This window comes from Pseudomonas soli, assembly GCF_900110655.1.
GTDB lineage: Bacteria > Pseudomonadota > Gammaproteobacteria > Pseudomonadales > Pseudomonadaceae > Aquipseudomonas > Aquipseudomonas soli.
In genome coordinates, this window is record NZ_FOEQ01000007.1 from 144,046 (window position 1) to 259,388 (window position 115,343).

The 115,343-nt window shown below is 64.2% G+C and carries 104 protein-coding genes and 1 tRNA gene (2 of these 105 only partly in view); 56 read left to right on the forward strand and 49 right to left on the reverse strand.

Annotated elements, in window-relative coordinates:
• The 7 genes from BMY03_RS16610 to BMY03_RS16640 all read left to right on the forward strand — a co-directional run.
• Positions 1–1,213, forward strand: the 3' portion of a protein-coding gene (locus BMY03_RS16610; RefSeq protein ID WP_094011695.1) for a sigma-54-dependent transcriptional regulator. 296 nt of this gene lie to the left of the window's left edge; 1,213 of the gene's 1,509 nt are visible here — the last part of the coding sequence; its start codon lies off the left edge, out of view; it ends in the stop codon at positions 1,211–1,213.
• Positions 1,214–1,515: 302 nt separating this feature from the next.
• Positions 1,516–1,899: a glycine cleavage system protein GcvH gene (gene gcvH, locus BMY03_RS16615; protein ID WP_094011696.1), complete on the forward strand. Its 384-nt coding sequence runs from the start codon at positions 1,516–1,518 to the stop codon at positions 1,897–1,899.
• 9 nt (positions 1,900–1,908) lie between these two features.
• On the forward strand, positions 1,909–4,764 hold the full coding sequence (gene gcvP / locus BMY03_RS16620) for an aminomethyl-transferring glycine dehydrogenase (protein WP_094011697.1): 2,856 nt from the start codon (positions 1,909–1,911) through the stop codon (positions 4,762–4,764).
• A gap of 141 nt (positions 4,765–4,905) precedes the next feature.
• Positions 4,906–6,282 carry an L-serine ammonia-lyase gene (locus BMY03_RS16625; RefSeq protein ID WP_038706749.1) on the forward strand — a complete coding sequence of 459 codons (1,377 nt, stop codon included), beginning with the start codon at positions 4,906–4,908 and terminating at the stop codon, positions 6,280–6,282.
• A gap of 26 nt (positions 6,283–6,308) precedes the next feature.
• The gene (gcvT, locus tag BMY03_RS16630) at positions 6,309–7,430 is read left to right on the forward strand and encodes a glycine cleavage system aminomethyltransferase GcvT (RefSeq protein WP_094011698.1); all 1,122 of its coding nucleotides are present in this window, start codon (positions 6,309–6,311) and stop codon (positions 7,428–7,430) included.
• 348 nt (positions 7,431–7,778) lie between these two features.
• A complete protein-coding gene (locus BMY03_RS16635) occupies positions 7,779–7,991 on the forward strand; it encodes a cold-shock protein (RefSeq protein ID WP_023632475.1) in 213 nt (70 codons plus the stop codon).
• A 91-nt stretch (positions 7,992–8,082) separates the two neighbouring features.
• Entirely contained in the window at positions 8,083–8,571 is a 489-nt protein-coding gene (locus BMY03_RS16640) for an RDD family protein (RefSeq protein WP_023632476.1), read from the forward strand.
• An 80-nt stretch (positions 8,572–8,651) separates the two neighbouring features.
• Here the strand turns inward: BMY03_RS16640 and lptG are convergent, their stop codons facing one another.
• On the reverse strand, positions 8,652–9,713 hold the full coding sequence (lptG, locus tag BMY03_RS16645) for an LPS export ABC transporter permease LptG (RefSeq protein WP_023632477.1): 1,062 nt from the start codon (positions 9,711–9,713) through the stop codon (positions 8,652–8,654).
• Positions 9,706–10,821 carry an LPS export ABC transporter permease LptF gene (gene lptF / locus BMY03_RS16650; RefSeq protein WP_023632478.1) on the reverse strand — a complete coding sequence of 372 codons (1,116 nt, stop codon included), beginning with the start codon at positions 10,819–10,821 and terminating at the stop codon, positions 9,706–9,708. Before lptF ends, lptG begins: the two co-directional genes overlap by 8 nt.
• 290 nt (positions 10,822–11,111) lie before the next feature.
• On the opposite strand from lptF, the gene BMY03_RS16655 reads away from it, so the two are divergent.
• The 5 genes from BMY03_RS16655 (at position 11,112) to rlmF (ending at position 17,505) form a co-directional block, all read left to right on the forward strand.
• Positions 11,112–12,605 carry a leucyl aminopeptidase gene (locus BMY03_RS16655; RefSeq protein WP_094011699.1) on the forward strand — a complete coding sequence of 498 codons (1,494 nt, stop codon included), beginning with the start codon at positions 11,112–11,114 and terminating at the stop codon, positions 12,603–12,605.
• A 50-nt stretch (positions 12,606–12,655) separates the two neighbouring features.
• Positions 12,656–13,084 (forward strand): DNA polymerase III subunit chi, encoded by a 429-nt coding sequence (locus BMY03_RS16660; protein WP_023629112.1) that lies wholly within the window; start codon positions 12,656–12,658, stop codon positions 13,082–13,084.
• 5 nt (positions 13,085–13,089) lie between these two features.
• Positions 13,090–13,461, forward strand: coding sequence for a hypothetical protein (locus tag BMY03_RS16665; protein WP_046854295.1), 372 nt, complete (start codon positions 13,090–13,092; stop codon positions 13,459–13,461).
• 127 nt (positions 13,462–13,588) lie between these two features.
• A complete protein-coding gene (locus BMY03_RS16670; protein ID WP_023629114.1) occupies positions 13,589–16,435 on the forward strand; it encodes a valine--tRNA ligase in 2,847 nt (948 codons plus the stop codon).
• Between the two features lie 119 nt (positions 16,436–16,554).
• Positions 16,555–17,505, forward strand: a complete 951-nt coding sequence (rlmF, locus tag BMY03_RS16675) for a 23S rRNA (adenine(1618)-N(6))-methyltransferase RlmF (protein ID WP_094011700.1) — start codon at positions 16,555–16,557, stop codon at positions 17,503–17,505.
• Between the two features lie 47 nt (positions 17,506–17,552).
• Here the strand turns inward: rlmF and BMY03_RS16680 are convergent, their stop codons facing one another.
• On the reverse strand, positions 17,553–17,834 hold the full coding sequence (locus BMY03_RS16680) for an HU family DNA-binding protein (protein WP_008098055.1): 282 nt from the start codon (positions 17,832–17,834) through the stop codon (positions 17,553–17,555).
• A 391-nt stretch (positions 17,835–18,225) separates the two neighbouring features.
• On the opposite strand from BMY03_RS16680, the gene yejK reads away from it, so the two are divergent.
• Positions 18,226–19,233: a nucleoid-associated protein YejK gene (yejK, locus tag BMY03_RS16685; RefSeq protein WP_094011701.1), complete on the forward strand. Its 1,008-nt coding sequence runs from the start codon at positions 18,226–18,228 to the stop codon at positions 19,231–19,233.
• Positions 19,234–19,577: 344 nt separating this feature from the next.
• Complete coding sequence (locus BMY03_RS16690; RefSeq protein ID WP_094011702.1) at positions 19,578–19,820, forward strand: hypothetical protein; 243 nt, start codon at positions 19,578–19,580, stop codon at positions 19,818–19,820.
• A 115-nt stretch (positions 19,821–19,935) separates the two neighbouring features.
• Here BMY03_RS16690 and BMY03_RS16695 read toward each other — a convergent pair whose 3' ends face one another.
• The 6 genes from BMY03_RS16695 to BMY03_RS16720 all read right to left on the reverse strand — a co-directional run bounded on the left by BMY03_RS16695 (position 19,936) and on the right by BMY03_RS16720 (position 25,641).
• Complete coding sequence (locus BMY03_RS16695) at positions 19,936–20,232, reverse strand: GIY-YIG nuclease family protein (RefSeq protein WP_094011703.1); 297 nt, start codon at positions 20,230–20,232, stop codon at positions 19,936–19,938.
• A 43-nt stretch (positions 20,233–20,275) separates the two neighbouring features.
• Entirely contained in the window at positions 20,276–20,746 is a 471-nt protein-coding gene (locus tag BMY03_RS16700) for a nuclear transport factor 2 family protein (RefSeq protein ID WP_023629130.1), read from the reverse strand.
• Positions 20,747–20,861: 115 nt separating this feature from the next.
• Positions 20,862–22,142 (reverse strand): CynX/NimT family MFS transporter, encoded by a 1,281-nt coding sequence (locus BMY03_RS16705; protein ID WP_094011704.1) that lies wholly within the window; start codon positions 22,140–22,142, stop codon positions 20,862–20,864.
• A gap of 13 nt (positions 22,143–22,155) precedes the next feature.
• Complete coding sequence (locus tag BMY03_RS16710) at positions 22,156–22,803, reverse strand: FadR/GntR family transcriptional regulator (protein ID WP_244891331.1); 648 nt, start codon at positions 22,801–22,803, stop codon at positions 22,156–22,158.
• A gap of 491 nt (positions 22,804–23,294) precedes the next feature.
• Entirely contained in the window at positions 23,295–24,650 is a 1,356-nt protein-coding gene (locus BMY03_RS16715) for an amino acid permease (RefSeq protein WP_094011706.1), read from the reverse strand.
• Positions 24,651–24,699: 49 nt separating this feature from the next.
• Entirely contained in the window at positions 24,700–25,641 is a 942-nt protein-coding gene (locus BMY03_RS16720; RefSeq protein WP_023631898.1) for an AEC family transporter, read from the reverse strand.
• Between the two features lie 189 nt (positions 25,642–25,830).
• On the opposite strand from BMY03_RS16720, the gene BMY03_RS16725 reads away from it, so the two are divergent.
• Positions 25,831–27,465 (forward strand): phospholipase, encoded by a 1,635-nt coding sequence (locus BMY03_RS16725; RefSeq protein ID WP_094011707.1) that lies wholly within the window; start codon positions 25,831–25,833, stop codon positions 27,463–27,465.
• A 14-nt stretch (positions 27,466–27,479) separates the two neighbouring features.
• Positions 27,480–27,668: a hypothetical protein gene (locus BMY03_RS16730; RefSeq protein WP_023632666.1), complete on the forward strand. Its 189-nt coding sequence runs from the start codon at positions 27,480–27,482 to the stop codon at positions 27,666–27,668.
• A 92-nt stretch (positions 27,669–27,760) separates the two neighbouring features.
• On the opposite strand, the gene BMY03_RS16735 is transcribed toward BMY03_RS16730, so the two are convergent.
• Both BMY03_RS16735 and BMY03_RS16740 read right to left on the reverse strand, forming a co-directional pair.
• A complete protein-coding gene (locus tag BMY03_RS16735; protein WP_094011708.1) occupies positions 27,761–28,321 on the reverse strand; it encodes a response regulator transcription factor in 561 nt (186 codons plus the stop codon).
• Positions 28,321–29,577: an ATP-binding protein gene (locus BMY03_RS16740; protein ID WP_038706754.1), complete on the reverse strand. Its 1,257-nt coding sequence runs from the start codon at positions 29,575–29,577 to the stop codon at positions 28,321–28,323. The genes BMY03_RS16735 and BMY03_RS16740 overlap by 1 nt, the downstream gene beginning before the upstream one ends.
• A gap of 201 nt (positions 29,578–29,778) precedes the next feature.
• Here BMY03_RS16740 and BMY03_RS16745 point away from each other — a divergent pair, with 201 nt between their 5' ends.
• From BMY03_RS16745 to BMY03_RS16785, 9 genes are all read left to right on the forward strand, one after another.
• Complete coding sequence (locus BMY03_RS16745) at positions 29,779–30,501, forward strand: SIMPL domain-containing protein (RefSeq protein WP_094011709.1); 723 nt, start codon at positions 29,779–29,781, stop codon at positions 30,499–30,501.
• A gap of 312 nt (positions 30,502–30,813) precedes the next feature.
• On the forward strand, positions 30,814–32,439 hold the full coding sequence (locus BMY03_RS16750; RefSeq protein ID WP_094011710.1) for an ABC transporter substrate-binding protein: 1,626 nt from the start codon (positions 30,814–30,816) through the stop codon (positions 32,437–32,439).
• A gap of 212 nt (positions 32,440–32,651) precedes the next feature.
• Complete coding sequence (locus tag BMY03_RS16755; protein WP_023630504.1) at positions 32,652–34,244, forward strand: ABC transporter substrate-binding protein; 1,593 nt, start codon at positions 32,652–32,654, stop codon at positions 34,242–34,244.
• A 157-nt stretch (positions 34,245–34,401) separates the two neighbouring features.
• A complete protein-coding gene (locus tag BMY03_RS16760) occupies positions 34,402–35,781 on the forward strand; it encodes an OprD family porin (protein WP_371041586.1) in 1,380 nt (459 codons plus the stop codon).
• A gap of 72 nt (positions 35,782–35,853) precedes the next feature.
• Positions 35,854–37,449 carry an ABC transporter substrate-binding protein gene (locus tag BMY03_RS16765; protein ID WP_023630502.1) on the forward strand — a complete coding sequence of 532 codons (1,596 nt, stop codon included), beginning with the start codon at positions 35,854–35,856 and terminating at the stop codon, positions 37,447–37,449.
• A 76-nt stretch (positions 37,450–37,525) separates the two neighbouring features.
• Entirely contained in the window at positions 37,526–38,536 is a 1,011-nt protein-coding gene (locus BMY03_RS16770) for an ABC transporter permease subunit (RefSeq protein ID WP_023630501.1), read from the forward strand.
• Positions 38,537–38,546: 10 nt separating this feature from the next.
• Positions 38,547–39,473 carry an ABC transporter permease subunit gene (locus BMY03_RS16775; protein WP_038706756.1) on the forward strand — a complete coding sequence of 309 codons (927 nt, stop codon included), beginning with the start codon at positions 38,547–38,549 and terminating at the stop codon, positions 39,471–39,473.
• Between the two features lie 10 nt (positions 39,474–39,483).
• Positions 39,484–40,452 (forward strand): ABC transporter ATP-binding protein, encoded by a 969-nt coding sequence (locus BMY03_RS16780; RefSeq protein WP_023632049.1) that lies wholly within the window; start codon positions 39,484–39,486, stop codon positions 40,450–40,452.
• A complete protein-coding gene (locus BMY03_RS16785) occupies positions 40,452–41,420 on the forward strand; it encodes a peptide ABC transporter ATP-binding protein (protein WP_023632048.1) in 969 nt (322 codons plus the stop codon). The genes BMY03_RS16780 and BMY03_RS16785 overlap by 1 nt, the downstream gene beginning before the upstream one ends.
• A gap of 151 nt (positions 41,421–41,571) precedes the next feature.
• On the opposite strand, the gene BMY03_RS16790 is transcribed toward BMY03_RS16785, so the two are convergent.
• Positions 41,572–42,480 (reverse strand): hypothetical protein, encoded by a 909-nt coding sequence (locus tag BMY03_RS16790; RefSeq protein ID WP_094011711.1) that lies wholly within the window; start codon positions 42,478–42,480, stop codon positions 41,572–41,574.
• A 244-nt stretch (positions 42,481–42,724) separates the two neighbouring features.
• Between BMY03_RS16790 and BMY03_RS16795 the strand changes: the two genes are divergently transcribed.
• The 4 genes from BMY03_RS16795 (at position 42,725) to BMY03_RS16810 (ending at position 46,513) form a co-directional block, all read left to right on the forward strand.
• A complete protein-coding gene (locus BMY03_RS16795) occupies positions 42,725–43,534 on the forward strand; it encodes a helix-turn-helix domain-containing protein (RefSeq protein ID WP_094011712.1) in 810 nt (269 codons plus the stop codon).
• A gap of 65 nt (positions 43,535–43,599) precedes the next feature.
• Positions 43,600–45,006, forward strand: a complete 1,407-nt coding sequence (locus BMY03_RS16800) for an NAD(P)/FAD-dependent oxidoreductase (RefSeq protein ID WP_094011713.1) — start codon at positions 43,600–43,602, stop codon at positions 45,004–45,006.
• A 33-nt stretch (positions 45,007–45,039) separates the two neighbouring features.
• The gene (locus tag BMY03_RS16805) at positions 45,040–45,381 is read left to right on the forward strand and encodes a cupin domain-containing protein (RefSeq protein WP_023629781.1); all 342 of its coding nucleotides are present in this window, start codon (positions 45,040–45,042) and stop codon (positions 45,379–45,381) included.
• 52 nt (positions 45,382–45,433) lie between these two features.
• A complete protein-coding gene (locus tag BMY03_RS16810) occupies positions 45,434–46,513 on the forward strand; it encodes a polyamine ABC transporter substrate-binding protein (protein WP_023629782.1) in 1,080 nt (359 codons plus the stop codon).
• A 103-nt stretch (positions 46,514–46,616) separates the two neighbouring features.
• Here the strand turns inward: BMY03_RS16810 and BMY03_RS16815 are convergent, their stop codons facing one another.
• Positions 46,617–48,200, reverse strand: a complete 1,584-nt coding sequence (locus tag BMY03_RS16815) for a peptide chain release factor 3 (protein WP_023629783.1) — start codon at positions 48,198–48,200, stop codon at positions 46,617–46,619.
• A gap of 480 nt (positions 48,201–48,680) precedes the next feature.
• Here BMY03_RS16815 and BMY03_RS16820 point away from each other — a divergent pair, with 480 nt between their 5' ends.
• From BMY03_RS16820 to BMY03_RS16835, 4 genes are read left to right on the forward strand one after another with little or no spacing between them, the layout of a single operon-like run.
• Positions 48,681–49,394: an ABC transporter permease gene (locus tag BMY03_RS16820; protein WP_038706760.1), complete on the forward strand. Its 714-nt coding sequence runs from the start codon at positions 48,681–48,683 to the stop codon at positions 49,392–49,394.
• A gap of 13 nt (positions 49,395–49,407) precedes the next feature.
• Positions 49,408–50,319 carry a glycine betaine ABC transporter substrate-binding protein gene (locus BMY03_RS16825; RefSeq protein ID WP_023630618.1) on the forward strand — a complete coding sequence of 304 codons (912 nt, stop codon included), beginning with the start codon at positions 49,408–49,410 and terminating at the stop codon, positions 50,317–50,319.
• Positions 50,316–50,969: an ABC transporter permease gene (locus BMY03_RS16830; protein ID WP_023630617.1), complete on the forward strand. Its 654-nt coding sequence runs from the start codon at positions 50,316–50,318 to the stop codon at positions 50,967–50,969. The genes BMY03_RS16825 and BMY03_RS16830 overlap by 4 nt, the downstream gene beginning before the upstream one ends.
• Positions 50,966–52,123, forward strand: a complete 1,158-nt coding sequence (locus BMY03_RS16835; protein ID WP_094011714.1) for an osmoprotectant ABC transporter ATP-binding protein OsmV — start codon at positions 50,966–50,968, stop codon at positions 52,121–52,123. The genes BMY03_RS16830 and BMY03_RS16835 overlap by 4 nt, the downstream gene beginning before the upstream one ends.
• Positions 52,124–52,163: 40 nt before the next feature.
• Here BMY03_RS16835 and BMY03_RS16840 read toward each other — a convergent pair whose 3' ends face one another.
• From BMY03_RS16840 to BMY03_RS16850, 3 genes are all read right to left on the reverse strand, one after another.
• Positions 52,164–54,581 carry a TonB-dependent siderophore receptor gene (locus tag BMY03_RS16840; RefSeq protein ID WP_094011715.1) on the reverse strand — a complete coding sequence of 806 codons (2,418 nt, stop codon included), beginning with the start codon at positions 54,579–54,581 and terminating at the stop codon, positions 52,164–52,166.
• Positions 54,582–54,689: 108 nt separating this feature from the next.
• A complete protein-coding gene (locus BMY03_RS16845; RefSeq protein ID WP_094011716.1) occupies positions 54,690–55,652 on the reverse strand; it encodes a FecR family protein in 963 nt (320 codons plus the stop codon).
• Positions 55,653–55,669: 17 nt separating this feature from the next.
• A complete protein-coding gene (locus BMY03_RS16850; protein WP_094011717.1) occupies positions 55,670–56,158 on the reverse strand; it encodes an RNA polymerase sigma factor in 489 nt (162 codons plus the stop codon).
• A 653-nt stretch (positions 56,159–56,811) separates the two neighbouring features.
• Between BMY03_RS16850 and BMY03_RS16855 the strand changes: the two genes are divergently transcribed.
• Positions 56,812–57,975 carry a type III PLP-dependent enzyme gene (locus BMY03_RS16855; RefSeq protein WP_025337787.1) on the forward strand — a complete coding sequence of 388 codons (1,164 nt, stop codon included), beginning with the start codon at positions 56,812–56,814 and terminating at the stop codon, positions 57,973–57,975.
• A gap of 114 nt (positions 57,976–58,089) precedes the next feature.
• Here BMY03_RS16855 and BMY03_RS16860 read toward each other — a convergent pair whose 3' ends face one another.
• Positions 58,090–58,839, reverse strand: a complete 750-nt coding sequence (locus tag BMY03_RS16860) for a tetratricopeptide repeat protein (RefSeq protein WP_094011718.1) — start codon at positions 58,837–58,839, stop codon at positions 58,090–58,092.
• 3 nt (positions 58,840–58,842) lie between these two features.
• The gene (locus BMY03_RS16865; protein ID WP_094011719.1) at positions 58,843–59,523 is read right to left on the reverse strand and encodes a Fe2+-dependent dioxygenase; all 681 of its coding nucleotides are present in this window, start codon (positions 59,521–59,523) and stop codon (positions 58,843–58,845) included.
• Between the two features lie 231 nt (positions 59,524–59,754).
• Here BMY03_RS16865 and BMY03_RS16870 point away from each other — a divergent pair, with 231 nt between their 5' ends.
• Positions 59,755–62,034 carry a TonB-dependent receptor gene (locus BMY03_RS16870; RefSeq protein ID WP_094011720.1) on the forward strand — a complete coding sequence of 760 codons (2,280 nt, stop codon included), beginning with the start codon at positions 59,755–59,757 and terminating at the stop codon, positions 62,032–62,034.
• A 103-nt stretch (positions 62,035–62,137) separates the two neighbouring features.
• A complete protein-coding gene (locus BMY03_RS16875) occupies positions 62,138–64,693 on the forward strand; it encodes a sulfite reductase flavoprotein subunit alpha (protein ID WP_094011777.1) in 2,556 nt (851 codons plus the stop codon).
• Between the two features lie 56 nt (positions 64,694–64,749).
• Here the strand turns inward: BMY03_RS16875 and BMY03_RS16880 are convergent, their stop codons facing one another.
• The 21 genes from BMY03_RS16880 to trmJ form a co-directional block, all read right to left on the reverse strand.
• On the reverse strand, positions 64,750–65,541 hold the full coding sequence (locus BMY03_RS16880; protein WP_094011721.1) for an amidohydrolase: 792 nt from the start codon (positions 65,539–65,541) through the stop codon (positions 64,750–64,752).
• The gene (locus BMY03_RS16885; protein ID WP_023630728.1) at positions 65,529–66,677 is read right to left on the reverse strand and encodes a pyridoxal phosphate-dependent aminotransferase; all 1,149 of its coding nucleotides are present in this window, start codon (positions 66,675–66,677) and stop codon (positions 65,529–65,531) included. Before BMY03_RS16885 ends, BMY03_RS16880 begins: the two co-directional genes overlap by 13 nt.
• Positions 66,678–66,877: 200 nt before the next feature.
• On the reverse strand, positions 66,878–68,341 hold the full coding sequence (gene der / locus BMY03_RS16890) for a ribosome biogenesis GTPase Der (protein WP_023630727.1): 1,464 nt from the start codon (positions 68,339–68,341) through the stop codon (positions 66,878–66,880).
• 117 nt (positions 68,342–68,458) lie between these two features.
• The gene (bamB, locus tag BMY03_RS16895) at positions 68,459–69,628 is read right to left on the reverse strand and encodes an outer membrane protein assembly factor BamB (protein ID WP_094011722.1); all 1,170 of its coding nucleotides are present in this window, start codon (positions 69,626–69,628) and stop codon (positions 68,459–68,461) included.
• Positions 69,603–70,244, reverse strand: a complete 642-nt coding sequence (locus BMY03_RS16900; protein ID WP_038706767.1) for a tetratricopeptide repeat protein — start codon at positions 70,242–70,244, stop codon at positions 69,603–69,605. Before BMY03_RS16900 ends, bamB begins: the two co-directional genes overlap by 26 nt.
• Before the next feature lie 38 nt (positions 70,245–70,282).
• A complete protein-coding gene (gene hisS, locus BMY03_RS16905) occupies positions 70,283–71,569 on the reverse strand; it encodes a histidine--tRNA ligase (RefSeq protein WP_038706768.1) in 1,287 nt (428 codons plus the stop codon).
• Positions 71,570–71,593: 24 nt separating this feature from the next.
• A complete protein-coding gene (gene ispG / locus BMY03_RS16910; RefSeq protein ID WP_023630055.1) occupies positions 71,594–72,703 on the reverse strand; it encodes a flavodoxin-dependent (E)-4-hydroxy-3-methylbut-2-enyl-diphosphate synthase in 1,110 nt (369 codons plus the stop codon).
• Positions 72,704–72,706: 3 nt separating this feature from the next.
• Entirely contained in the window at positions 72,707–73,729 is a 1,023-nt protein-coding gene (locus BMY03_RS16915; RefSeq protein WP_094011723.1) for a RodZ domain-containing protein, read from the reverse strand.
• A complete protein-coding gene (gene pilW / locus BMY03_RS16920) occupies positions 73,726–74,487 on the reverse strand; it encodes a type IV pilus biogenesis/stability protein PilW (protein ID WP_094011724.1) in 762 nt (253 codons plus the stop codon). Before pilW ends, BMY03_RS16915 begins: the two co-directional genes overlap by 4 nt.
• Before the next feature lie 14 nt (positions 74,488–74,501).
• Positions 74,502–75,644 carry a dual-specificity RNA methyltransferase RlmN gene (rlmN, locus tag BMY03_RS16925; RefSeq protein ID WP_023630073.1) on the reverse strand — a complete coding sequence of 381 codons (1,143 nt, stop codon included), beginning with the start codon at positions 75,642–75,644 and terminating at the stop codon, positions 74,502–74,504.
• A gap of 28 nt (positions 75,645–75,672) precedes the next feature.
• Positions 75,673–76,098: a nucleoside-diphosphate kinase gene (gene ndk, locus BMY03_RS16930; RefSeq protein ID WP_023630072.1), complete on the reverse strand. Its 426-nt coding sequence runs from the start codon at positions 76,096–76,098 to the stop codon at positions 75,673–75,675.
• Positions 76,099–76,187: 89 nt separating this feature from the next.
• Positions 76,188–76,388, reverse strand: coding sequence for a Fe-S cluster assembly protein IscX (iscX, locus tag BMY03_RS16935; RefSeq protein ID WP_023630071.1), 201 nt, complete (start codon positions 76,386–76,388; stop codon positions 76,188–76,190).
• Between the two features lie 10 nt (positions 76,389–76,398).
• Positions 76,399–76,740, reverse strand: a complete 342-nt coding sequence (fdx, locus tag BMY03_RS16940; RefSeq protein ID WP_094011725.1) for an ISC system 2Fe-2S type ferredoxin — start codon at positions 76,738–76,740, stop codon at positions 76,399–76,401.
• A gap of 3 nt (positions 76,741–76,743) precedes the next feature.
• Positions 76,744–78,606 carry a Fe-S protein assembly chaperone HscA gene (gene hscA, locus BMY03_RS16945; RefSeq protein WP_038706771.1) on the reverse strand — a complete coding sequence of 621 codons (1,863 nt, stop codon included), beginning with the start codon at positions 78,604–78,606 and terminating at the stop codon, positions 76,744–76,746.
• A gap of 43 nt (positions 78,607–78,649) precedes the next feature.
• Positions 78,650–79,171 (reverse strand): co-chaperone HscB, encoded by a 522-nt coding sequence (hscB, locus tag BMY03_RS16950; RefSeq protein WP_031315121.1) that lies wholly within the window; start codon positions 79,169–79,171, stop codon positions 78,650–78,652.
• A gap of 8 nt (positions 79,172–79,179) precedes the next feature.
• Entirely contained in the window at positions 79,180–79,503 is a 324-nt protein-coding gene (gene iscA, locus BMY03_RS16955; RefSeq protein ID WP_023630636.1) for an iron-sulfur cluster assembly protein IscA, read from the reverse strand.
• 25 nt (positions 79,504–79,528) lie between these two features.
• Positions 79,529–79,915, reverse strand: coding sequence for a Fe-S cluster assembly scaffold IscU (gene iscU / locus BMY03_RS16960; protein ID WP_023630637.1), 387 nt, complete (start codon positions 79,913–79,915; stop codon positions 79,529–79,531).
• A 46-nt stretch (positions 79,916–79,961) separates the two neighbouring features.
• Complete coding sequence (locus BMY03_RS16965; protein WP_023630638.1) at positions 79,962–81,176, reverse strand: IscS subfamily cysteine desulfurase; 1,215 nt, start codon at positions 81,174–81,176, stop codon at positions 79,962–79,964.
• 44 nt (positions 81,177–81,220) lie between these two features.
• Entirely contained in the window at positions 81,221–81,712 is a 492-nt protein-coding gene (gene iscR / locus BMY03_RS16970) for a Fe-S cluster assembly transcriptional regulator IscR (RefSeq protein ID WP_023630639.1), read from the reverse strand.
• Between the two features lie 168 nt (positions 81,713–81,880).
• On the reverse strand, positions 81,881–82,669 hold the full coding sequence (gene cysE, locus BMY03_RS16975) for a serine O-acetyltransferase (protein ID WP_023630640.1): 789 nt from the start codon (positions 82,667–82,669) through the stop codon (positions 81,881–81,883).
• 3 nt (positions 82,670–82,672) lie between these two features.
• Complete coding sequence (trmJ, locus tag BMY03_RS16980; protein WP_094011726.1) at positions 82,673–83,428, reverse strand: tRNA (cytosine(32)/uridine(32)-2'-O)-methyltransferase TrmJ; 756 nt, start codon at positions 83,426–83,428, stop codon at positions 82,673–82,675.
• A 151-nt stretch (positions 83,429–83,579) separates the two neighbouring features.
• On the opposite strand from trmJ, the gene suhB reads away from it, so the two are divergent.
• On the forward strand, positions 83,580–84,398 hold the full coding sequence (gene suhB / locus BMY03_RS16985) for a type III secretion system regulator SuhB (protein ID WP_038706773.1): 819 nt from the start codon (positions 83,580–83,582) through the stop codon (positions 84,396–84,398).
• A gap of 67 nt (positions 84,399–84,465) precedes the next feature.
• On the opposite strand, the gene BMY03_RS16990 is transcribed toward suhB, so the two are convergent.
• From BMY03_RS16990 to queA, 6 genes are all read right to left on the reverse strand, one after another.
• A complete protein-coding gene (locus BMY03_RS16990) occupies positions 84,466–85,014 on the reverse strand; it encodes a glycine zipper 2TM domain-containing protein (RefSeq protein WP_023629277.1) in 549 nt (182 codons plus the stop codon).
• A gap of 121 nt (positions 85,015–85,135) precedes the next feature.
• Positions 85,136–86,044, reverse strand: coding sequence for a protein translocase subunit SecF (gene secF / locus BMY03_RS16995; RefSeq protein WP_023629278.1), 909 nt, complete (start codon positions 86,042–86,044; stop codon positions 85,136–85,138).
• Between the two features lie 10 nt (positions 86,045–86,054).
• Positions 86,055–87,917: a protein translocase subunit SecD gene (secD, locus tag BMY03_RS17000; protein WP_038706774.1), complete on the reverse strand. Its 1,863-nt coding sequence runs from the start codon at positions 87,915–87,917 to the stop codon at positions 86,055–86,057.
• Positions 87,918–87,981: 64 nt separating this feature from the next.
• Entirely contained in the window at positions 87,982–88,317 is a 336-nt protein-coding gene (gene yajC, locus BMY03_RS17005) for a preprotein translocase subunit YajC (protein ID WP_023629280.1), read from the reverse strand.
• A gap of 42 nt (positions 88,318–88,359) precedes the next feature.
• Positions 88,360–89,475, reverse strand: coding sequence for a tRNA guanosine(34) transglycosylase Tgt (gene tgt, locus BMY03_RS17010; protein ID WP_023629281.1), 1,116 nt, complete (start codon positions 89,473–89,475; stop codon positions 88,360–88,362).
• 14 nt (positions 89,476–89,489) lie between these two features.
• Positions 89,490–90,539, reverse strand: coding sequence for a tRNA preQ1(34) S-adenosylmethionine ribosyltransferase-isomerase QueA (gene queA, locus BMY03_RS17015; RefSeq protein ID WP_094011727.1), 1,050 nt, complete (start codon positions 90,537–90,539; stop codon positions 89,490–89,492).
• Between the two features lie 109 nt (positions 90,540–90,648).
• On the opposite strand from queA, the gene BMY03_RS17020 reads away from it, so the two are divergent.
• From BMY03_RS17020 to BMY03_RS17030, 3 genes are all read left to right on the forward strand, one after another.
• Positions 90,649–90,733, forward strand: a tRNA-Leu gene (locus BMY03_RS17020).
• Positions 90,734–90,847: 114 nt separating this feature from the next.
• Complete coding sequence (locus BMY03_RS17025; protein ID WP_094011728.1) at positions 90,848–91,306, forward strand: hypothetical protein; 459 nt, start codon at positions 90,848–90,850, stop codon at positions 91,304–91,306.
• Positions 91,307–91,378: 72 nt separating this feature from the next.
• Positions 91,379–91,858 carry a GNAT family N-acetyltransferase gene (locus tag BMY03_RS17030; protein ID WP_094011729.1) on the forward strand — a complete coding sequence of 160 codons (480 nt, stop codon included), beginning with the start codon at positions 91,379–91,381 and terminating at the stop codon, positions 91,856–91,858.
• A 155-nt stretch (positions 91,859–92,013) separates the two neighbouring features.
• Here BMY03_RS17030 and BMY03_RS26180 read toward each other — a convergent pair whose 3' ends face one another.
• Complete coding sequence (locus tag BMY03_RS26180; RefSeq protein WP_110604816.1) at positions 92,014–92,175, reverse strand: helix-turn-helix domain-containing transcriptional regulator; 162 nt, start codon at positions 92,173–92,175, stop codon at positions 92,014–92,016.
• Positions 92,176–92,365: 190 nt separating this feature from the next.
• On the opposite strand from BMY03_RS26180, the gene BMY03_RS17035 reads away from it, so the two are divergent.
• Positions 92,366–93,256: a bestrophin family protein gene (locus tag BMY03_RS17035; protein ID WP_023629295.1), complete on the forward strand. Its 891-nt coding sequence runs from the start codon at positions 92,366–92,368 to the stop codon at positions 93,254–93,256.
• Positions 93,257–93,270: 14 nt separating this feature from the next.
• Here BMY03_RS17035 and BMY03_RS17040 read toward each other — a convergent pair whose 3' ends face one another.
• A complete protein-coding gene (locus tag BMY03_RS17040; RefSeq protein ID WP_094011778.1) occupies positions 93,271–94,389 on the reverse strand; it encodes a polysaccharide deacetylase family protein in 1,119 nt (372 codons plus the stop codon).
• A gap of 149 nt (positions 94,390–94,538) precedes the next feature.
• On the opposite strand from BMY03_RS17040, the gene yaaA reads away from it, so the two are divergent.
• The 15 genes from yaaA (at position 94,539) to BMY03_RS17115 (ending at position 113,777) form a co-directional block, all read left to right on the forward strand.
• Positions 94,539–95,318 (forward strand): peroxide stress protein YaaA, encoded by a 780-nt coding sequence (gene yaaA / locus BMY03_RS17045; RefSeq protein WP_094011730.1) that lies wholly within the window; start codon positions 94,539–94,541, stop codon positions 95,316–95,318.
• Positions 95,319–96,089: 771 nt separating this feature from the next.
• Positions 96,090–97,406: a nucleotide sugar dehydrogenase gene (locus tag BMY03_RS17050; protein ID WP_023629296.1), complete on the forward strand. Its 1,317-nt coding sequence runs from the start codon at positions 96,090–96,092 to the stop codon at positions 97,404–97,406.
• Between the two features lie 71 nt (positions 97,407–97,477).
• Positions 97,478–98,959, forward strand: a complete 1,482-nt coding sequence (locus tag BMY03_RS17055; protein ID WP_177182921.1) for a glycosyltransferase family 2 protein — start codon at positions 97,478–97,480, stop codon at positions 98,957–98,959.
• 34 nt (positions 98,960–98,993) lie between these two features.
• Positions 98,994–100,160: an alginate biosynthesis protein Alg44 gene (locus tag BMY03_RS17060; RefSeq protein ID WP_038706777.1), complete on the forward strand. Its 1,167-nt coding sequence runs from the start codon at positions 98,994–98,996 to the stop codon at positions 100,158–100,160.
• 13 nt (positions 100,161–100,173) lie between these two features.
• A complete protein-coding gene (algK, locus tag BMY03_RS17065; RefSeq protein WP_094011731.1) occupies positions 100,174–101,616 on the forward strand; it encodes an alginate biosynthesis TPR repeat lipoprotein AlgK in 1,443 nt (480 codons plus the stop codon).
• A complete protein-coding gene (locus BMY03_RS17070) occupies positions 101,613–103,091 on the forward strand; it encodes an alginate export family protein (RefSeq protein WP_094011732.1) in 1,479 nt (492 codons plus the stop codon). Before algK ends, BMY03_RS17070 begins: the two co-directional genes overlap by 4 nt.
• 18 nt (positions 103,092–103,109) lie before the next feature.
• The gene (gene algG / locus BMY03_RS17075; RefSeq protein WP_046854234.1) at positions 103,110–104,666 is read left to right on the forward strand and encodes a mannuronan 5-epimerase AlgG; all 1,557 of its coding nucleotides are present in this window, start codon (positions 103,110–103,112) and stop codon (positions 104,664–104,666) included.
• A gap of 13 nt (positions 104,667–104,679) precedes the next feature.
• Entirely contained in the window at positions 104,680–106,122 is a 1,443-nt protein-coding gene (locus BMY03_RS17080; RefSeq protein WP_023630479.1) for an alginate O-acetyltransferase, read from the forward strand.
• Positions 106,123–106,129: 7 nt separating this feature from the next.
• Positions 106,130–107,233: a mannuronate-specific alginate lyase gene (locus BMY03_RS17085; protein WP_094011733.1), complete on the forward strand. Its 1,104-nt coding sequence runs from the start codon at positions 106,130–106,132 to the stop codon at positions 107,231–107,233.
• A 190-nt stretch (positions 107,234–107,423) separates the two neighbouring features.
• Positions 107,424–108,884 (forward strand): MBOAT family O-acyltransferase, encoded by a 1,461-nt coding sequence (locus BMY03_RS17090; RefSeq protein ID WP_038706781.1) that lies wholly within the window; start codon positions 107,424–107,426, stop codon positions 108,882–108,884.
• 10 nt (positions 108,885–108,894) lie between these two features.
• Entirely contained in the window at positions 108,895–110,055 is a 1,161-nt protein-coding gene (locus BMY03_RS17095; RefSeq protein WP_038706782.1) for an alginate O-acetyltransferase, read from the forward strand.
• Positions 110,056–110,075: 20 nt separating this feature from the next.
• Positions 110,076–110,723 carry an alginate O-acetyltransferase AlgF gene (locus BMY03_RS17100; RefSeq protein WP_038706783.1) on the forward strand — a complete coding sequence of 216 codons (648 nt, stop codon included), beginning with the start codon at positions 110,076–110,078 and terminating at the stop codon, positions 110,721–110,723.
• Positions 110,724–110,758: 35 nt separating this feature from the next.
• Positions 110,759–112,213 (forward strand): mannose-1-phosphate guanylyltransferase/mannose-6-phosphate isomerase, encoded by a 1,455-nt coding sequence (locus tag BMY03_RS17105; RefSeq protein WP_094011734.1) that lies wholly within the window; start codon positions 110,759–110,761, stop codon positions 112,211–112,213.
• A 142-nt stretch (positions 112,214–112,355) separates the two neighbouring features.
• Positions 112,356–112,820, forward strand: a complete 465-nt coding sequence (locus BMY03_RS17110; RefSeq protein WP_023632535.1) for a hypothetical protein — start codon at positions 112,356–112,358, stop codon at positions 112,818–112,820.
• 132 nt (positions 112,821–112,952) lie between these two features.
• Positions 112,953–113,777, forward strand: coding sequence for an SDR family oxidoreductase (locus BMY03_RS17115; protein WP_094011735.1), 825 nt, complete (start codon positions 112,953–112,955; stop codon positions 113,775–113,777).
• 43 nt (positions 113,778–113,820) lie between these two features.
• Here the strand turns inward: BMY03_RS17115 and BMY03_RS17120 are convergent, their stop codons facing one another.
• A complete protein-coding gene (locus tag BMY03_RS17120) occupies positions 113,821–115,248 on the reverse strand; it encodes an efflux transporter outer membrane subunit (RefSeq protein WP_094011736.1) in 1,428 nt (475 codons plus the stop codon).
• Positions 115,245–115,343, reverse strand: the 3' portion of a protein-coding gene (locus BMY03_RS17125) for an HlyD family secretion protein (RefSeq protein WP_094011737.1). Its footprint extends 963 nt past the window's final position; only the last 99 of its 1,062 coding nucleotides appear in the window; its start codon lies off the right edge, out of view; its stop codon occupies positions 115,245–115,247. Before BMY03_RS17125 ends, BMY03_RS17120 begins: the two co-directional genes overlap by 4 nt.

Sequence of the window (115,343 nt, forward strand, 5' to 3'; positions counted from 1 at the left end):
CAAGGTGCTGCTGGCCAACCCGGCGCTGATCGCCCTGTGCGGGCGTGAGTCCGCCGGGCGTTCGGTGGGCGAGCTGTTCGGCGACCCCGACCTGCTGCAGGCCCTGCTGGACAACAATTTCCACCTGCCCATGCGCGAAATGCAGTTGAACGGCCAGAGCCTGCTGCTCGACGCCACGCCGATCACCCACGCCGGCGGCCTGCTGACGCTGTACCCGCCGAACCGCATGGGCGAGCGGCTGTCGGCCCTGCACCACGACCACGCCGAAGGCTTCGACGCCATGCTCGGCGACTCCCCGGCGATTCGCACCCTCAAGGCCCGCGCCCTGCGCGTGGCGGCCCTCGACGCGCCGCTGCTGGTGCATGGCGAAACCGGCACCGGCAAAGAGCTGGTGGCCCGCGCCTGCCACGCCATCAGCAGCCGCCATGCCGCGCCGTTCCTCGCACTCAACTGCGCGGCACTGCCCGAGAGCCTGGCCGAGAGCGAGCTGTTCGGCTACGCCCCAGGCGCCTTCACCGGCGCGCAGCGCGGCGGCAAGCCCGGGCTGATGGAGCTGGCCAACCAGGGCACGGTGTTCCTCGACGAGATCGGCGAGATGTCGCCGTACCTGCAGGCCAAACTGCTGCGCTTCCTCAGCGACGGCAGCTTCCGCCGCGTCGGCGGCGACCGCGAGGTGAAGGTGGATGTGCGCATCATCAGCGCCACCCACCGCGACCTTGAGCGCATGGTCGCCGAGGGCACCTTCCGTGAAGACCTGTTCTACCGCCTCAACGTGCTCAACCTGCAGGTGCCGCCCCTGCGTGATCGCGGCCAGGACATCCTGTCCCTGGCGCAATACTTCATGCAGCAGGCCTGTACCCAGATCCAGCGCCCGCCCTGCCGCCTGGCGCCCGCTACCCATCCGGCGCTGCTGGGCAACCCCTGGCCGGGCAATGTGCGTCAGTTGCAGAACGTGATCTTCCGCGCCGCGGCCATCTGCGAAAGCAACGTGGTGGACATCGGCGACCTGGACATCGCCGGCACCTCGGTGGCCCGCGGGCAGGATGGCGAGGTGGCCAGCCTGGAACAGGCCGTGGGGGATTTCGAGCGGGAGTTGCTGCAACGCCTGTATGCCAGCTATCCCTCGACGCGGCAGTTGGCGGGGCGCTTGCAAACCTCGCATACCGCGATAGCCCAGCGCTTGCGCAAGTACGGTATTCCAAACAAGGCCTGATGCTGCTTCGCCGGCCCAGTCCCGCTCCGGAAGCAGGCCGTATTAAAATCATTCCACTGTACAGAATTCGCTACACACCCATCTGGGTGCCTGGGTACAAGGGTTTGATCCCACTGTGCTTTTGAATCACCCTACTCCTGTATCGATTTCATTCCACAAAAATGACAAATCGATTACATTAACAAACTAACCAATTGATTTATAAGGATTTTTAAGACTGGCCGCATTATTGCTAAGGGAATTCCAACCTTAAGAGCGCGGAGCCTACCGCGCCCAACGCCCCTGCTTCCCGAGGAATTCCCATGAGCGAGTTGCGTTTCACCGAAGATCACGAATGGCTGCGCGTCGAAGCCGATGGCAGCGTCACCGTGGGCATCACCGCCTACGCCCAGAACGCCTTGGGTGATGTGGTCTATGTGCAACTGCCGGAGCTGCAGCAGTACGACAAGGGCGCCGAAGCCTCCACCGTGGAGTCGGTCAAGGCCGCCAGCGGCGTGTACATGCCACTGGCCGGTGAAGTGGTCGCGGTCAACGAAGGCCTCAACGACAACCCCGAGCTGGTCAACGAAGACCCGCTGGGCGAAGGCTGGTTCTTCCGCTTCAAGCCCGCCGACATGAGCGAAGTGCATGCCCTGCTCGACCAGGATGCCTACGACCGCCTGCTCAAAGCCAACGACGACGCCTGAGGAATCACCATGACCATCAACCTCGGCACCGCCAACGAATTCATTGCCCGCCACATCGGCCCACGCGCCGCTGACGAGCAGGCCATGCTCACGACCCTGGGCTTCGACTCGCTGGACGCGATGACCGCCGCCGTCATCCCCGACAGCATCAAGGGCACCAGCGTGCTCGGCAGCCACGACGGGCAGAGCGAGGCCGATGCCCTCGCCGCATTGAAAGCCATCGCCGCCAAGAACCAGCTGTTCAAGAGCTACATAGGCCAGGGCTACTACAACACCCACACCCCGGCGCCGATCCTGCGCAACCTGCTGGAGAACCCGGCCTGGTACACCGCCTACACCCCGTACCAGCCGGAGATTTCCCAGGGCCGTCTGGAAGCGCTGCTGAACTTCCAGACCCTGATCAGCGATCTCACCGGCCTGCCGATCGCCAACGCTTCCCTGCTCGACGAGGCCACCGCCGCCGCAGAAGCCATGACCTTCTGCAAGCGCCTGTCGAAGAACAAGGCCAGCCATGCCTTCTTCGCTTCCGTGCACTGCCACCCGCAGACCCTCGACGTGCTGCGCACCCGCGCCGAACCGCTGGGCATCGAGGTGGTGGTGGGCGACGAGCGCGAACTGGGCGACGTCAGCGCCTTCTTTGGCGCCCTGCTGCAGTACCCGGCCAGCAACGGTGATGTGTTCGACTACCGCGAGGTGGTGCAGCGCTTCCACGGCGCAGGCGCCCTGGTGGCCGTGGCCGCCGACCTGCTGGCCCTGACCCTGCTCACCCCGCCGGGCGAATTCGACGCCGACGTGGCCATCGGCAGTGCCCAGCGCTTCGGCGTGCCGCTGGGCTTCGGTGGCCCGCACGCGGCCTACTTCGCCACCCGCGACGCCTTCAAGCGCGACATGCCGGGCCGTCTGGTCGGGGTATCGATCGACCGCTTCGGCAAGCCGGCCCTGCGCCTGGCCATGCAGACCCGCGAGCAGCACATCCGCCGCGAGAAGGCCACCAGCAACATCTGCACCGCCCAGGTGCTGCTGGCCAATATCGCCAGCATGTACGCCGTGTACCACGGCCCTGCCGGCCTCAAGCGCATTGCCGAGCGCACCCATGCGCTGACCGCGATCCTCGCTACCGGCCTGACCAAGCTGGGCATCAAGGTGGTCACCGGCGATTTCTTCGACACCCTCACCCTGGCCACCGGTGCCAGCACCAGCGCGCTGCACGACAAGGCCCGCGTCCAGGGCATCAACCTGCGCCAGGTCGACGCCGCCCAGCTGGGCCTGTCGCTGGACGAAACCAGCACCCAGGCCGATGTCGAGGCCCTGTGGCAGCTGTTCGCCGACGGCCAGGCCAGCCCTGACTTCACCGCCCTGGCCAACACCGTCGCCGTGCGCCTGCCGGCCGGCCTGCTGCGCCAGTCGGCCATCCTCGAGCACCCGGTGTTCAACCGCTACCACAGCGAAACCGAGCTGATGCGCTACCTGCGCCGCCTGGCCGACAAGGACCTGGCCCTGGACCGCACCATGATCCCGCTGGGCTCGTGCACCATGAAGCTCAACGCCGCCAGCGAAATGATCCCGGTGACCTGGGCCGAGTTCGGCAACCTGCACCCGTTTGCCCCGGCCGCGCAAAGCCAGGGCTACCTGCAGATGACCAGCGAGCTGGAAGCCATGCTCTGCGCCGCCACCGGCTATGACGCCGTGTCACTGCAGCCCAACGCCGGCTCCCAAGGCGAATACGCCGGCCTGCTGGCGATCCGCGCCTACCACCGCAGCCGTGGCGACAGCCACCGTGACATCTGCCTGATCCCGTCCTCGGCCCACGGCACCAACCCCGCCACCGCGCACATGGCCGGCATGCGCGTGGTGGTGACCGCCTGCGACGCGCGCGGCAACGTCGACATCGACGACCTGCGTGCCAAGGCCATCGAGCACCGCGAGCGCCTGGCGGCGATCATGATCACCTACCCGTCCACCCACGGCGTATTCGAGGAAGCCATCGGCGAGATCTGCGCGATCATTCACGACAACGGCGGCCAGGTGTACATCGACGGCGCCAACATGAACGCCATGGTCGGCCTGTGCGCCCCGGGCAAGTTCGGCGGCGACGTCTCGCACCTGAACCTGCACAAGACCTTCTGCATCCCCCACGGCGGCGGCGGCCCGGGCGTCGGCCCGATCGGCGTCAAGGCGCACCTGGCGCCATTCCTGCCGGGCCATGCCCAGCTGGAAAACACCCAGGGCGCGGTATGCGCCGCACCGTTCGGCAGCGCCAGCATCCTGCCGATCACCTGGATGTACATTCGCATGATGGGTGGCGCGGGCCTCAAGCGCGCCTCGCAGATGGCGATCCTCAACGCCAACTACATCGCCCGTCGCCTGGAAGAGCACTATCCTGTGCTGTACACCGGCGGCAACGGCCTGGTGGCGCACGAGTGCATCCTCGACCTGCGTCCGCTCAAGGACACCAGCGGCATCAGCGTCGACGATGTCGCCAAGCGCCTGATCGACTTCGGCTTCCACGCCCCGACCATGTCCTTCCCGGTGGCCGGCACGCTGATGATCGAACCGACCGAAAGCGAGTCGAAAGAGGAACTGGATCGATTCTGCGACGCCATGATCCAGATCCGCGAAGAGATTCGCGCGGTCGAGAACGGCAGCCTGGACAAGGACGACAACCCGCTGAAGAACGCCCCGCACACCGCGGCGGAGCTGGCCGGCGAATGGGCCCACGGCTACAGCCGCGAGCAGGCGGTGTATCCACTGCCGAGCCTGGTGGAAGGCAAGTACTGGCCACCGGTCGGCCGGGTCGACAACGTGTTCGGCGACCGCAACCTGGTGTGCGCCTGCCCGTCGATCGAGAGTTACCAGGACGTCTGATCGGGTGGGGCCGCTGTGCGCCCCATCGCCGGCAAGCCGGCTCCCACAGGTTCAGCGCTAAGCTGTGGGAGCCGGCTTGCCGGCGATGGGGCGCACAGCGGCCCCCAATGGGCTTACTGGCCATCATCAGGAGGAAGCAGCATGTCTTTGAGCGTCTTCGACCTGTTCAAGATCGGCATCGGCCCCTCCAGCTCGCACACGGTCGGGCCGATGCGCGCCGCCGCGCGCTTCGCCGAAGGCTTGCGCCGTGATGGCCTGCTGGCCGGCACGGCCACGGTCAAGGCCGAGCTGTACGGCTCGCTCGGCGCCACCGGCAAGGGCCACGGCAGCGACAAGGCCGTGTTGCTTGGCCTGGAAGGCGAGCATCCGGACAGCGTCGATACCGAAGCCATCCCCGCCCGTCTGCAAGCCATTCGTGAAAGCGGTCGGCTCAGCCTGCTCGGTGAACACGACATCGACTTCGTCGAAAAACAGCACCTGGCGATGATCCGCAAACCGCTGGCCTACCACCCCAACGGCATGATCTTCCGCGCCTTCGATGCCGCCGGCCTGCAGATCCGTAGCCGCGAGTACTACTCGGTGGGAGGCGGTTTCGTGGTTGACGAGGATGCGGCCGGCCATGACCGCATCGTCGAGGACAGCACCGTGCTGCCCTACCCTTTCAAGACCGGCAAGGAACTGCTCGGCCACTGCACCGCGCAGCACCTGTCGTTCAGCCAGGTGATGCTGGCCAACGAGGCCGCCTGGCGCCCGGAAGCCGAGACCCGTGCCGGCCTGCTGCGCATCTGGCAGGTGATGCAGGACTGCGTCGAGGCCGGTTGCCGGCACGAAGGCATCCTGCCTGGCGGGCTGAAGGTCAAGCGCCGGGCTCCGGCGTTGTACCGCCAGCTCAGCCGGCATCCGGAAGCCAGCCTGCGTGATGCGCTGTCGGTGCTCGACTGGGTCAACCTCTACGCCCTGGCGGTGAACGAGGAAAACGCCTACGGCGGACGCGTGGTCACGGCACCGACCAATGGCGCGGCCGGCATTGTCCCCGCGGTGCTGCACTACTACATGCGCTTCGTGCCCGGCGCCAACGAGGACGGGGTGGTGCGCTTCCTGCTCACTGCCGCGGCAATCGGCATTCTGTACAAGGAGAACGCATCGATCTCCGGGGCCGAGGTAGGCTGCCAGGGCGAGGTCGGTGTGGCCTGCTCCATGGCCGCAGGCGCCCTGTGCGAGGTGATGGGCGGTACCCCGCAACAGGTGGAGAACGCCGCCGAGATCGGCATGGAACACAACCTGGGCCTGACCTGCGACCCCATTGGCGGGCTGGTCCAGGTGCCCTGCATCGAGCGCAACGCCATGGGCTCGGTGAAGGCGATCAACGCGGTGCGCATGGCCCTGCGCGGCGACGGGCAGCACTACGTTTCCCTCGACAAGGTCATCCGCACCATGCGCCAGACCGGCGCCGACATGAAAAGCAAATACAAGGAGACCGCCCGCGGCGGTCTGGCCGTCAACATCATCGAATGTTGACCCGAATAAAAACCAAGGAGTCACCGATGTCCGAAACACTGCACAAGACCCCGCTGCACGCCCTGCACCTGGAACTGGGCGCGCGCATGGTGCCGTTCGCCGGCTACGACATGCCCGTGCAATACCCCTTGGGCGTGCTCAAGGAGCACCTGCACACCCGCGAGCAGGCCGGCCTGTTCGACGTTTCGCACATGGGCCAGATCATCCTGCGCGGCAACGACGCCGCCAAGGCCCTGGAAACCCTGGTGCCGGTGGACATCATCGACCTGCCGGTGGGCATGCAGCGCTATGCCATGTTCACCAATGCCGAGGGTGGCATCCTCGACGACCTGATGGTCGCCAACCTCGGTGACGACACCCTGTTCCTGGTGGTCAACGCCGCCTGCAAGGAGCAGGACCTGGCCCACCTGCGCCAGCACATCGGCAGCCGCTGCGAGATCCAGCCACTGTTCGAGGAACGCGCCCTGCTGGCGCTGCAAGGCCCGGCGGCGGTCAAGGTGCTGGAGCGCCTGGCACCTGCGGTGGCGAAGATGACGTTCATGCAGTTCCAGCCTGTTCAACTGCTCGGCGCCGACTGCTATGTCAGCCGCTCGGGCTACACCGGTGAGGACGGTTTCGAGATTTCCGTGCCGGCCGACAAGGCCGAAGCGCTGGCGCGCCGGCTGCTGGCCGAGCCAGAGGTACAGCCAATCGGCCTGGGCGCACGCGACTCACTGCGCCTGGAGGCCGGCCTGTGCCTGTACGGCCACGACATGGACACCACCACCACGCCGATCGAGGCCAGCCTGCTGTGGGCCATCTCCAAGGTGCGCCGCGCCGACGGCGCACGGGCCGGTGGTTTCCCGGGTGCCGACACCGTGTTTGCCCAGCAACAGTCCGGCGTGGCGCGCAAGCGCGTAGGCCTGCTGCCCCAGGAGCGCACCCCGGTGCGTGAAGGCGCGCAGATCGTCGACGCGACAGGCAAGGTGGTCGGCGAGGTGTGCAGCGGCGGCTTCGGCCCGACGCTCGGCGCGCCGGTCACAATGGGCTATGTCGATAACGAACACACCACCCTGGACACTGCACTGTTTGCAATGGTGCGCGGCAAGCAAGTTGCCATGAAAGTCAGCAAAATGCCTTTCGTGGCGCAACGTTACTACCGTGGCTGAATGAGTGGATTGGACGGGTTCGACATATTCGTTTTCGAACCTGTCCAATAACTTCTGAACATAGCGCCAGGCCAGGCGCCACGGCGTTTCCGACAAATCGTTCGGTGATCGGGAAAAGCCTGATTTTCACCCGTCGCAAGGGCTTGTTTTTCGCTCGGCAGTTGGCGTAGAGTCACTGCACTGTGTTTGCATGGGTCGCAACAGTTCGTGACCTGGGCCAGTAGCCGCAATCTGCTACAACCCGTTCGACGTCTCTTACTTTCCTGCAACCCAGCCCAGTAATCTTTCGCTTACAAAATGATGCGAAAGTAACTGTCATTAAAATTGAGTTCCATAGGAAGAAAGACAATGTCGACTCGTCAGAACGGTACCGTCAAGTGGTTTAACGACGAAAAAGGTTACGGCTTCATCACCCCAGAAAGCGGTGCTGATCTGTTCGTGCACTTCCGCGCTATCGAAGGTAATGGCTTCAAGAGCCTGAAAGAAGGCCAGAAAGTCACCTTCGAAGCAGTTCAGGGCCAAAAAGGCATGCAGGCTGACAAGGTTCAGGTCGCCGAATAAGTCGCTTCGATTTCGAATAAAAGCCCCTGCTCTGTGCAGGGGTTTTTTTTTGCTCGTAGAATAGTGGCTTCGCTTTCTGGAGCCACTCTTCATGTCCAAGCCTCTGCTCGCCCCCCAGGGTGATTTCCCGCCGGTCGGCCTGGGCCGTCGCCTGGCCGCGATGTTCTACGACTTCCTGCTGTGCACGGCCCTGCTGATCGTGACTGCCGGCGCCTACAAGATGATCCAGATGGCGATCATCGGCGAGGCGCGCATGCGCGAGCTGACCGAGGCCGGTGCCTTGGACGGCGACCCGCTGCTGTCGACGATCCTGCTGTTCGCCCTGTTCGGCTTCTTCGCCAAGTTCTGGACCCACGGTGGCCAGACCCTGGGCATGCAGGTTTGGGGCATGCGCGTGCAGAACGCCGATGGCAGCGCCATCAGCCTCTGGCAGGCATTGCTGCGTTTCGTGGTGTCGATCGCGTCGTGGCTGTGCCTGGGGCTGGGTTTCATCTGGTCGTTGTTCGACAAACGTAAACGCAGCTGGCACGACATCTATTCCGAGACCCAGCTGGTACGCCTGCCCAAGCGCAAGAAGTGAGCTGCGCGGGCATCAGGCCTGCGAAATGCACTCGCAAAAAAGCCGACCCAAGGGTCGGCTTCTTTGTGCAGCTCAGGCCATCAACCCGCCCGGCGCATCAACCACAAGCCCGCCAGCGCACAGATGCCGGCCGGAATCACCACCGCCAGCAGCGGCGGGAAGCCGAACACCTGGCTCGATGGGCCCAGCAGTTCCCCGGCGATGCGGAATACGAAGCCCACCAGCACACCGGTGAACACGCGCTGGCCAAGGGTGACCGAACGCAACGGGCCGAAGATGAACGAAATCGCCATCAGCACCAGCGCCGCGGTGACCACCGGCTGCAGGACCTTGGTCCAGAACGCCAGCCAGTAGCGGGCGTTGTTCAGCCCCTGGTCGGACAGGTAGTGGATGTAGTCCCACAGCCCGGTGATCGACAGCGACTCCGGTGCCAGCACCACGGTGTTGAGCAACTCCGGGGTCACCGACACGTCCCACACCTCTTCTGGGCTCTTGACCACTTCGGTGTGGTCACCGCGGAAGTAGGTGGTGGCCACATCGTTGAGCATCCATTTGCCATCGACGTACTGCGCCCGGCGGGCGAAGCTGGAGGTCTGGATCTTGCGCTCGCTGTCGAAGCGGTAGCGGGTCACGCCCAGCAGCAGGCCATTGGGCTGCACCGAGTTGATGTGCACGAACTCCTCGCCCTGGCGGTGCCACATGCCGCGCTTGGAACTCTGCGCCTCGCCACCGCCCTGGGCCAGCGAACGGTCGGCCTGGGCCTTGTTCTCGGTCACCGGGGCCACGTATTCGCCGATCAGCAGGCCGACCAGCATCAGCACCAGCATCGGCTTCATCACCGCCCAGACGATGCGCCCGATGGACACACCGGCAGCGCGCATGATGGTCAGCTCGCTGCTGCTGGCCAGGCTGCCCAGGCCGATCAGGCAGCCGATCAGCGCCGCCATCGGCAGCATGTCGTAGAGCCGGCGCGGCGCGGTGAGCAGCACGAAGCTGCTGGCATCCATGACCGTGTAAGTGTCGCTCAGGTCGCCCATCTCATCGATGAAGGCGAACAACGAGGCCAGGCCGAGGATGATGCCCAGCACGGCGAGAATGGCCAGCAGCACGCTCTGGCCGATGTAGCGGTCCAGTTTAACCACGGGCCACCTCCGCACGGCGAGCGGCACGCTTCAGACGCAGCGGCTCCCAGTACATCAGCGCCAGGCCGATCAGCAGGAACAGGCCATGGACCCACCAGATACCCAGCGAGATAGGCAACTTGCCCTTCTCCAGGGCGCCACGCACGGAAATCAGCATTGTCAGATAGGCCATGTACAGGAGAATCGCCGGCAGCAGCTTGAGGAAGCGGCCCTGGCGCGGGTTGACGCGCGACAGCGGCACCGCCAGCAGGGTGACCACGAACACCAGCAGCGGCAGCGACAGGCGCCATTGTAGCTCGGCGCGCTCACGCAGCCCCTGATGCCCGAACAGGTCGGAAGTCGGGATGGCCTCGCGCTCGGTCACCTCCTCGGCGACCTCAGGCTTTGGCAGCAGCACGCCATAGGTGTCGTACTTGATCGCACGGTAGTCGGCCTGGCCGGGATTGCCGTCGTAGCGGTATCCGTTCTGCAGCACCAGGTAGCGGTTGCCGTCGGCCTGCACTTCCTGGTGGCCTTTCTCGGCGACCAGCACCGAAGGCGCGCGGTCCTTGGTCTTGTCCTGGTTGAAGCGCTTCTCGGAGATGAACACGCCCGCCAGGTTGATGCGGTCATCGGACAGCTGCTCGGTGTAGGTCACCCGCGAGCCATCGCGCAGGGTCTGGAAACGGCCCGGCACCAAGGTGTCGAACTCGGTCAGGGTATCCTGCTGGGCGATGATCTTCTGCACCTGGGCAACCCCCAGGGGGGCCAGGCTCAGGCTCAGCCAGGCCACCAGCAGGGCGACCAGTGCCGCCGGCACCATGGTCACGGCAAGCAGGCGCTGCTGGCTCATGCCAGTGGCCGACAGCACGGTCATCTCGCTTTCGAGATACAGCCGGCCATAGGCAAGCAGGATACCGAGGAACAGCCCCAGCGGCAGGATCAGTTGCAGGAAGCCCGGCAGGCGGAACCCCATGATCATGAACAGCACGCCCGGGTCGAGCATGCCCTGGGCCGCCTGGGCCAGGTACTTGATGAAGCGCCCGCTCATGATGATCACCAGCAGCACGGCGCTGACGGCGCTCAAGGTCACCAGGACCTCGCGGGACAGATAACGAAAGACGATCAAACCAGACACTCCTGGGTTGTCAGGGGTTCAAAGCCAGACGAACGATTCGGACAGCCAAGACCAATGCCGGTTCGCCAAGGCGAACCTCCATGTAAAAGTGCGCGCATTATCCTGTGATTGACGGCGCCTGTCACTTGGCCGCGCACCTTGGCGCATGACGGGGTTGTCAGCAAGGTCGCGGCAAGCTCAAACTGGCAGCTTTTCCGCTGGCCGGCAAAGGTTGCCGGGGCGGTTTGACGAGCGCTTGCCCAAGACAGCGCCAACTGACAGATCATTCGGGGACCCCAGACATGGAACTGGTTGTAAAAAGCGTAGCCGCTGTATCCGTCAAGACCGCCACCCTGGTCGTGCCGGTGGGTGAAGGCCGCAAGCTCGGCGCCACCGCCAAGGCCGTCGACCAGGCCACCGAAGGCGCCATCAGCGCGCTGCTCAAGCGCGGCGACCTGGCCGGCAAGCCGGGCCAGACCCTGCTGCTGCACAGCCTGCCGGGCCTGAAGGCCGAGCGCGTGCTGCTGGTCGGCAGCGGCAAGGACGAAGCCCTCGGCGACCGCGCCTGGCGCAAGCTGGTGGCCAGCGTCGCCGGCGTGCTCAAGGGCCTGGGTGGCGGCGACGCCGTGCTGGCCCTGGACGACATCGCCGTCACCGGCCGCGATGGCCACTACGGCAAGTACCGCCTGCTGGCCGAGACCCTGCTCGACGGCAACTACGTGTTCGACCGCTACAAGAGCCAGAAGGCCGAACCGCGCGCCCTGAAGAAAGTCACCCTGCTCACCGCCAAGGCTGGTCAGGCCGAGGCCGAGCGCGCCGTCAAGCATGCCAGCGCCATCGCCACCGGCATGGCCTTCACCCGCGACCTGGGCAACCTGCCGCCGAACGTCTGCCACCCGAGCTTCCTCGCCGAACAGGCCAAGGACCTGGGCAAGGCGCACAAGGGTCTCAAGGTCGAGGTGCTGGACGAGAAGAAGATCAAGGACCTGGGCATGGGCGCGTTCTACGCCGTGGGCCAGGGCAGCGACCAGCCACCACGGCTGATCGTGCTCAACTACCAGGGCGGCAAGAAGAGCGAAAAACCGTTCGTGCTGGTCGGCAAGGGCATCACCTTCGACACCGGCGGCATCAGCCTCAAGCCCGGCGCCGGCATGGACGAGATGAAGTACGACATGTGCGGCGCCGCCAGTGTGTTCGGCACCCTGCGCGCCGTGCTCGAGCTGCAACTGCCGATCAACCTGGTGTGCCTGCTGGCCTGCGCCGAAAACATGCCGAGCGGCGGCGCCACCCGTCCGGGCGACATCGTCACCACCATGAGCGGGCAGACCGTCGAGATCCTCAACACCGACGCCGAAGGCCGCCTGGTGCTGTGCGACACCCTCACCTACGCCGAACGCTTCAAGCCACAGGCGGTGATCGACATCGCCACCCTGACCGGCGCCTGCATCGTCGCCCTGGGCAGCCACACCTCCGGCCTGATGGGCAATGACGACGCCCTGGTCGGCCAACTGCTCGACGCCGGCAAGCGCGCCGACGACCGCGCCTGGCAGCTGCCGCTGTTCGATGAGTACCAGGAGCAGCTGGACAGCCCGTTCGCCGACATCGCCAACATCGGTGGCCCGAAGGCCGGCACCATCACCGCCGGCTGCTTCCTGTCGCGCTTCGCCAAGGCCTACCACTGGGCGCACCTGGACATCGCCGGCACTGCCTGGATCAGCGGCGGCAAGGACAAGGGCGCCTCGGGCCGCCCGGTACCGCTGCTCACCCAGTACCTGCTGGACCGCGCCGGCGCCTGATGGCGCGCAGCCGGTGGCGCCCCTGCGCCACCGGCCGGCACTTAACGATCATGAGCAAAGTCGATTTCTACATCCTGCCCAGCGACTCGCTGTCGGTGCGCCTGGATTTCGCCTGCAAGCTGTGCGAAAAGGCCTGGCGCCTCGGCCACCGGGTCTACCTGCACTGCCAGGACGAGGCGCAGCGCAGCGAACTTGACCTGCGCCTGTGGCAGTTCAAGGGCGAGGCCTTCTTGCCCCACGACCATGCCGAACAGCACCCCGACGCCGTTGTCGCGCTGGGTGTCGGCGCCGATGCTGGCCAACACCGTGACCTGCTGATCAACCTGGGTGGCGAGGTTCCGGCCTTTGTCGGCCAGTTCGAACGGGTCGCCGAAATCGTCGTCGAGGAGCCGGCCATCCGCCTGGCCGCTCGCGAGCGATTCCGTTTCTACCGCGAACAGGGCTATGCTCTGCAAGACCACCGCTTACAGCGACTTTGACGACGATGGACAAGCAGCTGAACTCCCTGACCCATTCCGCCCACCTGCTCGACGACCTCGAGTCGATCCGCGAGCTGCTGGGTGACGCCGACCTGCAACCGCCCCTGCTGACCGAAACCGTGGAGCAGATCCCCCTGCTGCTCGACGAGCCGAGCGCCGAAGCGCCCGCCGCCGCAGCGCCGGCACCGACTCCGGCACCCGAAGAGGATGCCCAGACCCGCCGCCAGGACACCCTGCTGCATCTGGACGCCGAACTGCGCGCCGCGGCGCAGTCGATCATGCAGGACGTGATCAACGACTTCACCCCGCACATCGAGACCGAGATCAAGCGCCGCCTCGATGCGCGGCTGGAGCGGTTGCTCAAGCGTTCCGAGTAACCCTTCGTCCGCATCGCGGGGCAAGCCCGTTCCACAAGCGGGCTTGCCCGCTACACCTGTCTTGAAACGCGCAGCTTGGTTATACTTCCCGGCTTTCCCGAATTAATGCCTAAGGGTCCCGCCGCGCATGGATAAGACCTACCAGCCGCACGCCATCGAAACTTCCTGGTACAACACCTGGGAGTCCGAGAACTATTTCGCCCCACAAGGTGCAGGCGAGTCCTACACCATCATGATCCCGCCGCCGAACGTGACCGGCAGCCTGCACATGGGCCACGGCTTCAACAACGCGATCATGGACGCCCTGATCCGTTTCCGCCGCATGCAAGGGCGCGACACCCTGTGGCAGCCGGGTACCGACCACGCCGGTATCGCCACCCAGATGCTGGTCGAGCGCCAGCTCGAGGCCAAGGGCCAGAACCGCCACGACCTGGGCCGTGAGCAGTTCCTGGAGAAGGTCTGGGAGTGGAAGGACCAGTCGGGCGGCAACATCAGCCGCCAGATCCGCCGCCTGGGCTCGTCGGTGGACTGGAGCCGTGAGCGCTTCACCATGGACGACGGCCTCTCCGAGGCGGTCAAGGAAGCCTTCGTGCGCCTGCACGAAGACGGCCTGATCTACCGCGGCAAGCGCCTGGTCAACTGGGACACCAAGCTGCACACGGCAATCTCCGACCTCGAAGTGGAAAACCACGACGAGAAGGGCCACCTGTGGAACCTGCGCTATCCGCTGGCCGACGGCGCCAAGACCGCCGACGGCAAGGACCACCTGGTGGTCGCCACCACCCGTCCGGAAACCCTGCTCGGTGACGTCGCCGTTGCCGTCAACCCGAACGACGAGCGCTACCAGGCCCTGATCGGCAAGTTCGTCAAACTGCCGCTGGTCGGTCGTCTGATCCCGATCGTCGCCGATGACTATTGCGACCCCGAATTCGGCACCGGCTGCGTGAAGATCACCCCGGCCCACGATTTCAACGACTACGAAGTCGGCAAGCGCCACAACCTGCCGCTGCTGAACATCTTCGACAAGAACGCCACCGTGCTGGCCGCGGTGCAGGCATTCAACCTCGACGGCAGCGTCAACGAGCAGCTCGACACCTCGCTGCCGGCCCAGTACGCCGGCCTCGACCGCTTCGTCGCGCGTAAGCAGATGGTCGCCGACCTGGACGCCCAAGGCCTGCTGGTCAGCATCGACGACCACGCCCTGAAGGTGCCGAAAGGCGACCGCTCCGGCACCGTCATCGAGCCATGGCTGACCGACCAGTGGTACGTCTCCACCAAGCCGCTGGCCGAGCCTGCCATCGCCGCCGTCGAAGACGGCCGCATCCAGTTCGTGCCCAAGCAGTACGAGAACATGTACTTCTCGTGGATGCGCGACATCCAGGACTGGTGCATCAGCCGCCAGCTGTGGTGGGGCCACCGCATCCCGGCCTGGTACGACGAGGCCGGCCAGGTCTATGTCGGCCGCGACGAGGCCGAAGTGCGCGCCAAGCACAACCTGGGCAACGATGTGAAACTGCGCCAGGATGACGACGTGCTCGACACCTGGTTCAGCTCGGGCCTGTGGACCTTCTCTACCCTGGGCTGGCCGGAACAGACCGAGTTCCTGAAGAAGTTCCACTCCACCGACGTGCTGGTCACCGGCTTTGACATCATTTTCTTCTGGGTCGCCCGGATGATCATGCTGACCATGCACCTGATCAAGAACGAGGACGGCACCCCGCAGGTACCGTTCAAGACCGTCTACGTGCACGGCCTGGTGCGTGATGGCCAGGGGCAGAAGATGTCCAAGTCCAAGGGCAACGTCCTCGACCCGCTGGACATCGTCGACGGCATCACCCTCGACGCCCTGCTGGAAAAACGCACCAGCGGCATGATGCAGCCCAAGCTCGCCGAGAAGATCGCCAAGCAGACCAAGGCCGAGTTCCCCGAAGGCATCGCCAGCTACGGCACCGACGCCCTGCGCTTCACCTTCTGCTCGCTGGCTTCCACCGGTCGTGACATCAAGTTCGACATGGGCCGCGTCGAAGGCTACCGCAACTTCTGCAACAAGATCTGGAACGCCGCCCGCTACGTGCTGGACAAGGGCGAGGACTGCGGCCAGAACGGCGAGGCCTACGAGCTGTCGCTAGCCGACCGCTGGATCATCTCGCAGCTGCAGCGTACCGAAGCCGAGGTGACCCGCCAGCTCGAGCAGTTCCGCTTCGACCTGGCCAGCCAGGCGCTGTACGAGTTCATCTGGAACCAGTACTGCGACTGGTACCTGGAGCTGTCCAAGCCGGTGCTGTGGGACGAGAATGCCCCGGTCGAGCGCGCCCGCGGCACCCGCCGCACCCTGGTACGCGTGCTGGAAGTGGCCCTGCGCCTGGCCCACCCGTTCATGCCGTTCATCACCGAAGAGATCTGGCAGCGCATCGCGCCGCTGGCCGGCATCAACGGCAAGACCATCATGCTGCAGCCATGGCCAGAAGCGAACGAAAGCCGCATCGACGCCGCCGCCGAAGGCGACATCGAGTGGCTCAAGGAGCTGATGGTCGGCCTGCGCAACATCCGCGCCGAGATGAACATCGGCCCGGGCAAGCCGCTGCCGCTGTTCCTGAAGAACGCCAATGCCGACGACCAGCGTCGCCTGCAGGAAAACGAAGCGCTGCTCAAGAAGCTGGCCAAGGTCGAGTCGTTCACCGTGCTCGGCGAACAGGACGAAGCACCACTGTCGGCCACCGCCCTGGTGGGTGACCTGCAAGTGCTGGTGCCGATGGCCGGCCTGATCGACAAGGACGCCGAGCTTGCGCGCCTGAGCAAGGAGATCCAGCGCCTGCAGGGTGAAGTGCAGCGCGTCGGCGGCAAGCTGTCCAACGCCGCCTTCGTCGACAAGGCCCCACCTGCGGTGATCGAGAAGGAACGCGCCAAGCTGGCCGAATCGGAGCAGGCCCTGGCCAACTTCACCGAACAGCATGCGCGGATTGCTGCGCTGTAATTCAAACGTGAAGCCATAGGGGGCTGCTTCGCAGCCCATCGCCGGCAAGCCGGCTCCCACAGGTACTGCACTATCCTGTGGGAGCCGGCTTGCCGGCGATGCTTTTTCAGGACCCCACCATGACCCAGAAACCCACCCTGCATCCGCGCAACCGCCACCAGGGCCGCTACGACTTCCCCGCCCTGATCAAGGCACATCCGGACCTGGCCCGCTTCACCATCACCAACCCCTACGGCAAACCCAGCATCGACTTCGCCAACCCTGAAGCCGTGCGGGTGTTCAACCGCGCCCTGCTCAAGGCCCAGTACGGCATCCAGCACTGGGACATCCCCGCCGACTACCTGTGCCCGCCGATCCCCGGCCGCGCCGACTACATCCATGTGCTGGCCGACCTGCTGGGCGAAGACAACGGCGGTGAAATCCCCCGTGGCGCCCAGGTGCACGCCCTGGATATCGGCGTCGGCGCCAACTGCATCTACCCCCTGCTCGGGCACAGCGACTACCGCTGGCGCTTCACAGGCTCCGACATCGACAGCGTGGCCCTGGCCTCGGCCAAGGCCATCGTCCAGGCCAACAAGCTCGACAAGGCCATCGGCCTGCGCCTGCAAGCGGATCGCAAGCACATCCTCAGCGGCCTGCTGCAGGCCGACGAGCGCTTTGACCTGACCCTGTGCAACCCGCCCTTCCACGCCTCGCGCGAGGAGGCCACCCGCGGCAGCCAACGCAAATGGAAGAACCTCGGCAAGCAGGACCCCAAGCGCAAGCTGCCGGTGCTGAACTTCGGGGGGCAGAACAATGAACTGTGGTGCGAAGGTGGCGAGATCCGCTTCGTCGCCCAGTTGGTCGCCGAAAGCGCGCAGTACGCCGCCCAGGTGCTGTGGTTCACCAGCCTGGTGTCCAAGGCCAGCAACCTGCCGGGTATCGAGGCAGCCTTGAAAAAGGCCGGGGTGAAGGACCTGCGCATCGTCGAAATGGGCCAGGGGCAGAAGCAGAGCCGCATGGTTGCCTGGAGTTTCCACGACGAGAGTGCACGCCAGCAATGGCGCACCCTGCGCAAATCCCGGGCATGAAAAAACCGCGCCCGGGCAAGCCGGGCGCGGTTTCGTCAAATCAACAATTACTTGTTGATCGAGTCGCTCAGGGCTTTGGCAGGAACGAACTTGACGACTTTCTTGGCAGCGATTTCGATGGCGGCGCCAGTCGAAGGGTTGCGGCCAGTACGGGCAGGGCGCTCGGAGACTTTCAGTTTGCCGATGCCTGGCAGGGTGATTTCGGCGCCGTTTTCCAGTTGGTCGGCGACGATCTGGCCCAGTTGCTCCAGAGCGTTACGCGCGGTGGTTTTCGGCGCGTCGATGGCTTCAGCGATATCGGCAATCAGTTGGTCTTTGGTCAGTGCCATGGTGGTGTTCCTTCCCTATCAAATTCAGTAGTTGTGCAGCGTGCTTGGTCGGTGGTCGGGCCAGCCCGGGACAATCCAGAGGCCGCGTCGATCGCGTATGTAGATACGCAAATCGGCGTTTGGTTCGACACTGCGCAAGCGATCTGCCAGCAATGCGCCACCCAAGGGGCGCAAGACCGCGCAAAGCTACCACAGGAATCGATAAATATCCGCTGCCGACTGCGTTTTTGTTCAGGTTTTTCGGGGCTTTCAGAAAAATCGCAAATATTTGAACAAAAAACGAACAACCGACATATACGCCAACATCTGGCCACTGCATCACCCTCGCCCTGGGTTAAACTGAGCGCCTTTTGCAGCGCGGCTTTTCACCGCTCCTATCACCGAGAATTACATGCCAATCCGTCATTGCATCGTTCACCTGATCGACAAGAAGCCCGATGGCAGCCCCGCCGTGCTCCATGCTCGCGACAGCGAACTGGCGGCCTCCGACGCCATCGAAAATCTGCTGGCCGACCTCAACGACAGCTACAACGCCAAGCAAGGCAAAGCCTGGGGTTTCTTCCACGGCGAGTCCGGCGCCTACCCGTTCAGTGGCTGGCTCAAGCAATATCAGGACGGGGAGAAAGACTTCGCCAGCTTCAGCCGCGTGGCCGTCGAGCACCTGCAGAAGCTGATGGAAGAATCCAACCTGTCCACCGGCGGCCACGTGCTGTTCGCCCACTACCAGCAAGGCATGACCGAATACCTGGCCATCGCCCTGCTGCATCACAGTGAAGGCGTGGCAGTTAACGCCGAGCTCGACGTGACCCCCTCGCGTCACCTGGACCTGGGCCAGCTGCACCTGGCGGCGCGGGTCAACTTGTCCGAGTGGAAAAACAACCAGAACTCCAAGCAGTACATCTCGTTCATCAAGGGCAAGAACGGCAAGAAAGTCTCGGATTACTTCCGCGATTTCATCGGTTGCCAGGAAGGCGTGGACGGCCCGGGCGAGACCCGCACCCTGCTCAAGGCCTTCAGCGACTTCGTCGAGAAAGAGGACCTGCCGGAAGAATCCGCCCGCGAGAAGACCCAGACCCTGGTCGACTACGCCACCACCCAGACCAAGCTGGGCGAACCGGTAACGCTGGAAGAACTCTCCAGCCTGATCGACGAAGACCGCCCCGAGGCGTTCTTCGACCATATCCGCAACAGCGACTATGGGCTGTCGCCGGAGATCCCGGCCGACAAACGCACCCTCAACCAGTTCCGCCGCTTCACCGGGCGTGCCGAAGGGCTGTCGATCAGCTTCGAGGCGCACCTGCTCGGCTCGAAGGTCGAGTATGACGAAGAAGCCGGGACGCTGGTCATCAAAGGCCTGCCGACCCAGCTGATCGATCAGTTGAAGCGACGCAAGGATTGAGATCGTGTGGGGCTGCGGCGCAGCCCCGGCAACCTCGGAAAGATCTTCGATTTATAAGACTTTCCCCATTCCCTGTAGTCCATTTCCCAAACATACTCCCAAGCCCTTTCAAGCCATTGCGGTGGTCTGGGTTGGCCTCTAGTCTCGGGCGGTCGCTGCATATTCAGCGATCGGCTTTGACAGGCCGCTGAGAACCTTTTGCATGGCTTGCTCTATGGCGGTTGTGCGTGGGGCACCTCGTGTGCGCCGGGTCAGGTTCTCTCACCGGTCTGTCAACCCACGCATAGCTGCCACCCACTTGTTTGACAGCAGTTGGTGGTGGCCCTTCTGAGAGAGCCAAGCCAATGCTGAAGATTGTCCCCGATCCACCCCACAACCCTCATTCCCTCGAAGACACCCTCATCCAGGCCACCGAGTACGCCCTGTGCGCCTTGACCGTGGCCCATCATGCCGTGCAGCTCAAACCCAAGTCGCCGGCCGCCGTGCTGATGATGGCGTCGATGCATGAGATGGAGTCGCTGCGTGTGCTGCTCGAAGCGGCGTTGATCCAGGTACAGGTGCCGGCACAGGCACCGACGTTGCATTAAGCCAGATCGCCGGGCAAGCCCACTCCCACGCCAGGACTTCGCAGTACCTAGCTACGTGGGAGCGGGCTTGCCCCGCGATGGCGCCCGCACAGCATGGCCAAGGCGCCGCAACGTGTCATGGGTCCGTGGCGAGACCAATATAGGAGGCCACCAACGCCTCCTTCGCCGCCTTGCGCAGCTTCTTCACCAAACGCTCCTGGCGCAGCGCCTCGCCTTTGTCCGGCCACTGCTCCACATACACCAGCGCCTGCGCCGGGCTGGTCTTGAAATACCGCGCGCCCTGCCCTTTCTGGTGCTTGATGAAGCGCCGCTGCGGATCGTCGCTGATACCGCAGTACAGCGAGCCATTGGCGGCACGCACCAGATAGACGTACCAGGGTTTGCAGTCGGGGGAAGGCGCTGTTTCGCTCACGGCTCGGTTCGGTGCAACGGAAGAAGGCCGCCAGCTTAACGCCTCAGCACGCCTGCTGGAATGCGCGAAGCCCCTTGAACGCCTGTTGGCGCACCTTGTTCTGCAGCATCGGCGACCAGCCCAGCAGCACGCCCGGCATGCCCAGGGCCTGCCGCGACCAGCGCCACAGGTCGAAGGTATCGTCGTGCTGGCAGATCAGGCCGTCACGGATCACGAAGCGCGCCTGGATATCGTTGACCACCACCCGCCCGGTCTGGCTGAACAGATAGGTCGCCACCCAGTGCGCGCCGCCACCGCGCTCGTCGCTGCGCACGCTGTCGAAGGTCAGGGTGAAGTCCTTGGCACGGCGGGTGAGCATGCGCCACATGTCCCCGGCATCCTGCCCGCGCAAGGTGCCGAAGACCGGATCGCTGAAAACGATGTCGTCGCTGTAGCAGGCCACCATGGCCTCGGCGTCCAGGCGCTGGAAGGCCTGGTAGAAACGGGTGATCAGGGCGCTGTTGGCATCGCTCATTGGCGGTTATCCGTACTGGGGCTCGAGAAGCGCAAGATAGTCCCCGCCCGGCTTTGGCGCCACAGCCATTTGCGCCATGAATGGTGCCGAAGCCCCAGGCATGTGCCGACAGCTCTCAGACCCGCTCGCTGACCACACCCACATGCAACGCACGCCCGGCACCCAACCCGAACACAATGGCGCCGATCCCCAGTACCGCGAAGATCCAGCCAACCGCGCTCCAGCCCCCGGTCAGGTCATGCACCAGCCCCACCGCGAACGGCCCCATGGAGGCCAGCGTGTAGCCCACGCCCTGGGCCATGCTCGACAGGTTGGCCGCCACATGGGCGTCCTTGGAGCGCAGCACGATCAAGGTCAACGCCAGGGCAAAGGTGCCGCCCTGGCCCAGCCCCAACAGGATCGCCCAGCCCCACAGCCCTTCCAGTGGCGCGTACAGGCAGCCGAACAGCCCGCCCAGGGTCACCAGCATCACCACCACGATGGCCAGGCGCTGATCCTTGCCGCGTGTCGCCAGCCATGGCGCACTCAGCGAACTGACCAGTTGCACGATCACCGAGCCGGACAGCACCAGCCCCGCCTCGGTCGGGCTCAGCCCACGGCCGATCAGGATCGACGGCAACCAGCCGAACACGATATACGCCAGCGACGACTGCAGGCCCATGTACAGGGTCACCTGCCATGCCAGCGGATCACGCCACAGGCCCTGCACCCGGTAGGCCACCTTGTGCACGCCATGGCCCTGGCGCGACTGCGGCAGCCACACCAGCATCGCCAGCAGCGCCGGTAGCACCCAGAAGCCCAGCCCCAGCGCCCAGCTGTCATCGAAGTGGCGGGTCAAGGGCACCGTGGCACCGGCGGCCATTGCCGCGCCCAGGCACAGCGCCATGGTGTAGACGCCGGTCAGGGTGCCTGCATGTTGAGGGAAATCGCGTTTGACGATGCCGGGCAGCAGCACGCCGATGATGCCGATGCTCGCACCGGCCATCAGGCTGCCGATGAACACGCCGGTGGCGCCCAGGGCACTGCGCACCAGGATGCCCAGCGCGAGGGTCAGCAAGATGCCGAGGATGACCCGTTCGCTGCCGAAGCGTCGTGCCAGGATCGGCGCCAGCGGCGCGAACAGCCCCAGGCACAGCACCGGCAAGGTGGTCAGCAGGCCCGCCTGCGATGCGCTGAGCCCCAGCCCTTCGGACACCTGCCCGAGTACGGGCGACATGCTCGACAGCGCCGGACGCAGGTTCAGCGCCACCAGTACCAGGCCCAGCAACAACAGCCAGGGCCGGCGCAGCACCACGGGCTGTTGCTGGACTTGCTCATCGTCGGCCTCGGCGTCGATCAGCAGTTCTTCGAGGTCCGCCTCGCGGGGCGCGGTGTTGCGGGTCAGTTGTTCGGCCATGGCCTTCTCGTGGTCAGGATTCGATGAGGGTCCGGCTCAGGTGCTTGGCCCGCTCCGGATCACGTTGTTCGAGGGCGTCGAGGATCTGCCCGTGCAGGTCGAACACGGCCTGGCAACGGGGGACGGTCGTCATGTTGTGCTGCAGGGCCGCGCCGACCACACCGGAAAAGTAGCGGTACAGCTCGCTCAAGGCGGGGTTGTGGGCGGCGTCCACCAGGCGCTGGTGGAAGACCAGGTCGCATTCGACATAGGCATCCACATCGCCGTGGTAGTGCTGCGCGCTGTGTTGCAGGGCGTCGCGCAGTGCCTGCAGGTCGGCTTCGGTGCGGCGCAACGCGGCCAGGCCGATGGCTTGTGTTTCCAGGATATGGCGGGTTTCGCGGGCGTGTTCGACGGCGCAGCGCGACATCACCTGTACGGCATGCAGTGGGTCCACGGCGGTGCGCAGGTAGCTGCCGTCGCCCTGGCGGACTTCCACCAGGCCGCTGAAGGCGAGGACGCGCATGGCCTCGCGCACGGTGTTGCGGCTGATGCCCAGGTCGCTGGCCAGCTCCGGTTCGGTGGGCAAGCGCTGGCCTACTGACCAGGTGCCCTGGGCGATGCGCTCGCGGAGTTGGTCTACGGCTTGTTCTACCAGGCTGCGTTTGATGAGCGGGGTCACGGGGGGATTACGTCCAGTCATCGGATGAATTGCTTGACGATAGCGGGTTGGTGGGGGTGGTGCAAGGGACGGGAGGTGTTGTTCTTTAAGTAGCTTTTTTGAGTTTTACATGCACATTCCCGGAAGATGTCGACTTTTAGTCACCTTTCCGCCTTTACGGCGGCTTACTTTTCTCTTGGGAAAAGTAAGCAAAACCGTTCGGCTCCGTTCATACGGCCCCTGCGCTGCGCTCCGGGGTTCCCTCGCTCCGGGCTTGCTCCGGGAGTACGCGCCGACGGGCCATCCATGGCCTGATCGGCGCTCGACGGGCATCCATGCCCGTCGCCTCCCTACGCAAGCCCTACACTCGGCCTCCTGAAGTCGCAATCGGCGGCGCCTGGGCTACCGTGCGCTTAGAAGCAAGAGCAAGAGCAAGAGCAAGAAATTCGAGTTTCGTGGTTGGCAGTGGCGATGTTATCGCCACTGCGATCCTGAAACCGACATGGAGCAGATCAGGCCTGACGTGCCTTCTTCATCCGGAACGCCACCCACAGCACGGCGATCCACGCCGGGATCAGCATCACCGAGATACGGATTGGCGGGGTGAGGTACATCACCACCAGGATCAGCACGATGAACGCCAGGCACAGGTAGTTGCTCAGCGGGTGCCACAGGCTCTTGTAGAACGGCGTGATGCCGGCCGCCAGCTTGGCCTTGCGGAACTTCAGGTGGGTGATGCTGATGCTCGCCCAGTTGATCACCAGCGCCGATACCGCCAGGGCCATCAGCAGGCCGAAGGCCTCGCCCGGCATCAGGTAGTTGATCAGCACGCACAGGCCGGTGGCAAAGGCCGACACGCCCAGCGCGGTGAGCGGCACGCCACGGCGGCTGACCTTGAGCAGCTGGCGCGGCGCGTCACCTTGCGTGGCCAGGCCGAACAGCATGCGGCTGTTGGCGTACACGCAGCTGTTGTAGACCGACAGCGCGGCGGTCAGCACCACGATGTTGAGGATGGTCGCCACCAGGTCGCTGTCCAGTTCGTGGAAGATCATCACGAACGGGCTGCCGCCCTGCACCAGCTTCTGCCAGGGATACAACGACAACAGCACGGCCAGCGCGCCGATGTAGAAGATCAGGATGCGATAGACCACCTGGTTGGTCGCCTTCGGGATGCTCTCACGCGGGTTGGCCGCTTCGGCGGCGGTGATGCCCACCAGCTCCAGGCCGCCAAAGGAGAACATGATAACCGCCAGGGCCATGATCAGCCCGGTGACGCCATTGGGGAAGAAGCCGCCGTACTGCCACAGGTTGGCGACGCTGGCATCCGGCCCGCCGTGGCCGCTGCCCAGCAGCCAGGCGCCGAAGCCGATCATGCTGACGATGGCCACCACCTTCACCAGGGCGAACCAAAACTCCATTTCGCCATACACCTTCACCTGGGTCAGGTTGATGGCGTTGATCACCACGAAGAAAATCGCCGCAGTGGCCCAGGTCGGGAAGTCCGGCCACCAGTACTGCACATAGATCCCCACGGCCGTGAGCTCGGCCATGCCGACCAGCACGTACACCACCCAGTAGTTCCAGCCCGAGACGAAACCGGCGAACTCGCTCCAGTACTGGTGCGCGAAGTGGCTGAAACTGCCGGCGACCGGCTCCTCGACCACCATTTCGCCCAACTGGCGCATGATCAGGAAGGCCATCAGGCCGGCGATGGCATAGCCCAACAGCACCGACGGGCCGGCCAGCTGGATGGTCTGGGCGATGCCCAGGAACAGCCCGGTGCCAATGGCCCCGCCCAGCGCGATCAGCTGGATATGGCGATTCTTCAGCCCGCGCTGCAAGCGCTCGGGCGTGCTCTGGTCTTGCATGAAGTGTCCTTTAGGTGAGGCAGTGTTATTGGTTTTGCTTGCAACTGGACTAGATCCATCCACCCCATTGCAAGAAGAAAATCCCGACGTTCGTGGTGACGGCGGCCATCAGTGTAGTGATCACGATGATCGACGCCGCCAGTTCATGGTTGCCGTTGGCCTCCCGCGCCATCACATAGCTGGCCGCCGCAGTGGGGCTGGCGATGTAGAGGAACAGGATGCCCAGCTCGGCACCACGGAACCCGCACAGCCAGGCACCCAGGGTGCCCAGCAGCGGCAGCCAGACCATCTTCGCCAGGCTGACATCGACGGCCAGCCTGCCACTGTCGCGCAAGGCCGCCAGCGACAGGGTGCCACCGATGCAGATCAGTGCCAGCGGCAGGGTCATCTGCGCCAGGTAGTCGCCGGAGGTCAGCAGCCAGTTGGGCAGCGGCACCTGGCCGTAGGCCATGGGTGTTGCCACCAGCACGCTGAGGATCAACGGGTTGCTGAGGATGCTCTTGCAGATGCTCCACGGGTCGGACTTCAGGTCCGGGCTGTACACCGCCAGTACCACCGCCGACAGCGAGTTGTACATGAGGATCACCAACCCGGCCAGCACCGCGCCGAGGGATATACCGTAGTCGCCATACAGGCTGGCCGCCAGTGCCAGGCCGATCACGCCGTTGTTGCCGCGAAACGCGCCTTGCGTGTAGATGCCGCGGTCAGCCCGCGGGCAGCGCCAGATCGCCAGGCCCCAGGCCAGACCGAAGCACGCCAGCGTCGCGCCGACAAAGTAGAGCATCACCCCTGGTTTCACCGCCGACGCCAGGTCGGCGTGGTAGATGCCGAGGAACAGCAGCGCCGGCATGCACACGTTGAACACCAGCTTGGAGGCGACCCGGTTGAAGTTGTCGTCGATCAAGCGGATGCGCTTGAGCAGCACGCCCATGAACAGCATGGCGAACACAGGGGCCGTGATGTTCAGTGTCTGGATGAGTAGGGCGAGCATGCAACGTGGTCCCGGGAAATGCCGTTAGGGAGCGCAATCATACGTGAGAGCCGGGGGCTTGCGCCCGCCACAGCTGCCAGATGCCAGCACAAAGGGCTCTTGACCTAGGAAATTTCCTACATATGATATGCACTGCTGTATATACATACAGTAAAAAATGGATTGTCCAGACATTGCAAGGAGCAAATCATGTCAGGAATGCACGCTGCACCTCTGGCCGCGAAGGCCCATGCCACGCTGGTGGTCGCTGACCTCGACCAGCTGTTCGATGAGCACGGTATCGCCCTGCCCGGCCCCGACAGCCATCTGGTACTGGTCATGCACGGTCACCACACCCTCAAGTATCACCGCCCTGCGCCACCGTCGGCTGGCGGCAAAGCTGCTCAGCGCGGCCCGGAGCTCTTCTTCGAAGGCGCCGAACACACCGCCATCGGCGACAACGCCCTGCTGCGCTACGAGGTGGGCCAACCGGGCATCCCCGCCCATCAGTCGCCGCTGCCACTGCCCAACGGCCTGAACCTGACCTATGGCCAGGTGATCGCCCTGGGCGGCGATTTCTATGGCTTGCCCGAGCGCCCGATCGCCGATGGCGGCACCGACGCCGAACGGATCGAGCGCTTCATCCAGGCCTTCGACTCCCTGGCGCGCCTGCAGGCGGCCAAGGCGGAAGCCGAACAGATCCTCGCGGTCATGCAGGAAGAAATCCGCGCCGCCAACCAGGCCATCAAGGACGGCCGGCAGCCCCATGAAGCCTATGATGCACTGGGCGACAGCCTGTCGGCACGCTGGAACCGCATCACCGGCGGCGGCAGCTTCGCCTCCGACCTGTTCCCCCTGGGCCGCTACCTGAAACTGGCCGCCAGCAACTGGGACCACTTCGGCCCCTGGGCGCTGCTGGCCTACCAGGCCGGCCACGCCGCCGCCCTGCAGCAGGCGCTGAAAGCCCGCGCCAGCGGCGCCGAACGCGACCTGCAACTGGCCTATGCGATGAACGCCTTCGCCGACCACTTCCTCACCGACCTGTTCTCCGCCGGCCACCTGCGGGTGCCGCGCAAGGCCCTGGCCGACACCGTCACGCCGAGCGACGTCGGCTCGCTGATCTCGCGCTTCATGCACGACGAGGACAGCAAGTACGGCCTGGCCGTGCGCAATGCCGAGGGCGAGCAATGGCGCGCCTACGGCGACAAGCGCTACTTCGACAGCGTCGATGTGGCCAACCGTCGTCAAGTGACGCGCGCCGTGCAGCGCTCGGTCGATGAAGTGTTCCAGGCCTTCGCCGAGGGCCGCGCGCCCCAGGCCAAGGACTTTTCGGCCCTGCGCCTGGCGCCCGACCTGCGCGCCGCCGAACAGGACCTGGTGCCCGGCAACTTCGCCGCGCTGTACTTCCAGGACGGCAAGGCGGTGCTGCGGCGCAAGGACGTCAACGACCTCAACGACCGCAACCGCATCAGCGACTGGTGGGGCTGGAGCACCTACCTGCTGCTCAAGGACTACAAGCCGAACAAGCCCACCGGCTTCATCGATGCCCCCGCCACCGCGCCGGTGATCACCGGTTGGGAGCGCCGTGAGCCCGATGGCCTGAACTGGCAACGGGGCAACGCGGTGCGCTATGCCTTCAGCATCACCGACCAGCTCAACGAGTCGTACATTGGCCCATGGAGCGGCTATGCCGAGCTCACCGACCAGTTCCACCCGAGCGTGCAGGTGCCTGCGGACGGTAAGCAACGCGGGCGCAACCTGTTCCGCCAGTTCCGCGGCGGTTCGCCGGAACTGATCGCCAGCCTGGACGCAAAGACAACGCTCTATATCGATCGCAACGCGTGACAAGGAGGTCACCGATGAATATCAAGGTCAAACTGGAACTGGCTTCGGGCCAGTCGATGGAAGGCATGCCGCTGGAGTTGCTGCGCGATGGCAAGGTGATTGGCCGGGCGAAAGTGCCGGCAGGGGGACAGATGGCGTTCGAGGCGCCATCGGGAGCAGGACAGCTTGCGGTGCGGGTTGACCGCTCGGGAGGGAAAGCCTGACAAAACGCAGGGGGCCACTACGTGGCCCTTTCGTCGCGGCTTGTCGTGGCGACGAACCGCGACGATGGGGCGCGCAGCGCCCCCAGTGGACTTCAGCGTCGGACTGGACGCTTTTGCAGCTTGCGCTGCAAGGTACGCCGATGCATGCCCAGCGCCCGCGCCGTGGCAGAGATATTGCCCTCGTGCTCGGCTAGCACGCGCTGGATATGCTCCCACTGCAAGCGATCCACCGACATCGGGTTCTCTGGCACCAACGTGTCCAGGTCGGTATGCTCCGATAACAGTGCCGCCAGCACGTCATCGGCGTCGGCCGGTTTGCACAAATAGTTGCAGGCCCCGCGCTTGACCGCCTCGACCGCCGTGGCGATGCTCGAGTAACCGGTCAGGATCACCACGCGCATCTCCGGATCCAGCTCCAGCAGCTTGGGTAGCAAGACCAGCCCCGAGTCGCCCTCCATCTTCAGGTCCAGCGTGGCGTAGTCGGGCAGGTCCTGCTCGGCAAGCTTCAAGCCTTCCTCAGCGGAACCCGCAGTGCTCACACGGAAGCCACGACGCGACATCGCCCGGGCCATCACCCGGGTGAAGGTGGCGTCGTCATCCACCAGCAGCAGGTGCGGCAGCTCTTCGCCTTCGACCTGGTTTTCTTCGCTCATCATGCATCTCCTCGCTTGCCATGGGGCAGGCGCAATTCGGTCAGGGTGCCACCCTGCTCATGACTATAGAGTTTCACCGAACCGCCCGCACGCGTCACGCTGGCCTTGCTCAAGAACAGGCCAAGGCCGAAGCCTTTGCCCTTGGTGGTAATGAAAGGTTTGCCGATAGCCTCGGCGATGGCCGGCGGTACGCCGGGGCCATGGTCGCGGATGCTGATGACGATATCCTGGGCGTCCCAGTCCAGGCGCACCTCCAGGTCGTCCGGGCAGGCATCGGCGGCATTGTTCAATAGGTTCAGCAGGGCCTGAGTCAGGTCTGGTGGCGGCGTCAGCCGCGGCACCACGCCATCGCGCAGGCGCTGGAAGCGGTAGCTGGCTTCCGGGCGCATCAGGTGCCAGCGGTTGAGCGCCTCGTCGAGCCAGGCGGTGACATCCTGCTCGACGATCGCCAGGCGCCGGTTGGCCTCGGCGGCGCGCACCAGCTGCTGCAGGGTCTCCTTGCACAGCTTGACCTGGTCCTGAAGGATCTGCAGGTCTTCCTGCAACAGCGGGTCGGCGTGGTCCTGGCGCATTTCGTTGAGCAGCACGCTCATGGTCGCCAGCGGCGTGCCCAGTTCGTGGGCGGCGCCAGCGGCCTGGGTGGCCACGGCCAGCAACTGCTCGTCGCGCAGGCTTTCCTCGCGGCGCTCGGCACGCAGGTTCTCCTGACGGCGCAACTCCTCGGCCATGCGCGCGGCGAAGAAGGTGATCACCCCTGCGGCCAGGGCGATGCTCAGCCACATGCCGTAGACCTGCATGGTGTCACGCGCCAGCGGCAGCGTTTCCAGCGGGTAGTACTGCACCAGCAACAGGCTGTAGGCCACCAGGGCGATACCTGAAAGCACCAGCGAGTAGAGCCACGGCAAGGTCACCGCGGCGATGGCCAATGGCACCAGGTAATAGGAGACGAAGGGGTTGGTCGAGCCGCCCGAGTAATAAAGCAGGGCACTGTGGATCAGCAGGTCGCAGGCCAGCTGCAGGGCGTACTCGAGCTCGGTGACCGGCAGCGACAGGCGCAGGCGCAGGGCGGTGAACGCGCACAGCAGCGACGACAGGGCCAGCGTGACTGCCAGCGAGAACCACGGCAGCGGCAGCAGCTCGGTCCAGTAGGCCACGCCTACCGAGCCCGCCTGGGCCGCCAGGACGAGGATGCGGATGAAGGTCAGGCGCCACAGGTTCTGGCGTGTGGCAGACAACGGATGTGCGACGGCGAGCATGAGCTCTCCCAATGAGTGCTCCAGGAAAATCGGCTGGAGTATACCGAAGCCGGGCGCTCCACTGCAGCGATGCGGCAAAGCGCCACACTTTGTCATAGATTCATGATGGCACTTTTGAACCCTCTACACTGTCACCGGTCTGATCGGCCATGCGTGGAACGGATCTGCTCATCCACGCCTTACCCTGCCAAGGAGCTCCACATGCACATTACCCGTCGCGGCGCCGCCGCCGTTGCCCTGTCCTGCGGCATGCTCGCCAGCCTGCCGGCCCTGGCGGCCGACGAGCCACGCTACAACCAGGTGTCGCTGCGTGCCGAAGTCAGCAAGGAAGTGGCACGCGACCTGATGGTCGTGACGCTGTACAGCGAAGCGCAGAACACCGACCCGGGCAAGCTGGCCAAAGAGATCACCGAGACCATGAACAAGGCCGTGCAGCAGGCCCGCCAGGTCAAGGACGTGAAGATCAGCCAGGGCAGCCGCAACAGCTACCCGATCTACGACACCAAGGGCCAGAAGATCACCGGCTGGCGCGAGCGCGCCGAACTGCGCCTGGAAAGCGCCGACTTCCCGGCCCTGTCCAAGCTCACCGGTGACCTGCTGCAAGACCTGAAGATGGGCGGCATGGACTTCTCCATTGCCCCGGCCACACGCAAGTCCAATGAAGACGAGCTGCTCAAGGATGCCATCGCCGCGTTCAAGGCCCGCGCCCAGCTGGCCACCGATGCCTTGGGCGGCAAAGGCTACAAGGTGGTCAGCCTGAACCTCAACAGCAGCGGTTACCCACGCCCCTACCTGCGCAACGCACCGATGGCGATGATGGCCAAGGGCGCCGCCGATGAATCCGCGCCGACACCGGATATCGAAGCCGGAACCAGCGAAGTTAGCATGAGTGCCGACGGCCTGATCGAAGTCCAGGTGCCCTGACACACTCGACTGGATGTCCGAGATGGTCAAAACCGTCTCGGACAGCCGTTTCAGACCTTTCCTACGCACCAAACGGGTGCGTCTGCTTGTCACATAAAGTGCGAAATATCCTGAAATTTTCGCCCTTTTCCCCCTCGCAAACGTTCAACATTCGCCAAAGTTATATGGATGCGACATCCATGTACGTCAGTACCACGTTTTTGGCGTCAACCATCCTGCTGAGTGTTGCATTGGGAATACCCCCTGCATAAGTATCCGCAGGTCGGCTCACGAGGCCGCCTCAATTCGAAAAATGACAACAATGAGGCCACCATGCTCAAACACGCAGTCATCCCGTTCCTGGTCAGTGCAGGCTTGCTAGCCGGCGCTCCATCCGCCCTCGCCGCGACCAACCTGGTGTTCTGCTCCGAAGGCAGCCCGGCCGGTTTCGACCCTGGCCAGTACACCACCGGGACCGACTTTGACGCCTCCGCCGAAACCATGTTCAACCGCCTGACTCAATTCGAGCGTGGCGGCACCGCAGTGATCCCGGGCCTGGCCACCAAGTGGGAAGTCTCCGACGACGGCAAGACGTACACCTTCCATCTGCGTGACGGCGTGAAGTTCCATACCACCGAGTACTTCAAGCCGACCCGTGCATTCAACGCCGACGACGTGCTCTTCACCTTCAACCGCATGCTCGACAAGAACCACCCCTTCCGCAAGGCCTACCCCACCGAGTTCCCTTACTTCACCGACATGGGCATGGACAAGAACATCGCCAAGGTCGAGAAGGTCGACGAGCACACTGTGAAGTTCACGCTCAACGACGTCGACGCCGCGTTCATCCAGAACCTGGCCATGAGCTTCGCCTCGATCCAGTCCGCCGAATACGCCGACCAGTTGCTCAAGCAGGGCAAGGCTGCCGATATCAACCAGAAGCCCATCGGCACCGGCCCGTTCGTGTTCAGCAAGTACCAGAAGGACGCGCAGATCCGTTACAAGGGCAACAAGGACTACTGGAAGCCCGAGGACGTGAAGATCGACAACCTGATCTTCGCAATCAGCACCGACGCCTCGGTGCGCATGCAGAAACTCAAGAAGAACGAATGCCAGGTCACCCTGTTCCCGCGCCCGGCCGACATCGCACCGCTCAAACAGGATCCGAAGCTGAAGATGCCTGACCAGGCTGGCTTCAACCTCGGCTACATCGCCTACAACGTGATGGACAAGGTCAAGGGCAGCAACGAACCCAACCCACTGTCGCAGCTCAAGGTGCGCGAAGCGCTGGACATGGCGGTGAACAAGCCGCAGATCATCGAGTCAGTCTATCAAGGCGCCGGCCAGCTGGCGGTCAACGCCATGCCGCCGACGCAATGGTCCTACGACACCACGATCAAGGACGCCAAGTACGACCCTGAAAAGGCGAAGCAGCTGCTCAAGGAAGCCGGCATCAAGGAAGGCACCGAGATCACCCTGTGGGCCATGCCGGTGCAGCGTCCGTACAACCCCAACGCCAAGCTGATGGCCGAGATGCTCCAGTCCGACTGGGCGAAGGTCGGCATCAAGGCCAAGATCGTCAGCTACGAGTGGGGCGAGTACATCAAGCGCTCCAAGGGCGGCGAGCAGGGCGCCATGCTGATTGGCTGGAGCGGCGACAATGGTGACCCGGACAACTGGCTGGGCACGCTCTATGGCTGCGATGCCATGGATGGCAACAACTTCTCCAAGTGGTGCTACAAGCCCTACGACGACCTGATCAAGCAAGCCAAGGCCACCCCCGACCAGGCCAAACGCACCCAGCTGTACAAGCAGGCGCAACACATCCTCAAGGAACAGGTGCCGATCACCCCGATCGCCCACTCCACCGTGTATCAGCCCATGAGCGCGAAAGTGAAGGACTTCAAGATCAGCCCCTTCGGCCTGAACTCCTTCTACGGAGTCAGCGTGGACAAGTAACGGTCGTGACCGCCCCGCCGGCCTTTGCCGGCGGAGCGGTGACATGATCGGGCGATACGCAGGGTTATTCCCTCGCATTCGCCAGAACGCTCCCGCCCTCAAATCAGTAGCGAACCCTGGTTCCCGCATTCTGGCGCGCCTATCGTCAGGACCGGGATGCAGCAGCCGCGTTTTGCCTGTCGCGGCCTGAAAACACAGACAAAGGATCTGCCATGCGCCTTACCACACTGAGTTCCACCCTGCTTGCCCTCGGCTTGCTGAGCCAGGCTCCCGCGAGCCTCGCCAACAACCTGGTGTTCTGCTCCGAAGGCAGCCCGGCAGGTTTCGACACCGCCCAGTACACCGCGGCCACCGACAACGACGCCGCCGAACCGATCTACAACCGCCTGGTCGAGTTCGAGCGCGGCGGCACTGCCGTGCAGCCGGGCCTGGCCACCGACTGGCAGGTGTCCGAGGACGGCCTGAAGTACACCTTCCACCTGCGACCCGCTGTGAAGTTCCATGGCAACAAGGACTTCAAGCCCAGCCGCGACTTCAACGCCGACGACGTGCTGTTCACCTTCAACCGCATGCTCGACAAGGATCACCCCTTCCGCAAGGCCTACCCCACCGAGTTCCCGTACTTCATCAGCATGGGGCTGGACAAGAACATCGCCAAGGTCGAGAAGACCGACCCGCTGACCGTGGTCTTCACCCTCAACCAGGTCGACGCCGCGTTCCTGCAGAACATCGCCATGGCCTTCGCCTCGATCCTCTCCGCCGAGTACGCCGACCACCTGCTGGCCAGCGGCAAGGCCAGCGATATCAACCAGAAGCCGATCGGCACCGGTCCGTTCGTGTTCCAGCGCTACCAGAAGGATTCGCAGATCCGCTTCAAGGGCAACAAGGAATACTGGGCGCCGGACCGGGTGAAGATCGACAACCTGGTGTTCTCGATCAACGTCGACCCCTCGGTGCGCATCCAGAAGCTGCGCCGCAACGAATGCCAGATCACCCTGCACCCGCGCCCGGCCGACCTGCCCGCGCTCAAGGCAGACGGCAAGCTGCAGGTGATGACACAACCCGGTTTCAACCTTGGCTACATCGCCTACAACACCCAGCACCCACCCTTCGACCGGCTGGAGGTGCGCCAGGCCATGGACATGGCAGTGAACAAGCAGGCAATCATCCAGGCGGTCTACCAGGATGCCGGCCAGACCGCCGTCAACGCCATGCCGCCGACCCAATGGTCCTACGACAAATCGATCAAGGACGCCCCGTTCGACCCGGAAAAGGCCAAGCAACTGCTGAAGCAGGCCGGGGTCAAGGAAGGTACCGAGATCACCCTGTGGGCCATGCCGGTACAACGCCCCTACAACCCCAACGCCAAGCTCATGGCCGAAATGCTCCAGTCCGACTGGAGCAAGCTCGGCTTCAAGGTGCGCATCGTCAGCTACGAATGGGGTGAATACCTCAAGCGCATGAAGAACGGCGAGCATGACATCGCCCTGATCGGCTGGACCGGCGACAACGGTGATCCGGACAACTGGCTCGGCACCCTGTTCAGCTGCGACGCCATCGGCAGCAATAACTACTCCTTGTGGTGCGATTCGCAATACGACGCACTGGTGAAAAAAGCCAAGCAGGTCACCGACCGCGACCAGCGCACCAGCCTCTACGAACAAGCCCAGCAACGTCTCAAGCAACAGGTGCCGATTACCCCGGTTGCGCACTCCACGGTCAACCAGCCGCTGAGCATCAGCGTGAAAGACTTCAAGGTCAGCCCCTTCGGACGCAACGTTTTCTCCGGCGTCAGCATCGATTGACCCTGCAACGCCCGGCCGGGAGTGCGACCCACTCCCGCGACGGCGTGCAGCCCGGATTTGCCTGGCAACCCCCAGGCAGACACTGCAGTACCGCGTCACCGTGACAAGCCCGGCCCACAAGGTCGGGTGATAACTAGAAAAATATCAGGGAGCTTTCATGTTGATTCGTACCACCACCACCGCACTGGCCTTGTCCGTCGGCGCCTTCTGCGCCCTCGCCCAGGCCGAACCCGCAAGCCAGGACTTCGTGCCGTTCGCGCTCAAGTCCAGCAGTGAACAGGCCGAGGCCAAAGGCTTCATCGATGGCCAGAGTCTGACCGGCAGCACCCGCAACTGGTATGCCCGCGAACGCGCCACCCGCGCGCCGCTGTGGAAATACACCAAGGGCGACGGCACCCGCCACGACACCCACAGCCGCGACAACTGGGTGCAGGGCACCATCCTCAACTACAGCTCGGGCTTCACCGAAGGTACCGTGGGCTTCGCCGTCGAGGCCGCGGCCTACAATGCCATCGCCCTCGAGCAGGGCCGCGCCGCCGTGGCCGGCCCGAACAACCGCACCCTGACCCACAGCGACGGCGACCCGATCGGCCAGTGGAGCAAGATGGGCCTGGGCAATGTCAAGGCGCGCATCTCCAACACCACGCTGACCGTCGGTCGTCAATCGGTCGACACGCCGATGATCGCCTACATCGGTAACCGTGCCTTGCCATCGAGCTTCCAGGGCGCGTTCCTGCACAGCGCCGAGTTCGAGAACCTGTCGTTCGACGTGGGTACCTTCGACCGCGTTTCGCCGCGTACCGAGCAGAGCCTGAGCAAGTTCCGCAGCGAATACGGCAACGGCAGGGAAACCGACCGCGCCAGCACCGTCGGCATCAACTACCAGCCGCTCAAGAGCCTGACCACCAGCCTTTACGCCACCAAGGTCGAGGACTTCTGGAACCAGTACTACTTCGGCGCCAACCACGTGCTGGGCGACAGCGCGGTGCTGAGCCTGACCACCGGTCTTAACTACTACAAGACCGTGGACGAAGGCAGCAAGAAGATGGGCGAGATCGACAACGACACCTACAGCCTGTCGTTCGGCCTGACCCACCAGGCCCACACCCTCACCGCCTCCTGGCAGCAGGTCAACGGTAACGAGTACTTCGACTACCTGCACGAGACCAACGGCATCTACCTGGCCAACTCCCTGCTGTCGGACTTCAACGGCCCGAACGAGAAATCCCTGCAGATCAGCTATGTGCTGAACATGGCGCCGTATGGCGTGCCGGGCCTGAAGTTCAACGTCTACAACGCCCGCGGCTGGGATATCGACGGTACCCACTACAAGGGCACCGCCTATGACGTCCGCGGCCAGGACGGCGAGAACCACTACGAGTGGGGCATCGGCACCAGCTACGCGGTGCAGAGCGGCATGCTGAAGGACACCACCATCCGCGCCACCTATACCGCCCACCGTGCCAGCAAGGCGCAGAGCGACGGCAGTCTCGACGAGTTCCGCGTCGTCACCACCATTCCGTTCAACATCCTCTGACCGTTGGCGCCACGGCCCGCCTCCCCACGGGCCGTGGCGGCTACGCTGGAACTAGCACTGCAGGGAGGTTCCATGAAATTGCTACCGCTACGTGCTGCCCTGGCAGCCGTCATCCTGGGCGCCGCATCGAATCTGGCGGCCAAGCCGCTGGTGGTGTGCACCGAAGCCAGCCCGGAAGGCTTCGACATCGTCCAGTACACCACCGCCGTCACCGCCGATGCCACGGCCGAGGCCATCTTCAACCGCCTGGTCGACTTCAAGCCCGGCACCACCGAGATCCAACCGGCCCTGGCCACCAGCTGGGACGTCAGCCCCGACGGCCTGGTCTACACCTTCCACCTGCGCGAAGGCGTCAAGTTCCACACCACCGACTACTTCAAGCCCACCCGCGACTTCAACGCCGATGACGTGCTGTGGAGCTTGAACCGTCAGTTGAAGAAAGACCATCCGTGGCACGACAAGACCAGCGTCGGCTATCCCTACTTCGAGAGCATGGCCTTCAAGGACCTGCTCAAGTCGGTCGAGAAGACCGACGATCACACCGTGGTGATCACCCTGACCCGCCCGGAAGCGCCTTTCCTGCGCGACCTGGCCATGGCCTTCACCTCGATCTACTCCGCCGAGTACGGCGACCAGTTGCTCAAGGCCGGCAAGACCGGCGACCTCAACAGCAAGCCGGTCGGCACCGGCCCGTTCGTGTTCCAGCGCTACAACAAGGACGCCAACGTCCGCTACAAGGCCAACCCGGACTACTTCCGTGGCAAGCCACCTGCCGATGCGCTGATCTTCGCCATCGCCACCGACAGCAACGTGCGCCTGCAGAAACTGCGCGCCAACGAATGCCAGATTGCCCTGTATCCCAAGCCTGACGACGTGCCGGGGATCAAGACCGACCCGAAACTCAAGGTCGCCGAGATCGAAGCATTGGTTACCGGCTACATCTCGATGAACACCCAGCACAAATACCTGAGCGATGTGCGCGTGCGCAAGGCAATCGACATGGCCTTCGACCGCCAGACCCACGTCGACCAGCTGTTCGGCAAGGGCAACGCCCTGGTTGGGGTCAACCCGTATCCACCGACCATGATCGGCTACAACACCGACAACAAGAACCCACCCCATGACCTCGACAAGGCCCGCGCCCTGCTCAAGGAAGCCGGCGTGCCGGAGGGCACGGTGATCACCTTGTTCACCCGCAACGGCGGTGGCCCGACCAACCCCAACCCGCGCCTGTCCGCCGAAATGCTGCAGTCGGATCTGGCCAAGATCGGCATCAAGCTCGACATCCGCGTGATGGAATGGGCCGAGATGCTGCGTCGCGCCAAGAAGGGCGAGGCCGACCTGGTGTCGGCGGGCTGGGCCGGCGACAACGGCGACCCGGACAACTTCCTCACGCCGATGCTCAGCTGTGACGCGGTGAAAAGCGGCGAGAACTATGCGCGCTGGTGCAACCAGAAATTCCAGGACCTGATCACCCGCGCCCGCGAAGTGATCGACAACGACGAACGCGCCAGGCTCTATAACGAGGCCTTGGCGGTGTACGATGAAGACCAACCGTGGATCAGCATGGCCCACCCGAAGATGTTCACCGCCATGCGCGAGAACGTCGAAGGCTATGTGATCAACCCACTGACCAACAACAACTTCGCCACCACCCAGGTGAAGTAGAACAACAACAGCCGCCGGACCTTGTGCAAGAGGCCCCGGCGGCACGCCGTTTCCGGCTGATGAGGTACCCCTGACAATGTTGAGTTTTATTGCCCGACGCCTGGGTCTGCTGATTCCGACCTTCTTCGGTATCACCCTGCTGACCTTCGCGCTCATACGCCTGATCCCCGGCGACCCCGTCGAAGTGATGATGGGCGAACGCCGGGTGGACCCCGAAATGCATGCCCAGGCCATGGAGCGCCTGGGCCTGAACAAGCCACTGCCGGCCCAGTACCTAGACTATGTCGGCAAGCTCGCCCAGGGCGACCTGGGCGAATCCCTGCGCACCCGTGAAAGCGTATGGAACGAATTCCTCACCTTGTTCCCGGCAACCCTGGAGCTGGCCATGGCCGCCCTGCTGTTCGCCGGGGTCATCGGCCTGCTGGCCGGGGTGATCGCCGCGCTCAAGCGCGGCTCGCTGTTCGACCACGGGGTGATGGGCATCTCCCTGGCCGGCTACTCGATGCCGATCTTCTGGTGGGGCCTGATCCTGATCATGTTCTTCTCGGTGAGCCTGGGCTGGACGCCGGTCTCCGGGCGCATCGACCTGCTCTACGACATCGAGCCGAAAACCGGCTTCATGCTCATCGACACCCTGCTCAGCGACGAGGAAGGCGCGTTCAAGGATGCGCTGATGCACCTGATCCTGCCGGCCATTGTGCTGGGCACCATCCCGCTGGCGGTGATCGCCCGCATGACCCGTTCGTCGATGCTCGAAGTGCTGCGCGAGGACTACATCCGTACCGCCCGCGCCAAGGGCCTGTCGCCGTCGCGCGTGGTGTTCATCCATGGCCTGCGCAACGCGCTGATCCCGGTACTCACCGTGTTCGGCCTGCAGGTCGGCACGCTGCTGGCCGGCGCCGTGCTCACCGAAACCATCTTCTCCTGGCCGGGCATCGGTAAATGGCTGATCGAAGCCATCGGTGCCCGTGACTACCCCGTGGTCCAGAACGGCATCCTGTTGATCGCCTGCCTGGTGATCCTGGTCAACTTCGTCGTGGACATCCTCTACGGCCTGGCCAACCCACGCATCCGTCATCAGCGCTGAGGACTACGCCATGACCAGCCCGATTCCAAAATCCGTCACCCCGCCCAGCGTGGTCGACCAAAGCTTGCTCTATCCCTCGCCATATAAAGAATTCTGGCAGGCCTTCTCGCGCAACAAAGGCGCGGTGGCCGGCCTGGCGTTCATGTGCCTGGTGGTGTTCTGCGCCCTGTTCGCCCCCTGGGTGGCGCCGCACAACCCCAGCGAGCAATACCGCGACTTCCTGCTCACGCCGCCAGTGTGGCTCGAAGGCGGTACCTGGCAATTCATCCTCGGCACTGATGAGCTGGGCCGCGATCTGCTCTCGCGGCTAATCCAGGGCGCTCGACTGTCGCTGCTGATCGGCCTGTCGTCGGTGGTGATGTCGCTGATCCCGGGTATCCTGCTGGGCCTGTTTGCCGGCTTCTTCCCGCAGATCCTCGGCCCCTCGATCATGCGTCTGATGGACGTGATGCTGGCCCTGCCCTCGCTGCTGCTGGCCGTGGCCATCGTCGCCATCCTCGGCCCAGGCCTGATCAACACCGTGATCGCCATCGCCATCGTCTCGCTGCCGTCCTACGTGCGCCTGACCCGCGCCGCGGTGATGGGCGAACTGAACCGTGACTACGTCACCGCCGCGCGCCTGGCCGGTGCCGGCCTGCCGCGACTGATGTTCGTCACCGTGCTGCCCAACTGCATGGCGCCGCTGATCGTGCAGGCTACCCTGAGCTTCTCCTCGGCGATCCTCGACGCCGCAGCCCTGGGTTTCCTCGGCCTCGGTGTGCAGCCGCCAACCCCCGAGTGGGGCACCATGCTGGCCTCAGCTCGCGACTACATCGAACGCGCCTGGTGGGTGGTTAGCCTGCCCGGCCTGACCATTTTGCTCAGTGTGCTGGCAATCAACCTGATGGGCGACGGCCTGCGCGACGCGCTGGACCCGAAACTCAAGAACGCCGCCTGAGGAGATCGCCATGTCACTGTTGCAGATCAACAACCTGAACGTGCGCTTCGGCGACGCCAATGCCGTGCCTGTGGTGGACGGCCTCGACCTGAGCGTGGATGCCGGCGAGATCCTCGCCATCGTCGGCGAATCTGGCTCGGGCAAGTCGGTGACCATGATGGCGCTGATGGGGCTGATCGAAGCCCCCGGGCGCATCACCGCGGACGTGCTCGACTTCGCCGGCACCAATATGCTCAAGCTCAGCGGCCGCCAGCGCCGCAAGGTGGTGGGCAAGGACATCGCGATGGTCTTCCAGGACCCGATGACCGCGCTCAACCCCAGCTACACCGTGGGCTACCAGATCGAGGAAGTGCTGCGCCAGCACCTCGGCCTCAAGGGCAAGGCTGCGCGCCAGCGCGCCCTGGAACTGCTGAAGAAGGTCGAGATCCCGGCTGCCGAAAGCCGCCTCGACGCCTACCCGCACCAACTGTCCGGCGGCATGAGCCAGCGCGTGGCCATCGCCATGGCCATCGCCGGCGAGCCGAAACTGCTGATCGCCGATGAACCCACGACCGCGCTGGATGTAACCATCCAGGCGCAGATCATGGAGCTGCTGGTCAACCTGCAGAAAGAGCGCAACATGGCGCTCATTCTGATCACCCACGATCTGGCCGTGGTCGCCGAAACCGCCAAGCGCGTGTGTGTGATGTACGCAGGGCAAGCAGTCGAAGTAGGCCAGGTGCCCGAGCTGTTCGACGTACCCGCCCACCCTTACAGCGAAGCGCTGCTGGCGGCCATTCCCGAGCACAGCATCGGCGCCGAACGCCTGGCCACCCTGCCTGGCATCGTCCCCGGCCGCTATGACCGCCCACAAGGCTGCCTGCTGTCGCCGCGCTGCCCCTATGTGCAGGAAAACTGCCGCCGGCAGCGCCCGCCCCTCGATCCCCAGGCCCACAGCCTGGTGCGTTGCTTCTATCCGCTGAACCAGGAGGTGGCGTGATGGCCGTCGTACTTTCCGCTCGTGAGCTGACCCGCCACTACGAAGTCTCCCGCGGCCTGTTCAAGGGCCATGCGCTGGTGCGGGCGCTCAATGGCGTGTCGTTCGAACTGGAGGCCGGCAAGACCCTGGCCGTGGTCGGTGAATCCGGTTGCGGCAAGTCGACCTTGGCGCGGGCCCTGACCCTGATCGAGGAGCCTTCCTCCGGTTCGCTGCAGATCGCCGGCCAGGAGGTAAAGGGCGCCAGCAAGGACCAGCGCAAACAGCTGCGCCGTGACGTGCAGATGGTGTTCCAGAGCCCGTATGCCTCGCTCAACCCACGGCAGAAGATCGGCGACCAGCTGGCCGAACCGCTGCTGATCAATACCTCGCTGAGCAAGGCGGAACGCCGCGAGAAAGTGCAGAAGATGATGGAGCAGGTGGGCCTGCGCCCCGAGCACTACCAGCGTTATCCGCACATGTTCTCTGGCGGTCAACGCCAGCGCATCGCCCTGGCCCGGGCGATGATGCTGCAACCCAAGGTACTGGTGGCCGACGAGCCGACCTCGGCGCTGGACGTGTCAATCCAGGCCCAGGTGTTGAACCTGTTCATGGACCTGCAAAAGGAGTTCAACACCGCCTACGTATTCATCTCCCACAACCTGGCGGTGGTGCGCCATGTGGCGGACCAGGTGCTGGTCATGTACCTCGGTCGGCCAGCGGAGATGGGGCCCAAGCAGGACATCTACGACAAGCCGCTGCACCCATATACACAGGCGCTGTTGTCTGCGACCCCGGCGATCCATCCAGATCCGCTGAAACCGAAGATCCGCATTGCCGGTGAGCTGCCCAATCCGTTGAACCCGCCGGATGGCTGTGCCTTCCACAAACGTTGCCCGTATGCCACCGAACGATGCGCCAAGGAAGTCCCAGCGTTGCGCAAAGTGAGCACGCGGCAGGTGGCCTGCCACTACGCCGAGCAGTTCCTGTAGCGTTATGCGCCAATGAAAACGCCGCCCTTCGGGGGCGGCGTTTTCATTTCTCAGTGCATGAACAGTGCAATCAGGATGATCACCGGAATAGGTACCCCGAGCATCCACAGCAATAATGAGCGCATGATGTTTCTCCTTGTTCCTGTGCGGGTTATCGAATCGGTGCGGAGGCGTGGCGCAAGTTGTAGTCTGCTTGACTGGCTTCGAGCCACTGAACCCGATCACGCTGCCGGCCACCGAAGAGTGCCGCCAGGCTGGCGAAGAAGGCGCCGCAAAGCAGGGCGACGAAGGTCCACAACGCGGTCCAGGCCGCAGCCTTTGTCGCAGCATCCGCAGCTTGCTTGGCTTCGACCTTGGCTTGCTGCAGTTGCGCATAGACCTGATCAACGCGTGCTTCGGCCTCGGGCTGGGTCAGGCGAGTGCGCTGGGCCACCACCTGGGCCAGGTAGGTCCGGTCCTCCGGCGCAAGCGTGCCGCCCTGAGCCAGCGAGCGGGTCAGAATACGCGCTGCCACACCATTTGCAGCGTCGTCACTGACCGCCACCGGGCCTTGAGCACGGAACAGGCTATCGACGAAGTAGCCCATCGGGTCCTTGCCCTGGCTGTCGCTGCCAGCCACGCCCGCAGCGGCAGTTGTAGCCGCTCCGGACACAGCGGTGGCGCCGGCGCCCAGCAAGTTGCCAGCAGTACCGAGCACCAGCATGGCCGCCACGAGCGTGGCAACCGCCCACGCCAGGAAGCCATGTGCAGTGTCCCGGAAATACACTTCATCACCGTGCAGGTTGGCCCATTTCATCCGCAGGCGACCGGCGATGTAACCACCTAGGCCCGAGGCCAGTATCTGTGTGATCAGTAGCCAGATGATGGTGGAAATCCCAAGCGCCTTGGCGCTGGCGCCTTCGTCGGCCCAAGGCGAGGTAGCGGCCAGGCCCAATCCTGTTCCCAGTACCAACAGGATCAGGGACAAGGCCGCCGCTGCTGCTGCGCCAGCGAATATCGCGGCCCAGGAAACACCGGAGCGATTGGGGTCGTTGGTGGGGTAGTCGGCAGGTGTGATCATGATTCGACGCCTTTATCTGAGGGGGAGGTCCTTTCTCGGGTAAGGCAGTGCAGGGGCTGTGCCACTTTGTGTCAAAACATGACTTCTTTATAAATCAGGCGGTTGGCCTGTAGGCAACATCTGAACATCATGCAAAATGCCAGATCGGGTCGGAAACGGCAGGGCCTTCTGCAACCCTGGCTGCGACCTGTGCACACGGGCTGGTTCTTGTCAGACCGGGACGCGGCGAGGCACCATCCACGGCATGTCTATCACCACCGTCCCCGACGGCCCTGAGCAGACCCCGCTCACCGCCGCCACCGTCATGCGCTATCACCTGTGCTGGAAGCATCGCGACCTGGACGGGGTGATGGCCCTGTACCACCCGGATATCCAGTACCACGACTTCTTCCAGAACCGCGTGCTCGGTTTCAGCCAGCTGCGCGACTACGTGCGCGCCAGCCTGCCCCACGAGGCCGGGGAGGACATCGTCCACAGCGACCGCATCCGCGTCGATGGCTGCACCGCGTTCATCCAGTACCAGGTCACCGTACAAGGCGGCGACGGCCTGGTGGCGTTCCAGTCCAGCGAGGCGATCACGGTCAGGGACGGGCTGATCTGGCAGGTCAACGAATACGCCACGCTGGTGCGCGGCGATGCCAAGGGCAGGCCCGCCGGTGGTCCGCGCCCTGCCACCAGCCGGCTTGGCCTGTCGCCACGCCAGCTGTCGACCATGGCCCAGGACCTGGAGCACTACTTCCAGGCCCAACGCCCCTACCTTGACCCTGAACTGGACCTGCAGCAGGTCGCCGACGAAAGCGGCTACAGCCGCAACCAGATTTCCTACCTCCTCAACCAGGTGCTTGGCCAGAGCTTCTACCGCTACGTCAACCAGGCCCGCCTGCAGCACCTGCTGAGCCGGTTGGACAATAGCTGCGCTACGGCGCCCGTCGATGACCTGGCGTTCAACGCCGGTTTCAATTCGCTGTCGGCGTTCTACAAGTGCTTTCGCGAGCACACCGGCCTGTCGCCCAAAGCCTACCTCAAGCAAATTTCCCTGCGTGCACGCACGTAAGACAGCCCTCCCCGCGCTTCACTAGGATCGTCCACATACCTTGAACGGATGTGGAGCCCGACCCGATGCAACCCCTGCGCACGATCAGCCTGTGGATGGACCAGCTCGACGAGCCGTTGTGCGCGCGCCCGGCCCTGCGCCAGGACCTGGATCTCGACGTGTGCATCATCGGCGCCGGCTACACCGGCCTGTGGACGGCCTACTACCTCAAGCGCCAGGCGCCGCAGTTGAACATCGCGGTGATCGAGGCCAACATCGCCGGCTTCGGCGCCTCCGGACGCAATGGCGGCTGGTTGATGGGCAACCTGCTGGGCGAGGACCGCCTGCTGGCCACGCTCTCGCCGCAGCAACGGCGTGAAAGCATCGACCTGCTGCACGGCATCCCCGACGAAGTCCACGACGTGCTGCTGCGCGAAGGCATCGCCTGCGACTACCGCAAAGGCGGCGTGCTCTACTGCGCCGCCCGCTACCCGGAACAGGAACGCAACCTGCGCGCCTGGCTCGACGACCTCTACCGCCAGGGCATGAATGAAGACGACTACCGCTGGCTGCGTCCGGAACAGCTGGATGCCCAGCTGAAGATAAGCAACCCCTACGGCGCCCTCTACAGCCCGCACGTCGCCACCATTCAACCGGCGAGGCTAGTGCGTGGCCTGGCACGGACGGTCGAGGCCATGGGCGTGCCGATCTACGAGAACACCCCAGCCATAGACTGGCAGACCGGCGAAGTGCGCACCCCGTTGGCACGCATCCGCAGCCACTGGGTGGTGCCGGCCGTGGAAGGCTACGCCGCCAGCCTGCCACCGCTCGGGCGGCACCAGCTGCCGGTACAGAGCCTGCTGGTGGCCACCGAGCCGCTGCCGGAGTCGACCTGGGAGCAGATCGGCCTGGGCCAGGGCCAGGCCTTCAGCGAAAACAGCCGCCAGGTCACCTATGGCCAGCGCAGCGCCGACAACCGCCTGGTGTTCGGTGCCCGCGGCGGCTATCGCTTCGGAGGCCGTCTGCGCGAGGATTTCACCCTGACCACCGACGAGGTGGAGCTGCGCCGCTACCTGTTCGGCGAACTGTTCCCACAGCTCAAGCACGTACGCATCACCCACTCCTGGGGCGGCAACCTCGGCATGGCCCGGCGTTTCCGCCCCCACATGCTCTGCGACCGCCAGCGCGGCATCGCCCTGGCCGGCGGTTATGGCGGCGAGGGTGTCGGCGCCACCAACCTCGGTGGACGCACCCTGGCCGCGCTGATCCTCGGTCAGCACAACGAACTGACCGCGCAGCCCTGGGTGCACGACAACCGCCCGCTGTCGAGCCTGGCCAGCTGGCCACCCGAGCCGTGCCGCTGGCTGGGCTACAACGCGATCATCCAGAGTTTCGTCCACGAGGACCGGACCCTCGCCAACCCCGCCAGCGCGCCCTGGCGGCGACGCCTGGCCAGTGGGCTGGCCGACTTCATGGAAGGCTTCATGCACTGACTTCCCCTCACCACCACACAGGATCCACTGGTCATGAGCATCACCCAGTTCAAGCACACCGACAGCGCCATCCTGGACAGCAGCACCCCGGTCGCCATGCCCCTCGGCGAGCCGGTCGCAGTGACTTCGGTCACCTGCGTCGAACGCAACGACGGCGTCGAGACCGGTATCTGGGAATGCACCCCGGGACGCTGGCGGCGGCAGATCGTGCAGCAGGAGTTCTGCCATTTCATCAAGGGCCGCTGCACCTTCACCCCCGACGGTGGCGAGCCCCTGGTCATAGAAGCCGGAGACGCACTGATGCTACCGGCCAACAGCCTCGGCACCTGGGATATCCAGGAAACCGTGCGCAAGACCTACGTCCTCATTTTCTGATCCGCTGATCGCCTGCCTTCGATAACAACAGACAAAGCAAGGTAACCCCGACATGCGCACCCTCCTTCTCGCTCCCCTGATGCTGGCCGCCAGCGTGGCCAGTGCCGCCGACTCAGTGAAGATCTACAACTGGTCGAGCTACATCGCCCCGGACACCCTGAAGCACTTCCAGCAAACCACCGGCATCAATCCCACCTACGATGTGTTCGACAGCAACGAGACCCTCGACGGCAAGCTGATGACCGGCAACTCCGGCTACGACGTGGTGTTCCCCTCCAACCACTTCATGGCCCGGCAGATCCAGGGCAAGGCCCTGAAGCAGCTGGACAAGTCGCAACTGCCCAACTGGAAGAACCTCAACCCGGTGCTGCTCAAGGCCCTGGAGGTCAACGACCCGGGCAACCAGTACGGCTTCCCGTACCTGTGGGGCAGCACCGGCATTGGCTACAACATCGACAAGGTCAAGGCGGTGCTCGGCGACAATGCGCCCATCGATTCGTGGGACCTGTTCTTCAAGCCCGAATACCTCGCCAAGCTCAAGAGCTGCGGCGTGGCGGTGCTGGACAACGGCCCCGAGCTGCTGCCGATCGCCCTGCACTACCTGGGCCTGCCCCACCACAGCCAGAACCCGGCGGACTACGACAAGGCCAAGGCGTTGCTGATGCAGGTGCGCCCGTATATCAGCTACTTCCATTCCTCGAAGTACACCGGCGACCTGGCCAATGGCGACGTGTGCCTGGTGGTGGGTTTCTCAGGCGACGTGCTGCAGGCGAAGAACCGTGCCGAGGAGGCCAAGAACGGGGTGAAGGTGGGCTACTCGATCCCGAAGGAAGGCGCGCCGATGTGGTTCGACATGGTGGCCATGCCGGCCGATGCACCTGACGAGAAGGCCGGGTATGCGTACATGAACTACCTGTTGCAGCCGGAAGTGATGGCCAACATCAGCAACTTCGTGCAGTACGCCAATGGCAACCAGCAGGCGGATGCGCTGGTGGACCCGGCGCTGAAGGGCAACACGATGATCTACCCGAGTGACGACGTGATGGGCAAGTTGTATGCGCTGGAAGCAATGCCGGCGAAGATCGACCGCATCAGGACGCGGATCTGGACCAGCATAAAAGCCGGCAACTGACATACGTCAGTTACAAGCTTGAAGCTGCAAGCGACAAGAAAAAGGCGGGCCTTTCCGGGCCCGCCTCTTCTTGACGCTCGCAGCTTGAAGCTTGCAGCTGCTCTTAGTGGTGCTCGCGAGTCGCGCGGAATTTCACATCCGGCCAGCGCTCTTCCATCAGCGCCAGGTTGACCCGGGTCGGGGCCAGGTAGGTCAGGTGACCACCGCCGTCGATGGCCAGGTTCTCCACCGCCTTGTTCTGGAATTCCTCGAGCTTCTTCTTGTCGTCGCAGCTGATCCAGCGCGCCGACCAGACGGTGATCGGCTCATAGGCGCACTCGACCTTGTACTCTTCCTTCAGGCGGCTGGCGACCACGTCGAACTGCAGCACACCGACCGCGCCGAGGATGATGTCGTTGCTGCGCTCGGGGAAGAACACCTGTGTCGCGCCCTCTTCGGCCAGCTGCTGCAGGCCCTGGCGCAGCTGCTTGGATTTCAGCGGGTCCTTCAGGCGCACGCGGCGGAACAGCTCAGGGGCGAAGTGCGGGATGCCGGTGAAGCCCAGCGCCTCGCCTTCGGTGAAGGTGTCGCCGATCTGGATGGTGCCGTGGTTGTGCAGGCCGATGATGTCGCCGGCATAGGCCTCTTCCAGCTGCTCGCGCTCGGAGGAGAAGAAGGTCAGGGCATCGCCGATGCGCACGTCCTTGCCAGTACGCACGTGGCGCATCTTCATGCCCTTCTCGTACTTGCCCGAGCAGATGCGCATGAAGGCGATACGGTCACGGTGTTTCGGGTCCATGTTCGCCTGGATCTTGAACACGAAGCCGGTGAATTTCTCTTCCACCGGTTCCACGGTGCGCTCGTGGGCGACACGGGCCAGTGGGCGCGGCGCCCAGTCGACAACCGCGTCGAGCACATGGTCGACACCGAAGTTGCCCAATGCGGTCCCGAAAAACACCGGGGTCAGCTGGCCGTTGATGAACGCGTCCTGGTCGAACTCGTGGCAGGCGCCCTGCACCAGCTCGAGTTGTTCGAGGAAGCGGTCGTACTCGTCACCCAGGTGAGCGCGGGCTTCATCGGAGTCGAGCTTCTCGATGATCTTCGCCTCGGTGCGCTCGTGGCCATGCCCCGGGGTGTAGACGATGATGTAGTCGCCGGCCAGGTGATACACGCCCTTGAAGTCGCGGTAGCAACCGATCGGCCAGGTGATCGGCGCGGCCTTGATCTTCAGCACCGCCTCGATTTCGTCGAGCAGTTCGATCGGGTCGCGGATGTCACGGTCGAGTTTGTTGATGAAGCTGACGATCGGCGTGTCGCGCAGGCGGCACACATCCATCAGGGCAATAGTGCGCGGCTCGACGCCTTTACCGCCGTCGAGCACCATCAGCGCCGAGTCCACCGCGGTCAGGGTGCGGTAGGTGTCTTCCGAGAAGTCTTCGTGGCCGGGGGTGTCGAGCAGGTTGATCATGTGCTCGCGGTAGGGGAACTGCATCACCGAGGTGGTGATGGAGATGCCGCGCTGTTTCTCCATTTCCATCCAGTCGGAGGTGGCGTGGCGGTCGGACTTGCGCGACTTCACGGTACCGGCGACGGCAATGGCCTTGCCCATCAGCAGGAGCTTCTCGGTGATGGTGGTCTTACCGGCGTCGGGGTGGGAAATGATTGCGAAAGTGCGGCGCTTCGCGACTTCGGCGGCCTGGTTGGTCATGGGAAATCGCCTGACTGGGGATTCAAAAAGGGGCGATATCATACCTGAAGTCGGGGCGCGGGCCAAAACCGAAGATACGAAAGGCGGCCCGAACATGGCATTCGAGGAATCACGACAGCCACGCATACATCGCCTAGCCCAGGGCCATCCAACGTCGCGTCGGCAAACGCCTCGATAGCAGGTACTTCAACGCCTCCACGTAATATCCGCGCTTTTTTTTCGCGTAAAAATTCCTAGAGCCCAGTGATTAACACTGGCCAAATGCCGCCCCAGATGGGAACCTTTACGCCCACGGAGACGTCCACTCCCCTGCAAGCCGCTTCGCTTCAGGGCTGGTTTCACCTGCTTCACGAGCCCGACGGGGTTCGGCTCATGGCCTGATGCCGCGCATCGGCTGCTACTCGCGAGCACACCACCCGCCGCCAGGAATGGCCGGCCGCACGGGGGTGTGATCGCCGACTATAAAAAAGGAGTCCGCCTGTGGCTGCACGCTACGGAAAAGGGCTGTTGGGATGGGCCGCCGTGCTCGTCATCCTGGCCCTGCTGGTCCACTGGATCGGCATCGACACGATCGCCCGCTACCGCGACGATCTTGGGTTCTACCTGCAAGCGCACCTGATCCTGGTGCTGGCTTCGATGGCGGCGGCGCTGGCCGTGGGCATCCCCGCCGGCATTGCCTTGAGTCGACCGCATCGGGTCGACAAGGCCGAGCGCTTCATGCAGCTGTTCAACGTTGGCAACACCATTCCTCCCCTGGCCGTCCTGGCCATTGCCCTGAGTATCCTGGGCATCGGCGCCGGTCCTGCGATCTTCGCACTGTTCCTCGCCTCCCTCCTGCCCATCGTGCGCAACACCTACGAGGGCCTGAAAAACGTCCCCGCCTCGCTCAAGGAAGCCGCCACCGGCATCGGCATGACCGCGCGCCAGCAGTTGTGGCAGGTCGAGCTGCCCAACGCCGTGCCGATCATCGTCGGCGGCGTGCGCGTGGCCCTGGCCTTGAACGTGGGCACCGCGCCGCTGGCGTTCCTGATCGGCGCCAACAGCCTGGGCAGCCTGATCTTCCCCGGCATCGCGCTGAACAACCAACCGCAGCTGCTGCTCGGCGCCGCCTGCACGGCGTTGCTGGCCCTGGCGCTCGATGCGTTGGTGAGTTTCTCCAGCAAGCGCTGGCTGGAACGTGGCCTGGCCCAATAACAAGAGGCAAAGCATGAAGAAAACCATCGCCTTGTTCCTGGGCGCGGCCCTGCTTTGCGCAGGCGTTGCCCAGGCAGCGGAAAAACCACAGCTGCGCATCGGTGCCCGGGTGTTCACCGAACAGACCGTGCTCGCCGAGATCACCGCCCAGTATCTGCGCGCCAACGGCTTCGATGTGCGGGTGACCACCGGCCTGGGCAGCAATATCGCCCGCCAGGCCCAGGAAACCGGCCAGCTCGACCTGATGTGGGAATACACCGGCGTATCGCTGGTCTCGTACAACCATATCGACGAGCGCATGCCCGACGCCGCAGCCACCTATGCGCGAGTGAAAGAACTCGACGCGAAAAAGGGCCTGGTCTGGCTGACTCCGTCGAAGTTCAGCAACACCTACGCCCTGGGCCTGCCAAAGGCCGTCGCCGAGGCCTACCCGCAGATCAACTCGATCAGCGACCTCAACCAGGTGCTGCGTGACGAGCCCGACCGCAACCACCTGGTGGCGCTGGACACCGAGTTCGCCAACCGCCCGGATGGCCTGGTCGGCCTGCGCGAGCTGTACGAGCTGCCGCTGGACCGGCGCAACATCCGCCAGATGGACGGCGGCCTGGTGTACACCGCCATGCGCAACAACCAGGTGTTCGCCGGCCTGGTCTACACCACCGACGGGCGCTTGAGCGCGTTCGACCTCAAGCTGCTGGAGGACGACAAGCACTACTTCCCCGACTACACCGCCGCCCCGGTACTGCGCCAGGCCGTGCTCGACGCCCACCCTCGCCTGGCCACCCTGCTCAAGCCGCTGGCCGAGCAACTGGACGACGAGACCATGCGCCAGCTCAACGCCAAGGTCGATGTCGAGCACCAGAGCCCGACGGTGGTGGCCGCCGCGTTCCTGCGTGAGCACCCACTCAGCGAGGTACAGCCATGAACCTGCTCGACACCTTCGCCCACCTCGACTGGGCACAGGTCCTGCAACTGACCTGGCAGCACATCATGCTGGTCGGCATCGCGGTAAGCCTGGCGATCCTTGTCGGCGTGCCGCTGGGCATCCTGATGACCCGCTTCCCGGTGTTCGCCGGCCCCCTGCAGGCCAGCGCCACGGTGCTGCTGACCATCCCCTCCATCGCCCTGTTCGGCCTGCTGCTGCCGTTCTACTCGAAATTCGGCCAGGGCCTGGGGCCGCTGCCGGCAATCACCGCGGTGTTCCTTTATTCACTGCTGCCGATCCTGCGCAACACCTACCTGGCCCTGACCAACGTCGAGCCCGGTATTCGTGAAGCCGCCCGCGGTATCGGCATGACCTTCGGCCAGCGCCTGCGCATGGTCGAGCTGCCCATCGCCGTGCCGGTGATCCTCGCCGGTGTGCGCACCGCCGTGGTGATGAACATCGGCGTGATGACCATCGCCGCGACCATCGGTGCCGGCGGCCTGGGCGTGCTCATTCTCACCTCCATCAGCCGCAGCGACATGTCGATGCTGCTGGTCGGCGCGGTGCTGGTCAGCCTTCTGGCGATCATCGCCGACCTGCTCCTGCAAGCCCTGCAACGTGCCCTGACTCCAGAAGGACTGCGCTCATGATCGAACTGAAGAACCTCAGCAAGACCTTCAACGTCAACGGCAAGGACGTCAAAGCCGTCGACGCGGTAAGCCTCACCGTCAACGAAGGCGAAATCTGCGTGTTCCTCGGCCCCTCCGGCTGCGGCAAGAGCACCACGCTGAAGATGATCAACCGCCTGATCACCCCGACCTCCGGGCAAGTGTTCATCAATGGCGAGGACACCACCGGCCTGGACGAGGTGACGCTGCGCCGGCATATCGGCTACGTGATCCAGCAGATCGGTCTGTTCCCCAACATGACCATCGAGGAGAACATCACCGTGGTGCCGCGCCTGCTCGGCTGGGACAAGCAGAAATGCCATGACCGCGCCCGCGAGCTGATGCACATGATCAAGCTCGAGCCCAAGCAGTACCTGCAACGCTACCCGCGCGAACTGTCCGGTGGCCAGCAGCAACGCATCGGGGTGATCCGCGCCCTGGCCGCCGAGGCCCCGGTGCTGCTAATGGACGAACCGTTCGGCGCGGTCGACCCGATCAACCGCGAGATGATCCAGAACGAGTTCTTCGAGATGCAGCGGGCCCTGAACAAGACGGTGATCATGGTCAGCCATGACATCGACGAAGCCATCAAGCTGGGCGACAAGATCGCCATCTTCCGCGCTGGCAAGCTGTTGCAACTGGATCACCCGGACACCCTGCTGGCACACCCGGTGGACGATTTCGTCAGCAACTTCGTCGGCCAGGACAGCACCCTGAAGCGCCTGCTGCTGGTGCGCGCCGAGGATGCGGCGGACAACGCGCCGTCGCTGAGCCCGGAAACACCGGTGAGCGAGGCGCTGGAGCTGCTGGATGAGCACGACCGCCGTTATGCAGTGGTGACAGACGCCGCGAACAAGGCGCTGGGCTATGTGCGCCGCCGCGACATGCACCGCCAGCAAGGAACCTGCGGTGCCTTCCTGCGTCCGTTCAATGCCACCGCGGCGCACGACGAGCACCTGCGCATCCTGCTGTCGCGCATGTACGAGTTCAACCGGGCGTGGTTGCCGGTGCTGGATGCCGAGCAGGTGTTCCTGGGCGAGGTGACGCAGGAGTCGATTGCGGCGTACCTGAGTTCTGGGCGCTCGCGCGGAGCGAAGACCTCGATCGTGTCGCCGGCCGAGGCAGTGACCTCCTGATAGAAAGCCGGGGGGCGCTTTGCGCCCCGGCAATCTTGGATCAGAACCCTACACTGGCCTGCACATAGAACGTGCGCGGCTCACCCACATAGATCCCCGCGTTGTTGTCGCTGGAGCGGGTGAAATACTGCTTGTCGAACAGGTTCTTCACCCCGGCGGCCAGCTTCAGGTTCGACAGCTGCGGCCCGAACGCATAGCCCCCCCGGGCATGCCAGGTGACGTAGCCCGGAATATCGCCATACTGCCCGTCGGCGCTTGGCTCGGTGATGTAGTTGCCGTTGAAACTGCCATTGGCGTTCATCCCGGTGCCCGGCGCGCGCTGCTTCGACTGGGCGTAGGCATCCAGGTTCCAGGTCCAGCGGTTGACCTCGTAGCGCACACCGGCGGTGGCCACCTGGCGCGAGTAGAACGGCAGGTCACGGCCCTTGAAGCTGGGGATCTCACCCTCGTAGGTGGCACGGGTGTAGGTGTACCCGGCATTCAGCGACAGCCCCTGCAGTCGTGGGTCCAGGCCGGACAGGTCGTAGCGCGCCGAGGCCTCGATACCCTGGTGCTTGGTCGCCCCGAGGTTGGTCCAGCCGACATCGTTGCTGATGTACTGCAGCTCATCGTCGAAGTCGATGTAGAAGGCTGTCAGCTCACCGGCCCAGTTGCCATTGTCATAGCGCGTGCCAATTTCGTAGGTCTTCGCCTTCTCCGGCTCCAGGCCATTTGCCGTGCTGTCGCCGGCGCCGCCCTGGCCCAGCTGGAAGTACTGCAGGCTGCCGAACGAGGTCTCGTAGTTGGCGAACAGCTTCCAGGCATCGGACATGTGGTACATCACGCTAAGTGCCGGCAGCGGTTCGTTGCTGGTGATGCTGCGGTTCTTCTCCGGCACCGGACGGTAGTTGGCGTCCAGCACCGGTCGGTCGCGCCAGTCGGTGTTGATGTGCTCGAAGCGGATGCCCGGAGTGATGGTCCAGTTGCCGACGTCGATCTTGTCGTCGATGTAGTAGGCGCTGGCCTCGGTGCCACCGCTGCGGTCCTGGAACACATGGCCGTCGGAGGTCGGGGTCACGGTCGGCACGTTGTCGACCAGCGCCAGGCGGGTGGACTGCTCGCGCATCGCTTCCTTCAGGTAGCGATAGCCGACGCTGACTTCCTGGGTGGTCGGGCCGACGAAGAAGATCCGCGACAGGCGTGGCTCGATGGCGAAGGTGTGGTAGTTGCGCGGATACGACGACAGGGTCTTCTGGTCGCGGGCGGCGATGGCGCTGCCACGGAAGCTGTCGGTGTAGTAAGTCAGCACCTCGAACTGGGTGGCATCGTCGATCTGCCGCTGCCACTTGAACGACACGTCCTTGCGCCGGCCGCTGAAGTAGTCGTAGTCGCGCATCGACTGGTAGGGGTTGTGATCGTACTGGGCCTGGGTCAGACCGCCCGGCATGTCGGCACGGCCGTCGTAGTAGTGGAAATTGAGCCAGAACTCGTCGACATCGGTCGGCGCCCAGTGGGTCTTGAGCATCACGTCGTCGATATCGTTGTCGTTGTTGCTTTCGCGATAGCCATCGCCATTCACGCCGGTATACAGCAACGCCACGCCCATGCCGTTGTCGGCGGTGCCGCCGACGAAGGCCGACTCGGTGTGCTTCCAGCCGCCATCGCGCGAAGTCTCGAGGGTGGTGGACAGCTCGCCGCTGGCCTTCTCGGGGATCGCCCGGGTGACGAAGTTGATCACCCCACCGACGTTCTGCGGGCCATAGCGCACCGAGCCTGCACCACGGACCACGTCGATGCTGTCGAGGTTGCCCGAGGAGATCGGCGCCATCGACAGCTGTGGCTGACCGTAGGGGGCGAAGGCTGCCGGGATGCCATCGATCAGCACCGTCGAACGCGGCGACAGGCGCGACGTCAGGCCACGCACGCCGACATTCAGCGACAGGTCGCTGCCACCGGTGCCGTTGGAATCCTGCACCTGCACGCCTGGGATACCGCGCAGGGCGTCACGCACGTTCATCGTGCCCTTCTCCACCATCGCTTCGCGGCGCACCACGGTGCGTGCGCCCGGATGGTTCTGCACCACGCTCTGCTCGGCGTCGCCCAACCAGTCCCCGACCACCTTGATATCGGTGGGCGCCAGCTCCAGGCTGCCGGTGGTCAGGGTGCCAGCGGCCTGGGCCGGCTTGACCACCACGGTGTCGGCGGACTGCTCGAAGGTCAGCCCGCTGCCTTGCAGCAACTGCTGCAGGGCCTGCTCCGGCGCCAGGTTGCCGGACACCGCCGGGGCCTGCTTGCCATCCACCAGCTCGGGACTGAAGAACAGTTGCAGGTTGGTCTGCTGGCCCAATTGCTTGAGCGCGCCCGCCAATGGCTGGGCCTGGATCTGGATGTTGTCGGCGTAGCTGTTGCCGGCGGCGGCGCTGACCGCCAGGGCCAGCGCCAGGCGGCGCAGCTGGAGAAGGGAATTATTGTTGTTCACGTCTTCGATGGGTCCTGAGAGTCGGGATAAACGCCAACCGCACGCAAATGGAAATGCTTGGCAGTTGCAGCTGGCGGGGAAGACGAACGAACGGAAAAAAACCTGAATCTATTTCAGAACAATTTCGCTGGAGCCGTCCGCAAGGGTCTTCACCCGCACCGGCAGGATGCTCGGCAAGGCCCGCAACAGGGCGTCCGGGTCGTCAGTGCTGAAGGTGCTCGACAGGCGCAGCGCGGCGGCCTTGCCGGGCGCCACATGCAGTGGCCGGGCACGGTAGCGCGAGACTTCCGCCACGACATCGCTCAGCGGCGCGTTGTCGAATACCAGCTTGCCCTGGCGCCAGGCGGTCACCGCGTTGGCATCGATGGCATAGGGCGCGGCGACCTTGCCCTGCGCATCGATATGCGAACCCTGGCCCGCAGTGAGCAGCGCCAGCGACTCGCCCGCGCCCTGTACCTTCACCGAACCCTGCTCCACCGCCACGCGGGTGCTGTTCGGATCCTGGCGTACATCGAAGCGGGTGCCGGTGACGGTGACATCGCCCTGGGCAGTGCTCACCACGAAGGGGCGATCGCTGTCATGGGCGACGATGAACATCGCCTCGCCCGCGCCCAGGCGCACATGGCGCTGCCCCGCAGAGAACATCACCTTAACCTGGGTGGCACTGTTGAGCTCCAGCCGTGAACCGTCCGGCAGTTCGACCTGACGCCGCTCGCCCAGGGCCGTAGTCAACGTGTCCTGATGGTTGAGCTGTTGATACTGCCAACCTGTCCAGCCCAGCCCCAGCGCGACCACCGCCACGCCGGCCGCCAATGCCTGGCGCAGCAGGCGGCGGCGCGGCAACTGACGTACCGGCTCGGGCTGGCACAGCGCTTCGAGGCGTTGACGCGGAATGAAGTCGGCGGCGCGCCACAGTTGCGCCACGCGCTCGTACTCTTGCCGATTTGAGGGGTGCTGCGCCAGCCACGCCTGCAACGCCGCCTGCACGGCATTGTCGTGCGGCGCGTCCTGGGCGCGGGCGAACCAGCTGGCCGCCTGCTCGCCCACGAGATCGGGCGCGTGCTGTTTCATCGAAGGGGTATCCTGACTCATCTGGCCGACACATCCAGGTGCTCACGCAGATGTCGGAGCGTGCGGATCATATACTTTTCGACCATGTTCTTGGTCAAACCCATGCGCTCGGCAATTTCGGCCTGGGTCAGGCCTTCGAGCTTCTGCCAGATGAACACCCTGCGGCAATTCAGCGGCAGCTCGGCCAGCGCACGCTCGACGCTGTCGGCCAGTTCCAGGGCATGTACATACGCTTCCGGATCGTCCCCTACGGCCATGCCCCCTGCGAAGGTCTCAAGCTCCAGGGCCTGGCGCCGGTCCTCGCGGCGAAACCCGTCGACGGCGATGTTACGGGCGGTCTGGTGCAGATAGGCGCGTGGCTGTTCGACCTGCTCGCGCGGGTTTTCCAGCACCCGCACAAAGGCATCGTGGGTGAGGTCCTCGGCCTGCTGTCGACTGCGCAGTTTGCGCGTCCAGGTGCCGATCAGCTCTTGGTAATGGTCGAGGAAGCCTTTGGGTCCGGACACGGTCGGGGTCGTCAGGGAGGCAGATGAGGTCGCGAATAGTAATGTTTCTCATCAAGGACGGCAATCGACATGTCCCTTGCACGACCAATGGCCACGACGGGCTCTGCGTAACAAAAAATTTATGGCCAATTTTGCGGTAAAAACCGGGCTGAGCATGTGGCCATAAATTTGAACACTCCGTAACCATTCGCCGCTCTGCCTCAGACCCCGACAAACGGTCACCTAGGGTTTCCTCCGCCCTTTCGCAGCGAAACCAGAGCCATCATGCAAAGAATGAAGCTGTCAGCCGATCGCGGCCAGATCGCCACCTATTCCACAATTTTTTACGCTGGTGGCCTTTTCAGGAACCTACCGGGCGCACATCAGTCGGTTATCACAACGGCAGCTCCGCGACAGGCGACGAGCACCCCGGGATTGCCTGTTGATATTGCCGTTTTCACGTCCTAAAGTGCGCGCCGAACGTCCATGCTGGAAACGATCCATCCGGCTCAAGTACTGACGACGAGACAGCAAGGTCATCCGCCTTTTCCGGCACGACTGACCTTTTTGCTTTCGGCGACATGCCTTGGGAAGTAGGCGAACCAAAGTGGGGATACGGAGGACGTTCAGTTGCTGCCACTTATCTTTTCAGTTTGCCCATGGAGCCCCTGAGCATGTCGATCCAGGTCGAAGACTACTTTGCGCGTGACACCTTCCAGAAAATGAAGGCGTTCGCCGACAAGCAGGAAACCCCGTTCGTTCTCATCGATACCCAGATGATCAGCCAGGCCTATGACGACCTGCGCGCCGGGTTCGAATTCGCCAAGGTCTACTACGCGGTCAAGGCCAACCCTGCGGTCGAGATCATCGACCTGCTGAAGGAAAAGGGCTCGAGCTTCGACATCGCCTCGATCTATGAACTGGACAAGGTGCTCGGCCGCGGCGTCAGCGCGGACCGTATCAGCTACGGCAATACCATCAAGAAGTCCAAGGACATCCGCTACTTCTACGAGAAAGGCGTGCGCCTGTACGCCACCGATTCCGAGGCCGACCTGCGCAACATCGCCAAGGCCGCGCCGGGCTCGAAAGTCTATGTGCGTATTCTTACCGAAGGCTCCACCACCGCCGACTGGCCACTATCGCGCAAGTTCGGCTGCCAGACCGACATGGCCATGGACCTGCTGATCCTCGCCCGCGACCTGGGCCTGGTGCCTTACGGCATCTCCTTCCACGTCGGCTCGCAACAGCGCGATATCAGCGTGTGGGACGCGGCCATCGCCAAGGTCAAGGTGATTTTCGAGCGCCTGAAGGAAGAAGACGGCATCGAGCTGAAGCTGATCAACATGGGCGGCGGCTTCCCGGCCAACTACATCACCCGCACCAACAGCCTCGAGACCTACGCCGAGGAGATCATCCGCTTCCTCAAGGAAGACTTCGGCGACGACCTGCCGGAAATCATCCTCGAGCCTGGCCGTTCGCTGATCGCCAACGCCGGCATCCTGGTCAGTGAAGTGGTGCTGGTGGCACGCAAGTCGCGCACTGCCGTCGAGCGCTGGATCTACACCGACGTGGGCAAGTTCTCCGGCCTGATCGAAACCATGGACGAGGCGATCAAGTTCCCGATCTGGACCGAGAAGAAAGGCGAGGCCGAGGAAGTGGTGATCGCCGGCCCGACCTGCGACAGCGCCGACATCATGTACGAGAACTACAAGTATGGCCTGCCGCTGAACCTGGCCATCGGCGACCGCCTGTACTGGCTGTCCACCGGTGCCTACACCACCAGCTACAGCGCGGTGGAGTTCAACGGTTTCCCGCCGCTGAAGGCTTACTACCTGTAATGCACAACGGGGCCGCAAGGCCCCGTTTTCAATTCTATCGCGGGGCAAGCCCACGCCCGTCGTGAATACCCGTGGAAGCGGGCTTGCCCCACGATATGACCGGAACAGACATACTCAAGTACCACGCTGTTCGATCTCTTCGGCATAACGCGCCGCAAAAGCCATCAAGACCGGCCCCGCCCCCTGCAACGTCGCCAGCGCACTGCGCAGGAAATTCAGGTTGCCCTCGACCCTGGCCCGGTCCAGCCAAGGCCCGGCCTCGGCTATCTGCCCCCGCTCGACCAGCACCAGCGCCAGGCTGAACATCCCGCGGAAATCCCCCGCCTCGGCAGAACGCCGGTACCAGCGCATGGCCCGCACCGGGCTCGCGGCGGTGGCAATGCCCTGCTCCAGATACCGCCCATACAGGTTCATCGACTTGGCATGCCCCAACTGCGCGGCTTTCTGGTAGCACATCAACGCCTGGGACTGGTTGGCCGCCACCCCACGACCGGTGGCCAACAGGTTGGCCAGGTTGTACATCCCCCAGTCCAGCCCGGCGTCGGCCGCCCGGGCATAGTGAATGGCTGCCTGGGCGAGATCCACCTCGCCCCCCCAGCCGTGCTCGAGGCAACGGCCAAGCATGTTGTGGGCCATGGCGCTGCCGCCCTGGGCGGCAATGGCGAACCAACGGCGGGCCACGGTGGCATCCTCTTCGATACCGCGCCCATCGAGCAGGATCTGCCCGAGCAACAGCTGCGCCTCGACCGCCCCCTGCCCCGCCGCCGTGAGGATCGCCTGCGCGGCCTGCCCCGGGCTGTGCTCGAGCATCGCCTTCAGCCCGGCGACATCCACCACTTCCTCACGGCGCAATTGATAAGACACGGCTCAGACCTCGGCCCAGCGGCGCAGCAGGTTGTGGTAGGTGCCCGTCAGTTGCAGCAGCGACGGGTGCTCCGGCACATCGGCGCCGAGCTGGCGGATGGCATTGTCCATCTCGAACAGCAAGGTGCGCTGGCTGTCCTCGCGCACCAGGCTCTGGGTCCAGAAGAATGCCGCATAGCGCGTCCCGCGGGTGACCGGGTTGACCTTGTGCAGGCTGGTGCCGGGGTACAGCACCAGGTCGCCGGCGGCCAGCTTGACCTGGCGCACGCCGTAGGTGTCCTGGATCACCAGTTCGCCGCCGTCGTAGCTGTCCGGGTCGCTGAGAAACAGCGTCGAGGACAGGTCGGTACGCACGCGCTCCGGGCTGCCCTTGGGCTGGCGCAGGGCATTGTCGATATGGAAGTCGAAGCTGCCGCCCTCGCGATAGCAGTTGATCAGCGGCGGGTACACCTTGTGCGGCAGCGCCGCGGACATGAACAACGGGTTGCGCCACAGCCGCTCGATCAACGCACTGCCGATCTCCTTGGCCAGCGCATGGCCCTCGGGCAACTGCAGGTTGTGCTTGGCCTTGGCCGACTGATAACCGGCAGTGATCTTGCCGTCGGCCCAGTCGGCCTGCTCCAGGGCCTCGCGAATGCGCAGGATTTCGTCGGCCTCGAACAGGCCTGGGATGTGAAGCAGCATGGCGACGGCACCGAGAGCGATAGGGGCGTCAATGATATTGATTACCTTTTACTCACCACAAGCCCCTTTCACCCCCCTTTCACCAGGGCAAGACGCACGAGACCGTTAAAACCGTAAGGCCAAATTGTAAAGAATGTAAATTCCCGTCGAATGGTAACGCTTCTCAATTGTTCCTTACATTCGCTTACATTAACATCCGCGGCCTTCATACCTTGGGGAAGGTCTACAACAATGCGTCACGTGCCATCTGCTGTGAGTTCACCACGTCTGCTCGCCTCCGCCATCGGCATGGCGATCACCGCCACCTCGGCCTATGCCGCCGACCCGGCCGCCAGCAACGCCATCACCCTCGACGCCACCAGCGTCAATGGCAAGGCCGAACAGGCAAGCACCGAGTACAAGGTCGACAAGGCCTCGTCGCAGAAGTACACCGCGCCATTGGTGGACACGCCGCGCTCGATCACGGTAATTCCCCAGCAGGTGATCAAGGACACCAACGCCATGTCCCTGCAGGACGCCCTGCGCACTGTGCCCGGGATCACTTTCGGCGCCGGCGAAGGCGGCAACCCGCAGGGCGATCGCCCCTTCATCCGCGGCTTCGACGCCCAGGGCGACACCTACCTGGACGGCGTGCGTGACACCGGCGCCCAGACCCGCGAAATCTTCGCCATCGAGTCTGTCGAAGTGGCCAAGGGGCCGAACTCGGCCATTGGTGGCCGCGGTGCAGCCGGCGGCACCATCAACCTGGTGAGCAAGCGCGCGCACCTGGGCAACTCGCTGGACGGCGCCTGGACCTGGGGCAGCGACCAGACCCAGCGTTACACCTTCGACGGCAACTACCAGTTCAGCGACAGCGTCGCCGGGCGCCTGAACCTGATGACCCACGAGAGCAACGTCGCCGGCCGCGACAAGGTCAACTACGACCGCTGGGGCATCGCCCCGTCGCTGGCGTTCGGCCTGGGCACGCCGACCCGCGTCAATCTCGACTACTACCACCTGGAAAGCGACGACCTGCCGGATTCGGGCATCCCCTACAGCGTGCCACGGGCTGGCAGCACCGCACGCACCTCTGCCCATCCGGACAAACCGGTGGACGGCGGCGACAGCGACAACTTCTACGGCTTGACCGGCCGCGACTTCCGCAAGACCCGTGTCGATATCGCGACCTTCGCCATCGAGCACGACCTGTCCGACACGCTGACCATCAAGAACACCCTGCGCCACGGCAACAGCATGCAGGACTATGTGCTGACCCAGCCTGACGACAGCGCCGGCAACGTCAACAACAACGGCGTCTGGCGTCGCGCCAACACCCGTGTGGGCAACACCGCCACCACCACCAACCAGACCGACCTGTTCGGCGAGTTCTACCTGGGCGGCCTGAAGAACAGCTTCTCCACCGGCGTCGAGTTCACCAAGGAAGAGTCCGACCGCCAGAGCTACACTGTCACCCCCAACAGCAAGCTCACCTGCACCGGGCCGGGCAGCGGCGGCAGCTGCACCTCGCTGGACAACCCGAACCCGGACGATGCCTGGGTCGGCACCGTCGCGCGCAACTACGCCGGCACCAAGACCAGCAGCAAGACCCGCGCACTCTACGTGTTCGACACCCTGGAGCTGACCCCGCAGTGGCTGCTCAACATGGGCCTGCGCTATGACCACTTCGACACCGACTACCGTGGCTACAATGCCGACGGCAGCACCGCGGTGAGCGCCAAGGGCGTGCCCGCCAAGGGCCAGGACACCAGCGAGTTCATCACCGGCCAGCTGGGCCTGGTGTGGAAGCCAGCCGACAACGGCAGCATCTATGTGTCCTATGCCACCTCGGCCACGCCGCCTGGCGCCATGCTCGGCGAAGGTACCGAAGGCAACCCGCTGGGCAACACCACCGACCGCTCCGGCAACCTGCTGGGCAGTGACATGGAGCCGGAAGAAACCACCAACTACGAGCTCGGCACCAAGTGGGACCTGCTCGACCAGCGCCTGTCCCTGGCAGCGGCGCTGTTCCGCACCGAGAAGGAAAACGCCCGGGTCCAGGTCAACACCAACACCTACGAGAACGTCGGTGAAACCCGCGTGCAAGGCATCGAGCTGTCGGCCAGCGGCAAGCTGACCGACAAGTGGCAGGTGTTCGCCGGCTACACCTACATGCAGGCCCGCCAGATCGACGGTGGCCCGCTGGGCAAGGCCAACGACGGCAACCAGCTGCCCAACACGCCGAACAACAGCGCCAGCCTGTGGACCACCTACCAGCTGACGCCCAAGTTGACAGTCGGTGGCGGCGCCTTCTATGTCGACGACGTCTACGGCAGCGTGGCCAACACCACCATGGTCGACAGCTACGTGCGCTACGACGCCATGGCGGCCTACAAGCTGACCAAGAACATCGACCTGCAGTTGAACGTGCAGAACCTCACCAACGAGGTGTACTACGACAAGGCGTTCTCCACCCACTTCGCCAACCAGGCAGCGGGACGAACGGCATTGCTGACCACCAGCGTCCACTTCTAAAAGCCGCACCCCAGGCCCCGTTCAATCGATTGAACGGGGCTTTTGCGTATCAAGGCATAATGCACGCCGCGCAGTTGCTGGCGGCAAGACCAAGGTGATCGATGTGGTGAAGAAGACGCTGTTCCAATTGCACTGGTTGCTTGGCATCACCGCCGGCCTGGTTCTGGCGCTGATGGGCATCACCGGCGCGATCTGGTCATTCCAGGAAGAACTGCTGCGCGCGTTCAACGCCGAGGTGCTCAAGGTCGAGGTACGCCAGGAAGGCGTGCTGCCGCCGGCCGAGCTGGTGCGTCGGGTCGAGGCCGCGCAAGGCGACCAGATCTCCATGCTCTGGGTCGATACCCGCGACGGCAACGCGGCGCGGATCTTCTTCACCCCGGCCCCCGGCGAGCGCCGTGGCGCGCTGCGCTATGCCGACCCGTACACCGGCGAGCTCAAGGGTGAAGTCGCAGGCCTTGGCTTTTTCAACCTCATGCTCAACCTGCACCGGTTCCTGGCCATGGGCGACACCGGCCGGCAGATCACCGGCGCCTGCACCCTGATGCTGATCTTCTTCTGCCTCTCCGGGCTGTACCTGCGCTGGCCGCGCAAGGCCCTGAACTGGCGGACCTGGCTGACCCTCGACTGGGCAAAGAAAGGCCGCGCCTTCAACTGGGACCTGCACGCGGTGTTCGGCACTTGGTGCCTGCTGTTCTACCTGCTGTTCGCCCTGACCGGGCTGTTCTGGTCCTACGAGTGGTACCGCGCGGGCCTCAACCGCCTGCTGGCCGACCAGCCTGCGGCGGGCGAGCAGAAACGCGGCGAAGGCCGTGGCGGTCGTCATGGCCCGCCCAAAGTGGACAAGAACGCCCCGCCTCGGGTGGTGGACTATGACGCCATCTGGGCCAACCTCAAGGCAGCTGCAGGCCCGGACCTGGCCACCTACAACCTGCGCCTGCCACCGGCCGGCGGCCAGCCCGCGACGCTGTTCTACCTGCTGCGGGGCGCCGAGCACGAGCGGGCCTTCAACACCCTGACCCTCGACCCGGCCAGCGGTCAGGTCAAGCGTCACGAACGCTATGCCGACAAGTCGTTCAAGGCGCAACTGCTGCAAAGCGTCTATGCCCTGCACGTCGGCGAGTACTTCGGCCTGCCCGGGCGCATCATCGTCACCCTCGCCAGCCTGACCATGCCGCTGTTCTTCGTCACCGGCTGGTTGCTGTACCTCGACCGCCGCCGCAAGAAACGCCAGGTACGCGCCGCCCGTGGCGCGGTGGGTGATCAGGGCAACGCCGGCGACAGCTGGCTGATCGGTTTCGCCAGCCAGAGCGGTTTCGCCGAACAGCTGGCCTGGCAGAGCGCCGGCCAGCTACAAGCTGCCGGCTTGCCGGTGCAGGTCCGTCCGCTGGCCGAGCTGGGCGAAGCCCAATTACGCAATGCCAACCGCGCACTGTTCGTGGTCAGCACTTTCGGCGACGGTGAAGCCCCGGACAGTGCCCGCGGCTTCGAGCGCAAGGTCCTCGGCCAGCCGTGGGCGCTGGAGCACCTGGACTACGCCCTGCTCGCCCTGGGTGACCGCCAGTACCCGCACTTCTGCGGCTTCGCCCGCCGCCTCCAGGCCTGGCTCGGCGAGCGCGGCGCCACCTGCGCCTTCAGCCCGGTGGAAGTGGACAATGCCGACCCTGCCGCGCTTGCGCTGTGGCAACAGGAACTGACGCAACTGACCGGCACTCTTCCGGTCGCTGCCTGGCAACCACCGAGCTTCGGCAACTGGCGCCTGCTGCGCCGTGAACTGCTCAACCCGGGCAGCCAGGGCGCGCCGGTCTACCTGCTGGGCCTGCAGGCGCAAATGCCCGCAACCTGGGAAGCAGGCGACCTGATCGAGATCCTGCCGCGCAATGGCCAGCCCCGTGTCGATGCCTTCCTGGAAGGCCTGGGCCTCGACCCTCGTTGCCCGGTGCAACTCGACGGCCTGCAGGAAAGCCTGGCGCAGGCCCTGGCCAGCCGCCAGCTACCGGTCGGCCGCGAACACCTGGTGGGCCTGCATGCCCAGGCGCTGGTCGATGCCCTGATCCCGCTGGCCGCCCGCGAATACTCGATTGCATCCATCGCCAGCGACGGCGCGCTGGAGCTGATCGTGCGCCAGGAGCGTCACACCGATGGCAGCCTGGGCCTGGGTTCCGGCTGGCTGACCGAGTACCTGCCACTCGATGGCAGCGTCAGCGCACGCCTGCGTCGCAACAGCGGCTTCCACCTGCCCGGCGAATCGGTCCCCCTGGTGCTGATCGGTAACGGCACCGGCCTGGCTGGCCTGCGCAGCCTGCTCAAGGCGCGCATCGCTGCGGGCGAGCAGCGCAACTGGCTGCTGTTCGGTGAGCGAAACCAGGCGCACGACCTGCTGTGCGGTGAGGAACTGCAAGGCTGGGTGGCAAGCGGCGACCTGCAACGGCTGGACCTGGCTTTCTCACGGGACCAGGCAGAGAAGATCTACGTGCAGGACGTGCTGTTGCAGCAGGCCGCCGAGTTCAAGCGCTGGGTCGATGACGGTGCTTGCGTGTATGTCTGCGGCAGTTTGCACGGCATGGCTGCCGGCGTTGATGCAGCGCTGCAGGGCATGCTTGGTGAGGTGCGGGTGCAGCAGCTGATCGAGGATGGGCGCTATCGGCGGGATGTGTACTGACTGAATAAAGCATCAGGGCAAGTCGGGGCGCCGTCCCGACTTGCCCTGCGATGGGGTCAATGCAATTCGAAGGTATCGGCATCCATGTTGGCCGGGAACCGCGCCCGATACGCGGCCAGCTCCGCCGCCCGCAGCACCACGGTGAACACCCCGTCGGCCTCGCCCGCGCTGAGCAGGCTCTCACCCTGGAAGTCCAGCACCTGGCTGTCGCCGGAGTAGGCGAAGCCCTTGCCATCGGTGCCGACCCGGTTCACCGCTGCCACGAAGCACAGGTTCTCGATGCCCCGTGCCGGCAGCAGCCGGTTCCAGTGCAGGCGCCGCGCCGCCGGCCAGTTGGCGGTGTACAGCAGCAGGTCGGTGTCCTGGGCATCGCGGCTCCACACCGGGAAACGCAGGTCGTAGCAGATCAGCGGGCGAATCCGCCAGCCCTTGAGCTCGAACTGCACCTGGCGCTCGCCCGGGGTGTAGTGCTTGTGCTCACCGGCCATGCGGAACAGGTGGCGCTTGTCGTAGTGCAGGATCTCGCCATCGGGCCGCGCCCACAGGAGGCGGTTGCGGTGGCTGCCGTCGGCGGCCTGGATGATCACGCTGCCGGTGATCACCGCGCTGGCTTTCTTCGCCTGGGCCTTGAGCCATTTGTAGGTCGGGCCGTTTTCCGGCTCGGCCAGGCTTTCGGACTCCATCGAAAACCCGGTGGTGAACATTTCCGGCAGGACCACCAGGTCCACCTCACCGGCCTGGGTGATCAGTTCCTCGAAGTGCGCGTAGTTCGCCTCGCGGTCGTGCCAGGCCAGGGTGGTCTGCACCAGGGCGATTTTCAGGTTCGGCAGTTGGCTCAAATCGCGCATAGTCTTTCCGCTGCCTGGCGCAGCGTCTCCTCGCGTTTGGCAAAGCACAGGCGTACCAGGCGTTGCTCGGGGATGGGTTGCTGGTAGAACACCGACACCGGGATGCTGGCCACGCCATGCTCACGGGTCAGCCACAGCGCCATGTCGACATCGTTCAGGTCGGGGCGAATCTGCGAATAGTCCACCAGTTGGAAATAGGTGCCCGGGGTGCGGGTGAAGGTGAAACGCGAGGCCTGCAGTAAATCGCAGAACAGGTCGCGCTTGGCCTGGTAGAAGGCCGGCAGTTCGTCGATGTGCTCAGGGTGCTCGGCCATGAAGTCGGCCAACGCGCACTGCAAGGGCGTGACGCCGCAGAAGTTGACGTACTGGTGCACCTTGCGCAATTCGGCGCTGAGGGCCGGTGGCGCGACCACGTAGCCGGTTTTCCAGCCGGTGACGTGGTAGGTCTTGCCGAACGAGCTGATGACGAAGGCTTTGCTGTACAACTGCGCGTGGGCCAGCACGCTGGCGTGGCGCACACCGTCGTAGATCAGGTGCTCGTAGACTTCGTCGCTGACCAGGTAGATATCGCGGTTGCCGATCAACGCGGCCAGCTGGTCCAGGTCGTCGCGGTTGATCAACGCGCCGCTGGGGTTGTGCGGCGAATTGAGGATGACCATGCGCGTGCGCGGGCTCAACGCATCGCTGAACTTCTGCCAGTCGATGCTGAAGCTGCCGTCGCGCAGCGGCACATGCACGCAGCGGCCACCGGCCAGTTCCACCGACGGCTCGTAGCTGTCGTAGCTGGGGTCGAAGACGATCACCTCGTCACCGGGGTGGATCACCGCCTGGATCGCGCAGAAGATCGCCTCGGTGGCGCCGGGGGTGATGGTCACTTCCTGGTCGGCATCCACTGCCACGCCATACAGCCGGGCGATCTTGGCCGCAACCTGCTGGCGCAGGGCTGGCAGGCCAGTCATCGGCGAATACTGGTTATGCCCGGCGGCCACGTGGCGGCCAACGGCATCGAGCAGGGCCTGGGGGCCGTTGAAGTCAGGGAAGCCCTGAGACAGATTGAGCGCACCGGTCTGCATGGCCAGTTGCGACATGGTGGTGAAGATGGTCGTGCCGACGTTCGGCAGTTTGCTGCGGATCATGGAGCCCTCTTTCCTGGGGTTTGTCCGGCACGGGGGTGGATCCGAGCATAGCGGAACGAGCGGTCAGGAAAAAGGTTGAAACAATAGGGGGATTGCGGTGGATCAAAGAGCCCTATCGCCGGCAAGCCGGCTCCCACAGGTATTGTGGCTTGTGCTTACGCTGTGGGAGCCGGCTAGCCGGCGATGAAGCCAGCACGGAATCAGCGCTTGTCGCGGCGCTTCTTCTCGGCCTTCTTGTGGTGCGACATCAGGCGGCGCTTCTTGTTGACCTGGCGATCGGTGAGGGTGTTCTTCTTGCCCTCGAACGGGTTGTCACCACCCTTGTACTCGATACGGATCGGCGTGCCGACCAGCTTGAGCACCCGGCGGTAGGTGTTCTCCAGGTAACGCGAGTAGGAGTTGGGGATCTTGTCGGTCTGGTTGCCGTGGATCACGATCAGCGGCGGGTTGGCGCCACCGAGGTGGGCATAGCGCAGCTTGATGCGGCGGCCGTTGACCAACGGCGGCTGGTGCACGCTGATGGCGTCTTCGAGGATCTGCGTGAGGCGGCTGGTCGGCCAGCGGGTGACCGCCGACTTGAACGCGGCCTGCACCGACTTGTACAGATGGCCCACGCCGGTGCCGTGCAGCGCCGAGATGAAGTGGATGTCGGCGAAGTCGACGAAGAACAGCCGGCGCTCCAGCTCAGTCTTCACGTAGTCGCGCTCGCCCGGCTCCATGCCGTCCCACTTGTTCAGGGCGATGACCACGGCGCGGCCGGCGTCGAGGGCGAAGCCCAGCAGGTTGAGGTCGTGGTCGACCACGCCTTCGCGGGCGTCCATGACGAAGATCACCACGTTGGCGTCCTTGATCGCCTGCAGGGTCTTCACCACCGAGAACTTTTCGACTTCCTCGTGGATCTTGCCGCGCTTGCGCACACCGGCGGTGTCGATGAAGGTGTACTTCTCGCCATCACGCTCGAACGGAATGTAGATACTGTCGCGGGTGGTGCCCGGCTGGTCGTACACCACTACGCGCTCTTCGCCGAGCATGCGGTTGACCAGGGTCGACTTGCCAACGTTGGGGCGGCCGATGATGGCGATCTTGATACCGTCTTTCTCGCTCGGGCCGGGGATGCGCGTGGCTTCTTCGCCTTCGGCGACATCCTCGTCGAGGGCTTCTTCCTCGGGATCACGGGGAATATGGCCGAGCAGAGACTCCATCAGGGCGTTGATGCCGCGGCCCTGGGAGCCCGCCACCGGGATGGCGTTGCCCATGCCCAGCGGCGAGAACTCGGCGCGGGCGATATCGGGATCGATGTTGTCGATCTTGTTGGCGACCAGGATCGCTTCCTTGTTCCGCTTGCGCAGGTGATCGGCGATCATCTGGTCGGCGGCGGTCATGCCGGCCCGGGCATCAACCAGGAACAGCACGTAGTCGGCTTCCTCGATGGCCATCAGCGACTGCTCGGCCATCTTCTCGTCCATGCCCACCTCGTCACCGGTGATACCGCCGGTGTCGATCAGGATGTAGGAACGACCCTGCCAGCTGGCATCACCATACTGGCGGTCACGGGTCAGGCCCGACAGGTCACCGACGATGGCATCGCGGGTCTTGGTCAGGCGGTTGAACATGGTGGATTTGCCGACGTTGGGGCGGCCCACCAGGGCGATTACGGGAACCATGCGGCTCTCCACTCTTGAATTCTTGAAAATGCAAAGGCCGCTGCAAGGCAGCGGCCGGAGTTCGGGCGGCGTTTCCTACGCCGCAACCTGAGCCCGCGAACGGGCCCAAGCATAGCTTCAGCGGATGGTCAGTGCCTCGAGTTTGCCGCTGTTGCCGAAGACATAGATGGTGTCGCCGACCACCAGTGGGCGGGCGCGCAGGCCATCGCTGTCGATACGCTCACGGCCGACGAAACGGCCATCGACCTGGCTGAGCAGGTGCAGGTAACCCTCGAAGTCACCGACGGCCACATAGCTGGAGAAAACTTCCGGCGCCGACAGCTGACGGCGGGCCATGGAGTCGTTGCTCCACAGCGAGCTGGAAGAACGCTCGTCGACGCTCTGCACGGTGCCCGACGCTTCGCTGACATAGACGTTGCCGAAGCCCTGGGCGACACCCACGTAGCTGGAGGCATCGCGCTGCCACAGCACGCGGCCGCTTTCCAGGTCCAGGCCGGCGACGCGGCCCTGGTAGGTGCTGACGTACAGGGTGCCACCGGACAGCAGCAGGCCGCCGTCGATGTCTACCACGCGGTCCAGCTCGGAACGGCCCTGCGGCACAGCCACGCGGCTTTCCCACACTGGCACGCCGTTGCTGATGTCGACCGCCACCACCTTGCCGGTGGACAGGCCGGCAACGGCCAGGCGGTTGGTCACCACCGGCGCACCGGTACCGCGCAGGGTCAGTACGGCCGGGCTGTTCTCGTAGATCCAGCGACGGTCACCCGTGGCGGCGTCGAAGCCGACCAGGCGGTCGTCCTGGGTCTGCACCACCACCACGTCACCATTGTTGGCGGGCGGTGCCAGCACTTCGCTGGAGACGCGCGAGCGCCAGCGCTCCTCGCCGGTGCTGGAGTCCAGGGCAATGACCTCGCCCTTCAGGGTACCCAGCATGACCAGGCCATAGCCCACGCCCACGGCGCCGGAAACCGGCAGCTCGAGGTCCTTCTTCCACACCACGTCACCGGTGATGCGGTTCAGCGCGAAGACTTCGCCGTTGACGTCGGAAGCGTAGATGCGGTCGTTCTCGATGGCCGGCACCAGGGTGTTGTAGGTCTCACCCTGGCCGTCACCGATCGAACGGCTCCACTGCTTCTTCAGTACCACTTCCTCGGTGAACTTGGTCAGCTCGGCCGGGGGCAGTTCCTTCTTGCTGTTGCTGCTGCAACCCGCCGCCAGGACGGCGAGGGTGAGCACTGCTGCTTGTTTCCAACCCTTCACTTCAGGCGTCCCCTTTGGCCAGGTCATCCAGCTTCAGTTGCAGGCCACCGATCGCGGCGTCGTCGGACAGCGCGGCCTTGGCTTTTTCGTAGGCGCCGTGCGCGTCGTCGGCGCGGCCCAGCTGCACCAGCAGGTCGCCCTTGAGTTCTTCACGGCTGGCCAGGAAGGCCTTGTCGGTGTCGCCGTCGAGCAGCTTGAGGGCGTCCTCGGCCTTGTCCTGGGCCGCGAGCACACGGGCCAGGCGCTGGCGCGAAATCTCGCTCAGGGTGGCGTCAGCCGGCTTGTCCATCACGCTCTTGAGTTCGCTCGCCGCGTCGTCCAGCTTGCCGCTCTCGACCGCCACCTTGGCGACGAACAGGCTGCCGTACTGGGCGTAGGCAGTGCCGCCGAACTCGCTCTTGAGCTTGCCGGAAAGCTCCGCCACCTTGCTCGCGTCAGGCTTGCCATCCGGCGTCAGCGAGGTTTCCAGCAGGGCCTGGTACAGCGCCGAAGCGCCTTGGGACTGGTTGGCCTGGTACTTGTGCCAGGTCTGCCAGCCCATCACCACCACACCGGCCAGCAGGGCGCCGGTCAGCAGTGGCTTGCCGTTGCGGTTCCACCAGTCCTTGGCCGCTGCCAGGCCTTCATCATCGGTACTCGACACCCCAATACTCCTATTCGCCTATTCGTTGTCGGACCGCATCACGCCTGGGCGATCGCGGTTTCCAGGTGCGCAGCAAGCGCATCCCAGGCAATGTTCTGTTGTTCGCCCTGGCCACGCAGGGGCTTCACGCCAATCTCTTGCTTGGCCAGCTCGTCGTCGCCGAGGATCAGGGCGAACAGCGCGCCGCTCTTGTCGGCCTTCTTGAACTGGTTCTTGAAGTTGCCGCCACCGGCGTTGACCGCCAGGCGCAGGTTCGGCAGACGATCACGCAGCTGCTCGCTGATCTTCAGCCCGGCAAGCTCGGCCTGCTCCCCAAAGGCGCACAGGTAGACGTCGATGGTACGGCTGATCGACTCAGGCACCTGGCCGAGGGTTTCGATCAGCAGCAGCAGGCGCTCGATACCCATGGCAAAGCCAACGCCAGCGGTCGGCTTGCCGCCCATCTGCTCGACCAAGCCGTCGTAACGCCCGCCGGCGCAGACCGTGCCTTGGGCACCGAGCTTGTCGGTAACCCACTCGAATACGGTCTTGCTGTAGTAGTCCAGGCCGCGTACCAGCTTGGTATTGATCACGAACGGGATGCCAGCAGCGTCAAGACGCGCCTTCACACCCTCGAAATGCACGCGGGACTCTTCGTCCAGGTACTCTTCGAGCTTCGGCGCGCCCACCAGGGCGGCCTGGGTGCCTGCGTTCTTGCTGTCGAGGATACGCAGCGGATTGCTCTTCAGGCGGCGCTGGCTGTCTTCGTCCAGCTGATCAATGCGCTGGGACAGGAACTCCACCAGTGCATCGCGATAACGCCCGCGGGCTTCGCTGGTGCCAAGGCTGTTGAGCTCCAGGGTCACTGCGTCCTGGATACCCAGCAACGCCCAGAGGCGCCAGGTGAGCATGATCAGTTCGGCGTCGATATCCGGGCCGGCCAGGTTGAACACCTCGACACCGATCTGGTGGAACTGCCGGTAGCGTCCCAGTTGCGGGCGCTCGTGGCGGAACATCGGGCCCACGTACCAGAGCTTCTGCACCTGGCCATTACCGATGATGCCGTGTTCGAGCACTGCGCGCACGCAAGCGGCGGTGCCTTCCGGGCGCAAGGTAAGCGAGTCCTTGTTATCCTGGAAGGTGTACATCTCCTTCTCGACGATATCGGTGACTTCACCGATCGAGCGCTTGAACAGCTCGGTGAACTCGACAATCGGCGTGCGGATCTGGCTGTAGCCGTAGCTGTCCAGCAAGCCAGCCACGGTGCCCTCGAAGTAGCGCCACAGCGGCGACTGGTCGGGCAGGATGTCGTTCATGCCACGGATGGCTTGCAGCGATTTGCTCACGAATAGTCCTTACGAATCTGTGTCTCAGCCGCGGGCGATCAGCGCCGCGTCGGCCTCGGCCTTCTCGGCCGCTTTCTGGCGAATGAGCTTTTCCAGCTCGTCGACCAGGTTGTCGTTGTTCAGCTTCTGCGATGGCTTGCCGTCGATGTACACCAGGTTCGGCGTGCCGCCGGTCAAGCCCACGTGCGATTCCTTGGCTTCGCCCGGGCCGTTGACCACGCAACCGATCACCGCCACGTCCAGCGGCACCAGCAGGTCCTCCAGGCGCCCTTCCAGTTCGTTCATGGTCTTGACCACATCGAAGTTCTGCCGCGAGCAGCTCGGGCAGGCGATGAAGTTGATGCCACGGGAACGCAGGTGCAGCGACTTGAGGATGTCGTAGCCGACCTTCACTTCCTCGACCGGATCGGCGGCCAGGGAAATGCGGATGGTGTCACCGATGCCTTCGGCCAGCAGCATACCTAGGCCGACGGCGGATTTCACCGTCCCCGAGCGCAGGCCACCGGCTTCGGTGATGCCCAGGTGCAGCGGCTGGATGATCTGCCTGGCCAACAGGCGATAGGCTTCGACGGCCATGAACACGTCGGAGGCCTTGACGCTGACCTTGAAGTCCTGGAAATCCAGGCGGTCGAGGTGCTCGACGTGACGCAGGGCCGATTCGACCAGCGCCGCCGGGGTCGGCTCGCCGTACTTCTTCTGCAGGTCCTTTTCCAGGGAGCCGGCGTTGACGCCGATGCGGATCGGGATACCACGGTCGCGGGCGGCATCGACCACGGCGCGCACACGGTCTTCACGGCCAATGTTGCCAGGGTTGATGCGCAGGCAGTCGACACCCAGCTCGGCCACGCGCAGAGCGATCTTGTAGTCGAAGTGAATGTCGGCGACCAGCGGCACGCTGACCAGTTTCTTGATTTTGCCGAAGGCTTCGGCTGCGTCCATGTCCGGCACCGAGACACGGACGATGTCCACGCCGGCATCGACCAGGCGCTGGATCTGCGCCACGGTGGCCGCGACATCGTTGGTGTCGGTGTTGGTCATGCTCTGCACCGCGATGGGCGCATCACCACCCACCGGCACATTGCCGACCCAGATCTTGCGGGATTCGCGACGTTTGATCGGAGATTCGCCGTGCATGAATTACTGTCCCAACTTCAGGCGAGCGGTTTCGCCACTGGTGAACGGGGCGACATCGACCGCCTGGCCGTTGTAGCTCACCTGGGCGCCGCGGGCGAAGCCCAGGCGCACCGCGAACGGTGGCTTGCCGGTCAGTTCCAGGCTGTCGCCCTTGCGCTTGATGGCGCTGAACAGCACCTTGCCGTTGCCGTCGGTGACCTGGGTCCAGCAATCGGCGGTGAATTGGATATGAACCTTGGCGCTGCCGGCCGGGGCCGGTGCGGCTTCAGCGGGTGCAGTCGGTGCGACCGCAGCGGCGGCGGCTGGCGCGGTGGCGGCAGGCACGGCGGGGGTGGCTGGCGCGACAACCGGTGCCACAGGCGCGGCGGCAGTCGGCGCGGCGCTGGTGGCTGGCGTGGCAGGCGCAACGGAGACGACTGGCGCCTGGGCCTCAGCGACCGGCGCCTGCTCGGCACTGCTCGGTTCCAGCGGCAGGGCCTGGCCTTCGGCCTGCTGGCCCTCGCTCACGGCCTGGTCTTCCGGCTCGTCCAGCGGGTGAATCTGCGTGGTGCCGTCGGCGCTCTCGACCTCGACGTGCTCCAGGGCGATCTTGGCCAGGTCCTTGCCGCGCAGGCTGCTCTGGTCCTGCCACCAGAAGAAACCACCGCCGACCACGGCGACCAGCAGCAACAGGCTGACCACGCGCAGGATGTTGTGCGACAGGCGCACCGGCTCTTCGATGCGGCCGAGAGCATGCACCTCACTGCCTTTGGCGTGGGTCCCGGTGATCTGGTCGAAGGCCTCGACCAGGGGCGCCTGGTCCATGTCCATCAGCTTGGCATAGGCGCGGATGTAGCCACGGGCGAAGGTATGCCCGGGCAGCTTGTCGAAGGCGCCGTTTTCCAGGTTGTTCAGCGAAGATACCGTGAGGTTGAGCTTGCGAGCGACCTCAGCCTGGCTCCAATCGCGGTTTTCGCGGGCCTGGCGCAAGACGTCACCGGGGTTCTGGCGAGTCGCTGCTGCTACTTCAGTGTGCGCGGCTTTCATCGTTGCTCCGACAGGTATTGCTGATATTCCGGCGTACCGGGATAAAGTCGTTGTAATTGCTGGCCCAAGCGGGCTGCGGTGCCCTGCTCGTCAAGGGCAAGTGCCAGGCGATGGCCCAGCAGCAGGCTGCGGGCATTCTGGTCGCTCAGTTGGCTGAATCGATCGTAGTAATTCCGGGCCGGCACATAATGCCTGTTTTCGTAGGACAACTCAGCCATTTCGAGCAAAGCCTTCGGTTGCCGCCGATTGAGCCGAAGGGCCTTTTCCAGATATTCGCGGGCCTGAGCGCCCTGCCCGCGCTTCAAGGCGGTGAGCCCGAGGTTCTCGTAGACGCGCGAACGCTCAGGATACAGGGTATCGGCGGCAGCCTGGAGGAACATCGCGTGGGCTTCGTCGAAATGGCCCTGAGCATATAGGAAACCGCCGTAGTTGTTGCGGATTCGCGTGTCATCCGGGCGGATGGCCAGGGCTTTTTCGAAATGCTCGCCGGCCAGGGCGGGCTCATCCTCGGCCTGGAATACCAGGGCGAGCGCGGCATGGGCGTCGGCGTCACGGGCATCGAGGGCCAGGGCCTTGGCCAAGGGAACCTTGGCGCGTTCGGTCAAACCTTGTTGCAAATACCCTAGGCCCAACTGCACATAGGCCTGCCGGGCCGCTTCGCGCCCCTGGCGGTTGCCCAGGGGATCACCCGCGCCGCCGGACACGCAGCCGGCCAGCAGCGAAAGCGTCAGGATCGACAGCGCGGTGCGCAGGCTCATGGGGCAGTGGCTCGTCAGGGGCGCACGGCGCTGTCTTGCGGCTCGTCGGCAGCCAGCTGACGTACGGCGATGTAGCGCTCGCTACGCCGGGTCCGGTCGTTGACCTGGCCCACCAGCTGACCGCACGCGGCGTCGATGTCATCACCGCGGGTGGTGCGCGTGGTCACGTTGAAGCCGCCGTGATGCAGCAGGTCCTGGAAGCGGCGGATGGCATTGTTGCTCGGCCGCTCGTAGCCGGAGTGCGGGAACGGGTTGAACGGGATCAGGTTGATCTTGCACGGCACATCACGCAGCAGCTCGATCATCTGCGCGGCGTGCTCGGGCTGGTCGTTGACGTCCTTGAGCAGGGTGTACTCGATGGTCAGCACGCGCTTGCCGCCGAGGGTGGACATGTAGCCCATGCACGAATCCAGCAGCATCTTCAGCGGGTACTTCTTGTTGATCGGCACCAGCTTGTTACGCAGCTCGTCGTTCGGCGCGTGCAGCGACAGGGCCAGGGACACGTCGATGTGCTTGGCCAGCTCGTCGATCATCGGTACCACGCCCGAGGTGGACAGGGTCACGCGACGCTTGGAAATGCCATAGCCCAGATCTTCCATCATGATCTTCATGGCGGCGATGACATTGTCGAAATTCAGCAGGGGTTCGCCCATGCCCATCATGACCACGTTGGTAATCGCGCGGTCGATCTTGGCCGGGACGGTCCCGAAGGATTTGTTGGCAAGCCACACCTGGCCTATCACTTCGGCGGCGGTGAGGTTGCTGTTGAAGCCTTGCTTGCCGGTGGAGCAGAAACTGCAGTCCAGGGCGCAGCCGGCTTGCGACGACACGCAGAGGGTGCCGCGATCGTCGGTGGGGATGTAGACGGTCTCGACGCAGCTGCCAGAGGCAACGCGGACCACCCACTTGCGGGTACCGTCGGCGGAAATATCTTCGCTGACCACTTCCGGGCCCCGAATCTCGGCAACGGCCTCGAGCTTTTCGCGCAAGACCTTGCCGACGTTCGTCATGGCGGCGAAATCATCGACACCATAATGGTGAATCCATTTCATCACCTGACCGGCACGGAAGCGCTTCTCCCCGATTGAGTCGAAGAACTGTTCCATTTCCGCCAGGGTCAGCCCCAGCAGGTTGATCTTGTCAGTCGATGTCGTCATGGATTCACCCTCACTCGTAAGCCTTCGCTTAGCGAGTGGTTACCTCGGTAGCAGCGAAGAAGTAAGCGATTTCGCGAGCAGCGGCAGCTTCGGAGTCCGAACCGTGAACGGCGTTGGCGTCGATCGACTCGGCGAAGTCAGCACGGATGGTGCCGGCAGCAGCTTCTTTAGGGTTGGTGGCGCCCATCAGCTCACGGTTGGCCAGAATGGCGTTTTCGCCTTCCAGAACCTGCACAACAACAGGGCCCGAAGTCATGAAGGCAACCAGGTCACCGAAGAAGCCGCGCTCTTTGTGCTCAGCGTAGAAGCCTTCGGCTTCGGCTTTGGACAGCTGCTTCATTTTCGAAGCGACGACGCGCAGGCCGGCTTTCTCGAAGCGAGTAGTGATCTCGCCAATGACGTTCTTGGCAACTGCGTCAGGCTTGATGATGGAGAAAGTACGTTGAACAGCCATGGAAAACTCCAGAATATTGAGTGTTGCGAAAAATTAAACCCGCGAATTATACGCGGGTTCCAGGGGATTGCCTAACCTGCAGCGTGCGTTCAGTCGGCTTCGTCGATCCAGGCCGCCTGGATGGCCTCGAGAACCTTCTCACCGCAACGCGACGGATCGTCATCGAATTCAGGCAGCGCCATCACCCAGGCGCGCAGATCGACGAAATTCACGTAATGAGGATCGACCTCAGGCTTGCTTTCCGCAAGCTGGATGGCGATCTCAAGTACATCAACCCATTTCAGACTCATGTACAAAACCTCAGTGCGGCGCTTCTGCGGCGTGGTTGAGCGAGTATTTGGGGATCTCGATGGTGAGGTCCTCTTCGCCGACGACCACCTGGCAACCCAGGCGCGACTGCGCCTCCAGGCCCCAGGCCTTGTCCAGCATGTCTTCCTCCAGCTCATCGGCCTCCTCAAGGGAGTCGAAGCCCTTGCGGATGATGCAATGGCAGGTGGTGCAGGCCTTGACGCCACCGCAGGCGCTTTCCATCTCGATGTGATGGTCGTGGGCCAGCTCCAGGATATTGGTCCCGGACGGCACTTCCACGGTCAGCCCTTCGGGGCAGAACTTCTCATGCGGCAGGAATGTCACCAGCGGCATCGATTACTCCTCGATCTCATTCAGGTTGCGCCCGGCCAGTGCGGCTTTGACCGTCGAATCAAGGCGACGGGCGGCAAATGCATCGGTCACCTGCGACAGACGCTTGGTCTGTTGCTCGATGGCGGCGCCATCGGTGCCGCTCAGCAAATCACGTAGTTCCTGCATCTGGAATTCGATCGCTTCGCGCTCGTCACTGCTGAGCAGGCGTTCGCCATCGGCGTCCAGGGCGCCCTGCACCGCTTCGAGCAGGCGCTCGGCGTCGACCTGGTGCTCGCGCAACTGGCGCGCGTGCTTGTCGGAGCCGGCATGCTCGAACGAATCCTTGAGCATGCGGGCGATCTCGCCGTCGGTCAGGCCATAGGATGGCTTGACCTGGATGCTCGATTCCACGCCCGAGCCCAGCTCGCGGGCCGCGACGCTGAGCAGGCCGTCGGCGTCGACCTGGAAGGTCACGCGGATCTTCGCCGCACCGGCCACCATCGCCGGGATGCCGCGCAGCTCGAAGCGTGCCAGCGAGCGGCAATCGCTGATCAGCTCGCGCTCACCCTGCAGGACGTGGATCATCATGGCCGACTGGCCATCCTTGTAAGTGGTGAACTCCTGGGCGCGGGCCACCGGGATGGTGGTGTTGCGCGGGATCACCTTCTCCATCAGCCCGCCCATGGTCTCGAGGCCGAGCGACAGTGGAATGACGTCCAGCAGCAACAGCTCGCCACCTTCGCGACGATTGCCGGCCAGGGTGTCGGCCTGGATCGCGGCTCCGATGGCCACCACCTGGTCGGGGTCGATCGAGGTCAGCGGGGTACGGCCAAACAGTGCGCCGACCGCCTCGCGCACGCGTGGCACTCGGGTCGAACCGCCGACCATGACCACCGCGCCGACTTCTTCGAGCTCGACGCCGCTGTCACGCACGGCACGACGGCAGGCCTTGAGGCTGCGGGCGACCAATGGCTCGATCATGGCGTCGAAAGCCGCCCGGCTCAGCTCGCCCTGCCAGGCGCCGTGGCTGACACCGACCACGTCGGCGTCGGTCAGGGCTTCCTTGGCTGCGCAGGCAGCCTGCAGCAGCTGGCGCTGAGTGGCTGGGTCGAGGTCGGAGGACAGCCCCGCCTGCTCGATGATCCAGCCAGCGATGGCGTGGTCGAAGTCATCGCCGCCCAGGGCGGTATCGCCACCGGTGGCCAGCACCTCGAAGACACCGCCGGTCAGGCGCAGGATGGAAATATCGAAGGTACCGCCGCCCAGGTCGTAGATCGCCACCAGGCCTTCAGCATTCTGGTCCAGGCCATAGGCCACGGCCGCCGCGGTAGGCTCGTTGAGCAGGCGCAGGACGTTGAGGCCGGCCAGTTTGGCGGCATCCTTGGTTGCCTGGCGCTGGGCATCGTCGAAGTATGCCGGCACGGTGATCACCGCACCCACCAGTTCGCCGCCGAGGGTTTGCTCGGCGCGATGGCGCAGTACCTTGAGAATATCGGCCGACACTTCCACCGGGCTCTTCGGGCCCTGGACGGTGTCGATGAACGGCATGTGCGACTCGCCACCGACGAAGCGGTACGGCAGTTGCTCGCCCAATTGTTTGACGTCGGCCAGGCCGCGCCCCATCAGGCGCTTGACCGACAGGATGGTGTTCAGCGGGTCGCTGGAGGCGGCATCACGGGCAGCCTGGCCTACTTCGCTGCGGCCTTCGAGATAACGCACGGCCGAGGGCAGGATCACCTGGCCCTGGTCATCGGGCAGCGGCTCGCTGCGCCCGCTGCGCACGGCGGCGACGAGAGAGTTGGTGGTGCCCAGGTCGATGCCCACCGCCAGGCGGCGCTGGTGCGGTTGAGGGCTCTGACCGGGTTCGGCGATCTGCAGTAGGGCCATGCTTATCTGAGTACCTTAGGCGTCATCACGGGTGACGCCGGGGTTAATCGTCGAGGCGCTCTTCGAGTTGGCGCACTTCTTGGGCGAGCTTGTCGAGGAACTGCATGCGGCGCATCAGGCGCTCGGCCTTGTCGCGCTGGGCTGCATCGTCCCAACAGTCGGCGAAGTCATTGTTCAGTGCGTCCTGGGCACCCTTGAGGCGCTTCTTGAACACACCGACACCGTCAAGGTCGGCTTCGTCCTGCAACTCTTCGAGCTCTTCGCGCCACTGCATCTGCTGCAGCAGGAAGTCCGGGTCATGCACCGTGACTTCCTGGGGCACTTCGTGGCCACCGATGGCCAGCAGGTAACGGGCGCGACGCGGCGCGCTGCGCAAGGTCTGGTAGGCGTCGTTCAGCGCCGCGGACTTTTCCAGGGCGACACGCTGCTCACGCTCGGAAGCGTCGGCGAAGCGGTCGGGGTGGACCTCACGGGCCAACTCGCGATAGCGAACGGCCAGTTTGTCGAGGTCCAGGCGGAAAGCCGGTTGCAGGTCGAACAGGGCGAAATGGCAAAGAGTACCCACGGCCAGCCTCAAACGTTGAAGCTTTCGCCGCAGCCACACTCACCGCGCACGTTGGGGTTGTTGAACTTGAAACCTTCGTTCAACCCTTCCTTGACGAAGTCCAGCTCGGTGCCGTCGAGGTACACCAGGCTTTTCGGGTCGATGATGACCTTCACGCCGTGGTTCTCGAACACCTGGTCTTCGGCGGCGAGCTCGTCGACGAACTCCAGCACGTAGGCCAGGCCCGAGCAGCCGGTGGTGCGCACGCCCAGGCGAATGCCCTCACCCTTGCCGCGCCCGTCGAGGGAGCGGCGAATGTGGTTGGCGGCGGCTTCTGTCATGCTGATAGCCATCGGAACTCCTTACCTCGCAGTCGACTCAGACCAAGCCTTTCTTCTGCTTGTAGTCGCGAACAGCGGCCTTGATGGCATCTTCGGCGAGCACGGAGCAGTGGATCTTGACCGGCGGCAATGCCAGCTCTTCAGCCAGCTGGGTGTTCTTGATGGTCTCGGCCTCGTCCAGGGTCTTGCCCTTCATCCACTCGGTGGCGAGGGAGCTGGAGGCGATGGCCGAACCGCAACCGTAGGTCTTGAACTTGGCGTCTTCGATGACGCCCTGCTCGTTGACCTTGATCTGCAGGCGCATCACGTCACCGCAGGCCGGGGCGCCGACCATGCCGGTACCGACATCCGGATCGTCGGCGTTCATCTTGCCGACGTTGCGCGGGTTTTCGTAGTGGTCGATGACCTTTTCACTGTATGCCATGGTGCAATTCCTTCCTCATCAGGGAGCCGCTCTTGCCGGCGACTGCTTAGTGGGCGGCCCACTCGATCTTGGAGATGTCGACGCCGTCTTTGTACATATCCCAAAGGGGCGACAGCTCACGCAGTTTGTTGACGGCTTCGCAGACTTTCTGCGCGGCGTAGTCGACTTCTTCCTCGGTGGTGAAGCGACCGAAGGAGAAGCGGATCGAGCTGTGCGCCAGCTCGTCGTTGCGGCCCAGGGCGCGCAGGACGTAGGACGGCTCGAGCGAAGCGGAGGTGCAGGCCGAACCGGACGAAACAGCGATGTCCTTGAGCGACATCAGCAGCGACTCGCCTTCGACGTAGTTGAAGCTCAGGTTCAGGTTGTGCGGCACGCGCTGGGTCTGGCTGCCGTTCACGTACAGCTCTTCGAGGTCCGAGACCTGCTTGAAGAAGCGGTCGCTCAGGGCCTTGATGCGCACGTTTTCAGCGGCCATTTCCTGCTTGGCGATGGCGAAGGCTTCGCCCATGCCGACGATCTGGTGGGTCGGCAGGGTGCCCGAACGCATGCCGCGCTCATGCCCACCACCGTGGATGATGGCTTCCAGGCGCACACGCGGCTTGCGGCTGACGTACAGCGCGCCGATGCCTTTCGGGCCGTAGACCTTGTGCGCCGAGAACGACATCAGGTCGACTTTCAGCTTTTGCACGTCGATCTCGACCTTGCCGGCCGACTGTGCAGCGTCGACGTGGAACAGCACGCCGCGCGAACGGGTCAGTTCACCGATGGCGGCGATGTCGTTGATCGAGCCGACTTCGTTGTTCACGTGCATCAGCGAGACCAGGATGGTGTCGTCGCGCAGGACAGCTTCGACCATCGCCGGGGTGACGATGCCGTCTTCACCTGGCTCGAGGTAGGTAACCTCGAAACCTTCGCGCTCGAGCTGGCGAGCGGTATCCAGGACCGCCTTGTGCTCGATCTTGGAGGTGATGATGTGCTTGCCCTTGGTCTGATAGAAGTGCGCCACGCCTTTGAGGGCGAGGTTGTCGGACTCGGTGGCACCGCTGGTCCAGACGATCTCGCGCGGGTCGGCGTTGATCAGCTCGGCGACCTGGCGGCGGCCGTTCTCGACTGCTTCCTCAGCCTTCCAGCCGAACACGTGGGAGCGCGAGGCCGGGTTACCGAAGTTCCCGTCAACCAGCAGGCACTCGGCCATCTTCTGGGCGACACGGGGATCGACCGGCGTGGTCGCGGAGTAATCGAGGTAGATCGGCAACTTCATTGAGTATCTCCTATCAGGCGGTGGCGTCGCTCGTCGCTGAATTTTCAGTCGACGGCGGACGTCTCAATCTTGTCCAGCTGGGCGGTTCGGCCCGCGACGCGGCGCAGGTCCTGGCGCTGGGCGACTTCCTGCACCTCACGGCGCATGACGAGGTCGGCCAGGCTGATGCCACTGAGGAATTCATGGATCTGCTGGCTCAGGTCACACCACAGGTGGTGAGTCAGGCAGGTATCACCGGCGTGGCAATCCCCCAGGCCCTGGCAACGGGTGGCATCGACCGATTCGTTGACCGCGTCGATGACCTGGGCCACCTGGATGGTTTCCATGCCTCGCGACAGCTGGTAGCCGCCGCCTGGGCCGCGAACGCTGGATACCAGGCTGCTGCGGCGCAGCTTGGCGAACAGCTGTTCCAGATAAGAGAGGGAAATGCCCTGGCGCTCGGAAATATCGGCCAAAGACACCGGCCCCTGCTGCGCGTGCAACGCCAGGTCAAGCATGGCGGTCACGGCGTATCGGCCTTTGGTAGTCAGTCGCATGGCGTATGGGTACCACGGGAGTTACAGGATGTGTGCGAGTATGCGATTCCCGAGCATTTAAGTCAACTATAAGACCTAGTGCTTTAGTCGGGTATGCATGCGGGAGGCGGCCGCGAGTGTAGCAGACAAGGGGCGCAAGCACACGCCCCTTGTATCGGGCCGGCGCAATCAATGCGACCGAGTGTCGCCCTGCTTCAGCTCGACGCAGGCTTCGGCGAAGTCGTCGTCGGGCAGCGCCGGCAGCTCCTTGGCGCAGTAGTCACTGCCCATCCGGGTCAACGCGCCACACATGCCCTCCAGGCGCTCGTCGACGGCCTGCAGATGGTCGAGCATCTGGCCGATGGCGCGCGCCACCGGGTCCGGCATGTCGCCACTGACGCCATAGGCGTCGAAGCCGATCTTCTCGGCCATGGCCTTGCGCTTGGCCTCGACGGCGTCATCCTCGGTCTTGACGATGATCCGTCCCGGGATGCCCACCGCCGTGGCGCCGGCGGGCACCGCCTTGGTGACCACGGCGTTGGAGCCGATCTTGGCCCCGGCACCAACGGTGAACGGGCCCAGGACCTTGGCCCCGGCACCGACCACGACGCCGTTTTCCAGGGTCGGGTGGCGCTTGCCCTTGTTCCAGCTGGTGCCGCCAAGGGTGACACCCTGGTAGAGGGTCACGTCGTCGCCGATCTCGGCGGTTTCGCCAATGACGATGCCCATGCCGTGGTCGATGAAGAAGCGCCGGCCGATGGTCGCACCCGGGTGGATCTCGATGCCGGTCAGCCAGCGGCCGAAGTTCGACACCAGGCGCGCCAGCCATTTGAAATCGCGCTTCCACAGGGCATTGCCCAGGCGGTGCAGCCAGATGGCGTGCATGCCCGGGTAGCAGGTCAGCACCTCGAAGGCATTGCGCGCCGCCGGGTCACGATGGAAAACACTTTGAATATCTTCACGCAGACGCTCGAACATCGTTCAGTCCTTCCGTTTATGCGGCTCGCCCCGGACGACTTTCTGGGTCTCGGTGAGGATGCCGCGCAAAATGCTCATTTCCGTACGCTCGACCGAGCTGCGCCCATACAGCCGGCGCATGCGCGGCATCAGGTGCTTGGGCTTGGCAGGGTCGAGGAAGCCGATGTCCACCAGGGTCTTTTCCAGGTGGTCATAGAACAGCTCCATTTCGTCCATGGTCGCCAACTCATTGGCGTCCGCCTTCTCGACCTTTGGCGCCGTGTCCTGCACCGCCAACGAGGCCATGCGCACCTCGTAGGCGAGCACCTGGACTGCGGCGGCCAGATTCAGCGAGCTGAAGTCGGGATTGGAGGGAATGTGCACGTGGAAGTGACATCGCTGCAGTTCTTCGTTGGTCAGGCCGGCGTGCTCGCGACCGAACACCAGAGCGATTTCCTCGCCGGCCAGGGCGTGCTCCACCGCCTTGGTGCCGCACTCACGGGGGCCGATCAGCGGCCAGGGGATGCTGCGCTCGCGGGCGCTGGTGCCCATGACCAGGCTGCAGCCGACCAGTGCCTGCTCGAGGGTGTCGACCACCTGGGCGCCGGCCAGCACATCGTCGGCACCCGAGGCGCGCGCCGAGGCATCGGCGGCCGGGAATTCTTTCGGCTGCACCAGCACCAGGCGCGACAAGCCCATGTTCTTCATGGCACGCGCAGCGCCGCCGATGTTGCCGGGGTGGCTGGTATTGACCAGGACAACACGAATATTTTGCAGCAAGGTGTCGTGCTCTCGGATGCAGAAAAAGGAGGGTTCGATCTTACAGAACCGACCAGCGTAACGCCATGAAAGCAAATGTGACACTTCTGTCGTCAAAGATTTCTGCTAGAATGGCCGGCTTTCCTCTTTAACATCTCCAGGTGACCTTCCCATGCAGCCTATGCTGAATATCGCCCTGCGCGCCGCTCGCAGCGCCAGTGAACTGATTTTCCGCTCCATCGAACGCCTGGACAGCATCAAAGTCGACGAAAAGCAGGCCAAGGACTACGTGTCCGAGGTTGATCGCGCCGCCGAGAAGGTCATCGTCGAGGCCCTGCGCAAGGCCTACCCGAACCACTCCATCCAGGGCGAAGAAACTGGCCTGCACGCCGGCACCGGCGAAGAAGGCAAGGACTACCTGTGGATCATCGATCCGCTAGACGGCACCACCAACTTCCTGCGTGGCGTGCCGCACTTCGCTGTCAGCATCGCCTGCAAATACCGTGGCCGCCTCGAGCACGCCGTGATCGTCGACCCGGTTCGCCAGGAAGAATTCACTGCCAGCCGCGGCCGTGGCGCCCAGATCAATGGCCGTCGACTGCGCGTCAGCTCGCGCACCAGCCTGGAAGGCGCCCTGCTGGGTACCGGCTTCCCGTTCCGTGACAACCAGATGGCCGACCTGGACAACTACCTGGGCATGTTCCGCGCCCTGACCGGCCAGACCGCCGGCATCCGCCGCGCCGGCTCCGCCAGCCTGGACCTGGCCTACGTGGCTGCCGGCCGCTTCGACGCCTTCTGGGAGTCGGGCCTGTCCGAGTGGGACATGGCCGCAGGCGTGCTGCTGATCCAGGAAGCGGGCGGCCTGGTCAGCGACTTCAACGGTGGCCACGAATTCCTCGAAAAAGGCCACATCGTCGCGGGCAACATCAAGTGCTTCAAGGCCGTGCTGACTGCCATCCAGCCGCACCTGCCGGAACACATGAAGCGCTAAGCGCCGACAGCGAGCACAAAAAAAGCACCTCTCGAGGTGCTTTTTTCGTTTTGGCACTGACGCAGCTTCACTGCCCCGGCTGATTCTGACTCAGGATCAGCTTGCCGTTCTTGTCCAGCGGGATGGTCGAGCCCGGCTCGTGATCCATCTTCACCTTGCCGACCTGATCACCAATGGAATAGGTCACGTTGTAGCCCACGACCTTGTCACTGATGTCATTGACCGTGTTGCACCGGGTTTGCGTGGTGGTGTAGGTGTCACGCTCCTGCATGCCCTCCTGCACCTTGTTGCCAGCATAGCCACCACCGACCGCGCCGGCCACGGTGGCAATCTTCTTGCCGGTACCGCCGCCGATCTGGTTACCCAGCAGGCCACCGGCGAGCGCACCGACCACCGTACCGGCGATCTGGTGCTGATCCTTGACCGGCGCCTGACGCGTCACGGTAACATCCTTGCAGACCTCGCGCGGCGTCTTCACCTGCTGCTTGATCGGCTGCACGTCGGTGACCTGGGCGTACTCAGGCCCTTTGTTCACCAAGCTGTAGGTCGCCACAGCACCTCCGGCAGTCACACCGACAGCACCCAGAACCGCACCCACCAGCATTGATTTGTTCACGTGAACCTCCTGATCGTACCTGCGGGGATATGGCCCGCCTTCTCCTTGCCTTGGAGCAAAAAAAAAGGCGCGAGTTCAACACTCGCGCCTTTCTTTACGCCAGGCGGCGCAGGGCCAAGCCTTACGGGCGTTCGTCCACACCCTCGTTCTTGACTGGCGGAATCAGGTCTTCACTGCTCAGGTTCAGCCAGATCAGCACCACGTTGGCGATGTAGATCGACGAGTAGGTACCCGCCATGACGCCGATGAACAGCGCCAGGGAGAAGCCGAACAGGTTGTCGCCGCCGAAGAACAGCAGCGCGGCGATGGCCAGCAAGGTCGACACCGAGGTGGCGACGGTCCGCAGCAGGGTCTGGGTGGTCGAGATGTTGATGTTCTCGATCAGCGAGGCCTTGCGCAGCACACGGAAGTTCTCGCGCACCCGGTCGAACACGACGATGGTGTCGTTGAGCGAGTAGCCGATGATCGCCAGCACCGCCGCCAGCACCGTCAGGTCAAAGGTGATCTGGAAGAACGACAGGATACCCAGGGTTACCACCACGTCGTGGATCAGCGAAATGATCGCGCCCACAGCGAACTTCCACTGGAAGCGGAACGCCAGGTAGATGAGGATGCCGCCCAGGGCCAGAAGCATGCCGAGGCCGCCCTGGTCACGCAGCTCTTCACCCACCTGCGGGCCGACGAACTCGACGCGCTTGACCGTGGCCGGGTTGTCGCCGCCGATCTTCTGCAGCGCCTCGGCCACGCGGTTGCCCAGTTGCGGGTCATCGCCCGGCATGCGCACCAGCAGGTCGGTGGTGGCGCCGAAGCTCTGCACCACGGCATCGTGGAAGCCAGAGCCGACCAGTTCGGTACGCACCTTCTCCAGGTCCGCCGGGCGCTCATAGGTGAGCTCGATCAGCGTGCCGCCAGTGAAGTCCAGGCCGAAGTTCAGGCCCTTGTGCCACCAGCTGAACAGCGCCAGCACGGTAAGGAGCACGGTAATGGCGAACGCGACATTGCGCACGCCCATGAAGTTGATGGTTTTCATCGCAGCTCCCTCAAACCCACAGCTTCTTGATGTCACGCCCGCCGCAGGTCAGGTTGACCAGTGCGCGGGTCACCATGACGGCGGTGAACATCGAGGTGAAAATCCCGAGGGACATGGTGACCGCGAAGCCCTTGACCGGGCCGGTACCCATGGCGAACAGGATGCCGCCGACCAGCAAGGTGGTCAGGTTGGCGTCGACGATCGCCGAGTAGGCCCGGTTGAAGCCTTCGTGGATGGCGCGCTGCACCGACATGCCGGCGGCGATCTCTTCACGGATACGCGAGAAGATCAGCACGTTGGCGTCCACCGCCATACCCATGGTCAGCACGATACCCGCGATGCCCGGCAGGGTCAGGGTGGCGCCCAGCAGCGACATCAACGCCAGCAGCAGGACCATGTTGCCCGCGAGGGCAATGGTCGCCAGCACGCCGAAGGCACGATAGATGGCGATGATGAACAGCGACACGAAGAGCATGCCCCACAGCGAGGCGTCGATACCCTTGGTGATGTTGTCGGCGCCCAGGCTCGGGCCAATGGTACGTTCTTCGGCGAAGTACATCGGCGCGGCCAGACCACCGGCACGCAGCAGCAGGGCCAGTTCGGACGACTCGCCCTGGCCGTTCAGGCCGGTGATGCGGAACTGGCTGCCCAGCGGCGACTGGATGGTCGCCAGGCTGATGATTTTCTTCTCTTCCTGGAAGGTCTGCACCGCGACTTCTTTCTCGACGCCGTCGACCACCTGCTTCTGGTAGCGGGTGACCGGCTTCTGCTCGATGAAGATCACCGCCATGCTGCGACCGACGTTGCTGCGCGTGGCGCGGCTCATCAGCTCGCCGCCATGGCCGTCGAGGCGAATGTTCACCTGCGGGCGACCGTGCTCGTCGAAGCTGGCCTGGGCGTCGGTGACCTGGTCACCGGTGATGATCAGGCCGCGCTCGACCGGAGCGGAGCGGCCGCCTTCGCGGAACTCGAACACCTCGGTGGTGGCCTTGGACGCGCCTGGCTCGGCACCGAAGCGGAACTCCAGGTTGGCGGTCTTGCCGAGGATACGCTTGGCTTCGGCAGTGTCCTGCACGCCCGGCAGCTCGACCACGATGCGGTTGGCGCCCTGGCGCTGCACCAGCGGCTCGGCCACGCCCAGCTCGTTCACACGGTTGCGAACGGTGGTCAGGTTCTGCTTGATGGAGTATTCGCGGATCTCGGCGATCTTGGCCTGGGTCAGTGCCAGGCGCAGCACGGCGAGCTCGTTGCGCTCGGTGGTGGTCAGGTCGAAATCACTGAAATTCTTGCGGATCAGGCTGCGCGCCTGTTCGCGGGTGGCATCGTCGGCGAAGCCCAGCATGATCCCGCCGTCCTGCTGCGGCAGGCTGCGGTAGCGGACGCGCTCTTTGCGCAGCAAGGTCTTGACCTCGCCTTCGTAGACTTTCATGCGCGCGGTCATGGCCTTGTCCATGTCCACTTCCAGCAGGAAGTGCACACCACCGGACAGGTCCAGGCCGAGCTTCATCGGGCTGGCACCCAGGTTGCGCAGCCACTGCGGAGTGGTCTGGGCCAGGTTCAGGGCCACGACATAGTCGTCACCGAGGGCCTTGCGCGCCACATCCTTGGCCGGCAGCTGGTCTTCCTGGTTGGTCAGGCGCACCAGCGCACTGCCCTTCTCGCCCAGGTTGCCGCCTTTGACGGTGATGCCGGCATCGGTCAGCGCCTTGGTGACGCGATCGAGATCGGCCTGGCTGACATGCAGGGCGGAACTGGCGCCGCTGATCTGCACCGCCGGATCATCCGGATAGAGGTTGGGTGCGGAATAAATGAAGCCGACCGCCAGTACAGCCACGATCAGCAGGTATTTCCACAGAGGGTATTTGTTCAGCATCACGCCGCCCGTTCAAGACGCGGGGCGCTTTGCGCGCCCCGACTGGAAAAATGAAACCGGTAACTCAGATAGCCTTGAGCGTACCTTTTGGCAGGGTCGCGGCAATGGCGCCCTTCTGGAACTTCAGCTCGACATTGTCGGACACTTCCAAGACCACGAAGTCATCGGCAACCTTGACGATCTTGCCGGCGATGCCGCCGTTGGTGACAACTTCGTCACCTTTTTGCAAGTTGCTCAGCAGGTTCTTCTGCTCTTTGGCACGCTTGGCCTGCGGGCGCCAGATCATCAGGTAGAAGATGACCAGGAAGCCGACCAGGAAGATCCACTCGAAGCCGGTACCGGCTGGGCCGGCGGCGGGTGCTGCTGCGTCCGCGTAGGCGGCGGGGATAAAGAAGCTCATTGGGCTCTCCTAATGGAATTTTCTAATAATGATTGCGAACAGTCAGTCCAAAGGCGGAACGGGAAGCCCGCGCTTGGCGTAGAAGGCGTCGACAAAGGCGGCCAATTTACCCTGTTGAATAGCCTCGCGTAAACCGGCCATCAAGCGCTGGTAATGGCGCAAGTTGTGGATGGTATTCAGCATGCTGCTCAACATTTCGCCGCACTTGTCCAGGTGGTGCAGGTAGGCGCGGGAGAAGTTGGTGCAGGTGTAGCAATCGCAGGTCGGATCCAGCGGCGATTCATCGTGGCGATGGAACGCGTTGCGGATCTTGATCACCCCGGTATCGACGAACAGATGGCCGTTGCGCGCGTTGCGCGTGGGCATCACGCAGTCGAACATGTCGACGCCGCGGCGCACACCCTCTACAAGATCTTCCGGCTTGCCTACCCCCATAAGGTAACGAGGTTTGTCAGCCGGCATCTGCGCGGGCAGGTAGTCCAGCACCTTGATCATCTCGTGCTTGGGTTCGCCCACCGACAGGCCACCGATGGCCAGGCCATCGAAGTCGATGTTGACCAGCGCTTCCAGCGAGCGCATGCGCAGGTCCTGGTACATGCCGCCCTGGACGATGCCGAACAGCGCCGCGGTGTTGTCGCCATGGGCGTTCTTCGAGCGCTGGGCCCAGCGCAGCGACAGCTCCATCGAGGTGCGCGCCACGTCGTGCTCGGCCGGGTACGGGGTGCACTCGTCAAAGATCATCACGATGTCCGAGCCCAGGTCGCGCTGGACCTGCATGGACTCTTCCGGCCCCATGAACACCTTGGAACCGTCCACTGGCGATGCGAAGGTCACGCCTTCCTCCTTGATCTTGCGCATGGCGCCCAGGCTGAACACCTGGAAGCCACCGGAATCAGTGAGGATAGGGCCCTTCCATTGCATGAAATCGTGCAGGCCGTTGTGTTTCTTGATGACTTCGGTACCCGGGCGCAGCCACAGGTGGAAGGTGTTGCCAAGGATGATCTCGGCGCCGATGGCCTCGATATCACGCGGCAGCATGCCCTTGACCGTGCCATAGGTGCCCACCGGCATGAAGGCCGGGGTCTCGACCGTGCCACGGGGGAAGGTCAGCCGGCCGCGACGGGCCTTGCCGTCGGTGGCCAGCAGTTCGAACGACATTCGACAGGTGCGACTCATGCTTGATCCTCTGGGCCGCGTGGCGCCGGATTGCGGGTGATGAACATGGCATCACCGTAACTGAAGAAGCGGTAACCGTTCGCGACCGCCGCCGCATAGGCGGCCATGGTCTCGGGGTAACCGGCGAAGGCCGAGACCAGCATCAGCAGCGTGGACTCCGGCAGGTGGAAGTTGGTGACCAGGCAATCGACCACATGGAACGGCCGGCCCGGGAAAATGAAGATGTCGGTGTCGCCACTGAACGCCTTGAGCTCGCCATCGCGCGCCGCGCTTTCCAGCGAACGCACGCTGGTGGTGCCCACGGCGACCACCCGCCCGCCACGGGCGCGGCAGGCCTGCACGGCATCGACCACATCCTGGCTCACTTCGAGCCACTCTTTATGCATGGTGTGGTCTTCGATCTTGTCGACCCGCACCGGCTGGAAGGTACCCGCCCCTACGTGCAGGGTGACGAAGGCGCGCTCGACGCCCTTGGCGGCGATCTTTTCCAGCAGCGCCTCGTCGAAGTGCAGGCCGGCGGTGGGTGCGGCCACGGCGCCGGCGCGCTGAGCGTAGACGGTCTGGTAGCGCTCGCGGTCGGCGCCCTCGTCGGGGCGGTCGATATACGGCGGCAGCGGCATATGGCCGACGCGCTCGAGCAGTGGCAGCACCTCTTCGCTGAAACGCAGCTCGAACAAGGTATCGTGGCGGGCGACCATCTCGGCCTCGCCGCCACCGTCGATGAGGATCTGCGCGCCTTCCTTAGGCGCCTTGCTGGCACGCACATGGGCCAGCACGCGGTGGTTGTCGAGCACGCGCTCGACCAGCACTTCCAGCTTGCCGCCGGAGGCTTTCTGGCCGAACAGCCGCGCCGGGATCACCCGGGTGTTGTTGAACACCATCAGGTCGCCGGGGCGCAGGTAGTCGAGCAGGTCGGTGAACTGCTTGTGGGCCAGCTCGCCGCTGGGGCCATCGAGCACCAGCAGGCGGCTGCCATGACGCTCGACCAGTGGATGGCGGGCGATCAGGGAATCGGGGAGTTCGAAGGAAAAATCGGCGACGCGCATGATGATGTTCGGGTTCGACAGGGCCGGGAAGTTTAGCCCAATGCGTGAAAATTGACCATGAAAGCCGATTGACCACCTTGGGCGACCTCTCTATACTGCGGCGCCACAAGCCCTGATGGCGGAATTGGTAGACGCGGCGGATTCAAAATCCGTTTTCGAAAGGAGTGGGAGTTCGAGTCTCCCTCGGGGCACCAAGATCCAGAAAAAACCGACCTTATGGTCGGTTTTTTTGTGTCTGAAAACAGGTGAAGTAAAAGCACGCTATCGGCGACCAACCTTCACCGCCATAACGACAGGAAGTCCATGGCATGTCATTACCGCAATTGATCACAGGAACGCGAACAAACCTCTGGACCGTGCTGCCTGGTTTGCTCGGCGGCATGGCGGTGACCACCTGCATCTCGCCATTCGATAGGTTCTTCTGGGGAAATGTCGTCGATATCTGGGGACCGCAAGCCGCTATCCTGATCATTCTGTTAATCCTCAGGGCGCCAAAACCGGTGATCGGCGGTACAGCATTGGCGATGGCACTTTACCTGGCGCTTTTCTACCTCTGGTTTTTCACGGGCGGAAGAGGCGACGTCATGGCTTGGTTCGTCTACCTGTTCAGCTTGCCTGGGGCGCTGATCGGCGCCTGCCTGGCGCTGCGCTTGACGAAGCTGGCAGCACCACTCACCGCCCTTGCCCTGGCAGGCGCCTGGGTTGCGGCTGGCCTGGTGATCAATCAGACGATCATCTGCTCCACCCTCCTCTACTGCCTCGGGTAATCGCGCCCTGGGCGCGTGCAATGGTGAGGCCGTGGCGTATGCTGGAGCTCCATTCGAGTACGGATCGCCACCATGCCCTTGAGCCACCGCCCGGTGACACCGGCCGATGTCCCGATAATTTGCCGCTTTGCCCATGACGCCGAGGAACTGTTTTACATGTTCCCCAAAGCCACCTACCCGCTTACCCCCGTACAACTGAGCGAAGCCATTGCCCAGCGCTGCGGTTCGACAGTGATCGAGGCCGATGGCGTGATCGTTGGCTTCGCCAATTTCTACAAAGCCGAACACGGCGGCGTCTGCGCGCTGGGTAATGTGGTGGTGGCGCCGGCTGCGCGGGGTCAGGGGGTGGCACGTTATCTGGTGCAGTGCATGATCGGCCTGGCTCGCGAAGAGTTCGCAGCGCGGGAGGTCTGGGTATCGTGTTTCAATCACAACACCGCAGGGTTGCTGCTTTATCCACAGCTGGGTTTTGTACCGTTCAGGATCGAGGAGCGGCGGGCACCGGATGGGAGCCGGGTGGCGCTGGTGCAGATGAAGCAGGTGTTGGACTGAGGTTGATATGGTTTACCGGTGTGCAGTGTGGACTGGATTGAGGCTGCGTTGCAGCCATCGCGGGGCAAGCCCGCTCCCACGCTGACGATGCTCGCAATTCTGCTCACCGTGCGACAGCGCAGTAAAAAAGACCGGGTGCAAGGAGTCTGGCTGGACTAGCCATCTGTAGTGCGCAAGCGTGCGGCCTGGACATGGGACTGTGCTCGAATGATTTCATCTGCGTCACCTTCGGCCAGTACCTGTGACAGGTATTCCTGAATCGCGGCCTCTGAATCCAGTAGATCCGCAATATTGAATGACGTCAGTTCACTGGTCATGCTCGACTTCCTCAAAGTGAATGGGTCAGAGCCTAAACCATCCCCGCGAGAGAAGCCTTACCGCTTGATGTAGGCCTCTTCTTAAGTGCTGAACAGAAAAGCCACGTTACACCCTGCCCACGAATCCCAGCGAACCTTATCCTCTCCCGCGACGTCGGAACCTGCATGCCCCGCTTCGAGGTTCCCCAACGTGAAAGCCCTCCTCGCCCGCAAGTACCGCCTGGTGGTCAAGACCTTCGGCTACATCGGCTGGTCGCTGTTCTGGCTGCTGATCTGGGACGTGCTGGTCACCATCGACTTCATGCTGTTCTTCAACAGCAAGTTCAGCCTGCCGCTGATCCCGCTCACCCTGCTGGGCTCGGCGCTGGTGGTGCTGGTGAGCTTTCGCAACAGCAGTGCCTACAACCGCTGGTGGGAGGCGCGCACCTTGTGGGGGGCGCTGGTGAACAGTTCACGCAGTTTCGCCCGACAGGTGCTGACGCTGGTCGACGACCCGGCTGAGGGGCCGAACCCGGTGAAGGCGACCTTGCTGCGTCGGCATATCGCCTATGTGAACTGCCTGGCCGCCCATCTCAAGAACGAGAAATGCCCGGATGAGCTGATGGCCTTCATACCGCCCGGCGAGTTCGAACGGCGCAATCGCTCCAACAATTTTGCCAACGATATCCTCAGCGGTTCGGCGGCGCTGCTGGCCCAGGAATACCAGGCCGGGCGACTGGACAGCATCCGCCTGGCGCGTCTGGAATCGACGCTGGTGGACATGTCCAACGCCCAGGGCGGGATGGAGCGGATCGCCAATACGCCGCTGCCCTACCCTTATGTGTACTTCCCACGGCTGTTCATCACGCTGTTCTGCCTGATAGTGCCGGTGGGGCTGGTGGAGTCGCTGGGCTGGTTCACGCCGCTGGCTTCGACGGTCGTCGGCTTCATGTTGCTGGCGATCGAACGGATCGGCACGGACCTGCAGAGCCCGTTCCGCATCAGCGAGCATCAGATCCCGATGGACACGATCTGCGAGACCATCGAACGCAACCTGGAGTCGATGCAGCGTGAGGCGCAGTGTGCGGCCCGCGTGCCTTGAGCCCTCGGCCCTGCTTACTCCAGCCGTGCGTACTCCCGACAGCCTTCCCAACCGATCCCGCTCTGGGCCGTGTGCTGCAACAACCACTCCAGCGCCGGCTGGGCCTTGGGCAAGCCGTCACGGAACTGGATAACCCCCTTGCGCCACAAAAGCATCAGCGTCAGCACCCGCTGCGCCGAGGCCTCGGCGCTCAGCGGGCCGTCATCCTGAGCGTCGATGTCCCACAGTGAAACCCGCAGCTGCTGGCTGTCCAGGAACGCTTCGCCATCGGCGCGGCGCTGGCCATAGGGCGGACGGAACAGCGGCACATACTGCTCGGCCAGGTCGGCCTGCACCCGTGCCTGGCTGCGCCGCAGTGAATCCTGCCAATCCTGCCACTGGGCATGGGAGCGGTACTCCCAGCCCTGGATACCCACGCACTGGCCGGCGTACAGCTCGCCCAGCGGGCCGGCATCGCGCCGTTGCTGCAGGCGATTGCCGAGCACGAAGAAAATCCCGTCGAGCTTCTGCCGGCGCAGGTAGTCAGCCAGCGCATCGGTGCTACCGCCCTGGGGGGCGGGGCCGCTGACGAAGGTCAGCAGGAACATCCGGTCATTGAGTTCCTCGCCGTTGCGTTCACGATCGGAGAGCTTGGCCACCTCGCTGGTGGTCTGGGGAAACAGCGCAGCCTTGCGCAGCTGCTCATCCAGGTAACGGGTGTGGAACTGATGACTGGGCTCGACCCACTCGGCATAGAACGAGCCGACATCTTCGGCGAACACAGCGGCCTGTGTACGCAAATCGGACATGGATTCCACCGGGTAGCAGAACGAGGCGTCCTGTTCGCAACTGCGCTGCGCCTGCTGATAGCTGGTCCACAGACGCTGCCACAAGCGCGCCCGCACTGCCCGCACCACGGTCAGGTTGATCTGGCGCAGGCCCAGCCGGGCCTTCAGCGCCGGCTCGTCGAGCATCTCGCTTTCGTGCAGCACGCGGGCGAACGACAGGATCTCCGCCCGCGACGCCACGTCGTACAAAGCCGGGCTATTCAACTGCTCCGGCCAGCGCTCACGGTCGAAACTGACGAAATCGGCCGGGGCCGCCTGCGCGCCAAGGCTCAGGAGCCCGGCTAGCAGGGCAAACGCGATACGCACGATGTGCATTCTCCTAGAAGACTTGGCGCGCACTATAACGCGACAGCCGCCGGTTGCCTGTGGCGATGTTCGCTGACTATCGTCGCCATAGTTTGGCGTTGCGCCAGCAGCCCCGTAGAATTCGCCCGACGATTCCAGGAGCCGACCCGATGCTGACGGTGATTTCCCCCGCCAAGACCCTCGACTACGACACCCCGCCGGTGACCCAACGCCATACCTTGCCCCAGTACCTGGACGATTCCCAGGAGCTGATCGTGCAACTGCGCGAGCTGTCGCCGGCGCAAATCGCCGAGCTAATGCACCTCTCCGACAAGCTCGCCGGCCTCAATGCCGCGCGTTTCGGCAGTTGGACCCCGGATTTCACCCCGGCCAACGCCAAGCAGGCGCTACTGGCGTTCAAGGGCGACGTCTACACCGGGCTCGATGCCGAAAGTCTGGGCGAGGACGATTTCAGCTATGCCCAGGATCACCTGCGCATGCTCTCGGGCCTGTACGGCCTGCTGCGTCCGCTGGACCTGATGCAGCCCTACCGCCTGGAAATGGGCACAAAGCTGGCCAACGGCCGCGGCAAGGACCTGTATGCCTTCTGGGGCACGCGCATCAGCGAGTGGCTGAACCAGGCCCTGGCCGACCAGGGCGACGACGTGCTGCTGAACCTGGCCAGCAACGAGTACTTCAGCGCGGTGAAGAAAAGCGCCCTGAAGGCGCGGGTGATCGACGTCGACTTCAAGGACCTGAAGAACGGCCAGTACAAGATCATCAGTTTCTATGCCAAGAAAGCCCGCGGGATGATGAGCCGCTTCGTGATCCAGGAGCGGGTCAACGACCCCGAGCAGCTCAAGCGCTTCGATGCGCAGGGCTACTACTATAGTGCCGAGCAGTCGAAGCCAGATCACCTGGTGTTCCTGCGCGATCACGCTGAGGGCTGATGGCCCCGGGGGCGCTTGCGCCCCCATCCCACCCCTGCCCCGCAATAGGGCAAGCTTGCGCCTGAAAATCGCCAAATAACAGACGCCAAAAAACCATCCCCATTATCCTTATCGCAAAACGCCATAAGACCGTTCGTAGTTTTTTGACGGATTTTGAAAAAAATTTTCGCATGCTGGCATATAACCATCGCGCTTCGTTTTCACCCTTTATATACGGGGACGAAACTGCGCCGTGCTATCAGATTGAAAGTATTTCCCTCTGAAAAAATATTTAGAAATCTTTCACCGTGGGGCAACCACCTCAGGAACTTCTACTACGCCCAATGGCTCATAGCACCCGTAACGAGTTTCAAGCGCTGAACGTGAGAAATGACTTACAGATGACAAAGGGCCCCCATCCCTAACCGGCCCGAGAACTTCAACGGCGGTACAGGAAGTGCCTGAAGCCATTATCCATGCAGGAGACAAGCGCCCCTAAAATTCGTCCTAGTGGTTGATTTCAAAGGATTTATCCACTTGAAAAAACAAGCACAGCAATTCGCGAACGGCGATTTGCAATAAAGACGGCTGCATTTCAGGGCACGCCTTTTAAATATTGGCCTTTGACTGCCAACTTTGAGTGCAGAACTTTTTGCGCTCCGGATTTATTCATGCCTGCGTTCGGTGAAGTGTCAATTCGCCATGGAACCGTGCGCCCGAAAACTGCTGGTCAATCAACCCGGTCGGCTCTTCGCTGAAGGGCTGGCGTGATAAACACATGAGGTGAATGCGATGCGTATCAGCATCTTTGGTTTGGGTTATGTGGGTGCAGTCTGTGCCGGTTGCCTGTCGGCACGAGGCCATGACGTGATTGGGGTGGACGTGTCCAGCACCAAGATCGACCTGATCAACCAGGGCAAGTCGCCCATCGTCGAACCGGGCTTGGAAGAGTTGCTGCAGCAAGGCATCGCCAATGGCCGTCTGCGCGGCACCACGGACTTCGCCGAAGCCATCCGCGCCAGCGACGTGTCGATGATCTGCGTCGGCACACCGAGCAAGAAGAACGGCGACCTGGGCCTGGAATACATCGAGTCGGTGTGCCGCGAGATCGGCTACGTGCTGCGCGACACTACCCGCCGTCACACCATCGTGGTGCGCAGCACCGTGCTGCCGGGCACCGTCAAGAACGTGGTAATCCCGATCCTCGAAGACTGCTCGGGCAAGAAGGCCGGTGTCGATTTCGGCGTGGCGGTCAACCCCGAGTTCCTGCGCGAAAGCACCGCGATCAAGGACTACGACCACCCACCGATGACCGTCATCGGCGAGCTGGACAGCGCCAGCGGCGACGTCCTGCAAGCCCTGTACGAAGAACTCGATGCCCCGGTGATCCGCAAGCCGATCGAAGTGGCCGAGATGATCAAGTACACCTGCAACGTCTGGCACGCGACCAAGGTCACCTTCGCCAACGAGATCGGCAACATCGCCAAGGCGGTCGGCGTCGATGGTCGCGATGTGATGGACGTGGTCTGCCAGGACAAGGTGCTCAACCTGTCGCAGTACTACATGCGCCCAGGCTTCGCCTTCGGCGGCTCGTGCCTGCCCAAGGACGTACGTGCCCTCACGTATCGCGCCTCGAGCCTGGACGTGAAGGCGCCGCTGCTCGACTCGCTGATGCGCAGCAACGAATCCCAGGTGCAGAACGCCTTCGACATCATCGAGAGCCACGACAAGCGCAAGGTCGCCTTGTTGGGTCTGTCGTTCAAGGCCGGTACCGACGATCTTCGCGAGAGCCCGCTGGTGGAGTTGGCCGAGCGCCTGATCGGCAAGGGCTACCAGCTGGACATCTACGACCAGAACGTCGAATACGCCCGGGTGCACGGCGCCAACAAGGAATACATCGAATCGAAGATTCCGCATGTGTCCTCCTTGCTCAACGCCAACTTCGAGCAGGTGGTGAACGACGCCGACATCATCGTGCTGGGCAACCGTGACGAGAAATTCCGAGCCCTGGCCCAACAGGCGCCGGCCGGCAAGCAAGTGATCGACCTGGTCGGTTTCATGAACAAGCCAACCTGCACCACCAGCCGCACCGAAGGCATCTGCTGGTAAACCCGGTCGGGCGGCGCGTCCCTCCCCAGCGCGCCGCCCTTCCCACCCCGAATTCTCGACGGATGCCGAACATGCAAAGGTTCCAGACAGTGCTGTTGCAGTGCGCCGGCTGGCTGCTCTACATGAGCCTGCTCATGCTGATCGCCCTGGCCCTGCCCAGCGATATCTTCGATTCGCAATCGAAGCACTTCATCTTCCTGGTCGGCGCTGTCGGCATCTGGCGCTACTCCATGGGCGCCACCCACTTCATCCGCGGCATGATCTTCCTGTACCTGGTCTACCCGTACCTGCGCCGCAAGGTGCAGAAGCTCGGCCAGGCCGCCGACCCGTCGCATGTGTACCTGATGGTCACCAGCTTCCGCATCGATGCGCTGACCACCGCCCAGGTCTACAGCTCGGTGATCCGCGAGGCGATCGACTGTGGCTTCCCCACCACGGTGGTCTGCTCGCTGGTGGAGAAGTCCGACGAGTTGCTGGTCAAGAGCCTGTGGGCCAAGTACAACCCGCCCGGACACGTCACCCTGGACATCGTGCGCATCGCCGGCACCGGCAAGCGCGACGGCCTGGCCTATGGCTTCCGCGCCATCTCGCGGATGCTCCCGGACGAAAACGCCGTGGTCGCGGTGATCGACGGCGACACCGTGCTGGCCGAAGGCGTGGTGCGCAAGACCGTGCCGTGGTTCAAGCTCTACCCCAACGTCGGTGGCCTGACCACCAACGAGTTCTGCGAAGTGCGCGGCGGCTACATCATGAGCGAGTGGCACAAGCTGCGCTTCGCCCAGCGCCACATCAACATGTGCTCGATGGCCCTGAGCAAGCGCGTGCTGACCATGACCGGGCGCATGTCGATGTTCCGCGCAAGCGTAGTGACCAACCCCGAGTTCATCGCCGACGTTGAGAGCGACTCGCTGATGCACTGGCGCCTAGGCCGCTTCAAGTTCCTCACCGGCGACGACAAGTCGAGCTGGTTCAGCCTGATGCGCCTGGGCTACGACACCTTCTACGTGCCTGACGCGGCGATCAACACGGTGGAGCACCCGCCGGAAAAGAGCTTCGTCAAGGCCAGCCGCAAACTGATGTACCGCTGGTACGGCAACAACCTGCGGCAGAACTCCCGTGCCCTGGGCCTGGGCCTCAAGCGCCTGGGGCTGTTCACCAGCATCGTCCTGCTCGACCAGCGCGTGTCGATGTGGACCAGCCTGCTGGGCCTGACCGTGGCGGTGATCGCCAGCTTCAAGTTCGGCCTGCAGTTCCTGCTGGTGTACCTGCTGTGGATCGGCATCACCCGCCTGATCCTCACCATCATGCTGCTGTGCTCGGGCCACAACGTCGGCCCCGCCTACCCGCTGATCCTCTATTACAACCAGATCGTCGGCGCGGTGATGAAGATCTACGTGTTCTTCCGTCTCGACAAGCAGTCCTGGACCCGCCAGCCCACTGCCCTCAAGCGCGACCTCGCAAGTTTTCAACAATGGTTCAACACCTGGTCCTCGCGGACCATGACCTTCTCGGCCGCGAGCGTCTTCGTCGCCGTGCTGTTCATGGTCGTGTGAGCCCCCGGATCGGATAACAGGAACGAATATCGCCATGAATACCGCCGTGAACGTCAACGTCGTGCATGAATCCGAAGCGCAGCGCCAGCATGCCCGGGTGCGCATCCCCGCCAAACTGCGCTACCTGGACGGCAACCGCGAGCCACACGAGGTGAAGGTTGACGACCTGTCCGCCGGGGGCCTGTCCTTCCATGCGCCAAAGCCCCTGGCCGAAGGCGAAGTGCTGCGCGGCCGCCTGCAGTTCGTGGTCGACAACCTCGGCCTGTCGATGGACGTGGAGCTGCTGGTACGTACCAACAGCCGCGACACCGGCCGTACCGGCGCCGAGTTCCAGAACCTGGAGCCGCGCGACATCGCCACCCTGCGCCATATCATCACCAGCCATCTGTCCGGCGAGTTGATCAGCGCCGGCGACGTACTCAGTACCCTGCAGCGCGACAACTTTACCAAGGCGCGCAAGCAGAAGGACGGTGGCTCCGGCCTGACGGCCTTCGGCCGCCTGCGCGCGGTCACCGTCACCGCCGGGGTGTTCGTGGTCGGCCTGGTGGCGTTCGGCTTCGTCGCCAAATCGCTGTATGGCCTGTACTTCGTCAGCCATGCCGAAGCCGGCGTGGTCGCGGTACCCACCACCAATGTCACCATGCCCCGCGATGGCAGCGTGCAGAGCCTGGTGGAAAACGGTGCCAGCGTAGCCAAAGGCGCGCCACTGGCGACATTCAATACCAGCATGCTCGACCTGCTCAAAGGCCACCTGGACGACTCGCAACTGGAGCCGGCCAAGGTCGAGGAGCTGTTCGGCAAGCAACTCTCCGGCACCCTCACCAGCCCGTGTGACTGCGTGGTCTCGCGCCAGCTGGTGGATGACGGCCAGTACGCCAGCAAGGGCCAGCCGGTGTTCGCGCTGATCCCGCGTACCAGCACCCCGACCATCGAGGCGCGCTTCAGCTACCGCCAGTTCGATGAAGTGAAGCCGGGCACCCGGGTCAACTTCCAGATCGCCGGCGAGGATGAAGTACGCAGTGGCCGGATCACCGGCAGCTCGAGCCTGGACACCGACAACCTGGCCTCCGACATCCGCGTGCAGATCAAGCCCGACGGCGGCCTGCCGGCCGAACTCGCCGGCCGCCCGGCCTCGGTCAACAGCGACCGTGGCCCGTCGCTGAACTGGCTGATCGACAAAGCCGTGGCCCGCGGGCTGTAAGAGGATCATGCCGATGACCAGCAGACACCCCGGCTCCCACAGGGACAGCTTGCGCCTGGGGGCATGCGCCCTGGCCGCCGCCATCACCCTGGCCGGCTGCGCAGGCCTGCCCGACCAGCGCCTGGCCAACGAAGCGCTCAAGCGCGGCGACACCGCCACCGCCGAGCGCAATTACAAGGCCCTCGCCGACCTCGGCTACAGCGACGCCCAGGTCGGCCTCGCGGACATCCAGGTCAGCACCCGCGACCCGGCCAAGCTCAAGCAAGCCGAGGCCACCTACCGCGCCGCCGCTGCCACCTCGCCCCGTGCCCAGGCGCGCCTCGGCCGCCTGCTGGTGGCCAAGCCCGACAGCACCCAAGCCGAGCGCGAGGAGGCCGAAACCCTGCTCAAGCTCGCGGCGCAACGAGGTGAGACGAATACCCTGATCCCGCTGGCGATGCTCTACCTGCAACACCCGCAGAGCTTTCCCAAGGTCAACGCCCAGCAGCAGATCGACCAGTGGCGCGCCGCCGGCAACCCTGAAGCCGGCCTGGCCCAGGTGCTGCTGTATCGCACGCAAGGCACCTACGACCAGCACCTGGGCGAGGTGGAAAAGATCTGCAAGGCCGCACTGACCACGACCGATATCTGCTATGTGGAACTGGCCACCATCTATCAGAAACGTGCCCAGCCCGACCAACAGGCCGCCCTGGTGGAGCAGCTCAAGGTCGCCCATGCCCGCGGCGCCGTGCCCGCCACCCGGGTCGACAGCGTCGCCCGCGTGCTGGCCGACCGCAGCCTCGGCCAGACCGACGAGAAGACCGCCAAGGACCTGCTCGAGCAGGTCGCACCGGCCAACCCGGCGTCCTGGGTGAGCCTGGCGCAGCTGCTCTATGACTTCCCCGAACTGGGCGACACCGACCAGCTGATGACCTATATCGACAAAGGCCGCGAGACAGAACAGCCCCGCGCCGAATTGCTGCTAGGCCGGCTCTACTACGAAGGCAAGACTGTACCCGCCGATGCGCAGAAGGCCCAGGAACACCTGCAGGCTGCCGCCGATGCCGGCGAAGTCAGCGCCGACTACTACCTCGGCCAGTTGTACCGCCGTGGCTACCTGGGCCAGGTCGAGCCGCAAAAGGCCGTGGACCACCTGCTGGCCGCCGCCCGTGGTGGCCAGAACAGCGCCGACTACGCCCTGGCCCAGCTGTTCAGCGAGGGCCACGGCATCCGCCCGGCGCCGACCAATGCCTGGGTGTTCGCGCAGCTCTCCCAGGTCAACCCGACTCCACAGTCGAGCGAACTGCTGCAACAGCTCGACCAGCAGCTCACGCCCGACCAGCGCAACCAGGCCCAGCAACTGCTGGCGCAGGAGAAGCAGGCACGCGGCAGCATGGCCCAAGGCGCCAACAGCACACTGGCCATCGAAGCGCTGCAGGACGAGAAAGAAGACGTAGACGCCGAGGATTCGCTATGACGCTCAACCCCTTCGTGAAAGCCGGCATCGGCCTGGGCTTCGCCCTGCTGTGGTCGATGCCGACCCTGGCGGCGGAAACCGCGCAGAAGAACTTCGGCCTCGACGTGAAGATCACCGGCCAGTCCGAGGACGACCGTGACCTGGGCACCCGCTCCGGCGGCGACGTCAACGGCCTGGGCCTGGACCTGCGCCCCTGGGTGTACGGCGAACGCGGCAACTGGAGTGCCTTCGCCATGGGCCAGGCAGTGGCCGCCACCGACATCATCGAAACCGACACCCTGCGCCAGAACGACGACGGCACCACCAGCGACAACGGCGACGACAGCCGCAAGCCGGACAAGAGCTACCTGGCCATGCGCGAATTCTGGGTCGGCTACAGCGGCCTGACCCCCTACCCAGGTGAGCAGCTGCGCTTCGGCCGCCAGCGTCTGCGCAGCGACGATGGCATGTGGCGCGACACCAACATCGAAGCGCTGAACTGGACCTTCGATACCACTCTGCTCAAGGCCGACTTGGGCGTTGCCCAGCGCTTCAGCGAGTACCGCACCGACCTCACCGAACTGGCCCCCGAAGACAAGGACCGCACCCATGTCTACGGCAACGTCGCCACGCAATGGACACCCGGCCACTGGGTTGGCCTGCGCGCCCACCACAGCCATGACGGCGGCAGCCTGAAGAGCCCCGGCGAAACCGTCGATGCCCTCGACAAGACGCGCACCGGCGACCTCACCTGGCTGGGCCTGGAAGCCAACAGCGACGCCTACAACTGGCGCAACGACCACACTGTCAACTACTGGGGCAGCGTCACCTGGCTGACCGGCGATCGCGATACGCTCAGCAGCCAGGTGGTGGGCAACGACCAGGTCGCCACCGGCAAGCAAAGCGGTGACGTCAACGCCTGGGCAACCGATCTTGGCATCCGCCTGCGCCTCGATCCGCAGTGGCAGGTCGGTGCAGCCTACGCCCGGGGCAGCGGCGGCGGTGGCAGCAACGGCTCGAACAACTTCGAGCAGACCGGCCTTGAGAGCAACCGCTCCAACTTCACTGGCACCCGCTCGCGCGTACATCGCTTCGGTGAAGCCTTCCGCGGCGAACTGGGCAACCTGCAGGCGGCCACCCTGTTCGCCTCCTGGCAGCTGCGCGACGACTACGACGCCAGCTTCATCTACCACAAGTTCTGGCGTGTCGACGGCAAGCAGAACATCGGGTCCAGCGGCATCAACGCCGTGGTCGACGACGGCGGTATCAACCGTCCGCTGGTGCAGGGCGAGAAAGACCTCGGCCAGGAAATGGACGTGGTCGTGACCAAGTACTTCAAGCAGGGCCTGCTGCCGGCCTCGATCAGCCAGTCGATCGACGAACCGTCGGCTCTGGTGCGCCTGCGCGCCGGTGTGTTCAAGCCGGGAGACGCCTACGGCAAAGAGGCCGACTCGTACATGCACCGCGCCTTCGTCGACGTGATCTGGCGCTACTGAGGCCGGGAGAGGATAGCCATGAACCTGCACCCGAACCTTCGCCACAGCCTGCTCGCCAGCGCCCTGCTGCTGGCCGGCGGCCTTGCCCAGGCCGCCGAGCCCGAGATGGCCAAAGGGCTGCAACAGGCCAAGACCTATACCGTCTCCAGCGCGCCGATCGAGCCGCTGAAGATGGACCCGCCCAAGCTGCCCGACCTGTCCGGCTACACCGCCCAGGCCGTGCAGCAGAAGATCGACCGCCAGCACAAGGGCAAGGTCAGCGTGCGCCGCATGCTCCAGGAGGACACCCTCAAGGAGTTCATCGGCGGCGACAACAAGGGCGCCGAGTGGGTCCGCCGCCAGCACGGCATCCCCCAGGCGATCTTCGTCGATGACGGCCACGTCGACCTGGTGGAGCTGAGCAAGAAAGTGCCCAGCCAGTACCTGCGTGAAACCGCACCTGGCGTGTACCTGGCGCGCCTGCCGATCGTGGTCGGGCGCAAGGGCGTGCTGGAGATCGACGGCAAGGTCAAGGAGCTGCGCCTGTCCGAGGAAGGCGGCTCGTTCATCGTCAACGACGGCAAGCTGTTTGTCAGCGACACCCAGGTCACCGGATGGCGCGAGCAGGCCAATGGCCCGGCGACCTTCCGCAAGCCCGATGAATTTCGCCCGTTCCTGCTCAGCTGGGGCGGCACCGAGACCTATATTGTCAACAGCAAGATGGCTAGCTTCGGCTACGCCAAATCCAAGTCCTATGGCGTGAGCATCTCGCAGTACACGCCGAACATGGCCAAGCAGATGGGCCGCCCGGAACCCACCGGCTGGATCATCGGCTCCGAGTTCAGCGACATGTGGTACGGCTTCTACTGCTATGAGACCAGCGACTTCGTGGTCAAGGACAGCACCTACCGCGACAACATCGTCTACGGCATCGACCCCCACGACCGTTCGCACCGCCTGATCATCGCCGGCAACACCGTGTACGGCACCAAGAAAAAGCACGGGATCATCGTCTCCCGTGAGGTCAACGACAGCTGGATCATCAACAACAAGAGCTACGACAACAAGCTCTCGGGGGTGGTGATCGACCGTAACAGCGTCAACAACCTGATCGCCTACAACGAGATCTACCGCAACCACACCGACGGCATCACCCTGTACGAGAGCGGCGACAACCTGATCTGGGGCAACAAGCTGATCAACAATCGCCGCCACGGCATCCGCGTGCGCAACAGCGTGAACATCCGCCTGTACGAGAACGTCGCCATGGCCAACGGCCTGGTGGGCGTATACGGCCACATCAAGGACCTGTCCGACACCGACCGCGACATTGCCCTCGACCCGTTCGATACCAAGGTGTCGCTGATCGTGGTCGGCGGCGAGCTGGCGGCCAACGGTTCAGGTCCGCTGTCGATCGATTCGCCGCTGTCGGTGGAGCTGTACAAGGTGTCGATGCTGATGCCGCGCAAGGCCAACGGCATCAGCTTCAACGGCGTGCTGGGCGAGCGCCAGGACGAAATCCTCGACCTGCTGGTGCGCCAGCAGAAGGCCGTGCTGATCGACCCGGTCGAACGCCAGACCGAAATGATCGACTAAGGAAGCCCAGACCATGACTCCACACCTGATGAAACTGCTGGGCCTGTCCGCCGCCCTCCTGGCCATCAGCCAGGGCGTGCGCGCCGAAGACGTCCAGGCACCGACCTTCAGCGCCGAACCTTGCTGCCAGCTGTGCCCCGAGGCCCACGATGCCAGCCGCTACACCACGCGCTACCAGCAGAACTTCACCACCCTGGTGCAAGCCCAGGGCGACTGGCTGTTCCGTACCCGTGAGGACCTGCGCACCGAGTTCGACACCACCCCGGGTGGCTACAAGCGCCTGCAGCAGGTGCACGACGCGTTCAAGAAGCGTGGCGTCGAGCTGGTGGTGGTGTACCAGCCGACCCGTGGCCTGGTGAACCGCAACATGCTCAACCCCGAAGAGAAGGCCGCCTTCGACTACCAGAAGGCCCTGCGCAACTACCAGGCCATGCTCCAGCGCTTCAGCAAAATGGGCTACAACGTGCCCGACCTGTCGCCGCTGACCAACGAGCAACTGGCCGCCGCCGACCAGGGCAAGGACTTCTACTTCCGCGGCGACCAGCACTGGACACCCTACGGCGCCGAGCGCGCGGCGAAGATCGTGGCCGACACCGTGCACAAGATGCCGGCTTTCGAAGGCATCCCGCGCAAGGAATTCGAGACCAAAAAATCCGGGCGCATGGGCAAGACCGGCACCCTGCACAACGTCGCCGGCCAGCTGTGCGGCACGAGCTATGCGGTGCAGTACATGGACCAGTTCGCCACCGAACCGAAGGGTGCCGCCGGCGGCGACGACCTGTTCGGCGATTCGGGCAACGCGCAGATCACCCTGGTGGGCACCAGCCACAGCGGCAAGAACTACAACTTCTCGGGCTTCCTCGAGCAGTACATCGGCGCCGATGTGCTCAATGTCGCCTTCCCCGGCGGCGGCCTGGAAGGCTCGATGATCCAGTACCTGGGCAGCGAGGAGTTCCAGAACAACCCGCCGAAGATCCTGGTGTGGGAGTTCTCGCCGCTGTACCGCCTCGACCAGGAAACCATCTGGCGGCAGATCCTCGGCCTGCTCGACGACGGCTGTGACGACCGCCCGGCACAGATGAGCGCCAGCGCCACCCTCAAGCCCGGCAAGAACGAGCTGATGGTCAACGGCAAGAACGGCGTGATCAAGGACCTGGTCAACCGCAACCACCAGCTCGACATCAAGTTCGAGGACACCTCGGTGAAGGTGCTGCAGGCCACCCTGTGGTACCTCAACGGCCGCCACGAGGACATCAAGATCGAGAAGCCCGAGACCTCCGACACCGACGGGCGCTTCGTCTTCCAGATGCGCGAGGACGAAGACTGGGCAGGCCAGAACCTGCTCGCCCTGGAGGTCCAAGGGCCAGAAAGCGGTACGCAGAAAGTCGAAGCCAAACTCTGCAAACGCAACAACTTCGCCAGCCCCGCGCAGCACACCGCGCAAGCTGGCCAGTGAGGCGACCATGACCACCATAAGCAGCAAGACCGCACCCGCCCTGCTCGCCCTCGCCCTGTTCGGCGGCGCGGCGCAGGCCGCGCTGGTGCCGCCCCAGGGTTACTACGAGGGCATCGACAAGCTCAAGACCGGCGACGGCAATTTCCGCTGCGAAGCCGCGCCCAAGCCTTATACCGGCGCGCTGCAGTTCCGCAGCAAGTACGAAGGTTCGGACAAGGCCCGGGCGACGCTCAATGTCGCCTCGGAAAAAGCCTTCCGCAAATCCACCGAGGACATCACCACCCTCGAGAAAGGCGTCAGCAAGATGGTCGGCCAGTACATGCGCGATGGCCGCCCGGCGCAACTGGACTGCGCCCTGACCTGGCTCGACACCTGGGCACGCGCCGATGCATTGATGTCCACCGATTACAACCATACCGGCAAATCCATGCGCAAATGGGCCCTGGGCAGCATGAGCGGCTCGTGGCTGCGCCTGAAGTTCTCCAACTCGCAGCCACTGGCGGCGCACCGCGCCGAAGCCGAGCAGATCGAGAAATGGTTCGTGCGCCTGGCGCGCCAGACCGTGCGCGACTGGAGCGACCTGCCGCTGGAGAAGATCAACAACCACAGCTACTGGGCGGCCTGGTCGGTGATGGCCACCGCCGTGGCCACCGACCAGCAAGAGCTGTTCGACTGGGCGGTGAAGGAATACAAGGTCGGCGTCAACCAGGTCGACGAGCAGGGCTTCCTGCCCAACGAGGTCAAGCGCAAGCAACGCGCCCTGGCCTACCACAACTACGCCCTGCCGCCGCTGGCGATGATCGCCAGCTTCGCCCAGGCCAACGGCGTGGACCTGCGCAAGGAAAACAACTTCGCCTTGCAACGGCTTGGCGAAGGCGTGCTGGCCGGCGCCCGCAACCCTGTTCATTTCAACACCCGCGCCGGCGTGAAGCAGGACCTCAAGGACCTGAAGATCGACAGCAAGTACGCCTGGCTCGAGCCGTGGTGCGCGCTGTACCAGTGCGTCGGCGACACCCTAGAGCGCAAGCATGACATGCAGCCGTTCAACAGCTTCCGGCTGGGTGGCGATGTGACGCGGGTCTATGACCCAAAAGCCGAAATGAAGCAGTAAGTCGTTGGGAGCGGGCTTGCCCCGCGATGAGGCCCGAATGGGCAATGGTGTTGGCCCTGCTGACGCCATCGCGGGGCAAGTCGCATCGGCGAACCGCCGCTCCCACAGAGGTATAGGTTTCCCCTGCATTTTCGTGGGGGGTTTGGGGGGCGCTGTGCCCCAGGTGCTGTGCATAACTAGGAGAACCGGGATGGTCTTCTCGTCCAACGTGTTCCTGTTCCTGTTCCTGCCGGTTTTCCTCGGCTTGTACTACGTGAGCGGGAATCGCTATCGCAACCTGCTGTTGCTGGTTGCCAGCTACATCTTCTACGCCTGGTGGCGGGTGGACTTCCTCGCCCTGTTCGCCGGGGTCACCCTGTGGAACTACTGGATCGGCCTGAAAGTGGGCGCCGCCGGCGTGCGCACCAAGCCCGCGCAGCGCTGGCTGTTGCTCGGCGTGGGCGTCGACCTGTGCATCCTCGGCTACTTCAAGTACGCCAACTTCGGCGTCGACAGCCTCAATGCGATCATGACCTCGATGGGGCTGGAGCCATTCATCCTCACCCATGTGCTGCTGCCGATCGGCATCTCGTTCTACATCTTCGAGTCGATCAGCTACATCATCGACGTGTACCGCGGCGACACCCCGGCCACGCGCAACCTGATCGACTTCGCGGCCTTCGTGGCGATCTTCCCGCACCTTATCGCCGGCCCCGTGCTGCGCTTCAAGGACCTGGTCGACCAGTTCAACAACCGCACCCATACCCTGGACAAGTTCTCTGAAGGCTGCACCCGCTTCATGCAGGGCTTCATCAAGAAGGTGTTCATCGCCGACACCCTGGCGGTGGTCGCCGACCACTGCTTCGCCCTGCAGAACCCCACCACGGGTGATGCCTGGCTCGGCGCCCTGGCCTACACCGCGCAGCTGTACTTCGACTTCTCCGGCTATAGCGACATGGCCATCGGCCTGGGCCTGATGATGGGCTTCCGCTTCATGGAAAACTTCAAGCAGCCCTACATCAGCCAGTCGATCACCGAGTTCTGGCGGCGCTGGCACATCAGCCTGTCGACCTGGCTGCGCGACTACCTGTACATCACCCTGGGCGGCAACCGCAAAGGCACCTTCAACACCTACCGCAACCTGTTCCTGACCATGCTGCTGGGCGGGCTGTGGCACGGCGCCAACTTCACCTACATCATCTGGGGCGCCTGGCACGGCCTGTGGCTGGCCATCGAGCGCGCGCTGGGGCTGGACACCAACCCGCAGCGGTTCAACCCGGTGAAATGGGCCTTCACCTTCCTGCTGGTGGTGGTCGGCTGGGTAATCTTCCGCGCCGAGAACCTGCACGTGGCCGCCCGCATGTACGGCGCCATGTTCAGCTTCGGCGACTGGCAGCTGTCGGAAATCAACAGCGCCCAGCTAACAGGCCTGCAGGTCGCGACGCTGGTCGTCGCCTACCTCACCCTGGCGTTCTTCGGCCTGCGCGACTTCTACCGCAATGCCGCGCCGAAACAAGCTCCGCGCACCCCGGTGCAGGTCAATGCCGATGGTTCCCTGGGCCTGGACTGGACCCGGGTCATGACCCGCGCCCTGGTCCTGCTGCTGTTCGCCGCCTCGGTACTCAAGCTCTCGGCGCAGAGCTACTCCCCGTTCCTGTACTTCCAGTTCTGAGGCCTGAATCATGAACCGGACACTTCGCATCACCTATTCATTGACGTTCATGGGCCTGCTCGTCGGGCTGGGCGCATGGTCGGTCGGCGGGCTGGAAAGCTTCAACCGCACCGGGCAGATGACCCTGCTCGACGGCAAGCTGGCCAAGGCCGCCGAAACCCACTACGACGAGCAGTTCCCGATCAAGCGCGTCGGCACCAACCTGTGGGCCGCGCTGGACTTCAAGCTGTTCAACGAAGGCCGCCCTGGCGTGGTGCTGGGCCGCGACCAGTGGCTGTTCACCGACGAGGAATTCAACCCCACCGTCGGCGCGCAGCAACAAATGCAGGACAACCTGGCGCTGGTGCGCGGGGTGCGTGACACACTGCAACGCCAGGGCGTGCAACTGGTGCTGGCGATCGTCCCGGCCAAGGCCCGCCTATATTCCGAATACATCGGCAAAGAGACACCGGCCAGCCTGCACGACGACCTGTTCAACCAGTTCCACGCCCAGGCGCGCCAGGCCAATGTGTTCGCCCCTGACCTGCTGGCACCGCTGGAGCAGGCCAAGGCCCGCGGCCAGGTGTTCCTGCGTACCGACACCCATTGGACGCCGATGGGCGCCGAAGTGGTCGCGCAATCGCTGGCCGAAGCCGTCGACCGCCAGCACCTGCTCACCGGCGAGCCACAGGCGTACATCACCGAGGCCGGCGCCAGCGCGCCCTACAAGGGCGACCTGACCAACTTCCTGCCGCTGGATCCGCTGTTCAGCAACCTGCTGCCCAGCCCCGACACCCTGCAACAACGCAAGACCCATCCGGTGCAGGCCGAGGGCGCCGAGGGTGGCGACGCGCTGTTCGACGACAGCCGCATCCCGGTGGCGCTGGTAGGCACCAGCTACAGCGCCAACCCGCACTGGAACTTCCTCGGCGCCCTGCAGCAGGCCCTGCGCAGCGACGTCGCCAACTACGCCGAAGACGGCCACGGGCCGTTGCTGCCGATGCTCAAGTACCTGCAAAGCGACGCTTTCAAAAATGCCCCGCCACAGGTCGTGGTGTGGGAATTCCCTGAACGGTATCTGCCAATGAAGAACGACCTCAGCGCCTTCGATCCGCAGTGGATCGCACAGCTGAAGAACTCCCGCAAATCCGAAGAAAACCTGGCCCTGTCGTCCAACCGGACGGACCACTGAAGATAGAGAGGAACACGCACATGACCACCAAGACTTCCATTGCCAAAGCCCTCACCCTCGCCGCCGGCCTGTCCCTGGCCTCGATGCAGGCCTTCGCTGGCGCCGATGCCGCCCTCTATGGCCCGAGCGCGCCGAAGGGCTCGACCTTCGTGCGCCTGTACAACGCCGCCAGCAGCCCCACCGCCGCCAGCGTCGGCAACACCCAGATCAAGCAGGTCGGCGCCCAGGCCAGCAGCGACTTCAGCTTCCTGCCCGGCGGCGACTACACCGCCCAGGTCGGCGGCAAGAGCGTGCCGGTCAAGCTGGCCGCCGACAAGTACTACACCCTGGTCAACAACAATGGCGGCAACCCGCAGCTGATCGAGGAGCCACCATTCAAGAACAAGCAGAAGGCCCTGGTGCGGGTGCAGAACCTCAGCGACCAGTCGCTGAGCCTGAAGACCGCCGACGGCAAGACCGAGGTGGTCCAGCCAGTGGCGGCCAAGGGCCGTGGCGAACGTGAAATCAACCCGGTCAAGGTCAACCTTGCCCTGTATGCAGGCGACAAGAAAGTCGGCGACGTCAAGCCCGTCGCCCTGGAGCGCGGCGAAGCGGCCGTGCTGTATGTCACCGGTTCCGGCAACAGCCTGTCGCCGGTGTGGGTAACTCGCCCCGTGGCTAGCAACTGATCCCCCTGCCTCTAAACGACTATTGGAGAAACATGATGATCCCGGTAATTCTTTCTGGTGGTAGCGGTTCGCGTCTGTGGCCTCTGTCGCGCAAGCAGTTCCCCAAGCAGTTCCTGGCGCTGACCGGCGAACACACCCTGTTCCAGCAGACCATCGAACGCCTGGTGTTCGATGGCATGGACACCCCGATCGTGGTCTGCAACAAGGACCACAAGTTCATCGTCCAGGAGCAGTTGGCAGCGCTGAAGCTGGAAACCCAGGCCATCCTCATGGAGCCGTTCGGCCGCAACACCGCGCCGGCGGTGGCCATGACCGCGATGAAACTGGTCAACGAAGGCCGTGACGAGCTGATGCTGGTGCTCCCGGCCGACCACGTGATCGAGGACCAGAAGGCCCTGCAGCGCGCCCTGGCACTGGCCACCGTGGCCGCCGAGCGCGGCGAGATGGTGCTGTTCGGGGTGCCGGCGACCAAGCCCGAGACTGGCTACGGCTACATCCGTTCCAGCCAGGATTCGCTGCTGCCCGAGGGCGTGGCGCGGGTCGCCCAGTTCGTCGAGAAACCCGACGAGAAACGCGCCAACGAGTTCGTCCGCGCCGGCGGCTACTTCTGGAACAGCGGCATGTTCCTGTTCCGCGCCAGCCGTTTCCTGGAAGAGCTGAAAAAGCACGATCCGGACATCTACGACACCTGCCTGCTGGCCCTGGAGCGCAGCGACGAAGACGCCGATGTGCTGAGCATCGACGAAGCCACCTTCGCCTGCTGCCCGGACAACTCCATCGACTACGCGGTGATGGAGAAGACCCAGCGCGCCTGCGTGGTGCCGCTGTCGGCCGGCTGGAGCGACGTGGGCTGCTGGTCGTCGCTGTGGGACGTGCACGAGAAGGACGACAACGGCAACGTCACCAAGGGCGACGTGGTGGTGCAGGACAGCCACAACTGCATGATCCACGGCAATGGCAAGCTGGTGTCGGTGATTGGCCTTGAGAACATCGTGGTGGTCGAGACCAAGGACGCCATGATGATCGCCCACAAGGACAAGGTCCAAGGCGTCAAGCAGCTGGTCAACACCCTCGACGCCCAGGGCCGGACCGAGACCCAGAATCACCTCGAGGTCTACCGCCCGTGGGGCTCGTACGACTCGGTGGACATGGGCGGGCGCTTCCAGGTCAAGCACATCACCGTCAAGCCCGGCGCCAGCCTGTCGCTGCAGATGCACCACCACCGCGCCGAGCACTGGATCGTGGTGTCCGGCACCGCCGAGGTGACCTGCGACGAGAACGTATTCCTGCTGACCGAGAACCAGTCCACCTATATTCCCATCGCCTCGGTGCACCGCCTGCGCAACCCGGGCAAGATCCCGCTGGAGATCATCGAGGTGCAGTCCGGCAGCTACCTGGGCGAGGATGACATCGAGCGCTTCGAGGATGTGTATGGGCGAACTTCCACGCCGGTGGAGCGTGGGGTTTCGGTGAAGACCATCGCGCAGTAAGCCTGGGGCACCTTCGCGGGGCAAGCTCGCTTCCACGCAGTTTTCCGGCGTGGGAGCGGGCTTGCCCCGCGATTGCGTTTTGGAGGCCTGCCCAATTTGCGGCTAGGATGGTCGAACCCCCGCCACCAAGGCCTGCACTCCCATGATCATCGGCGCCCTGCTCATCCTCACCTGGCTGGTCCTGCTGCTGCGCTATCCCGCCAAGGCCTTGCCGATTTCCCTGGCCGCCGTGTGCGGCCTGGGCCTGGTGGCACTAGGCGTGGTCTGGCAGGACACTCGCGAGGCCTCGCAGCTGGCCCGCCTGGACATTCGCCTGAGCTATGCCCCCGACCAGTGCCCCGCCGACCGCGCCCTGCAAGTACGGATGAAGAACGGCAACAAGGTGCCGCTCACCGAGCTGCGCTGGCGCGTGGCCGCCTATGCCCCCGGCGATACCGTGAACCTTGCCGAGAATACCTATGCAGCACCCCGCTACCGTGGTCCCGGCGAATTGCAGCCGGGCGTCGAGTGGAGCGACTGCCTGCCCTTGCCGCCGCTGCGCTCGGGGTATCGGCCGCAGACCCTGGAGTTTCGTGCCGAGCATCTGCAAGGTACATTCGCCAATTGATTCATTGCCTGTACCGGCCCTATCGCTGGCAAGCCAGCTCCCACAGGGGCTTCGGTGATCCCTGTGGGAGCTGGCTTGCCAGCGATAGGGCCGGGCAGGTATTACGACCCTCCCAGACCTAAGGCCTACCCCATGCCCACCGTCCTCATCACCGGTTGTTCCAGCGGCATCGGCCGCGCCCTGGCCGACGCCTTTCGCGATGCCGGCCACGAAGTCTGGGCCACCGCCCGCAAGCCCGACGACGTCGACGCCCTGCTCGCCGCCGGCTTTGCCGCAAGGCAACTGGATGTGAATGACGGCGAGGCACTGACCCGCCTTGCCGACGAGCTGGAAGACCGCCACGGCGGCCTCGATATCCTCATCAACAACGCCGGCTACGGTGCCATGGGCCCGCTGCTCGACGGCGGTGTCGAGGCCATGCGCCAACAGTTCGAAACCAACGTCTTCGCCTTGGTCGGCGTAACCCGCGCGCTGTTCCCGCTGCTGCGCCGCTCCCGTGGGCTGGTGGTGAACATCGGCAGCGTCTCGGGCGTGCTGGTCACCCCGTTCGCCGGCGCGTACTGCGCGTCGAAGGCCGCCGTGCACGGTCTCACCGATGCCTTGCGCCTGGAATTGGCGCCGTTCGGTATCCGGGTGATGGAAGTGCAGCCGGGGGCGATCGCCTCGCAGTTCGCCAGCAATGCCCAGCAACAGGCCGAGCAGGTATTGGCGAGCGATTCCCCATGGTGGCCGTTGCGCGAACAGGTACAGGCCCGAGCGCGGGCGTCGCAGGACCGGCCGACCTCGGCGGCGGTGTTTGCCCAACGCCTGCTGGCCGCCACGCGCAAGTCGCCAGTGCCGGCACTGGTGCGTATCGGCAATGGCAGCACGGCGCTGCCGTTGATGGCCCGGGTGCTGCCACAGAGGTTGCTGGATTGGGTACTACGCAAACGCTTCGGTCTGTTGCGACCGCTCTGACGACACAAGGCATCGTGGGAGCTGGCTTGCCCCGCGATGCCTTTCAAACCTGATCGAACGCCTGCCAGCCGCCGCCCAGCGCCTTGTATAGCCCGACCAACGCCTGCGACACCGCCGCCGAGCTGTCGATCCACTGCTCTTCGCTGGCCAGCAGCGCACCCTGCACCGTCAGCACGTTGAGAAAGTCCACCGCCCCTTCCATATACTGGCGCTGCGCGGTCTCCAGGGCGATGCGGTTCTGCCGCACCGCCTCGGCCAGATGATCACGGCGCAGCTGGCTGGCGTTGTACAGGCGCAGCACGTCGTCGATCTCGTGCCAGGCACCGAGCACCACCTTGCGGTAGTTCAGCGCCGCCTCCTGCTGCTGCGCCTCGCGCAGCTCCAGGGTGCCCTTGAGCCGCCCGCCCTCGAAGATCGGCAGCGACAGTTGCGGGCCGAAGGCGAACCGGCGCGAATCCCAACCACCGAAATCGGACAGTTGCATGGCCTGGAAACCGACACTCCCGGACAAGCGGATGCTCGGGTAGAAGTCCGCCTTGGCCACGCCGATGCTGGCGGTGGCGGCATGCAGGCGCGCCTCGGCCTGGCGAATGTCCGGCCGGCGCTCGGCCAGCTCCGAAGGCACGCCGATGGCGAAACGCTGCTGCGGCGCGGGCAGCTCGCCGCCTTGCAGCAGCTCACGCTGCAGGCTGCGTGGCGGTTCGGCGGCGAGCAGGCCGAGGGCGTTGATCAGGTCGTCGCGACGGGCTTCCAAGGTCGGCAGGCGCGCCTCGATCGAGGCCACCTGGGCGCTGGCTTGGGCCACGTCGAGGCGGGTGGCTACCCCTTCCGCCTGGCGGCCTTCGGACAACTTCAGGCTGTGACGGGCAACCTTGAGGTTGTCCTGGGTAATGTCCAGGGTGTGCTGCACGGCACGCAACTGGATGTAGTTGCCGGCGGTTTCCGCAAGCAAGGCCAGCAGCACGCCCCGGCGATCGTTCTCCGCCACCTCGACGCTCGCGTCGGCGGCCTCGACCTGGCGGCGTACACGCCCCCACAGGTCCAGTTCCCAGCCGGCCACCAGGTCGCCTTGCCAGAGGTTGTACGCCGACTTGCCAGACTTGCCGGACGGGTCGTTCAGCCCCTCGGCGCTGTTGCGCGCACGGCTGTACCCGGCGTTCACGTCCACCGCCGGCAGCTCGTCCGCCGCCACGCTGCTGCGCAGGGCGCGGCTTTGCAGCAGGCGGGCACTGGCCATGCGCAGGTCGAGGTTGCGCTCTGTGACCTTCTGGATCAGCACGCTCAGGCGCGGGTCGTGGAAGCTGTCCCACCAACGCAGTTCCAGCGGTTCGGCCACCGGCTGGCTGGACGCGGCAGCGCCTTGCAGCTCGGCCCAGTCCTTGGGCGCCTCGCTGTCCGGACGGTGGAAGTCCGGGCCGAGGGTGCAGCCGGCCAGCAGCATGGCCAGCAACAGAGGGCTCAGGCGTCTCATCGCGCAGTCACCTCTTTGCCGGCGAGCGTGTCGCCGTGGGTATCGATGGTCGCTTCCACCGACATGCCCACGCGCAGGCGCGCCAACAGCGGCTG

What these genes read in the sequence shown, in the direction of transcription:
- tgt (WP_023629281.1), bottom strand. Translation starts at nt 89,475, where the DNA reads ATGTCGTTCGAACTGCTGGCCACCGACGGCAAGGCCCGTCGCGGCCGG.
- BMY03_RS17085 (WP_094011733.1), top strand. Translation starts at nt 106,130, where the DNA reads ATGACCACCATAAGCAGCAAGACCGCACCCGCCCTGCTCGCCCTCGCC.
- BMY03_RS16880 (WP_094011721.1), bottom strand. Translation starts at nt 65,541, where the DNA reads ATGCGCGATTTGAGCCAACTGCCGAACCTGAAAATCGCCCTGGTGCAG.
- BMY03_RS16625 (WP_038706749.1), top strand. Translation starts at nt 4,906, where the DNA reads ATGTCTTTGAGCGTCTTCGACCTGTTCAAGATCGGCATCGGCCCCTCC.
- BMY03_RS16790 (WP_094011711.1), bottom strand. Translation starts at nt 42,480, where the DNA reads ATGATCACACCTGCCGACTACCCCACCAACGACCCCAATCGCTCCGGT.
- BMY03_RS16670 (WP_023629114.1), top strand. Translation starts at nt 13,589, where the DNA reads ATGGATAAGACCTACCAGCCGCACGCCATCGAAACTTCCTGGTACAAC.
- BMY03_RS17025 (WP_094011728.1), top strand. Translation starts at nt 90,848, where the DNA reads ATGTCATTACCGCAATTGATCACAGGAACGCGAACAAACCTCTGGACC.
- bamB (WP_094011722.1), bottom strand. Translation starts at nt 69,628, where the DNA reads ATGACCTGGCCAAAGGGGACGCCTGAAGTGAAGGGTTGGAAACAAGCA.
- BMY03_RS16725 (WP_094011707.1), top strand. Translation starts at nt 25,831, where the DNA reads ATGTCAGGAATGCACGCTGCACCTCTGGCCGCGAAGGCCCATGCCACG.
- BMY03_RS16770 (WP_023630501.1), top strand. Translation starts at nt 37,526, where the DNA reads ATGTTGAGTTTTATTGCCCGACGCCTGGGTCTGCTGATTCCGACCTTC.
- BMY03_RS16700 (WP_023629130.1), bottom strand. Translation starts at nt 20,746, where the DNA reads ATGAGCGATGCCAACAGCGCCCTGATCACCCGTTTCTACCAGGCCTTC.
- BMY03_RS16780 (WP_023632049.1), top strand. Translation starts at nt 39,484, where the DNA reads ATGTCACTGTTGCAGATCAACAACCTGAACGTGCGCTTCGGCGACGCC.
- yaaA (WP_094011730.1), top strand. Translation starts at nt 94,539, where the DNA reads ATGCTGACGGTGATTTCCCCCGCCAAGACCCTCGACTACGACACCCCG.
- BMY03_RS16915 (WP_094011723.1), bottom strand. Translation starts at nt 73,729, where the DNA reads ATGAAAGCCGCGCACACTGAAGTAGCAGCAGCGACTCGCCAGAACCCC.
- BMY03_RS16655 (WP_094011699.1), top strand. Translation starts at nt 11,112, where the DNA reads ATGGAACTGGTTGTAAAAAGCGTAGCCGCTGTATCCGTCAAGACCGCC.
- BMY03_RS26180 (WP_110604816.1), bottom strand. Translation starts at nt 92,175, where the DNA reads ATGACCAGTGAACTGACGTCATTCAATATTGCGGATCTACTGGATTCA.
- BMY03_RS17105 (WP_094011734.1), top strand. Translation starts at nt 110,759, where the DNA reads ATGATCCCGGTAATTCTTTCTGGTGGTAGCGGTTCGCGTCTGTGGCCT.
- BMY03_RS16735 (WP_094011708.1), bottom strand. Translation starts at nt 28,321, where the DNA reads ATGAGCGAAGAAAACCAGGTCGAAGGCGAAGAGCTGCCGCACCTGCTG.
- BMY03_RS16845 (WP_094011716.1), bottom strand. Translation starts at nt 55,652, where the DNA reads ATGAAACAGCACGCGCCCGATCTCGTGGGCGAGCAGGCGGCCAGCTGG.
- BMY03_RS16795 (WP_094011712.1), top strand. Translation starts at nt 42,725, where the DNA reads ATGTCTATCACCACCGTCCCCGACGGCCCTGAGCAGACCCCGCTCACC.
- rlmF (WP_094011700.1), top strand. Translation starts at nt 16,555, where the DNA reads ATGACCCAGAAACCCACCCTGCATCCGCGCAACCGCCACCAGGGCCGC.
- BMY03_RS17090 (WP_038706781.1), top strand. Translation starts at nt 107,424, where the DNA reads ATGGTCTTCTCGTCCAACGTGTTCCTGTTCCTGTTCCTGCCGGTTTTC.
- iscX (WP_023630071.1), bottom strand. Translation starts at nt 76,388, where the DNA reads ATGAGTCTGAAATGGGTTGATGTACTTGAGATCGCCATCCAGCTTGCG.
- BMY03_RS16830 (WP_023630617.1), top strand. Translation starts at nt 50,316, where the DNA reads ATGAACCTGCTCGACACCTTCGCCCACCTCGACTGGGCACAGGTCCTG.
- BMY03_RS16855 (WP_025337787.1), top strand. Translation starts at nt 56,812, where the DNA reads ATGTCGATCCAGGTCGAAGACTACTTTGCGCGTGACACCTTCCAGAAA.
- BMY03_RS17100 (WP_038706783.1), top strand. Translation starts at nt 110,076, where the DNA reads ATGACCACCAAGACTTCCATTGCCAAAGCCCTCACCCTCGCCGCCGGC.
- BMY03_RS16760 (WP_371041586.1), top strand. Translation starts at nt 34,402, where the DNA reads ATGTTGATTCGTACCACCACCACCGCACTGGCCTTGTCCGTCGGCGCC.
- rlmN (WP_023630073.1), bottom strand. Translation starts at nt 75,644, where the DNA reads ATGACGACATCGACTGACAAGATCAACCTGCTGGGGCTGACCCTGGCG.
- queA (WP_094011727.1), bottom strand. Translation starts at nt 90,539, where the DNA reads ATGCGCGTCGCCGATTTTTCCTTCGAACTCCCCGATTCCCTGATCGCC.
- BMY03_RS16750 (WP_094011710.1), top strand. Translation starts at nt 30,814, where the DNA reads ATGCTCAAACACGCAGTCATCCCGTTCCTGGTCAGTGCAGGCTTGCTA.
- BMY03_RS17050 (WP_023629296.1), top strand. Translation starts at nt 96,090, where the DNA reads ATGCGTATCAGCATCTTTGGTTTGGGTTATGTGGGTGCAGTCTGTGCC.
- secF (WP_023629278.1), bottom strand. Translation starts at nt 86,044, where the DNA reads ATGAAAACCATCAACTTCATGGGCGTGCGCAATGTCGCGTTCGCCATT.
- BMY03_RS16885 (WP_023630728.1), bottom strand. Translation starts at nt 66,677, where the DNA reads ATGATCCGCAGCAAACTGCCGAACGTCGGCACGACCATCTTCACCACC.
- gcvH (WP_094011696.1), top strand. Translation starts at nt 1,516, where the DNA reads ATGAGCGAGTTGCGTTTCACCGAAGATCACGAATGGCTGCGCGTCGAA.
- BMY03_RS16835 (WP_094011714.1), top strand. Translation starts at nt 50,966, where the DNA reads ATGATCGAACTGAAGAACCTCAGCAAGACCTTCAACGTCAACGGCAAG.
- fdx (WP_094011725.1), bottom strand. Translation starts at nt 76,740, where the DNA reads ATGCCGCTGGTGACATTCCTGCCGCATGAGAAGTTCTGCCCCGAAGGG.
- BMY03_RS16665 (WP_046854295.1), top strand. Translation starts at nt 13,090, where the DNA reads ATGGACAAGCAGCTGAACTCCCTGACCCATTCCGCCCACCTGCTCGAC.
- BMY03_RS16730 (WP_023632666.1), top strand. Translation starts at nt 27,480, where the DNA reads ATGAATATCAAGGTCAAACTGGAACTGGCTTCGGGCCAGTCGATGGAA.
- BMY03_RS16870 (WP_094011720.1), top strand. Translation starts at nt 59,755, where the DNA reads ATGCGTCACGTGCCATCTGCTGTGAGTTCACCACGTCTGCTCGCCTCC.
- BMY03_RS17110 (WP_023632535.1), top strand. Translation starts at nt 112,356, where the DNA reads ATGATCATCGGCGCCCTGCTCATCCTCACCTGGCTGGTCCTGCTGCTG.
- gcvP (WP_094011697.1), top strand. Translation starts at nt 1,909, where the DNA reads ATGACCATCAACCTCGGCACCGCCAACGAATTCATTGCCCGCCACATC.
- BMY03_RS16640 (WP_023632476.1), top strand. Translation starts at nt 8,083, where the DNA reads ATGTCCAAGCCTCTGCTCGCCCCCCAGGGTGATTTCCCGCCGGTCGGC.
- BMY03_RS16775 (WP_038706756.1), top strand. Translation starts at nt 38,547, where the DNA reads ATGACCAGCCCGATTCCAAAATCCGTCACCCCGCCCAGCGTGGTCGAC.
- algK (WP_094011731.1), top strand. Translation starts at nt 100,174, where the DNA reads ATGACCAGCAGACACCCCGGCTCCCACAGGGACAGCTTGCGCCTGGGG.
- BMY03_RS16825 (WP_023630618.1), top strand. Translation starts at nt 49,408, where the DNA reads ATGAAGAAAACCATCGCCTTGTTCCTGGGCGCGGCCCTGCTTTGCGCA.
- BMY03_RS16745 (WP_094011709.1), top strand. Translation starts at nt 29,779, where the DNA reads ATGCACATTACCCGTCGCGGCGCCGCCGCCGTTGCCCTGTCCTGCGGC.
- der (WP_023630727.1), bottom strand. Translation starts at nt 68,341, where the DNA reads ATGGTTCCCGTAATCGCCCTGGTGGGCCGCCCCAACGTCGGCAAATCC.
- BMY03_RS17060 (WP_038706777.1), top strand. Translation starts at nt 98,994, where the DNA reads ATGAATACCGCCGTGAACGTCAACGTCGTGCATGAATCCGAAGCGCAG.
- pilW (WP_094011724.1), bottom strand. Translation starts at nt 74,487, where the DNA reads ATGAGCCTGCGCACCGCGCTGTCGATCCTGACGCTTTCGCTGCTGGCC.
- BMY03_RS16785 (WP_023632048.1), top strand. Translation starts at nt 40,452, where the DNA reads ATGGCCGTCGTACTTTCCGCTCGTGAGCTGACCCGCCACTACGAAGTC.
- BMY03_RS16705 (WP_094011704.1), bottom strand. Translation starts at nt 22,142, where the DNA reads ATGGCCGAACAACTGACCCGCAACACCGCGCCCCGCGAGGCGGACCTC.
- BMY03_RS16720 (WP_023631898.1), bottom strand. Translation starts at nt 25,641, where the DNA reads ATGCTCGCCCTACTCATCCAGACACTGAACATCACGGCCCCTGTGTTC.
- BMY03_RS16805 (WP_023629781.1), top strand. Translation starts at nt 45,040, where the DNA reads ATGAGCATCACCCAGTTCAAGCACACCGACAGCGCCATCCTGGACAGC.
- BMY03_RS16690 (WP_094011702.1), top strand. Translation starts at nt 19,578, where the DNA reads ATGCTGAAGATTGTCCCCGATCCACCCCACAACCCTCATTCCCTCGAA.
- BMY03_RS17120 (WP_094011736.1), bottom strand. Translation starts at nt 115,248, where the DNA reads ATGAGACGCCTGAGCCCTCTGTTGCTGGCCATGCTGCTGGCCGGCTGC.
- BMY03_RS16680 (WP_008098055.1), bottom strand. Translation starts at nt 17,834, where the DNA reads ATGGCACTGACCAAAGACCAACTGATTGCCGATATCGCTGAAGCCATC.
- iscR (WP_023630639.1), bottom strand. Translation starts at nt 81,712, where the DNA reads ATGCGACTGACTACCAAAGGCCGATACGCCGTGACCGCCATGCTTGAC.
- yejK (WP_094011701.1), top strand. Translation starts at nt 18,226, where the DNA reads ATGCCAATCCGTCATTGCATCGTTCACCTGATCGACAAGAAGCCCGAT.
- BMY03_RS16660 (WP_023629112.1), top strand. Translation starts at nt 12,656, where the DNA reads ATGAGCAAAGTCGATTTCTACATCCTGCCCAGCGACTCGCTGTCGGTG.
- iscU (WP_023630637.1), bottom strand. Translation starts at nt 79,915, where the DNA reads ATGGCATACAGTGAAAAGGTCATCGACCACTACGAAAACCCGCGCAAC.
- BMY03_RS17080 (WP_023630479.1), top strand. Translation starts at nt 104,680, where the DNA reads ATGACTCCACACCTGATGAAACTGCTGGGCCTGTCCGCCGCCCTCCTG.
- algG (WP_046854234.1), top strand. Translation starts at nt 103,110, where the DNA reads ATGAACCTGCACCCGAACCTTCGCCACAGCCTGCTCGCCAGCGCCCTG.
- BMY03_RS17095 (WP_038706782.1), top strand. Translation starts at nt 108,895, where the DNA reads ATGAACCGGACACTTCGCATCACCTATTCATTGACGTTCATGGGCCTG.
- BMY03_RS16715 (WP_094011706.1), bottom strand. Translation starts at nt 24,650, where the DNA reads ATGCAAGACCAGAGCACGCCCGAGCGCTTGCAGCGCGGGCTGAAGAAT.
- cysE (WP_023630640.1), bottom strand. Translation starts at nt 82,669, where the DNA reads ATGTTCGAGCGTCTGCGTGAAGATATTCAAAGTGTTTTCCATCGTGAC.
- BMY03_RS16765 (WP_023630502.1), top strand. Translation starts at nt 35,854, where the DNA reads ATGAAATTGCTACCGCTACGTGCTGCCCTGGCAGCCGTCATCCTGGGC.
- gcvT (WP_094011698.1), top strand. Translation starts at nt 6,309, where the DNA reads ATGTCCGAAACACTGCACAAGACCCCGCTGCACGCCCTGCACCTGGAA.
- BMY03_RS16815 (WP_023629783.1), bottom strand. Translation starts at nt 48,200, where the DNA reads ATGACCAACCAGGCCGCCGAAGTCGCGAAGCGCCGCACTTTCGCAATC.
- hscA (WP_038706771.1), bottom strand. Translation starts at nt 78,606, where the DNA reads ATGGCCCTACTGCAGATCGCCGAACCCGGTCAGAGCCCTCAACCGCAC.
- ispG (WP_023630055.1), bottom strand. Translation starts at nt 72,703, where the DNA reads ATGCACGGCGAATCTCCGATCAAACGTCGCGAATCCCGCAAGATCTGG.
- secD (WP_038706774.1), bottom strand. Translation starts at nt 87,917, where the DNA reads ATGCTGAACAAATACCCTCTGTGGAAATACCTGCTGATCGTGGCTGTA.
- ndk (WP_023630072.1), bottom strand. Translation starts at nt 76,098, where the DNA reads ATGGCTGTTCAACGTACTTTCTCCATCATCAAGCCTGACGCAGTTGCC.
- BMY03_RS17030 (WP_094011729.1), top strand. Translation starts at nt 91,379, where the DNA reads ATGCCCTTGAGCCACCGCCCGGTGACACCGGCCGATGTCCCGATAATT.
- BMY03_RS16740 (WP_038706754.1), bottom strand. Translation starts at nt 29,577, where the DNA reads ATGCTCGCCGTCGCACATCCGTTGTCTGCCACACGCCAGAACCTGTGG.
- BMY03_RS16810 (WP_023629782.1), top strand. Translation starts at nt 45,434, where the DNA reads ATGCGCACCCTCCTTCTCGCTCCCCTGATGCTGGCCGCCAGCGTGGCC.
- BMY03_RS16635 (WP_023632475.1), top strand. Translation starts at nt 7,779, where the DNA reads ATGTCGACTCGTCAGAACGGTACCGTCAAGTGGTTTAACGACGAAAAA.
- BMY03_RS17070 (WP_094011732.1), top strand. Translation starts at nt 101,613, where the DNA reads ATGACGCTCAACCCCTTCGTGAAAGCCGGCATCGGCCTGGGCTTCGCC.
- BMY03_RS17115 (WP_094011735.1), top strand. Translation starts at nt 112,953, where the DNA reads ATGCCCACCGTCCTCATCACCGGTTGTTCCAGCGGCATCGGCCGCGCC.
- BMY03_RS16865 (WP_094011719.1), bottom strand. Translation starts at nt 59,523, where the DNA reads ATGCTGCTTCACATCCCAGGCCTGTTCGAGGCCGACGAAATCCTGCGC.
- suhB (WP_038706773.1), top strand. Translation starts at nt 83,580, where the DNA reads ATGCAGCCTATGCTGAATATCGCCCTGCGCGCCGCTCGCAGCGCCAGT.
- BMY03_RS16800 (WP_094011713.1), top strand. Translation starts at nt 43,600, where the DNA reads ATGCAACCCCTGCGCACGATCAGCCTGTGGATGGACCAGCTCGACGAG.
- yajC (WP_023629280.1), bottom strand. Translation starts at nt 88,317, where the DNA reads ATGAGCTTCTTTATCCCCGCCGCCTACGCGGACGCAGCAGCACCCGCC.
- iscA (WP_023630636.1), bottom strand. Translation starts at nt 79,503, where the DNA reads ATGGCTATCAGCATGACAGAAGCCGCCGCCAACCACATTCGCCGCTCC.
- BMY03_RS16965 (WP_023630638.1), bottom strand. Translation starts at nt 81,176, where the DNA reads ATGAAGTTGCCGATCTACCTCGATTACTCCGCGACCACGCCGGTCGAT.
- BMY03_RS17055 (WP_177182921.1), top strand. Translation starts at nt 97,478, where the DNA reads ATGCAAAGGTTCCAGACAGTGCTGTTGCAGTGCGCCGGCTGGCTGCTC.
- BMY03_RS16755 (WP_023630504.1), top strand. Translation starts at nt 32,652, where the DNA reads ATGCGCCTTACCACACTGAGTTCCACCCTGCTTGCCCTCGGCTTGCTG.